The sequence below is a fragment of the Plantactinospora sp. DSM 117369 genome (assembly GCF_053764795.1).
The window spans coordinates 7,548,179-7,663,521 of sequence record NZ_CM132446.1; the positions used below are offsets into that span (position 1 = coordinate 7,548,179).

Sequence of the window (115,343 nt, forward strand, 5' to 3'; positions counted from 1 at the left end):
GCCGAGACGCCGAGCGAGACCGCGCCGATCGTCACCGCCGCCGGCAGCATCGCCAGCCCTGTCCCGGCGGCGCCGTAGCCGAGCACCTGCTGGAGGTAGAGCGCGACCAGCACCTGGAACGCGAAGCACGCCGCGACCATCAGCACCTGCACCAGGTTGGCCCCGGCGACGTTGCGGGACCGGAGGATCCGCAGCGGCATCAGCGGGCTGACCGCGGTGGCCTGCCGGGCGACGAACGCGGCGAGCAGCAGTACGGCGATTGCACCGAAGCCCAGGGTGGCCGGCGAGGTCCAGCCGCGCGACTCGACGCTGACCACGGTGTGCAGGCCCAGGCCCAAACCGGCGGTGACCAGCAGTGCGCCGAGGACGTCGGCGCCGGCCGCCCGGCCGAGTCCCCGGTCCGCCGGCAGTGCGGGCCGGGCGATCGCCAGCGCCGCCAGCCCGATCGGCAGGTTGATGAAGAAGATCCACTGCCAGTTGAGCAGGTCGGTGAGTACCCCGCCGAGCACCGAGCCGAGCGAGGCGCCGGCGGCACCGGTGAAGGCGAACACCGCGATGGCCCGGGCCCGCTCCCGGGGTTCGACGAAGAGCGTCACCAGGATGCCCAGCGCGACCGCGGTCGCCGCCGCGCTGCCGACGCCCTGGAGGAAGCGGGCGGCGATCAGCACGGCCGGCGAGCCGGCCACTCCGGCCAGCACCGACGCGCCGGTGAAGAGGGCCGTGCCGGCCAGGAACATCCTCTTGCGGCCGAACAGGTCGCCGAGCCGGCCGGCGAGCAGCAGCAGGCTGCCGAAGGCGAGCAGGTAGGCGTTGACCACCCAGCTCAGGCCGGCGGCGGAGAAGCCCAGGTCCTGCTGGATGGCCGGCATCGCCACGGTCACGATGCTGCCGTCGAGGATGGTCATCAACGTCCCCGAGGCGATCACTCCGAGGGCGAGCCACCGCCGCCGGGACGCGGGTCCGCCGGTGACCGGCGGCTCGGCCGTCGCCGGAGCGGTGCCGGTGGCGGCGCGGGGCGCGGAAGTCTGGGACACGTCGTCCTCCTGTCAGTGATGCCGACAGGAGGGACCGTAGCAGATAGTTTTGTTGCAGACTATCTGTTTGGGATCTAGCTCTCGCGCTGGCGGGCCCGGCGTACCGGTCCAGGGGTCTCGACCGGCTCGGCCAGATGGCCCGTGACCAGGCCCTCCATCACCCGCAGGAAGACCTCCCGGTCCCGCTCGCCGAGCGTCGCCAGCACCTCCGCGTGCACCCGGTCCACGATCGCCTGACTCTCCGCCGCGACCCGGGCTCCCTCGGCGGTGACCGCGATGATCCTGGCCCGCCGGTCCGTACCAGACGGCCGCCGCTGCGCCAGACCCGCCGCCTCCAGCGCGTCGACCGTGACCACCATGGTCGTCTTGTCCATGTCACCGATCTCGGCGAGCTGAGCCTGGGTCCGCTCCTCCCCCATGGCGTGCACCAGCACGCAGTGCATCCGGGCGGTCAGCCCGATCTCGGCCAGCGCCGCGGCCATCCGGGTGCGCAGCACGTGGCTGCTGCGATCGAGCAGGAAGGAGACGTCCGGGACGGTACGGGTCGGGGCCATGGCGGTCATGCCGACCAGCATATCAATCCGGTCCGTTACGGATCGTCTACTACAAGTCACACTCCTGGCACTCCGGCTCCTCTGGTCACTCCCGGCGACCCCGAGTCAGCCCTTCACCGCCCCGATGATCACGCCCTTGACGAAGTGGCGCTGCACGAACGGATAGACCAGGACGATCGGCGAGACCGTGACCACCACCACGGCCATCTTGATGGCCAGCGTCGGCGGCATCGAGACGCCGAGCGTGCCGGCGTTGTTCGGCGACTGGCCGGCCAGGATGAAACTCTGCAACACCCGCTGGATCGGGAACTTCGAGTTGTCGTCGATGTAGAGCAGGGCGTTGAACCAGACGTTCCAGTAGCCGACCGCGTAGAAGAGCCCGACCACCGCGATCACCGCCCGGGAGAGCGGGAGCACGATCCGGGCCAGGATCCGGAACTCGCCGGCGCCGTCGATCCGGGCGCTGTCCAGCAGTTCGGTCGGGATGTTCTGGAAGAACGCCCGCACCACCACCAGGTTGAAGACGCTGATCGCGGTGGGCAGCACCAGCGCCCAGATCTGGTCCTTCAGCCCGAGCGCGGTGACCACCAGATAGCTCGGCACCATGCCGGGATAGATCAGGAACGTCAGCAGGAAGTAGAAGAGCAGCCCCCGGTGCCCGACCGAGCCGGGCCGGGACAATCCGTACGCGGCCAGCACGGTCAGCACCAGGCTCACCGCCGTACCGGCGATGGTGACCAGCGTGCTGGTCCAGAGTGCCTGGGTGACCAACCCGCCGGAGAAGATCGCCCGGTACGCCGAGAAGTCGATCTCCCTCGGCACCACCACCAACCCGCCCGCCTCGTTGATCGTCTCCCGGGACGCCAGGCTCGTCACCAGCACCACCCAGAGCGGGATCAGCACCGCCAGCACCACACCGGTGAGCACGCCGCCCCGGAAGACCTGGCCGACCGCGCTCGGCTTCTCCTCCCAGGCCGGTCGTTGGTTCCGCCCCCGGTGCCGGTGCGGTGGAGCCGTCCGCAGGGGATCTGTCACAGTCATGATCGCGAATACACTCCCCGCTCGCCGAGGGCGTGGGCGAACCGGTTGGCCGCCAGGATCAGGACCAGCCCGACCACGGCCTTGAAGAGCCCCGCCGCCGCCCCGTAGCCGTAGTTGCCGGTGGTGATGGAGTTGAAGTAGACGAAGGTGTCCAGCACCTCGGCGGCCTGCCGTCCCACCGCGTCGCGTTGCAGCATGAACTGCTCGAAGCCGACCGAGAGCGCGTCACCGAGCCGCAGGATCAGCAGCAGTACGATCACCGGCCGCAACCCGGGCAGCGTCACGTGCCAGAGCCGCTTCCACCGGCTCGCACCGTCGACCGCGGACGCCTCGTAGAGGTGCGGGTCGATGGTGGAGAGCGCGGCGAGGAAGACGATGGTGCCCCAACCGACGTCCTTCCACACCGTCTCGGCGGTGACCAGCACGATGAAGGTGTCCGGGTTGGACATGATGTTCCAGGGTTCGAGCCCGACGTCACGCATCTCCTGGGCGAGCAGCCCGGCCCCGCCGAACATCTGCACGAAGAACGTGACCACCAGCACCCAGCTGAAGAAGTGCGGCAGATAGACGACGGTCTGCACGAAACCCCGCAGCCTCGGGGAGAGGATGTTGTGCAGCATGATCGCCAGCATGATCGGCAGCGGGAAGTAGAAGACGAGTTGGAACGCGGTGATCGCCAGGGTGTTGCGCAGCGCGTCCCAGAACGCCGGGTCGCCGAAGAGCGTCTCGAAGTGGGTCGTCCCGATCCACGGACTGTGCAGGAACGCCTGCAGCGGGCTGTCCCCGGCGTACGGGTTGTAGTCCTGGAACGCGACGACGTTGCCGAGCGTCGGCAGGTAGTGGAAGACCAGCAGCAGCAGCGCGGCCGGGGCGACCATCACCAGCAGCGGCCAGTCCCGACGCAGCCGGGCCCGCAGCGGCGCCCGCTCGCGACGCCGCTTCCGCCCGTGCCGCACCGGCCCGCTACCCGTCCGGCCCGGACCGCCGGAGGCGGGTACGGCTGCTGCGGGGCTGTCCCGGGGTTGCTCCGGCCCGCTCCGCGGATCCTCGCCGGGCCGGGTCGGCGCGACGGTGGGTTCGACGAGGGCACTCGGCTCGCCCGCCCGGCCGCCGGCCTGCGGAGTCACCGGGGCGTACCCGCCGGGCTGCCGGCTCCGGTCCTCGCCGGCGCCACCCGGCCGGGCCGTTTCGCGGGTACTCATCGTCCGGCGTCGGCCAGCGCCTTGGCGCGGAACTCCCGGGCCTCGTCACCGCCGCCGTTGCGCCACTCCGCGACGATCGTCTCCAGGTCGCTGATCGGCCGGCGGCCGCGCAGCAGGTCGGTCACCTTGTCGTCGGTCGGGGTGAGGCTCGCCTTGAACCGGGCCGGCATCTCCAGCTTCAACCCCGACCAGGGGTCCTTCTCCAGGTACTTCACCATCTCGTTGGAGTAGGTGAGCATGTCCCGGACGTAGTTCGGGGTCTGCGGGAACGGCTGCACCACCGGGCTGCGCCCGCTGATGAAGAAGTACTGGTTCTGGATCTCCTTGAAGCCGAGGTCGGTCTTGACCGGGCCGGTCGCGGTCCGGTTGTGGTGCGTGCCCTCCACCCCGTACTCACGCAGGTCGAACTCCCTGGTGCCGAACGGCGCCGAGCACCAGTTGATCACCCGCAGCAGTTCCTCCACCCGGGCCTTGCCCAGCCCCTTCTTGATGAAGGTGTACGAGATCGGGTTGTCGTCGCCCCAGACCAGCGGGTCGCCGCCGGTGGCCGAGAAGATCGGCACGGGCTGGATGTTGAAGCCGGGGGTGATCCGCTGCTGCTCGGCCTGCATCACCTGCCAGGCGCCCGGGCCGTCCTGGAAGAACATGATCTTGCCGCCCGCGATCAACTGCTTGGAGTCGGCGCCCTTGCTGGCCACCAGGTCCGGGTGGACCAGGCCGGCCTGGTAGACCTTGGCCATGAACTCGACGGACTGCTTGAATTCCGGCGTCTCGTACTTGAACTCCGGCGTGCCGTCCGGCTTCAGCCGCCAGCCGTCGTCGTTGCCCGGCACCTTGTGGAACATCTGGACCATCGCGAAGATGTCGTTGAACGCCCAGACCCCCTTGCCGGGGTCGGTCACCTTCTTGCCGACCTCGAAGAGTTCGTCGATCGTCTTCGGATAGCCGAGACCGGCCGCGTCGAGCAGGTCCTTGCGGTAGAAGAGCGCCCACGGGAACGGCCCGTCCTTGGGGCAGGGCACCGCCATCAGCCGCTCGTTCCAGAACGCGTGCCGCCAGGCCCCGACCGGGAAGGTGGCCAGCATCGGGTACGGGTCGATCCCGGCTCCCTTGAGGTAGTCGGTGAGGTCCTCGAAGAGCGCGGCGGTCGCGTCGGCGAACCGCGGCAGCTTGGAGACCTCCCACTCCGGTACGCAGAGCAGGTCCGGCACGTCCCGGGCGCCGAGCATGGCGTTGAGCTTGTCGGCGTAGAGGTTGCCGTCCTGGACGCTGAAGTTGACCTCGACGCCCAGTTCCGCGTTGACCGCCGCCAGGTACTGGCTCTGGCCGAGCCCGGGCGGGGCCGGCCCCCAGGCCGGGGTCATCGCGTTGATCCGCTGGCCGCTGGTGCCGGGCTTGTCGGTGATGGCGTCGACCAGGGTGCTCGGGAACTCGGTGTAGCCGTCCGGCACCGGGCGGGTGCCGACGATGCTCGGCTTGGGGATGCCGGGCGGCAGCTCCTTCTGGTTGGGCAGCAGGCCGGCGAGCTTGTCGAGGTTCTGCGCGTCGCTGGTGGAGGCGACCTCGCCGCCGCAGCCGGCGAGCAGGCCACTGCCGACGGTCGCCGCGGCACCGAGGCCCACCAGGCTCAGGAAGTTCCTACGGTTGGTGGCGCTGCCCGGGCCGGATGGTTCCACGGGGGGCGCTCCCTTCGATATCACCGTCCGGGTCGGCGACCCGCGTGGCACGCGGCGGACGAACCCGTTCGGTTGCTGGGTGGGTATGGGGTAGAGTTAGTTAGTCGGGTGACTAAACAAAAGTAATCGACGGTGACCGGTGCCACAAGACACCGGAATCATGGCGCGACGGGCGAGCGTGGCCCGTGCGTGGCGGTGCGGCATGATGGGCGCGCCGTCGGCAACCGGCGTGACACCGGGCCCGGAGACCGACACGCGAGGAGCGGGGCTGATCTTGTTCACGACGCAGACCGGGCCACAGCCGGCCGATCTCGCCGACGTACGGGCCACGAACCTCGCCGTCGTGCTGCGCTTCGTCCGGGCACACGCACCCTGTTCCCGCGCCGACATCGCCGCCTCGACCGGGCTGAACAAGGCGACCGTCTCCAGCCTGGTCGCCGAACTACTGGACCGGCGACTGGTCCGGGAGACCGGGCTGGCCGAGAACCGGATCGGCCGCCCCGCGACGATGCTGGTGGTCGACGGCGCCCCGTACGCGGCGATCGGCATCGAGGTGAGCATCGACGAGCTGACCGTGGTCGCCGTCGACCTCGCCGGCACCGAACTGCTCTCCTGGCGGCGCGCCTTCGACGGCTCGTCCGCCTCCCCCGGCCGGGCGGTCAGCGCCATCGCGGCGCTCGCCGGCCGGGCCGTCAACCGGGTCGGCAACCAGGGGCGCGAGGTGCTCGGCCTCACCGTCGCCGTCCCCGGCCTGGTGGACCCCAGCGGCACCGTCCGGCTCGCCACCACGCTCGGCTGGCGCGACCTACCACTCGGTGCCGATCTGCGGCGCGCCCTGCGCGATCCCGGCTACGAGGTGGTGGTGGACAACGACGCCAACCTCGCCGCCCTCGCCGAATACCGGCACGGCCCGTACGCCGGCACCGCCAACCTGGTGCACCTGACCGGCGGCGCCGGGCTCGGCGCGGGCGTGGTGGCCGACGGCCGGCTGCTGCGCGGCGGGCGCGGGTTCGCCGGTGAGCTGGGTCATGTGCCGGTCGTCGCGGACGGTCCACTCTGCCCGTGTGGCCGACGCGGCTGCCTGGAGGTGGTGGCCGGCATCCCGGCGTTGATCCGGCGGGCGCTGCCGGACGCGGCCGAGGACGGCCCGGTCACCGACTTCGCCCCCGAGGTGGACCGGATCCGGACGAAGGCCCGCCGGGGCGACCGGGCCACCCTCGACGCGCTCGCCGAGACCGGCCGGCACCTGGGCCGGGCCGTCGCCCTGCTGGCGAACCTGGTCAACCCCGAGGTCGTGCTGCTCGGCGGCTACTTCGCGACGCTGGCGCCGTGGCTGCTGCCCGCCGCCGAGGCCGAACTACACGCCCATACGCTGGCTCCGGAGGCCGGCGGGGCCCGGCTGCTCGCCTCGGCCCTCGGCACCGGCGCGGCGGCGGCCGGCGGGGCGGCCCGGACCCTGGAGACCGTCGACGCCGGCCGGCTACCGCTCCGCGACCCGGCCCAGGGCACCGCCCGGGATGCCGGCCCGTCCGCCCGGGTCTCCCGGAAGACGCCCACCCGATCCAGCACCACACCTGGCGATCCGGAGCCGGAGGCGAGCGCCGGGACGGCCACGTCCGGCCCGCAGGCGCCCGCTCCGCAAGATCCACGGCCGTCCGACGCGCCCCGGCAACCGGCCGGGCAGCGCTGACCGGACCGACCACACCGGACGGCCGCGTCCACGGCGGCACGCCACGCCAGGCGCGGAGCCGACCGGGACCGCGCCGGCCCGTACCGTCCCGAGCAGCCACGACGGCATGACCGGCCGGTCCGGCGGGACCGATGGAAACCGATACCTACCAATCCGTTCGACGCAACCCCTTGACCGGTACGGCGGCTGGTGGAAGCCTCGAAATGCTCCCTCGTGACCAGCGGGAAACCGCTATCCACGGTGGAGTACTTTTTCCCCGGTCGTCGAAGCGCTTCGAGCTTCCCGGGCTGACGGCCGGGCACCCGCCCGCTCCATCCCGTCCCGCTTGCTCGAAGCGCTTCGACTGTCGCCACCACCCCGGCCTCCACCGCCGCGCAGCGCTAGTCGAAGATCATGGAAGGTGATCGACCATGACCGACACGACGTTCCGCGACCCTGACCAGCCGCTCGACGTACGGGTCGCCGACCTGCTCGGCCGGCTCAGCCGGGCGGAGAAGATCGCGTTGCTGCACCAGCACCAGGCTCCGGTGCCCCGGCTCGGGCTGCCGGCGTTCCGCACCGGCACCGAGGCGTTGCACGGGCTGGCCTGGCTCGGCCCGGCCACCGTCTTCCCGCAGGCGCTCGGCCTGGGCAGCACCTGGAACCCCGAACTGATCCGGGCCGTCGGCGCGGCGGTCGGCGACGAGGTGCGGGGCCTGCACCACAAGGACCCGACCCGGGTCGGGCTGAACGTCTGGGCGCCGGTGGTCAACCCGCTCCGCGACCCCCGGTGGGGCCGCAACGAGGAGGGCTACGCCGAGGATCCCTGGCTGACCAGCTGGCTCGGCACCGCGTACGCCCGGGGGTTGCGCGGCGACCACCCCGACTACCTGAAGACCGCGCCGACGTTGAAGCACTTCCTCGGCTACAACAACGAGACCGACCGGTGCACCACGTCGAGCAACCTGCCGCCCCGGGTGCTGTACGAATACGAACTGCCCGCGTTCCGGGCGCCCATCGCCACCGGGGCGGCGGTGGCCGTGATGGCGTCGTACAACCTGGTCAACGGCCGGCCGGCGCACCTGAGCCCGTTGATCGACACCGAACTGCGCCGCTGGACCAGCGACGAGATCCTGGTCGTCAGCGACGCCGGTGCCATCTCCAACATCGCCGGCGCCCAGGGCTACCACCCCGACCATCCCAGCGGTTACGCCGCCGCGCTGCGGGCCGGCATCGACAGCTTCACCGAGGACAGCGAGGACTCCGGGCCGACGATCGCGCGGCTGACCGAGGCGCTGCGGCGCGGGCTGCTCGACGAGTCCGACCTGGACACGGCGGTCCGGCGGATCCTCACCCTCCGGTTCCGGCTCGGCGACTTCGACCCGCCCGAGCGGAACCCGTACACCGCGATCACCTCGGACGTGATCAACTGCCCGGCGCACCAGGAGCTGGCCCGGGAGGCCGCCCGGCAGTCGCTGGTGCTGCTCCGCAACGTGGCCCGGCCCGGCACCGGGGCACTGCTGCCGCTGGATCCGGGCCGGATCGGCCGGCTGGCCGTACTCGGGCCGCTGGCCGACACGCTCTACGAGGACTGGTACAGCGGCACCCTGCCGTACGCGATCACCGCCCGCGACGGCCTGGCCGCCCGGTTCGCCCCGGCGAGCACGACGCAGCACAGCGGGGCGGACCGGATCGCGCTGCGGACCGCCGACGGCTACGTCCGGGCCGCCGGTGACCCGGAGGGCGCCACCCTGCGGGTCGACCAGGTCCGCCCGGGGACGGCGCCGGACGGCGCCGCCTCGGACGGCGGAGTCGGGCCGGTGGATGGCGACGGCGGGGCGGCGCCGGGTGGGGCCGGGACGGTGCCCCGAGACGGCTGGTTCGAGGTCTTCGACTGGGGCCAGGACGTCGTCGCGCTGCGCAGCGTGGCGAACGGCCGGCACGTCGGCGCCGGCGAGGAGGGTGGTCCGCTGCTCAACGACCGCCCCGGCCCGGGCGGCTGGGTGGTCCGGGAGACGTTCCGGCTGGTCGACCGGGAGACCGGCGACCGGGTGCTGCTCCACCTGGCCAGCCGGCGGTACGTCCGGGTCGGCCCGGACGGTGTGCTCCGGGCCGACGCGGTGGACCCGGTCGACGGCACCGGCTTCACCGTCGAGCTCGTCGCCGACGGTGCGGCCGAGGCGGCGGCGCTGGCCCGGGACGCCGACGTCGCCGTGGTGGTGCTCGGCAACCACCCGATGGTCTGCGGCCGGGAGACCGAGGACCGGGCCGACCTGGCGCTGCCGAGCGCTCAGGAGGCACTGCTCCGGGCGGTGTACGCGGCCAACCCGCGTACCGTGCTGGTGGTCAGCAGCAGCTATCCGTACGCGTTGAACTGGGCCGACGAGCATCTGCCGGCGATCCTGTGGTCGGCGCACGGCGGCCAGGAGTACGGCGCCGCGCTGGCGGCCGTGCTCGCCGGGGACGCCGACCCGGGTGGCCGGTTGACCCAGACCTGGTACCACGACGCGGCCGAGCTGCCCGACCTGTTCGACTACGACGTGATAGCCACCGACACTACGTACCTCTACCATCGGGGCACCCCGCTCTACCCGTTCGGCCACGGGCTGAGCTACGCCGAATTCGCCTACTCTGACCTGCGGCTGAGCGCGGACGAGGTGGACGCGGCCGGAGAGATCGAGGTCAGCGTGCGGGTGGCCAACGTCGGTTCGCGACCGGGCGACGAGGTGGTCCAGCTCTACACCAGGCAGCGGCGGTCCCGGGTGAAGCAGCCGCTGCGCCAGCTCCGCGGCTTCGCCCGGGTGAGCCTGGCCCCGGGCGCGCAGACCACGGTGCGGCTCCGGCTGCGCGCCAGCGAGTTGGCGCACTGGGACGTGACCCGGGGCCGGTACGTGGTGGAGGACGCCCGGCACACCGTCGCGGTCGGCCGGTCCAGTGCCGACCTGGTGCTGACCACCACCCTGGCGGTGCACGGCGAGCCGGTGCGCCCCCGCCAACCGCTGGCGGGTCCACTCTGGGCGGCCGACCACGACGAGTACGCCGGCACCGAGCCGCTGCCGGACGGACCGGACGGTGCCGCCGTGGTCGCCCGGGAGGCCGGTGGCTGGATCCGGTTCTCCCGGGTCGACTTCGGTGCCGGGGTAGGCGGCGTGGCCGCCCGGGTGGGTGGCCGGCGACCGCTGCCGGACGGCGCCGAACTCGTACTCCGGCTTGACGATCCGGTCCGGGGCCCGGTCGCCGGCACCATCGCCGTCCCACCCACCGGCTCCGGTGCGCCGGAGCCGGGCGCCGGTGCGCCGCCGAACGGGGCCGCCACCCCGGACCGGCGGCCGGCCCGGGAGGTGACCGGCCACTGGCACGGTGCGGCGACCGGGGTACGGGACCTGTATGTGCTGTTCGACGCCCCCGGCGCTACGGTGAGTTGGTTGACCTTCACGGCCGGCGGGGACGGCGACCGTACCGGGACGGGATCTGGAGGCGCCTAGTGTCCGAATCGTCGCGCCCCACCTCGCGACCGACGCCCGGGCAGTCCAGCGGAGGCTCCGCCAAGCGTGCGGACATGGTGACCATCGCCGACGTCGCCCGGCACGCCGGGGTCGCGGTCAGCACCGTGTCGTACGTGCTCAGCGGCAAGCGCGCCATCTCGGCGTCCACCCGGGAGCGGGTACTCGCCAGCGTGCGCGGCCTCGGCTACCACCCGAACGCCGGGGCCCGGGCGCTGGCCAGCAAGCGGGCCAACGTGATCGCCCTGGTGCTGCCGCTGCGCTCCGGCATGCACCTGCCGGTGCTCATGCAGTTCGCCACCGCCGTGGTGACCACGGCCCGGCAGTTCGACCACGACGTCCTGCTGATGACCGCCGACGAGGGCCCGGCCGGGCTGCGCCGGATCGCCGCCAGCGCGATGGTCGACGGCATCGTGCTGATGGACGTCGAGATGCACGACCCCCGGGTGCCGCTGCTGCGCGACCTGGAACGGCCCAGCGTACTGATCGGCTTTCCGGCCGACCCGTCCGGACTCACCTGCGTGGACCTGGACTTCTATCGCGCCGGTCAGGTCTGTGTCGAGCACCTGGCCGGGCTCGGCCACCGCACGATCGCGCTGCTCGGCGCCCCCGCGGTGGTCTACGACCGGGACACCGGTTTCGCCCACCGCACCCGGGCCGGGTTCGCCGAGACCGCGCAGCGGCACGGGATCGCGGCGATCGCCCAGCCGTGTGAGGAGAACTTCGAGGCGGTCGTCCAGGAGGTGGCCGGGCTGCTGGCCCGAACGCCGGACCTGTCGGCGCTGGTGGTGCACAACGAGGCGGCGGTCGGCCAGGTGCTCGCCGCGCTGCCGACGCTGGGCCGGCGGGTGCCGGAGGAGATCTCGGTGGTGGCGATCTGCCCGGACGAGGTCGCCGAGCGGGCCAGTCCGGCGCTGACCTCGGTGCTGATCCCGGCCGAGGAGGTGGGCCGGCAGGCGGTGTCGCTGCTGATGCGCAAGCTGGAGGGCGAGCCGGTCCCGGAGGGCACCCTGCTGCCACCCCGGCTGACCGTCCGGGCCAGCACGGCGGCCGCGCCGCCGCCGGGCCCGGTCCGGTCCGGTCGGGTACCCACCGGCTCGCCGGCCGCCTGAGCACGCCGACCGGCTCCCCTGCCGCAAGGTCCCCTGCCGCACGGCTCCCGCCGCACGATTCCTGCCACCCGGTTTCTTGATCGGCAACGGTTCTTGATCGGCAACGGTGGGGCTGGTCGACTCGGGGACATGGCCAACCACATGACCCCGGACGAGTTCCGGCGACACGGGTACCAGGTCGTCGACTGGATCGCCGACTACTGGTCCACACTGGACCAGCGGCCGGTCACCTCCGCCGATCCGCCCGGCACGGTCGCCGCCCGGCTGCCGCCCGGCCCACCCGAGCGGGGTGAGCCGTTCGACCGGCTCCTCGCCGACCTGGACACGGTGATCACGCCCGGCCTCACCCACTGGCAGCATCCGCGGTTCTTCGGCTACTTCCCGGCGAACACCTCCGGCCCGAGCGTGCTGGGCGACCTGGTCTGCGCCGGCCTCGGCGTGCAGGGCATGCTCTGGTCCACCAGCCCGGCCTGCACCGAGGTCGAGACGGTGGTGCTGGACTGGCTGGCGGAACTGCTCGACCTGCCGGCACGGTTCCGGTCCAGCGGCTCCGGCGGCGGCGTGATCCAGGACTCGGCCTCCTCGGCCATCCTGATCGCCGCACTGGCCGCGCTGCACCGGGCCGGTGCCGGGCGGTGGCGGGGGCACGGGGTGGCGCGGGCGTACCGGGTCTATGCCTCCAGCCAGGGGCACTCGGCGATCGAGAAGGCGGTCCGGATCGCCGGACTCGGCGACGCGGGGCTGCGTACGGTCAGGGTCGACCCGGAGACCCTGGCGATGGATCCGGCGGCGCTGCGCACCGCGATCGAGGCGGATCTGGCGGCCGGGCTGGTTCCGGCGGCGGTGGTGGCGACGATCGGCACCACCTCCACCAACGCGGTCGACCCGATCCCGGCGATCGGCGAGCTGTGCCGGGAGTACGGCCTCTGGCTGCACGTCGACGCCGCGTACGCCGGAGCCGCCGCGGTCTGCCCGGAACTGCGGCACACCCACGCCGGGCTGGAGTACGCCGACTCGTACTGCTTCGACCCGCACAAGTGGCTACTCACCGGCTTCGACTGCGACGCGTTCTGGGTGGCGGACCGGGCGGAACTGGTCGAGGCGCTGACCGTGCTGCCGGAGTACCTCCGCAATGCGGCGACCGAGTCCGGTGAGGTGCTCGACTACCGCGACTGGCAGGTGCCGCTCGGGCGGCGGTTCCGGGCCCTGAAACTCTGGTTCGTGCTCCGCTGGTACGGCGCCGAGGGCCTGCGCGCACACATCCGGGACAGCATCGCGCTGGCCGAGCGGTTCGCCGACCGGGTCCGGGCCGACCAGCGGTTCGAGCTGGTCGCGCCGAGCCCGTTCGCGCTGGTCTGCTTCCGGCTGCGGTCCACATCCGACGGTGCCGCCGACGACGGGGCGAACGCCGAACTGCTGGCCCGGGTGAACGCCACCGGCCGGGCGTACCTGACGCACACCCGGGTGGACGGCCGCTACACGCTGCGGCTGGTGCCGGGTTCGCCGTACACCCGGGAGGAGCACGTGGCGCAGACCTGGCGGCTGATCGGCGAGATCGCGGCGGCGCTGCCGGACCGGCGGGGTTGAGCCGCACCGGGCGGCGGTCGGCGAAGCTACGGACCGCCGCCCGGCACGCGCCCGGAAGGGTTCAGCCGGAGGCGCCCAGCGCGGTTCAGCCTCAGGCGCCCAGCGCGGTTCAGGCGGAGGCGCGCAGTGCGGCGATGAACCACTCGAACATCGGCACCCGGGGCGGGAACGGCGGCCGGCCGTTGAGCACGCCCAGCAACTCCCAGTACCGCTCGACCCGGCGGTCGGTGAAGGTCTCCACCTCGTCGGCGACCCGGACCCGCTCGTCGGCCGGTACGCCGGGATCCACGATCCGGTCCAGCACCGCCCGGCCCTGCGCCGAGTCCGGGGCGATCCCGTCCGCCATCGCCCGACCGACCTGCTCGATCACCACCGTCGGGTCGTACGGCGGCGGCGCGGCTGCCCGGTCGCCGGCCGGCTGCGCGCCGGCCACCGCCATCTGCCGGGCCCGCTGCGCGAACTCCGGGTCGCCGACCAGCTCGGCGAGTTCGAGCCAGGCGTCCACCTGCTCCGGGCTGGGATCGTCGGGCAGCTCGGCCGGGAGCTGCCGCATCGCCTCGGCGATCTTCGCCCCGGGCTCGTCCGGGTCGACGCCGGCGAAGGTACGGTCCACGAAGTCGTCGATCATCCGCTGCCGCTCCTGTGCGGAGAGCCGGGCCAGCTTGTTCATCACGCTCATCTCCTCGGTCGTGCTGTTCCGTCGGGCGATCGACCGCAGCACGGCCCGGCGCAACTGGAGCGCGCGGATCTCGGTGTCCAGGGCGCGTACGTGCGCCCTCGCTACCTCGGCCAGGGTGCTCTGCCGCTCCAGGATCCGCTGCACCGTCCCGAGGTCGAGCCCGAGTTCGCGCAGGGTCCGGACCAGCTCCAGCCGAGCCACCGCCTCGGTGTCGTACAGCCGGTAGCCACCCGCGGACCGGCCGGTCGGCGGGATGACGTCGACGTCCGACCAGAACCGGATGGTCCGGACCGGCAGGCCGGTGCGTCGGGCGAGCTGTCCGATGGTGAACAGCTCGGTGCGGTCGTTCACGGGACGAGCATCAACCTTCCAGCCGCTGGAGACTCAAGTCCATTATCTCGGCGCTTCGGCACCGAGGGCGGCTGGTGGGACGATCCGGCCGGTCAGGTCCAGGCGGCCGGGTCGGCGGCGAGGTCCCGGACCCGGTCCGGCAGCTTGCCGTTCGCCACGTCGGCGATGGTGACCAACTCCAGGATCTCCCGCTCGCTGGCCCGCAGCGCGATCCAGACCTCCTGGAGGGCCCGCGCCGCTCCGGCGTAGCCGAGATCCTCCGGGCGCTGCCCCCGGATGTTGGCCAGCGGGCCGTCGATCACCCGGATGATCTCGGCCAGCGAGATCTCCGGCGCCGGGCGGGCCAGCCAGTAGCCACCCTCGGGGCCACGCTGGGCGTGCACGATGCCACCCCGGCGCAGTTGCAGCAGGATGCTCTCCAGGAACTTCGGCGGGATGTCCTGGGCCCGGGCGATCTGCTCGGCGGTCAGCGGCGTCGGACGCCGGTTCGGCCCGGCGTCGGCGGCCCGGGCGGCGGGGCGGGACCGGCCAGTGGCCACCGGACGCGGATCCAGCCCGCCCTCCTCCGCGCGTGCGGCGATTTCGGCAACGGCGCGCAGCGCGTAGTCGACCCGGGCAGAGAGACGCATGTGGGAAGGTTAACCGCCCCGGTCAGGCGCCGACCCGGCGGAGCAGCCCTTCCTGTACCGCGCTGGCGATCTGCCGGCCGTCGACCGTGAACATCCGGCCGGTGGCGAGCCCCCGGCCGCCCGAGGCGGACGGGCTCCAGCAGTCGTAGAGGAACCACTCGTCGGCCCGGAACCGGCGGTGGAACCAGAGCGCGTGGTCGAGGCTTGCCCCGACCAGCCCGCCCGGCCCCCACACCTCGCCGTGCACCGAGAGGACCGAGTCGAGCAGGGTCAGGTCGGAGGCGAAGGTGAGCGCGCAGGCGTGCAGCAGCGGATCGTCCGGCAGCTTGCCGTCGATCCGCATCCAGACCCGCTGGTGCGGGTCGGCGGGCCGGTCGCCGGGGCGTACCCAGCCGGGCTCGCCGACGTAGCGGACGTCGATCGGGCGGGGGATCATCGCCCAGATGCCGAGCCGCTCCGGATAGCGGGCCAGCCGGTCGGCCATGGTCGGCAGCGCCTCCGGCGCCGGCACGTCGACCGGCGCCGGGGCGTGGTGGTCGAGCCCCTCCTCCTCGTGGTGGAAGGAGGCCGACATGAAGAAGATCGGCTTGCCGTGCTGGAGCGCGACCGAGCGGCGTACCGAGAAGGAGCGGCCGTCCCGGATGTTCTCCACCTGGTACTCGATCGGCTCGGCCGGGTCGCCGGGCCGGACGAAGTAGCCGTGCAGGGAGTGCACGAACCGGCCCGGATCGACCGTCCGGCCGGCCGCGACCAGTGCCTGGCCGGCGACCTGGCCGCCGTAGACCCGTTGCGGGCCGACCGGAGGGCTCATCCCCCGGAAGGTCATCTCGTCGAGCTGGCGGAGATCGAGTACGTCCAGCAGCTGGTCGACCGCCGCCTGCCCGACGACCACCTCGCCGGGGCCGTCCGGACTCACTGCCCGGTCCGCGCCACCGTCGCCGGGTCGACCAGCGAACCGAGCTGGTGCACCCGCAGCGTGTTGGTCGAGCCGGGGGTGCCGGACGGGGTACCGGCGACAATCACCACGTAGTCGCCCGGGTTGGCGTGGCTGAGCCCGATCAGCGCCTGGTCGACCTGCCGGAACATGTCGTCGGTGTGCTGCACGAACGGCATCAGGAAGGTCTGCACGCCCCAGGAGAGGGCGAGCAGGTCGCGGACCTCGGGCACCGGGGTGAAGGCGAGCAGCGGCAGGTCGCAGTGCAGCCGGGAGAGCCGCCGCACGGTGTCACCGGTCTGCGAGAACGCGACCAGCGCCTTGGCGCCGATCGCCTTGGCGATCTGCGAGGCGGCGACGGTCAGCGCCCCACCGTGGGTACGCGGGTCGTGCTGGAGCCGGGGCACGCCGATCGACCCGGACTCGGTGGTGGTGACGATCTTGGCCATCGTGCTGACCGTGAGCACCGGGTACTTACCGACGCTGGTCTCGCCGGAGAGCATCACCGCGTCGGCGCCGTCCAGCACCGCGTTGGCGACGTCGGACGCCTCGGCGCGGGTCGGCCGGGAATTCTCGATCATGGAGTCGAGCATCTGGGTGGCCACGATGACCGGCTTGGCGTTCTCCCGGCAGAGCTGCACGGCCCGCTTCTGCACCAGCGGCACCTGGTCGAGCGGCAGCTCGACGCCGAGGTCGCCGCGGGCCACCATGATGCCGTCGAAGGCGTTGACGATCGCCTCCAGGTGGGTCACCGCCTCGGGCTTCTCCACCTTCGCCATCACCGGCCGGTGCACCCCGACCTCGTGCATGATGTTGTGCGCCAGCTTGATGTCGTCGGGCGAGCGGACGAAGGACATCGCCACCATGTCGACGCCGAGCCCGAGCGCGAAGCGCAGGTCCTCGGTGTCCTTGTCCGACATCGCCGGCACGCTGACCGCGACGTTGGGCAGCGAGACGCCCTTGTTGTTGGAAACCGCGCCACCCTCGGTGACCAGCACCCGGATGTCGTTGCCCTGCACCTCGCTGACCTCGACCGCCACCCGGCCGTCGTCGATCAGCAGCCGGTCACCCGGCTTCACCTCGGCCGGCAGCTTCTCGTAGGTGCAGGAGACCCGGTCCCGGGTGCCGAGGACGGCGTCCCCGGTGATCACCACCGAGTCGCCGGTACGCCACTCGTGCGGGCCGTCGGCGAACCGGCCGAGCCGGATCTTGGGGCCCTGGAGGTCGGCGAGGACCGCGACGGCCCGACCGGTGGTCCGGGCGGCCTCGCGGACCAGGTGGTAGACCTGCTCGTGGTCGGCATGGCTGCCGTGGCTGAAGTTCAGCCGGGCTACGTCCATGCCCGCCTCGACGAGTCCGCGGATGCGCTCCGGTGAGGAGGTCGCGGGACCAAGCGTGCAGACGATCTTCGCGCGGCGTGTCACGGCCATCAGGCTAGTCTCTCTCTCGGATCGGCCCGCCGGACCCTCGGGATGCCGAAGTCTTGACCAACGTCTCGCGGCTGTCAGGTGACCGGCGGGTCGTCACACCGGGACGTCGTTGGCGGGCGTCAGCGACCGCGCGGCGCCGAGCCTACTCCCGCCGCGCCACTGCCGCGCCACCGCCGTGCTCCCGGCTGGCGTTGGTCCGGGTCCGTGCGCGGGCGACCTGCGGCGCCCGAGCAGAAAGTCTACGCCGCCGGCCGCCAGTTCACCGTGGCGTGATCTTGCCGTTATCACCCCGATACCGTCCGGCCGGACAGTCAGGCTCGATGTAGTTGATCAAGATCTGGCGGCGCTGGTGGCCGACCACCCGGGACTCCCGGTCGAAACACCGACGACCAGCACCGGACCGCCCGGTCGACGCATCACCGTCAGAGTCGCACCGATCGTCGCGAGGAGCGCCATGGCACCGACCCCGCCCACCGACGCCGAACTCAACACCCTGATCCGGGCCCGACTGGCCAGCCTGGGCATCGACCTCGATCAACTGCCACCGGGCACCGTCGCCGACCCGGAGACCGGATCGCCCGGTCGGGACTCCGTACTCGCCTCGCTGCGCTCGTTCGTCCGGGGCACCGTAGCGGAACTGGCCGCGTACCAGTTGCCGGCCCCGGCCGGCACCGACCCGGCGCTCGCCAAGGCACTGTCCCAGCAGGCGGCCCCGATGCTCTACCCCTCGATCAGCACGGAATGGCGGCGCTGATGACCGAGAACTTCGCGCCTCAGGACCGGGCCGTCGACCGGCGCGCCTTCCTGGCCCGGGCCGCCGCGCTGGCCGCCGCCGGAACGGTCGGCGGTGCCGTCGCGCTGCCCCGGGTGGCCGGCGCCTTCTCCCCCGGTGCCACCGGCCCGGCCGGGCACGGCGGCGGCACCGGCAGGCCGAACCCGGCGCTGGACCGGCCGGAGGCGTACCGGCGGCCCCGGCCGGAGGCGCTGGCCGACCCGACCGAACTGACCGTCGCCGAGGCGGCCTGGCTGATCCGGGCCGGCCGGCTCAGCCCGGAGGAGCTGGTCGAGGCGTACCTGACGCGGATCGGGGCGTACGACCGGACGTACCAGGCGTTCAACCTGGTGCTCGCGGACGCGGCGCTGGCCGCCGCCCGGGCCGCCGGCCGGCAGCGGCACTCCGGCGCCCTGCACGGCATCCCGCTGGCGATCAAGGACAACTACTACACCGCCGGGGTGCCGACCACCGCCAACTCCTACCTGTTCCGGGACTTCGTGCCGCCGTTCGACGCGACGGCGGTGGCCCGGCTCAAGGCGAGCGGGGCGATCGTGCTCGGCAAGACCCAGATGGGTCCGCTGGCCACCACCCGGGCCACCACGCCGGCCGGAATCGTCACCACCGTCAACGCCTGGACCCCGACCAACCCGGGCACCGACCCGGGCGGCTCGTCGACCGGTACCGCCACGGCGGTCGCCGGGCGGCTGGCCACCGCCGGCACCGGCACCCAGACCGGCGGCTCGATCACCGCGCCGTCGAACGCGCAGAACCTGACCGGCCTCAAGCCGACCATGGGCCGGGTCTCGGGCAACGGCATCATCCCGCTCAGCTACACCCGGGACCATCCCGGCCCGCTGGCCCGGGACGCCAGGGACGCCGCGATCATGCTGACCGCGATGGCCGGCGAGGACCCGGCCGACCCGCGCAGCCAGGGCCTGCCGCCGGTCCCCCGGCTGATCGAGGCGGCCACTCCGGTGTACGCCGGCAGCCGGGTCAAGCTGCGCTGGAAGACCCGGATCGGGGTACTCCCCGGCTACGCCACCGGCACCTCGGCGACCGCGCTGGCCCGGCAGGCGTTCCTGGCCGAGCTGGCGAAGATCTCCGGCGTGACCCTGGTGGACGTGACCCTGCCGCAGGAGTGGGACCGGCTCGGCGGCAACACCTTCAACAACATCCGGCTGCCGGAGCGCAGCGAGCCGTTCATGCCGTACCTCCGGACCGACCTGCGCGGCTTCGGAGTCTCGGTGACGAGCTGGTTGCAGGGGGCGCTGCTCGGCGGCAACGAGTTCCTCACCGGACAGCGGGCCAAGCTGCTCTTCCTGGAACGGGTGCTGGACCAGCTCTTCGACGTCTGCGACGTGGTGGTGCTGACCGGTCCGGTGCCGTTCGACATCCTCGGGCTGCCGGAGATCGGCTTCCCGATCGGGTTCACCTCGGCCGGGGTACCGATCGGCACCATCCTCGGCGGCCTGCCGTACGGGGAGGAGCGGCTGCTCTCGGTCGTGGCCGCGTACCAGGAGGTCACCGACTGGCACTGGCGCCGGCCGGCCGATCCGCCGGCCCCGGCGGCGGACGCCCGGGCCGCCCGGGGCACGCTCGCGGCGCCCGCGCCGGACGAGTCCCGGGGCAGGCTCACCGCCGAGCAGGTCGCCGAGCTGACCCAGTAGGCCGTCGGGTACGCGGACGCGACGAGGGGCCCGCAGCCTTGGTCCTTGGTACTGAGGGCCCCCTCCTCCGCTGTCGTGGCGGTTCCCTTACTGGCCCGCCGGGTGCTCGTCCTGGCGAACAGTCCTGGACCGTACGGATGCTCCGACTTGGGTAAGGTCGCCGGGTGCCAGTCGACGTGAGCATCTCTACCAACCTCGCCGACCGGGCCCGATCCGCCCTCGCACGCTTCGAAGCAGTGCCGTCGGGGTGGAGGGTGGACCCGGCTGATCGGATCGGCTGGGCGGTGGCCCGGTTCGACGGCGGCGACCACGCCGGTGCCGCCGAGGAATTGGTGGCGTGCCTGGACGGCTGGCTACCGAGGGAGTTCGCCGAAGCGGCGCCTCGAATCCTCACCGGCGAGCGGGCCGTGCAGGTGGTGGCCGCCGCACTCGACGGCGAGCACCCGTACCGCTCGTTCGAAAGTGGACGCAGCGGTCCCGAGCACGCGGTCGCCGGGACGCTGGCCCGCCTCGTGGCCGGCAACCCCGACGCGGAGGCGGCTCTGCTTCGGGCCGTACTGGTGATCCGGCCGGACGAGGACAAGATGTGGGCCCACTTCAGGGCCGCGCGTATCTCGGCGGTGTTCGCGGCGCTGGCCGAGGCGTACGTCGGCGAGCCCGAGCATCTCGACCGCTGGTCGGCGCTGCTGGACGGGGACGACCGGCCCTGCCTCGCTGCGGCAGCCGTCCTGTGGGGGCCGCTCGGCCTCGCCGAGGTTGACCGGCGCTGTGGAGCCGTCCGGGAGATCGACGGTGAGCGGCTCGTCGCCGCGTTCGTCGCGGCGGACCGGTTCGACGACGCGCTCACGCTGGCCACCCGGCTCGACCCGAGTCAGCAGCAGCGCGCGCTGCTGACCCTGGCGACGCCCGGGCTCACCCCGGCGCGGGCGAAGGCGCTGGTGGCCGCGTTCCGGAAGTGCCCGAAGGGAGGCCGCGAGCGCGACGTACAGATGATCTACCAGCACCGATTCGCCCGGCTGTTCCTGGCGCTGGAGCGGGTCGACGACGCACTTGCCGTGCTGAGCCGGATGCGGGACTGCCGGGTGTCGGGATACGGGCCGGGCCCACTTGCCCTTGAGGTGTTGCGCTGGCTCGACGGCCGGCGCGCGGCGGCAACCCCGGAGCGGCTCCGCGCCGTGCTGGACATCCTGGCCGGCCCCGGGGTCATCCCTCAGGAGTTGGCCGCCGTCGTCGCGGACGTCGTACCGCTCGGGTATGCCCTGGCCGACGAGCAACTACGCACCGAGATCGTCGACGTGCACGTACCGCGGCTGCGGGCCCGCCTGCGGAACATGCCGTGGGCGCTGCTGGCCGACGCCGGGCTCGGCGCCGCGCTTGTCGAAACGGGCGACCCCACCGCGCTCGACCCGGTGTACGCGCAGGCTGCCACCGGCCGACCCGACTCGCGGCTGAGCCTGGTGCTGGCCCGGCTGGCCAGCCGCACCGGACTGCTGGCACGGGATCGCGAGCTGTTCACCCGTCTGGTGGCCGGCGCGTTGCGCGAAGGCTACTGGTCGCTCACCGAGGCGCTGCTGCCAACCCTCGACGCCGAGGCTCGCACTGTCGTACCGGACGCGCTGGCAGCCGTGCCCACCAGCAGCCGCCGCCAGGTCGTCGCCATCGCCCGCTTCGCCGAGCAGGTCGGCGACTCCGGCCTACTCGCCGCCATGCTCGACGCGGCACCAGACGCCGAAAGTGCGCGGCGGGCGGCCGGCCGCGCCGCGATGCTGCTGGCCCGGCACGGCGAACTGCCCGACGCGCTGGACCTCGCGCACCGCTGCGGTCTGGTCAAGGAATAGTCGAGGTACGCCGATCGCGCCGGTCAGTCACCGAGCGGACGCGTCCGGCGGCGAGAAGGGTGTCCGCAGAAGGGTGTCAGTCCGCAGCGGACGACCAAAAAAGCAAGGCAAGGAGATCTGACTCCTTGCCACTTTTAACCTATAGCAGGCTGGGGGGCTTGCCGCAAGACCCGGGTCGCGTTGCAGAATCGTCGGCCGGACCAGGAACGGACGAAGACACGGGGGGCACGACGTGCGTGTGTTGTGGTGGACCGATGGGGGACGCGGTGACGTCGGACCGCTGGTGGGACCGGCGGTGCGGTTGCGGGCGCCCGGCGCGGAGGTGCGGCTGTGCGCGCCGCCCGACTGGGCGGAGTGGCCGGCCGACTCGTCAGAGAGACGGCAACGGAGCACGGCTGCCCCGGAGGTATCGCGATGAGTGAGCGGTACGTGTTGGGCCTGCAAGAGGTCGACGAGACGCAGGTCGCGGTCGCTGGCGGCAAGGGCGCGCACCTGGGTGGGCTGTCGCGGATCGACGGCATCCGCGTGCCGGCTGGCTTTTGCCTGACGACGGAGGCCTACCGGCGAATCATGGCGGAAGCGCCCTCGATCGACGATCGGCTCGATCAACTGTCGCGTCTGAACCCGGACGACCGGGAGGCGATCCGGATGCTCAGCGCGGAGATCCGCCGGACCATCGAAGAGATCGCCATCCCGGGCGATCTCGCGGCGGCGATCACCCGCGCTCTCGCCCAGTTCGGCGAGGAAGCCGCCTACGCCGTCCGATCCAGCGCGACCGCGGAGGACCTGCCGACGGCCTCCTTCGCCGGCCAGCAGGACACGTACCTGAACGTCGTGGGCCGAGAGGCGATCCTCCAGCACATCAGCCGGTGCTGGGCCTCGCTGTTCACCGAGCGGGCCGTGACCTACCGCCAGCGCAACGGCATCGACCACCGTTCGGTCCAGATGGCCGTGGTCGTGCAGCAGATGGTCTTCCCGCAGGCGGCCGGCATCCTGTTCACCGCCGACCCCATCACGTCCCACCGGAAGGTCGCCTCCGTGGAGGCCAGCTTCGGCCTCGGCGAGGCCCTGGTCTCCGGCCTGGTGAACCCGGACGTCTACAAGGTGCGCGACGGCGAGGTCGTCGCCAAGGCGATCGGCGCCAAGCAGCTCGCCATCCACGCCTCGCCAGCGGGCGGTACGCGGGAACAGGCGATCGACCCGGAGCGGCAGGACCAGCCGGCGCTGACGGATGCGCAGGTCGTGCGGCTCGTGCGGCTCGGCCGGCGGATCGAGGCGCACTTCGGCCGCCCCCAGGACATCGAATGGTGCCTGGTCGACGATGGCTTCCAGATCGTCCAGAGCCGGCCGATCACCACGCTGTTCCCCATCCCCGAGTCCGGCGACCGGGAGAACCACGTCTACCTCTCCGTCGGCCATCAGCAGATGATGACCGACCCCATGAAGCCCCTCGGGCTCTCCTTCTGGCAGTTGACGACCCCCGCCCCCATGGCCGAGGCCGGCGGCCGCCTGTTCGTCGACGTCACGCAAAGGCTGGCCTCGCCGACGACCCGCGCCGGCCTCCTGGAGATGGCGGGAAAATCCGATCCACTGACCGGCGACGCGCTGCGGACCATCCTTGAGCGCGACGGCTTCATCCGGCCGCTTCCTGACGAGGATCCCCCGGGGCCACTGTTGGGCGGCGCGCCACCAGCCCCGATCGAGACCGATCCGGCCATCGTCACCGAGCTGATCCGGCGCAGCGAGGCATCCATCGCCGCCTCGGAACGCGACATCCGGACGAAGTCCGGAGAGGCGCTGCTCGACTTCATCCGGGCGGACATCCAGGAGCTGAGGCGGATCTTGTTCGATCCGCAGAGCCATCAGGTGTTCATGTCGGCGATGGAGGCCACGTGGTGGCTCAACGAGCGGCTGGAGGCATGGCTGGGCGAGAAGAACGCGGCGGACACGCTCACCCAGTCCGTGCCCCACAACGTCACGTCGGAGATGGGGCTTGCGCTGCTGGGCGTCGCTGACGTGATCCGCCCGCATCCGGACGTGGTGGCGTTTCTGCAGCAGGTCGAGGACGAGGGTTTCCTGGACGAGCTGCCCACGCTCGCGGGCGGGCGGGAAGCGCGAGACGCCATCGAGGGCTGGCTCGACAGGTACGGCATGCGCTGCGTCGGCGAGATCGACATCACGCGGCCGCGGTGGAGCGAACGCCCCTCCACGCTCGTGCCCCTGATCCTCGGCAATATCAGGAACTTCCCGCCGGGAGCCGGCGAGCGGCGCTTCGCACAGGGGCGGCAGGAGGCATGGGAGAAGGAGCAGGAGCTGCTGGAGCGCTTGCGGGCCCTGCCGGACGGGGAGCGCAAGGCCGAAGAGACGAAGCGGATGATCGACCGGGTCCGGACCTTCATCGGATACCGGGAGTATCCGAAGTACGGCATGGTCAGCCGGTACTTCGTGTACAAGAAGGCGTTGCTGGAGGAAGCCGAGCGCCTCGTGCGGGCCCACGTACTTCGGGAGAAGGAGGACATCTTCTACCTCACGTTCGAGGAGCTCCACGACGTCGTACGCGCGAACCGGGTGGATGACCAGCTCATCGGCCGGCGCAAGGACGACTTCAGGTCGTATCAGGCGCTCACGCCGCCCCGGGTGCTCACCTCGGATGGCGAGGTCATCGCCGGAGCGTACCGGCGCGACGATCTGCCGGCCGGCGCGCTGATCGGCCTACCGGTCTCCGCCGGGACCATCGAAGGGCGGGCCCGCGTCATCCTGGACATGGCACGGGCCGATCTCGAACCGGGCGACATCCTCGTCACGACTCACACGGACCCGAGCTGGACGCCCCTCTTTGTCGCCATCGCAGGCTTGGTGACGGAGGTCGGAGGGTTGATGACGCACGGCGCAGTGATCGCACGCGAGTACGGACTGCCGGCCGTCGTCGGTGTGGTAGACGCCACCCGGCTGATCCTCGATGGGCAGCGGATCCGCGTGCACGGAACCGACGGGTACGTCGAGATCCTGCCGTGACTGACCACTCAGCGAGAAGGCCCCGTGTCGCCGTGCTGACTCACCTGGGTGGTCCGGCGCGCAGCGCCTGGACCGGCATGTTCTGATCCTCCAATGACCTCCGATGCCCCTGGTTGGGACGCGATCGACGCCCGGCTCGCCGAGCTGTACCCCAATGTCGAGCCGAAGCACTACGGCACGCTGCACCGATTCGCGCTGGGTGGGCCTGACCCGCTCGATGGCATCAGCTTCTACTCACGTGACGAGCCGATGCCGCACTGGCACATCGTCGGCTATGGCATGAGCGAGCTGTACGCCAAGGAGTCCGACAACCCCGACGAGTCGGGCTGGGGCTTCGAGTTCACCTTCCGGGTCGCCCGCGACACCGGTGACGCCGAACCACCGATGTGGGCGGCGAACCTGCTGCAGAACCTCGCCCGCTACGTGTTCTCCAGCGGCAACTGGTTCGAGCCGGGCCATCACATGAACGCGAACGGACCCCTCCGGCAAGAGTACGAGACAGCGCTGACCGCGCTCGCCTTCGCCGAGGACCCGGAACTGGGCACGATCGCCACTCCGCACGGCCGAGTGCAATTCCTGCAGGTGGTGGGCCTGACCAGCGATGAGTACGCGGCAGTTCGGCAGTGGGACACCGACGGTGTGCTCAGCCTGCTCGCCGAACGGCAGCCGCTGCTGGTCACCGATCTGGACCGGCCGTCGCTGACAGACGATCCAGCGGTACGGGCCGAGATCGAAACCGGGCGGGCCCGCGACGGCTCGTCGACCGGGCTGCTCATGGTCGCTGGCTTCGGGTGGGCCACCGAGAACGACACGGTCCGGCTGCGGTTCAAGAACGTCACCGCCGCCACGGTGGCCCAAGCGGTGCGCGACCGACTGCCACACGGCCGCGAATTGCTTCTGGACGGCAACGGCACTCGCGTCGTGTTGCTGGGCGCGGAGGTCTTCGCCATGCGCCGACCAGGCGACGGCCTGCTGGAAGTGGATCTTCCAGCGGAGGCGGTCGCGGCGCTGCCTGACGCGCTGGTGCCTGGCACTCATCCAGTGCCAGGCACCAGTCACCTCATCGTCGAGGTTTCGAAGGACTAGCAGACAGCGGCACCGATTCGCTCGGCACGGTCAGCCGACGGCGCAGCTCAGGGCAGGCCACTACCGACAGCCATCTTGACGTCCATCGATATGAGTCCTACGTTCGCCCGGGGTCCACCGGACCGGCAGAGGGGGATGGCGGGATGCGAGCGCGTGCCTGGATGGCGACGGTGGTGGCCGTCGTACTGGTCAGCGGCAGCGGATGTGCGGCGGAGCCGGAGGCGGCGGTTCCGACCGGGACCAGCGGCGACGGCCGGGCCATCTACCTGGACCGGTCCTACTCGCCGCCGGAGCGGGCCGTCGACCTCGTCTCCCGGATGACGCTGGCGGAGAAGGCCGCCCAGCTGGTCAGCAGCCAGTCGGCGGCGCTGCCCCGGCTCGGCATCGCCGCGTACGGCTGGTGGAACGAGGCCGCGCACGGCGTCGCCCGGGAGGGCACCCTGCACAACGCCAACCCGCCGATCCTGGTCAACACCACCTCCTATCCGGTCGACCTGTCGCTCGGCGCCACCTGGAACCCGGACCTGGTCTACCGGGAGGCGACGCTGATCTCGGACGAGGCCCGCGAGGTGGTCCGGGACAACCGGCTCGACCTGAACTTCTACTCCCCCACCATCAACCTGGCCCGCGATCCGCGCTGGGGCCGCAACGACGAGGCGTTCAGCGAGGACCCGCTGCTCACCGCCGCCCTCGCCGCGCAGTTCGTGAACGGGATGGAGGGCAAGGACCCCACCGGCCGGCTGCTGCGCGAAAGCGGCGGATATCTGAAGACCAGCACCACGCTCAAGCACTACGCGGCGAACAACAGCGAGTTCGACCGGCTGCGCGGCACCGCCGACATGGACGACCGGACGCTGCGCGAGTACTACACCGCGCAGTTCCGGGAGGTGGTCGAGCGCAGCTCACCGGCATCCATCATGACCTCGTACAACCGGGTCAACGGGGTGCCGACCTCGGCCAGCGGCTATCTGATGGACGAACTGGCCCGGCAGACCTTCGGGTTCGACGGCTTCTTCACCTCGGACTGCGACTCGATCCGGGAGATCCAGCACGGCCACCGCTGGCAGCCGCCGGGCCACCCGGCCCCACTCGACCACGTCGAACGGCACGCCTGGGCCAACGCGGCCGGCGAGGACCTGAACTGTCAGCAGGGCTACCACGACGAGTGGAGCTACGCCAACACCATCCCGGAGGCGATCGCCCGGGGCATCGACACCCCGTACGGCCGCTACACCGAGGAGCACGTCGACGCCTCGCTGGTCCGGCTGCTGACCACCCGGATCCGGCTCGGCGAGTTCGACCGGCCGGAGGACGTACCGTGGGTGACCGCCGCCCGGTCCCGGGTCGCACCGGGCACCTGGACCAACTCGGACGCCAACGGCGCGGTCACCCAGACCCCGGCCCGGCTGGCGATGGCCCGCGAGGTCGGCGCGGAGAGCATCGTGCTGCTGAAGAACCAGGCACCGAAGACCCGCGCCGGTGCCGGCCGGGCCGCGCTGCTGCCGCTGCGGGTGCCGGCGTCCGGGCCGTACCGGGTGGCGGTGCTCGGGCACTACGCCAACCCGCCGAGCATGTACCTCGGCGGCTACTCCAGCATCCAGGCCAGTGCCGGGCAGGCCAACGAGGTCAACGGTTACCAGGGGCTCAGGGCGGCGATCCGACGGATCAACCCGGGCGCGGTCGTCGACCACCTGCCCGGAGTCACCGGGGAGAGCCTGGCCGAGGTGGACCCGGCGTCGGTGGCGGCCGCCGCCGACTACGACGCGGTGATCGTGTACGCCGGCACCGACGAACGGCACTCCCGGGAGGACGTCGACCGGCGCACCCTGGCGCTGCCCGGCGCGCAGGCGTCCCTGATCAGCCAGGTGGCGGCCCGCAACCCGAACACCGTCGTCTACCTGGAGACCGTCGGCCAGGTGGACGTGGCCGGATTCGAGGGCGCGGTGCCGGCGATCCTGTGGAGTTCGTACAACGGACAGCGCAAGGGCGAAGCGCTGGCCGACGTACTGCTCGGGGCGCGCAACCCGAGCGGGCACCTGCCGTTCACCTGGTACCGGGACGCCGGACAGCTCCCGCCGATCGACGACTACGCGATCCGGGGCGGGGACGGGCGCCCCGGGCGGACCTACATGTACTTCGACGGCGAGGTGTCGTACCCGTTCGGCCACGGCCTCGGCTACAGCGGGTTCGGCTACTCCAGGCTGCGGGTGGACCGCCGGACGGTGGAGCCGAACGGCACCGTCCGGGTCAGCGTGGACGTCACCAACACCGGTCGGGTGCCGGGTGCCGAGGTGGTCCAGCTCTACGTCGCCACGCCGGGCGCACCGGCCGGCCGGGAACGCCCGGCCAAGCGGCTGGCCGGCTTCGAGAAGGTCTCACTGCGCCCGAAGCAGACCAGGCGGGTGGAGTTCCGGGTACGCGTCGCCGACCTCGCCTTCTTCGACGAGCGCGCCGGCCGGTACGTGGTCGACCCGGGGGCGTACGCCTTCCAGGTCGGCCGGTCCAGCGCGGACACCGACCCTCGGCTGCGAGCGGTGGTGACCGTCCGGGGCACCCTGCGCCCGGCGTTGTCGGTCGTCACCGCGACCGCGCCGACGCTGGTCTCCCCCGGCACCGGCCTCTCCCCGAAGCTGACGGTAGCGATGACCGACGACACCCGGTACGGCCACCGCGCCGAGGGTGCCAGCACCCCGCTGCCGGCCGGCGCGACCGTGCGGTACCGCAGCAACCGCCAGCAGGTGGTGTCGGTGGATCCGTCGGGTGGCATCCGGGCGGTGTCGACCGGGGTCGCCACGATCACCGCGACGGTCAGCTATCGCGGTGTCAGCCGGTCCGCCGACTTCGTGGTCGGGGTGCAGTAGGGGCGAAACAGCGTCAGCGGAGAGGCGGGAACTGGTTGTCCGGTCGCATCGGCGGCCGACGGTCGGCAGCCGACAGCGACCCGGCTATTCGGAACTGGCCCCTAATCCGTAAAACACCGACAGATGGCTTGCATCTGTCGCTGACGGCTGTGAATATCCAACGCATGCACGGGGTCGGCGAGGAATTCGAAGAGCTACGCCGCAGAAGATCAGCAAGGCTTGCCGACGCGCGAGCCGTCGTGGATCGATGGCGAGCGGAGGTTCGCGACAAGATCGAGAACATCGACGCCCAGGATTCGGCGGTTCGAGCCGCAGAGGATGATCACCCATCCGCGGAAGCCCCACCGGCCTATCACCGCTTACAAGAGAAGGTCGATCAGGGCGAGTTGTCCTGGACTGCGGCGCTCACCGGCGAGACGGAGGACGCGGACGCCCGTGCCGTACATGCGTGGCTGCAGCCGAGGCTGTCGCAGGCACGGCAGATTTTCGCCATGACGGCGCAGGGCGTGCCGTTGGAGAAGGCCATCGCCGAGGTGACCGCAGCGCGGGACGATCGCCGATGACCGCCGTCTCGGTCGAGACCCGCTATCTTCGCGGCTACGCACGACAAATAGACGGCACCCGCGACCGGGTACTCGCGGCGATGGGCGACTACTGCTCCAGTCATTGCGGGCGTACCGATGGCCTGAACGGTCTGCTCAGCCCGACCCGGTCGCTGGTGAAGGTTCAGGAAGAGTCTCATGCAAAACTGATCGATGCTGCGCGGCGATCGCTCTGGCTCACCGCGTACGACCTACGCAACGCGGCTGACAGCTACGATCGTTCCGACAGCGCCTCGGCCGAGCGACTCTGGACCAGTGGGCGAGCCTGGGCGATGCCCGATGGGCACCGTGAGCGGGATGTAGCGGTTGACTGTCCGGAATTCTCACAGGGCGCCAGCGTCATCCTCGCCGCGCCCGAACGGCGTACCGACATCGACGCCGCACAGCAGGCTGTCACCGACATGCTCGGCGACGTGAACACCCTGATCAAGTGGGTCACCGGCTACGACCTGCTGGGAAGCACGATGCCCATCGTGCTCGGCGAGACCGGCACCCTGCGGTCTGTCGCCCAGGCATACGGCGAACTGGAGCGGGGCTTCGTCGCCATCAGCGGCGACCTCGACCGAGGCATGGACATCCTGTCCGAGCGCTGGGACAGTACCGGCGGAGGCGCGTCGGCGGCGTTCGACTACCACATCCGCAAGCGTTGGATTCCGGCTGTCGACGCACTCGCAACCATGGCGAATGCCACCGAGGAGAACTTCGAGTGCCTGGCCGAGGTCTACGAGTACGTGGTCAACGCGCTCCTGATCGCGCTGAACTTCTACCGGTTGCGGCTCAAGAAGGCACTCCAGGCGCTGGAGGCCGCCACATCGGTCAAGGAGGCACTATGGAGGTTGTTTCAGTTGGTCAGTGACCTGTACCAGTTGATCAACGATCTCGTTGACATCCTGGTCAAGCAGACCGCAATGTTCATCGAGGAGGCCGAACAGATCGCCGCGGTCTCGCGGCAGCTCGTCGACGTCATGCAGGACGATTTCGAAGTGCTTCGTACCGCGTGAGGGCGAGAATGCGATGAAGGCGATCGGCCCCGACGGCCGCGAGTGGAAGGTCTTCCGAGGCTGGCTAGCCTGGCGTCCACACGGTGCCGGTCCCATGCGCGCGCTGTTCAGCTTCGCCCAGACCGGGTTCGGTGACCCCGTCTCGGCCCTGCTCGGTGGCGTCGCAGCGATCCTGGGGCTGCTGTTTCTGGTGGTCTTCCTGCTGGAGTTACTTGTGGCGCTTATCGTCACCCCGTTCGCCTGGCTGGCCCGAAACACACTCGGCCGGCCGTGGCCGGTCCTCGCCCACGCGAAGGACCTGCCGGGATACAGCGGTACGGCCGACGGCGCGGCTGGGGCGCGGCAACTGGTCGACAAGGTCCGCGAAGAGATCCTTCGGTACGGTGAGCCAAAGTCCCTCACCCCGGCAGCTGTCCGGGAAGCGTCGTTGTCAGCGAGCAAGGCCGACAGCCTCCCACCATGGCTCGGGAAGGTCGTCGGACCGATCCGCCGAATCAGCCGGCAACAACACCCACCGACACCGCCGTCCCGGGACCGTCAGCACCCGGGCAACCGCTAGCCGCGCCCCCGCACCGCGTTCAAGGCGCACGTCCGGCGACGAGACCGTGCCCCGCAGCGGGCGTAACCGAGGACCGCGGCCGGCCACGCCGATATCGCACAGCGCTGAACTTATATAAGTTGCTCCTGATACGCTGCCACCCGTTCCGCCCGGAAGGCCAGTGTGAGGGAGTGATGGTGGACATCGTCGACGAGATCAATGCGATCCACCGGACGGTCGGCCGGGCCGGGACACCGGCCGGCGAGGCCCGGACCGTCCTGCTGCGCCGGACCTACGACACCTCCGTGGACGACCTCTGGGACGCGGTCACCAACCCCGAACGGTTGCCACGGTGGTTCCTGCCGGTCAGCGGCGACTTCACGCTCGGCGGGCGCTACCAGGTCGAGGGGAACGCGGGCGGCGAGATCATCCGCTGTGAGCCGCCCCGGCTGCTCAGGCTCACCTGGGTCTTCGGCGAGCCGGTCGAGGGCGGGTTCAGCGAGGTCGAGGTACGACTCTCCCCCGGCGACGGCACCGAGCGGGCCGTACTCGAACTGGAACACGTCGCGGTGATCGACCCGGAGCGGTGGACCGAGTACGGCCCCGGCGCGGTCGGCGTCGGCTGGGACCTGGCCCTGCTCGGCCTCGGCCTCTATCTGGGCGGCGGCGCCATCGCCGACCCGAACGCCTGGGGCGAGTCCCGGGAGGCCCGGGAGTTCATGACGTTGAGCAGCAACGCGTGGGGTGCGGCGACGGTGGCCGGCGGCGACCACCCGGACGCGGTGGCGACGATGGTCGCCAACACCACCCAGTTCTACGCCCCTGACCCGCCCGCCGGTCCGAGCGCGCTCTGAGACCGGTAAGCCGAGCTACTCCGGCCGTACCTGCTCGAAACGGAACTCCCGGATGAAGCAGTCGCGGGGCTGGCCGACCGCGAACAGCACGCATTCCACCACCGACCGGGCGGTCAGCGGGTTGCCGCCGCCACGGGGCCCGTCCTGGACGAAGTCCGGCGGATACAGCGAGATCACCCGGATACCCTCGGCCCGCAGCCGGTGCGACAGGATGCCTGCGAACCCGGCCTGGGCATGCTTGGCCGCGTAGTAGGCCGGATGTGCCGCCGAACGGTGGTGGCCGGGCTCGCCGCAGGCGGAGACCAGGTTGACGACGTCGGGCCGGTCCGAGGCCCGGAGCAACGGCAGCAGGTGCCGGGTGAGCAGCACCGTGCCGGTCGCGGCACCGGCGATGGTGGCGACGATCTCGTCGTCGGAGGCGTCGTCCAGGCCGGCCCCGGGCAGGTAGTTGGCGCCGTTGTTGACCAGCACGTCGATCCGGTCGGTCCGGTCGGCCAGTGCCGCCGCGAAGCCGCGTACCGAATCGGGGTCGGCCAGGTCGCAGCGGTGCGCCTCGGCGGAGCCGGAACCGCCCCCGGCGACCAGGTCCGCCGTGCGGCCGGCCGCCGCCGGGTCCCGGGCCGAGACGACGACATGCGCGCCGCGCTCGGCGAAGGCCAGTGCCAGGGTACGTCCGGTGCCCCGGCCCGCACCGGTGACGACGACCCGCAGTCCGTTGAAAACCACCAGCCGATTGCAGCACCTCCACCACGGTCGAGGTCAACCTCCGCCGTACGCCGTCGACCTGGACAGAGCACGCACTGTTCCTGCTCTGATACCCTCCGACACAGGGAGGGGCGTCGATGAATGTCGAAGTGCGGGTCGACCCGGCGCCGCTGGAGGCGAAGGCCGGCGTGGCGGCCGACCTCCAGGCGGGCCTCGACCGGGAACTGACGGACGTGGAGCCGGAGACCAGCCAGGCGGTCCGCGAGTTGCGCGGCTGGCAGACCGGGACCGCGCTGGAGAATCTCCTGCACTGGTGGCAGGACGATCTGGCCAGGCTGCGACAGCGGCTGAACGCGCTGGCCGGGGGCCTGCACCTGTGCGCCCGTGACTACCGGCAGAGCGACCGGGCCAGCGCGGAGAACTTCCGCGCCGTGGGACGGTGAACCCGGATGGTCACCTATGTCGAACTGCGGGACGCGCGGCTCGGCACCGTGACCGAGGCGGCGGAGGCGTGGCGTACGCTCGCCCGCCGCTCCGGCGAACTGGAACGGCGGGTCGTCACCGAGCTGACCGGCCCGCTGCGGACCTCCGGCTGGTCCGGGGAGGCGGCGTCCGCGCTCTTCGCCCGCCTCGACGTACTCGACGACGAGTTCGAGTTGGCGGCGCTGCTGCACCGGATGGCCGCGATCGTGCTCGGCAACGCCGCCCAGCGGCTACGTGACGTCCAGCAGCGTCTGCACGCCGCGATCGACGCCTGCGACCTGCTCGGACTGCGGGTGGAGGACGACGGGCGGGTGGTGCCACCGCCCGCGCAGGACTGGCACATCCACCTGGACGACGGCCGGGCGGAGCGGGCGTTGCAGCACCAGAACGCCGAGATCTACACCGACCTGATCGGCCGGCTGCTCGCCGAGGCGGACGACGCGGACACGGACATCAAGCGCGCCCTCGGCAAACTGGAGCCGCTCGACCGCGGCGCCATGGACACCTTCGAGTGGAAGAACGCGATCCTGGACGCCCGGGAGGTCGCCGACCTGCTCGGCGTGGCGGAGTCCGCCATCCCGGAGGCCGGCGCCGATCCGGCGAGTGTCCGGGCCTGGTGGGGCGGGCTCACCGAGGACCAGCGCCTGCTGTACCTGACCGCCCACCCCGACCGGCTCGGTGCGCTGGACGGGCTGCCGGCCGACGACCGGAACGAGGCGAACCGACTGGCGTTGCGGGCGCACCTCGGGGAGTTGGGGCGGGCGCCGGAGTGGAGTCCGCAGAGCGGGCGTGACCAGGACCGGCTTCTCCACCTGCTCGACAAGCTGGAGGCCGCCGAGTACGGGCCACCCGGTCAGGGACTGTTCCTGCTCGGGTTGGAGAACACGAACGACGGCAGGGCGATCGTCGCGGTCGGCGATCCAGACACCGCCGCGCACACCGCCGTACTGGTCCCCGGCACCGGGACCGAACTCGACAACATGCGGGGCCAGATCGACCGGGCGGCCGAGGTCCAACGAGCGGCACAGCAGATCGGCGGCCCCACGGCCGGCGGAATCTCGGTGATCGCCTGGCTCGGCTACGACGCCCCCGGGTTCGACAGTAGCGCGATGGGTACCGGGCACGCCGAGGCCGGCGCCCCGGCCCTGGACAGCTTCGTCAACGGCCTTAACGCCGCACACGACGCCGGGCCGAGCCACACTACGGTGATCGGGCACAGCTACGGCAGCGTGGTGGTGGGCGAGGCGGCCAGCCACGGCGACGGCCTGGCCGTGCACGACATCGTCACGGCCGGCAGCCCCGGGATGTCGGTGGGCACCGCCGGAGAACTCCAGCTCGACCCCCGGCACGTCTGGGCGGGTGGCGCGGCGGACGATCCGATGACCGGCGCGACGGGCAGCATCCCGGGGATCCACGACAACGAACCGACCGACCAGGACTTCGGCGCCAACCGCTACCAGGTGGACACGTCCGGGCACAGCGGCTACTGGACGCCGGGCAGTGAGAGCCTGAAGAACCAGGGCCGGATCGTGCTCGGCCTCTACGACCAGGTGAGCCTCGATCACGGGCAGTCGCCACGATGAGGGTACGGGCGGCAGTGGTGGGGGTCGCCGCCGTGGTGGTGGTCTTCGCCGGATGCTCGGGTGCCGACAACGGGGAGGATCCGACGGTGCGAAGCCAGTCGAGGGCGGACGTCGAGGCGGCGACCCGCGCGCATCTCGGTGCTGCCACGGAGGCGATCGGCGAGGGCCGGCCGGATCCGGCGCCGTCCGTCGCACCGGCACCCTGCGACGGGTACCGTGACCACGCGGTGTTCCACGTCTCCGGGTTCAGCCATGTGACGCTCCCCGTCGAGCGCCATGCCCCGGTGCTGGAGCGGCTCCGCGACGAGTGGACCGCGAAGGGGTACGAACTCAAGAACTTCCGGCTCCTGCCCGAAGGCGCCGGTGCCGAACTGGATCTCGTCAACCCCGCCGACGGCTTCCAGTTCTCCTGGACGACCTCCGGCGACCGGGTCTGGATCGCCCTGATCGTCATGTCCCCCTGCGTCCGTTCACCGGACGGGAAGTACCCGGGCTGACCGAACTGCCGGGCCTGCCCGGTCGACGTACCATGGCGGAAACGTCCTCGGCGCGGACGACCGGCCGGGAGGTGGCCGATGGGTCCACCCGCACCAACGAGACAGCCCGTCGGGTGGTTCCGCCGCACGATGTGCCTGCTCACGCTGCACTCCAACCGGAGCAGCCGCATCTGACGCCGAGCTCCGGGCCGGAACCGCCCCACTCAACCACCATGGAATTCGTCGGCGCCAGCCCGCCGCGCCGCTCCGACCCGAATGACGGAGAGCCGCACACCAGGTAGGTCACACCAGGTAGGTCAGACCAGGTAGTAGGTGAGGAAGGCGAACGGGGCGGCCAGGAAGCAGATTCCAAAGCCGAGCCGGGCGTACCGGGCGGGCCGGCCGACGATCATCCGGGGCTTCCCCCAGACGCTGAGCGCGAGATAGCCGAGGAAGAAGACCATCGTCGGCAGCCCGGCACAACTCCAGGAGAAGACCGCGACCGTGCTGGCGTCGAGCCCCTTCATGCCCTGCACCTCGGCGACGGTGAGCACGATCCAGATGACGACGGTGAGCAGCCCGGCGCAGATCAGGTAGACCGTCGTCGCCCGGGCCAGCGGTGACATCGACGGAAACAGCGGCGCCTGCTGCGCCATCGTCTCCGCCTGCACGATCATCACGTCCGCGCCGTCGGCGGCCTGCCGGGCCAGTTCCAGCTCGCGCACCGGATCGACCGGCTGGGCCGGGGGCGTCCCCGGGCCCGCGCCAACAGCGGACGGCGCCGCGTCCGAGGGCAACCGAGGGCCGGGCACCGGGCCGGCCGCCGGAGTCGCCGGCAGCGCGCGCCGCGCCGGACCGGCCGGCAGTTCCGGGTACGCCGCACCGGCCGCCTCCACCCCGCTCCCCGACTCTCCCGGGACGGGGCTGCCGAAGCCGCCCGGCCGGTAGACGTGCCCGGCCGGAGGCGACGGCTCGACGTGGTCCGGCCCGGCGTACTGAGCCGGCACGGTGGGATGGCCGCCGGACCCGGGCGGGGGATATCCGGCCGGCGGCGGAGGGCCGGGCAGTGGCGGGCCGGCCGGTGGCGCCATCGACACCGACTTGCCGATCATCTGGCCGAGGGCCGTCAACCGCTGCTGCTGCACCGCGAGCCGCTGGTCCAGCCGGTCGGCGGCGGCGCCGGTGCTGCCCCGCGCCTCGGCGAGCTGAGCGGCGGTCCGTTCCCCGCTGCGGCGCAGCTCGTGCAGGTGCCGGGCCAGGGCCGCGTACTCGGCGAAGCTCGCCACCTCAGCTCCCCTCGTCGTCGTGCTCGTAACCGGCCCGGACGAACGGCACGATCAGGCGTACCCGCTGGTCGTGCCGGTCGACCAGCAGTGCCCGGTTCGCCCTCGGGGTGTAGGCCAGGTCGTGCAGCCCGAGATACATGCTCAGCTCCGACCCGGGCACGTTCAGCGCGACCAGGCAGGCGACGTCGTCCCGGTTGCTCGACCCGCCGATGTCGTCGGAGAGCCGGCGCAGCCCGCGCCACCAGCCGAGCAGGTGCACCCCGTACGCCGGGCCCTGCCGGAGCACCGCCTGGAGGTCGTCCAGCCCGGACTTGTAGTTCTCGTCCCGGGCGCCGAGGACGCCGCTGGCACCGTCCATGCCGTACCCGACCAGGAAGGTCCGGGCCGGTGGCCCGTCGGCCGGCTGTACGGCGAGCTTGCGCAGCTCGTCGCGGAGCCCGGCGGCGTCGAGCCGGTCGATCGGATGCCCGGCCGCGGTCAGTTCGGCGATCGTCTCCTCGGCGATCTCGTCGGCGACCGCGACCAGCGGGGCGACCAGGAACCGGGCGCTGCCCGGGGTGTGCTGCCGGGCCAGGCTGACCGTGGCGGCATGCAGCACGCTCGCCCCGACCGGCGAGGTGCCGACCACCGCCAGGTGCCGGCCCGGGGTGGCGTCCAGCGGGAACAGCGCCGAGGTCAGGTCCACGTCGACGGTACGGCCCACCAGCGCCAACGGCCGCCGTCCCCCCGGGACCAGTCCCCGGTACGTCGGGTCGTCCTCGACGTGCGCCGACTCGTACCCCTTGAAGACCGCCGGTGGCCGCGAGCCGGGCTTGCGGGCCTGCCACAGCTCGTGCCGTAGCTGGGCCACCTCGGCGGCGCTGGCGTGCGCGTCCGGGAACTGGACCACGGTGTTGGCGGCGGCCAGCCCGGCGGACGGGTTGACGATCGCCGAGCCGATCGGCAGGGCTCCGGCGGCATCGTTGAGCGTGTCCAGCACTCCCCCGCCGCCAGGCAGGGCCACCCGGAGCGGGAACTGCCCGAAGATCGAGTCGGTCTTTCCGTAGAGCGCCTCGATCCCGGTCATGCTCTGGCTGGCCAGCACCAGGTGGATGCCGTAGGAGCGACCCTTGCGGGCCAGCTCCTCCAGCAGCGACACCGCCTCCCTGGCCACCGCGTCGTTGCCGGCGAAGAGCACGTGGAACTCGTCGATCACCGCCACGATCCTCGGCACCGGCCTGCCGTCCCGGGGCAGGTCGGCCAGTTTGGTCACGCCGTGCCGTTTCAGCGCCGAGGCCCGCCGGTTCAGCTCCCGGCGCAGCTCGCGGAGCACGGCGACGCCGTACTCCCGGTCGGACTCGATGCCGACCGCCCTGGCATGCGGGATCCACGACGGGTCACGGCCGGTCGGCACGAACTCGGTGAAGCTGACGCCCTCCTTGAAGTCGAGCAGATAGAGCGAGAGCTCGTCCGGGGCATAGCGGGCGGCGAGTCCGTAGAGGACGTCGAGCAGGAAGACCGTCTTGCCGGCACCGGTCCGGCCGCCGACCAGCCAGTGCGGGGTCTGGTCGTCGAAGGCGCAGATCACCTGCTCCCGGCCAGCGCGGCCGACCACCGCACGCAGCCCGTTGCCGGACGACTCGGCCCAGGGCCGGGCCGGCAGCAGGTCGGTGAAGGTGAAACTCGACTCCCGCCGGTAGACCTCGCCGAGCCGGTCGGCCAGCGCCGCGACCGCGCCGGCCGGTGGTTCGCCGTCCAGGCGTACCGGGGCGGCCAGGCCGGTGCCGTCGGAGCTGAACGGGTGGCCGGGCGGATCGCCGATCCAGGCGTAGCCCTGCGGGTCGAGGCGGACCTGCGTGGTGCCGCCCAGCGGCGGCGGGGCGAGCCCAGCGCCCGGGGGCGGATATCCCGCGGCGATCACGCAGACCCCGGCGGTCGGGCCGGCGTGGGTGAGCGCGGCGAGCCGGCCGAGTTCCCGGCCCGCCGGCATCGAGGCGGCGACCAGGAGCAGCAGTTCCGGCGTGCCGGAGGTGGCCTGCTGGGCGGCCCGGGCGTGCCGTTCGGCGGCGTCGAGCGCGGCGGCGATCTCCGCATCGGTGGTGGCCGGCGGCGGCACCGCCCCGGCCTCGACCAGCACCCGCAGCGGCAGGAACGTGGCGCCGAGTGCGGCGCTGTCCAGGGCGGACACCCGGACCGAGCCGGCGGGTGCGGCGGCGAGCAGCCGGACCACCAGGGTACGCAGCAGCGCCGCCACCCGCCCGTCCCGGGCGTCGGCGTCGATCGCCAGGTGCGTGCCGCCGCTCAGCGGTACGACCGCCGGAAAGCTTCCGTCCACCGTGCTCGCCACGCCGAGCCGCACCGGCAGCGGGCCGGCGAAGAACCGGGCCGGTTCCGGTTCGCCGCTGACCGCCTCGCCGACCCGGCGCAGCCGGGCCACGACGTCGGCCGTCTCGCCGGAGTCGGGCGGCGGCCGGAGCTGGGCCAGCCCGTGCCGGGCCGCGTCCAGGTGCGCCCGGGCCTGCCGGTGTGCGGCAACCGCCCGCCCGAATGTGGCTGCGAGTCCCACCCTGCCCCCCACCGCCGGTACGCGTAGTCACCGGAACACTAACCGAAGCCGGCGCGGGAACGAACCAGGCCGGCCCCGAGCCGCGTCCCGTCCTCGACGGAGCTACGGATCGGGCCGGTCCTCAGGTCAGCGCGGGGGTGGCGGCCAGGGCGCGGACCCGGTCGTAGAGGGCCAGATAGGACCGGGCCATCACCTCGGGGCTGAACCGCCGGGCCGCCTCGGCCTGGCAGCGGCGCGGGTCGATCCGGTCGGCGGTGTGCACGAGTTCCACGAGATCGTCCTCGTCGGAGCTGAGCAGGCCCGTCTCACCATGCTGGATCAACTCCGGGAGGCAGCCCTCGGCCAGCCCGACGACCGGGGTGCCGAGGGCGAGGGACTCGACCACGGCCGTACCACCGGGCTCGGCCCAGCGCAGCGGGAAGAGCGAGGCCCGGGCGGTGGCGACCAGCTCGTCGCGCTGCCGGCCGGCCACGGTGCCGACCCAGCGCACCCGTACCCCGTCGACGTGCGGCGCGACCCGTTCCCGCCAGAACCGCACGTCGGGGTTGGCCGCCGCGACCGGATCGTGCACGGCGGCGGCGAGGTCGGCCGGCTGCCGGTACGGGCCGACCGGCCCGGCGAGGACCAGGTCGAAGCCGGCCCGGTGGGCCAGCCGGGCGGCGAGATCCTGGCCCTTGCCCGGATGGATCCGGCCGAGCACGACGACGTGTCCGGCCTTGCCGGCGGGGCGACGCCGGTCGGCGCCGACGGCCAGCGGGGTGGCCAGGTGGACGTACCCGACCGAGTGCGCGCGGAGCGCCTCCGGTGCCCGGGCGAGCTGCGAGGCGGAGACGCCGTTGACGCGTACCCGGTCGGCGCCGTCGAAGTTGCCGTACAACTCGGGGTGCTTGGCCAGGTCCCAGTGCAGGGTGTGCAGCACCGGCGGGGCGTCCCGGCCGAGGGCGGCCAGGGTGGCCAGGCCGGCCGCCTCGACGTGGTCGTGCACCAGGTCGATGTCGTCGCGGTCCCGCAGTGTGCGCACCACCGCGTGCAGGTGGCTCTGCACCACCCCGCACGCCTGGTTGTACGGCCGTTGCAGGCTGCCGAACTGACCGTCGGCGAAGACCGCCAGCCGCTCGTCGACGGCCAGCTCACTGCTGCCGACGGTGGCCAGTACCACCCGTACGCCGAGCCGGCGCAGCTCGGGTACGAGGGTGGCGATCACGTTCTCGATGCCGCCGTACCCGTTCGGCGGCACCGGCAGCCACGGGCCGGCGTTGACCAGTACGGTGAGGCTCACGCGCCGGTCACCGCCCCGGTCACGGCTCGCCCGGCACCGGCCGGTGCGGCGACCGCCGGCCGGCGGGCCCGACCGCGGGCGATCCGGGTCCGCCGGGACAGGCTGGCCAGCGGTGGACGTTCGGCGACGGTCACGTCGGTGACGACGATCTCCCGGTCCAGGTTGGGCAGTGCCTGGTCACCGCCGCGCCGGAACTGGGTGAGCACGGCGGCCGGTGGCACCGGCTCGGCGACCAGGCCGCGCCGGTGCAGCCGGGACCAGACGGTGTAGAGGATCTGCGCCGACATCCGGCCCAGCGCCTCGGTGTCCTGGTGCCGGTGGAACCGCTCGCCGAGGTCGACCTGGGCCAGGGCGTCCAGCCCGACCAGGTCCAGCAGGTCGATCAGCATGGCGATCTCGACGCCGTACCCGGAGACGAACGGGAGCTGTTCGAGGATCTCGCGGCGGCCGGCGTACTCCCCGGCGAGCGGCTGGACGAAGCCGGCCAGCTCGGGCCAGAACATGCTGATCAGGGGCCGGGCCATCAGCTCGGTCACCCGGCCGCCGCCGTCGGGTTCGACGGCGCCGCCGCCGACCAGCGGGCGGTGGTAGAAGCCCTTGACGAACGCGACGGTCGGGTCGGCGAGCAGCGGCCCGACCAGCCCGGTGACGAACCGGGGCGAAAAGCGGCGCAGGTCGGCGTCGACGAAGGCGACGATGTCACCGGTGGCGGCGGCCAGCCCGGACCAGAGTGCGTCGCCCTTGCCGTCCAGCCGGGGCAGTCCCCGGGTCATCTCGTCCTGGCTCACCACCCGGGCCCCGGCGGCGGAGGCCACCGCCGCCGTCGCGTCGGTGGATCGCGAGTCCACCACGATCAGCTCATCGATGACCGGGGCCTTCTCGACCAGGTGTCGCCGCAGCGTGCCGACGATCGCGCCGACGGTGGCCGCCTCGTCGCGGGCCGGAAGCACCACACTGACCCGCTGCTCGCCCTTGATCTTCAATAGCCGGCGGGCCGTCCACCTTGCCGAGTTTCCGGTGCGGTACGTGGTCCACGCTTCTACGATGGGTGAAACTGTCGCTTCTGAATGCCGCACGGGCACACCCCCAATGTCGTGATCCGCGGCGCCGGGCCGAACCTTTTCCCCGAGCCGCTCGGGCAAACCCGAGACCGGCTAACAGCTTGAGCTCCGGATGACGGCGTCCCCGCACCGGCCGGGTGAACGGTTCGTTTCGGATGCCGGTCGGAGGTTTCCCGCCGGCCGCAGCCGGAGAAGGCGAGAGTCCGGTGCAGGTCGGGGAACGGGAGGTCGAGGATGCGGGTCTGCCGGGTGGGGCTGATCGGTGCGGGCGGTGTGGCGCAGCGGCACGCGCGGGTGCTGTCGGGCTTCGACGACGTACGGATCGTCGCGGTCACCGACGTGTCGACGGAGAGGGCCACCCGGCTGGCCGAGTCGACGCGGGCCCGGGTCTTTCCCGACGTCCCGACACTACTCTCCGCGGAGCTGGACGCGGCGTACGTCTGCGTGCCGCCGTTCGCGCACGGCGCGCCCGAGGAGGCGGTGCTCGGCGCCGGGCTGGCACTCTTCGTGGAGAAGCCGCTCGCGCTGGACCGGGAGACCGCGACCCGGATCAACCGGCTCGTCGAGGAGCGGGGCGCGGTGACGGCGGTCGGCCACTACTGGCGCTACCTGTCGGCGGTCGACCGGGCCCGGCGGCTGCTGGCCGACCGGCCGGTCCGGCTGGTCACCGGGGCCTGGCTGGACAAGGTACCGCCGGTCGGCTGGTGGCCGCGCCGGGACCAGTCCGGCGGCCCGGTCGTGGAGCAGGCCGCACACGTCCTCGACCTGGCCCGTTATCTGGTCGGCGAGGTCGACGAGGTCTGGGCGGTGGGCAACGGCACGCCGCCGGCCGTGGACGGCGCGGACGTGGACGGCGCGACCGCCGCCGCGCTGCGGTTCGTCACCGGTGCGGTGGGCACGCTCGGCACGACCTGCGCGCTGGACTGGAAGCACCGGGCCGGCCTGGAGGTGTACGCCGACGGCCTGGCCCTGTCGATCGGCGAGGACGGCCTGCTGGTCCGGGACGCCGACGGTGAGCGGCGCGTCTCCGGCGACCTGGAGCAGGGCCGGACGGACGTCGACCGCGCCTTCGTCGATGCGGTCCGGGGGATCGGCGCGGACATCCGGGTGCCCTACCCGGAGGCGCTCCGGACCCACCTGCTGGCACTGGCGGTCGCCGAGTCGGCCGTGACCGGCCAGCCGGTCCGGGTGCCGCCGCTGGAGCCGGCGAATGTCTGAGCGGGACCGGAACCTGGTGGTCACCGGGGCGCACGAGGTGGCGTTCCGGTACGAGGAGCCGGAGCCGCTGACCGACGGCACGTTCCGGGTCGAGACCCTGTTCAGCGGGGTCTCCGCCGGCACCGAGCTGAGCTACGTCAAGGGCACCAACCCGTACCTGTCGGCCGGCTGGGACGACACGCTCGGGCTGTTCGTCGAGGGCGCGCCGAGCACGCCGTACCCGGTGACCCGGCTCGGCTACATGGAGGTCGGCCGGGTGACCGGCAGTCGTACCCCGGCGGTCGCCGAGGGCGCGGTGGTGGCGATGACGTACGGGCACCGGACGGCGTACCGGGGCGATCCACGCCTCGACCGGGTGGTGCCGGTGCCGCCCGACCTGGATCCGCTGCTCGGGATCTACGTGGCACACATGGGGCCGATCTGTGCCAACGGGCTGCTGCACGCCGCCGCCGACCTGTACGGCAGCGGTGTGCGGGACCTCGGCGACGGGGTGCGGGGGCGCCGGGTGGCGGTGACCGGGGCCGGGGTGGTGGCGCTGTTGACCGCGCTCTTCGCCCGGCGGGCCGGTGCCGCCTCGGTGGTGGTACTCGATCCCACGCCGCAGCGGCGGGCGGTGGCCGAGGCGCTCGGCCTGGAGACGCTCGACCCGACCGACGGCGATCCCGCCGTGGTGCTGAAGACGCGGTGGCGGCACGCGGCCGACGACCGGGGCGCCGACGTCGTCTTCCAGTGCCGGGGCCAGGCGTCGGCCCTGCATCTGGCGCTGCGGCTACTCCGCCCGCAGGGCACGGTCGTCGACCTCGCCTTCTATCAGGGTGGCGCCGACCTGGTGCGGCTCGGCGAGGAGTTCCACCACAACGGGCTGTCGCTGCACTGCGCGCAGATCGGCCGGGTACCGCGCGGGCTGGCCCCCACCTGGGACCGCGACCGCCTGTCGGCGGAGACGATCGCCCTGCTCCGCAACTACGGCGCCCTGGTACGCGCACACCTGGTCTCGGCGGTGCTGCCGTTCGACGAGGCGCCCGCGCTGCTGACCGGCCTGGCCACCGGCCGCCGGCACGAGGTGCAGGCGGTGCTCGCCGCCTGACCGACGCGGCCGGGCGGAGCGGTCGGGCGCGGCGGGCGCGGCGCGGCGGGCGGGGCGGGCGGGGCAGATGCCTGCCCCTGCCGGGTCGTCGGGCATCGGTCACGGGTCGTGCGGGGACCGACCGGCGCCAGCCGGGCCGGCCGACAGGGTCTGGTGCACAGCCGGCCGACAGGGTCTGGTGCACACACTGTCGAGCTGGGCGCACGAACGGGGCACCGACAACGGGCTGCGCGAGCTGGGCGCACGAACGGGGCACCGACAGCGGGCTGCGCGAGCTGGGCGCACGAACGGGGCAGGTCGACAGTCTCCGAACCAGACAGTCCACCGGCCACCGAGGGCCGATCCCCGCCCTCCGCCTCACCCGGAGCGACGTCCGGCCGGCCACCACAGCAGCGCCACGAGCACCAGCGTGACCAGTGCGCCCGGGACCAGGCTGACCCTGACCCAGGTTTCGGGGATCGCGGCGAAGACGAAGAACCTGCCGACGAACTGCACCGCGAGCAGGACCGTGAGCAGGGTCCGCTGCCAGGGCCGCGCCGTGCGCAGCCGCAGCGCCAGCCAGGCGTACGCGATGCCGAAGCTGAGGTGGAACCCGTGCTCGATGCCGAGCTCGTACGGCGGGGTGACCAGTGCGTAGAGGTGCTCCAGCACCAGCGTCCAGGTCAGCACGATCGCGATCCGCAGCCGGGTGGTCGGCTGTCCGGCCATGGATGACGGGTACACCGTCCCGCTGACGGCCGCCACGTTCCGGGTCAAGGCTCCTCCTAGATAGGACCGGCTGATACATTCTCAGATGAGAGTAACCGTTCACCGTCCTAAGATCCAGAGATGAGTTCCACGCGCTCCCCCGCCGACGCCTCCCGGCTCGCCTTCCTGCCGGCGGACGTCATCACCGCCATGCAGCTCAGCACGGTGCACCGGCACTCGCAGAAGCTCTTCAACGACGCGCTGCGTCCGCTCGGGATCGAGGAACGGCACTTCGCTGTGCTCGCCGTACTCGACGGGGCGGGACCGCTGACCCAGCGTCGACTGGGCGACCTGCTCGACCTGGACAAGTCGTCGCTGGGCCGGATCGTGGACGAACTCGAACGACAGCGGTTGGCGGAGCGCAGGGCCGTACCGGGTGACCGCCGCGCCCATGCCATCCACCTGACCGAGCAGGGCCGGCAGCGCGTCGAGGCGGCGCAGCGGATCGCCGACGACGTGGGGCGGCAACTCTTCGGCCGCCTCAGTCCGAGCACCCGCGCCGCGCTCGACAACGCGCTACGCCAGGTGCTGGACGCGTCGGCGGCCGACTGACGGACCTACCACGACCGCTGAGTGCGCCAGCCCGGCCAGGCACCCGCAGCGCCTACCCTGCCGGGCGCTCCCGGCCGACTCTCCGAGCGCCCAGATCCAGTTGCATCAGCACCGTGTCGATCCAACGCCCGTGCTTGTGGCCCACCGCCCTCAGCCGGCCGACCTCGCCGAAGCCCGCCCAGCGGTGCAGGGCTGCCGACGCGGGATCCCCGCTGTCCGCGATGACCGCGATGACCTGGCGAACGTCGCGTTCCCCGCACTGCCGCAACAGGGCAGACAGCAGCGCTCGACCCACGCCCCGGCCGGTAGCGTCCGGCGCCAGATAGATCGTGTCCTCCACCGTCCTCCGATAGGCGGGCTTCGACCGCCACGGGGCGACATAGGCGAATCCGAACACCTCGTCACCGGCCTTCGCCGCCAGGAACGGCAGGCCGCGAGCGGCCAACCCGTCGATCCTGCGCCACCAGTCAGCCTTGCTGGGTGGAGTCTCCTCGAAGGTCGCGACGCTGTTGAGCACGTAGTGGGAGAAGATGCCGGCGATCGCCGCCACATCGGCAGGCGTCGCCGGGCAGATGGTCACCGCATCGGTCGTCACCACGAGGCCCCGATTTCTCTATAGGAAATATTGGTACTACTATAGCAAACATGGATCTCGTCGAGCTTGGCCGCCGCATACAGCAGTTGCGATCCGATCGCCAGTTGACGCTCCAGGCGCTGGCCGAGGCCGCGTCGGTGAGCGTGAGCATGCTCTCCTCGGTCGAGCGCGGCCTCAAGGCACCGACCATCGTGGTCCTGGCCCGCATCGCCGACGGCCTCGGCGTGCCGCTGAGCACGCTGGTCGCCGCCGCCCGCGACGAGCGCCTCATCGTGCGGCGCGCCGCCGATCAGGACGTCGTCGACGAGCCGGGCGGATGGCGTCGGGTCATCCTCACGCCCGTGGTCCCCGGGATCAACTTCGAGTGGATCCGCTCCACCCTGCCACCCGGCTGCGACGCTGGCAGCTATCCCGGCTACGCCCCCGGCTCGCACGAGTTCGTCGCGGTCGACTCCGGGCGGCTACGACTGACGATCGGCGACGAGGCCGTCGAACTCGCCGCCGGCGACTCGGTCTACTTTGCCGCCGACGTCACCCACGGCTATGCCAACCCCGGATCCACGCCGTGTACGTACCACGTCGCGGCCCTCATCATGCGACCACGTCACGCGGCCGCGACCGGCGGCGGCCCGGGCCGGCGGTGAGCACTTCAGAACCGTCGGCGACCGGCGGCAGCCCACTGTGGACCCGGCGCCGCCGCGGTCCCGACCCGCCGGCCAAGCCGGCCGGGACCGCCAGCGGCTGCGCCGACAGCGCCGATCAGCCGGCCGGGACCGCCAGCGGCTGCGCGGACGGTGCCACCGGAGCCGGGAGCTGGCTGGCCCCGCCCAGGTACCGGTGGATCGCGGCGGCAGCGGCCCGGCCCTCGGCGATCGCCCAGACGATCAGCGAGGCGCCCCGGTGCATGTCACCGGCGACGAAGACGCCCGGCGTACCGGCCTGCCACTCGGGGTCGGCGTCGATCGCGCCGCGCCGGTTGCGTACCACGCCGAACTGGTCGAGCAGCGGCTGCTCCTCGGTGCCGTCGAAGCCGATCGCCAGCAGCACCAGGTCGGCCGGCAACTCCCGCTCGCTGCCGGGCAGCACGGTCAGGAACCGCTGGCCGTCCCGCTTCTCGACGGTCACCTCGGCGATCCGGACCGCGCGTACCTGGCCGGTGCCGTCGTCGACGAACTCCTGGACCGCGACCGCGAAGACCCGCTCGCCGCCCTCCTCGTGCGCCGGGTACTCGCGCAGGATCCACGGCCAGGTCGGCCACGGGTCGCGGACCTCGTCGCGCTCTCGCGGCGGTCGCGGGTACAGGTCGAGCTGGTGTACGCCGGCCGCGCCCTGCCGGTGCGCCACGCCCAGGCAGTCGGCGGCGGTGTCGCCACCACCGATGATCACCACGTGCTTGCCGGCCGCGTCGATCGGGGTCGACGACTCCCGGCCGTTGACGCTGGGCTGGCCGCCGGCCGCCGAAGCGACCGCGATGTTGGCCGCCACGAGGTGCTCCATCGCCTGGTGTACGCCGCGCAGCGAGCGGCCCGGCGTCGCCGGGGTGTCCCGGCCGGCGAGCGCACCGCAGGCCAGCAGCACCGCGTCGTGCTCGGCCCGGAGCTGCTCGGCGGTGACGTCGATCCCGACGTTCACCCCGGTGCGGAACTGGACGCCCTCGGCGGTGAGCTGGGCCAGCCGCCGGTCGATGTGCCCCTTCTCCAGTTTGAAGTCGGGGATGCCGTAACGGAGCAGGCCGCCGATCGCGTCGTCCCGCTCGTACACCGTCACCGCGTGCCCGGCCCGGACGAGCTGCTGCGCGGCGGCGAGCCCGGCCGGGCCGGAGCCGACCACCGCGACCGACCGGCCGGACGGTCCCGGCACCTCCTGCGGGGTCACCAGGTCCAGGTCGAAGGCCCGGTTGACGATCTCCACCTCGACCTGCTTGATGGTGACCGGCGCCCCGCCGCTGATCCCGAGTACGCAGGCCGCCTCGCAGGGCGCCGGGCAGAGCCGCCCGGTGAACTCCGGGAAGTTGTTGGTGGCGTGCAGCGACTCGATCGCGGTCGCCCAGTTGCCGGTCCGGACCAGGTCGTTCCAGTCCGGGATGCGGTTGCCCAGCGGGCAGCCGTCGTGGCAGAACGGGATGCCGCAGTCCATGCACCGGGTGGCCTGGTCGCGGATCAGGCCCTCCTCGGCGGAGGGGTAGACCTCGCGCCAGTCGGAGATCCGCACCGGCACCGGGCGGCGGGCCGGCAGCTTCCGGTCGTGCTTCAGGAATCCACTCGGGTCAGGCACGAGCCACCTCCTGGGACGGGCGCGAACCGGGGGCGACCGGCCGGGCCGGGGACGCGGGCGGGGCCGGTACGGCCGGCGGTGTGCTGGCGGCGGGCTGGGCCGGTACGCCCGGTGCCGCGAGTCCGCTCATCACCGCCTCGTCCACGTCCCGGCCCTCGGCCCGGGCGACCCGCATGATCTCCATGACCCGCTTGTAGTCCCGGGGCACCACCGCGGTGAACTCCCGCACCGCCTCCGGCCAGCGCTTGAGTAGCCCTTCCGCCACCGACGAGTCGGTCTCGGCGAAGTGCCGCTGCACCAGGTCGTAGAGGGTGACCCGCTCGTCGTCGGTGAGCGGAGCCAGGTCGACCAGCTCGGGGTTGACCCGGCGCCGGTCGAGTTGCCAGACGAACGCCGTACCGCCGGACATGCCGGCGGCGAAGTTCCGCCCGGTGCCGCCGAGCACCACCACGATGCCGCCGGTCATGTACTCGCAGCCGTGGTCGCCCACCCCCTCGACCACGGCCACCGCGCCGGAGTTGCGCACCGCGAACCGCTCACCGACCCGGCCGCGCAGGAACAGCTCGCCGCCGGTGGCGCCGTACAGGATGGTGTTGCCGGCGATGATCTGGTCCTCGGCCCGGCCGTTCGGGCCGGGTGGCGCGTCCAGGCCGCCGGCGAACGGCGCCGCCGGGTCGGGGCGGACCACGATCCGCCCGCCGGAGAGTCCCTTGCCGACGTAGTCGTTGGCGTCGCCGGCCAGCCGCAGCGTCACGCCGCTGGGCAGGAAGGCGCCGAACGACTGCCCGGCGGTGCCGGTGAGGTCGAACTCGATGGTGTCGGCGGGCAGGCCGGCCCCGCCGAACCGCCGGGTGACCGCGCCGCCGAGCATCGCGCCGACGCTGCGGTGCTCGTTGCGGACCGCCACCGCCGCCCGGACCGGCGTGCCGTTGGCCAGCGCGGGCTCGGCGAGGGCGAGTAGTTCGTTGTCCAGCGCCCGGTCCAGCCCGTGGTCCTGGGCCCGTACGCCGCGCCGGGCCGCGCCGGCCGGCAGCTCCGGTACGTGCAGCACCGGCCGCAGGTCGAGCCCGTGCGCCTTCCAGTGGTCGAGTGCCGGGGCGAAGTCGAGCAGCTCGGTCGCGCCGATCGCCTCCTCCAGCGACCGGAAGCCCAGCTCGGCGAGGTAGCCCCGGACCTCCTCGGCGAGGAAGAGGAAGAAGTTCTCCACGAACTCGGGGCGGCCGGTGTAGCGCTCCCGGAGCACCGGGTTCTGGGTGGCGATGCCGACCGGGCAGGTGTCCAGGTGGCAGACCCGCATCATCACGCAGCCGGCGACGATCAGCGGGGCGGTGGCGAAGCCGTACTCCTCGGCACCGAGCAGCGCCGCGACGATGATGTCCCGGCCGGTCTTGAGCTGGCCGTCGACCTGCACGGTGACCCGGTCCCGGAGCTTGTTGAGCAGCAGCGTCTGCTGCGCCTCGGCCAGGCCCAGCTCCCACGGGGTGCCGGCGTGCTTGAGCGAGTTGAGCGGGGAGGCGCCGGTGCCGCCGTCGTGTCCGGAGATCAGGATGACGTCGGCCTTCAGCTTGGCGACCCCGGCCGCGACCGTGCCGACCCCGACCTCGCTGACCAGCTTGACATGCACCCGGGCGGCCGGGTTCACGCTCTTCAGGTCGTGCACGAGCTGGGCCAGGTCCTCGATCGAGTAGATGTCGTGGTGCGGCGGCGGGGAGATCAGCCCGACGCCGGGGGTGGCGTGCCGGGTGCGGGCGATCCACGGCCAGACCTTGTTGCCGGGGAGCTGCCCGCCCTCGCCGGGCTTGGCACCCTGGGCCATCTTGATCTGGATGTCGTCGGCGTTGACCAGGTATTCGCTGGTCACCCCGAACCGGCCGCTGGCGACCTGCTTGACGGCCGAGCGCCGGGTCGGGTCGTAGAGCCGTTCGACGTCCTCGCCGCCCTCGCCGGTGTTGGACTTGCCGCCGAGGGAGTTCATCGCGACCGCGAGGGTCTCGTGCGCCTCGGCCGAGATCGACCCGTACGACATGGCGCCGGTGGCGAACCGCTTGACGATCTCGCTGGCCGGCTCCACCTCTTCCAGCGGTACCGGCTCGCGTACCCCGGTGCGGAGCCGGAACAGCCCGCGCAGCGAGCCGGCCTGCTCGGCCAGCCCGTCGACCTTCGCGGTGTACTCGCGGAAGACGTCGTACTGCCGGCTGCGGGTGGCGTGCTGGAGCAGGAAGACCGTCTCCGGGTTGAACAGGTGCAGTTCACCCTCGCGGCGCCACTGGTACTCGCCGCCGACCTCCAGCGGCCGGTGGGTGCGCTGGCCGGCGTTCACCGCGTACGCCCGGGCGTGCCGGGCGGCGACCTCGGCGTGGATCTCGGTCAGTCCGACCCCGCCGATCTTGCCCGGCGTTCCGGCGAAATACCGCTGCACGAGCCGGTTGTCCAGGCCGACCGCCTCGAAGACCTGGGCACCGCAGTACGACGAGACCGTCGAGATGCCCATCTTCGACATGATCTTGAGTACGCCCTTGCCGAGCGCCTTGACGTAGTTGCGGACCGCCGTGGCCGGCTCGATCCCGGCCAGCGCCCCGGTGGTGATCAGGTCCTCGACCGACTCGAAGGCCAGGTAGGGGTTCACCGCCGCCGCGCCGTACCCGATCAGCAGCGCGGTGTGGTGCACCTCGCGGCAGTCGCCGGACTCCACGATCAGCGCCGCCTGGGTGCGGGTCTGCTCCCGCACCAGGTGCTGGTGCACGGCGGCGGTGAGCAGCAGCGACGGGATCGGCGCCAGGTCGGCGGTGGAGTCCCGGTCGGAGAGGACCAGGATGCGTACGCCGTCCTCGATCGCCTCCGAGACGTGCCGGCAGATCTCGGTCAGCCGCGCCTTCAACCCGGCCGCGCCGTCCCGGACCCGGTACAGCCCGGAGACCCGGACCGCCTTGAAGCCGGGCAGGTCGCCGTCCTCGTCGATGGAGAGGATCTTGGCCAGCTCGTCGTTGTCGATCACCGGGTAGGGGAGCACGACCTGCCGGCAGCTCGCCGGGTTCGGGTCCAGCAGGTTCCCCTCCGGCCCGATGGTCGCCTGGAGGCTGGTCACCAGCTCCTCCCGGATGGCGTCCAGCGGCGGGTTGGTGACCTGGGCGAAGAGCTGGTGGAAGTAGTCGTAGAGCAGCCGGGGCCGGGTCGACAGCGGCGAGATCGGGGTGTCGGTGCCCATCGAGCCGACCGGCTCGGCACCGGCCCGGGCCATCGGGCCGAGCAGGATCTTCAGCTCCTCCTCGGTGTAGCCGAAGGTCTGCTGCCGGCGGCGTACCGAATGGTGGGCGTAGACGATGTGCTTGCGCGGCGGCAGGTCGGCCAGGTCGATCAGGCCGGCGTGCAGCCAGTCGTCGTACGGGTGCTCGGCGGCCAGCTCGGACTTGATCTCGTCGTCCAGCACGATCCGGCCGGCGGCCGTGTCGACCAGGAACATCCGGCCCGGCTGGAGCCGCCCCTTGGCGACCACGGTCGCCGGGTCGAGGTCGAGCACTCCCGCCTCGCTGCCCAGCACCACCAGTCCGTCGGAGGTGAGCCACCACCGGCCCGGGCGCAGCCCGTTGCGGTCGAGCACCGCGCCGACCAGCGAACCGTCGGTGAAGGCGACCGAGGCGGGGCCGTCCCAGGGCTCCATCAGGCTGGCGTGGAAGCGGTAGAAGGCCCGCTTGGCCTGAGCCATGTCCGGGTCGTTCTCCCAGGCCTCCGGGATCATCATCAGCACCGCGTGCGGCAGGCTCCGCCCGGCCAGGTGCAGCAGTTCGAGGACCTCGTCGAAGTTGGCCGAGTCGGAGGCGGCCGGGGTGCAGATCGGGAAGAGCCGCCGGATGTTCCCCGGGATGTTCGGGCTGCGCAGCAGCGCCTCCCGGGCCTGCATCCAGTTCTTGTTGCCCCGGATGGTGTTGATCTCGCCGTTGTGCGCGATGAACCGGTAGGGGTGGGCCAGCGGCCAGGACGGGAAGGTGTTGGTGGAGAACCGGGAGTGCACCAGGGCGATCGCGCTGGCCACCCGGGGGTCGGTCAGGTCCGGGAAGAACTCCGGGAGCTGGTCCGGGGTGAGCATGCCCTTGTAGACCATGGTCCGGGCGGAGAGCGACGGGAAGTACGCCGGCACGCCCCGCTCGGCGGTCTCCCGCTCGGCCTGCTTGCGGACGCAGAACGCGACCCGGTCCAGGTCGATCCCGGTCAGCGGGGTGCCGGCCCGGCCGGCCGGGGAGTCGGTCAGCCGGTGCGCGGCCAGGAAGACCTGCCGGATCAGCGGCCGGGCCGCCAGCGCGCTCTCGCCGAGGTCGCCCGGGCGGACGGGTACGTCCCGCCAGCCGAGGATGTCGGCCCCCTCGACCAGGGCGTACTTCTCCAGCACGGTCCTGGCCCGGGCCTCGTCGGCCGGGTCGGTGGGCAGGAAGACCAGGCCGGTGGCGTACTGCCCGGCCGGCGGGAGCGGGAAGTCGACGACCGCCCGGAGGAACTCGTCCGGCACCTGGAGCATGATCCCGGCGCCGTCCCCGGTGTTCTGTTCGGCACCCCGGGCACCCCGGTGGTCCAGCCGGCAGAGCGCGGCGAGGCCCTTGGCGACGACGTCGTGCGAGCGGCGGCCGTGCAGGTCGGCGACGAAGGCGACCCCGCAGGCGTCCCGCTCCGCAGCCGGGTCGTAGAGCCCCTGGGGCTCCGGCGTCCGGGCCGTCCGGGCGGTGTGCTCCGGGACCCGACCGGGGCCGGTCGACGCGGAGTCGGCACCCGCCGACGAGGAGAGGTGCGGTTCCTGGGGGTACGGAAAGGCCACCGGGGCTCCTGTCGTCACTCACGTTCAATCATTAGGTCGGGACGACGTCGGCCCTGCTGGGTCTCTTGAGTCTACGTTAGGGGCCGGCGGGGTCCACCAGTACAACCGATCACAGGCAGCGGAATTGATCACATGCCCCGGATCCCGTACGTGTACGCTCCCCCGGTGGCATCTGTACGAGACGAGCCGTTTGACCGGTTGGAACGCTTTTACGATGCGGTGCCGCGTGACGGGGCACACACGGAGGATTTCGGCGGGCTGGTGCTGTTCGTCCGCGACGGGGCGGGATGGCCATTCTACGCCCGACCCAGGTTGGGCGCCACGGAGCCGCCGTCGGCCGCCGACGTGACGGCGGTCCGCCAGCGCCAGCGCGACCTCGGGCTGCCCGAGGCCTTCGAGTGGGTACACGAGAACCACCCGGACCTGCTCGCGGTGGCCCGGTCGGCGGGGCTGGCGGTGCTGGAGGCGCCGCTGATGGTGCTCGATCCGGCCGCCCTGCCCCCGCCCGAGGACTTCGCGGCGACCCCGGTGCGGATCCTGGACCCGACGGCGCCGACCTTCGCCGCCGACGTGGCGGCCCGGCGCGCGGTCGCGGCGGTCGGCTTCGCCGCGCCGGGCACCGAGGTCGGCGTGGCCGGCCCGACCGCCCGGGACACCGCCCTGGTCGAGTTGCCGGTGGACTCGCTGGACGAGGAGCGCACCCGGACCGCCGCCGGCCGCCGGATCTCCGCCGTGGTCGAACTGCCCGGCCAGGGCCCGGTGGCCAGCGGCATGGCGCTGCGGGTCGACGACGTCGCCGAGATCGCCGGCATCGCCACCCTGCCCACGGCCCGCCGCCGGGGCCTGGGTGCCGCGGTCACCGCCGCGCTCGCCCGCCGGCTGCTCGACGACGGTACGAACCTGGTCTTCCTCTCCGCCGGCAGCGAGGAGATCGCCCGGGTATACCTGCGGGTCGGCTTCCGCCGGATCGGCACCGCCTGCATCGCCGAGCCCGCCCTGGTGGGCTGAGCCGAGGAGCGGGAGTCGGGGACGGCCGAGGATCCTCAAGACATCCTCAAGATCATTGCATCGCCGCACGTCGGGGATCATGATGACCCGCAGTGCTGTCCCCCCGGCTCCTCCCCCTCGGAGTTCACATGCGTTCAAGAAAACCGACGGTAGTCGTACTGTCTACATTGCTCGCGGCCACCCTCGGCACCGTCACCGCCCCCTCGGCGGCGCTCGGCCAGCCGACCTCGGCGGTGCCCGGCACCACGGCCGCGGAGCCCAACCAGGTCACCGGACTCACCGTCACCCAGGCCGACGGCTACGCCACGGTCGCCTGGACGCCGGTCCCCGATGCCACCGACTACCAGATCGAGCGCACCCCGGTCGACGCTTCCGACGTGGCCACCGGCCCGGCGGTGGTGGTCGGCGTCTGGCGGCCGAACCGTCAGATCAACAACGAGTCGCCGACCTTCGCCGACGCCGGCTTCGACCCCGGCCTGCGGTTCCAGTGGCGGGTACGGGCCCGGATCGGCACCGCCGAGCAGCCGTACTCGGCACCGGTCACCGGTACCACCCAGCAGCCGTGGGGCGACCCGGCGGTTCCCGGTGAGAACCTGCGCACCCAGTGGGAGACCACCAAGGCCGCGCAGTACACCGGCGACGTCGACGAGTACGCCTACACCGCCGAGATCGATCGGCGGAGCGACCGGGTCCGGGTGGTGGAGCTCGGGCGTACCGTGCTGAACCGGCCGATCAACATGTTGGTGATCGGCTACCCGGCCCCGCCGGCCACCCCGGCGGCGGTCGCCGCGACCTCGCCGCTGGCGATCAACTGCAACGTGCACGGCAACGAGCCCGGTGACCGGGAAGCCTGCCTGGTGCTGGCCCGCAAGCTGGCGTTCGGCTCCGATGCCAAGACGATCGACCTGCTCAAGCACACCACCGTGCTGATCGTGCCGACCATCAACGGTGACGGCCGGGCCGCCAACACCCGGGGCAACTCGACCGGGCAGGACCTCAACCGCGACTACTCGCTGATCCGCCAGCCGGAGACCGCGGCGTACGTGAAGATGCTCCGCGACTACCGGCCGGTGGCCGGCTACGACGGGCACGAGTACGGCAACTCGACCGCCGGCGACCTGCCGATGCTGCCGCCACGGCACCAGAACGTGGCCAAGCAGATCTTCGACGAGTCGCTGGACATGATCGAGGGTCACATGTACGTCGAGGGCGCCAAGGACGGCTGGTGGGCTTGCCCGTACGGCTGCCAGGGCGGCAGCGGCGTGGGGCTGAGCGAGGAGACCATCCTGCGCAACACCCTGGGGCTGAAGAACACCGTCAACTCGCTGCTGGAGCTGCGCAGCTCCGGCGGGCAGACCCGGCCGGACGAGGGCAACTCGGCGAACAACCGGCGCCGCAAGACGTACTCGGCGCTCTGGACGTTCAGCCAGTTCCTCGACTACCACCGGGCCAAGCTGCCGGAGATCAAGAAGGCCCGCGGCGAGGCGATCGAGTTCCAGGCCAGCAACACCGGCCGGCTCGTCTTCCGGGGCTCCCGGCCGATCCCGCTGCACCCGGCGCCGCACCCTGGCGAGGCCGGCCCTCGGGACGACCTGCCCGTGCCGGAGATGATCCTCGACAACGCGCCGTGCGCGTACAAGCTCACCGAGGAGCAGTACAACGGGGCGCGTACCGACGGTCCGGGCGGGGTCGGCGCCACGGTGGCGCAGCGGATCGCCGCGCACGGCTGGAAGGTCGTCAAGGGCACCGACGGGTACTACGTGCCGCTGGCCCAGCCGGAGCGGGGCCTGATCCCGCTGCTGCTGGACGCGCAGGGCGCCGAGGAGTGGGTGGACGGCACCCGGGTCTACCCGACCCGTACCGGCCGGCACAACGGGCCGCTGACCATCTCCGGCTTCGCCTGCCTGTCGGACGCCACGGTGAACGGTCCGGTCACCGTCCGGCCCGGCGCCATCCTGATCGCCACCGGTACGACGATCAGCGGCCCGGTCAGCGCGGCCGGTGCCACCGGCGTCTTCCTGGCGGACAGCACCGTCCGGGGCCCGGTGTCGGTCTCCGGCACCACCGGCGCGGTCTCGCTGGTCGACAACACGATCTCCGGCCCGGTCTCGGTGGCGGTGAACAACACCGGCAGCGACCCGGCCCTGATCGCCGGCAACTCGGTGAGCGGTCCGTTGAGCTGTGCGGTCAACAGCCCGGCACCGACCAACATCGAGGTCGCCAACTCGGTGAACGGGCCGAAGTCGGGCCAGTGCGCCGCGCTGTGACCGGCGCGGCGCACCGCTGAACCCCGCACCATCCGCCGTACCGGCGGGTCGGGCCGCCGACGCCCGGCCCACCGGTACGGCACCCGTCCGTCAGTGAACCTCTTCAACCTCCCCTTGCGGTCCGTGGTGGCCGCAGGTGTGAGTCGGGGCGTACGCGCCGCGCTGTCCAGGTGGAAAGACGTTCAGTCGTGGAGGTTGCCGTGACCGAGCCGTACATCCCGCCGTCCCCGGCCGACGATTCCGCCGGGCGGCGACCGGCCAGCCGTACCCGGATCGGCCGCGCCCGGTTCCGGGCCGCGCTGGCGCTGGCCACGACCGCGCTGCTGGCCGGCACGGTCGCCGGCTGCACCGACGACGGTCCCGACGAGCGGGACGCGGCGGCGGCCGGTTCCGGCGGGGCAGCCGGCTCCGGGGTGACCGGACCGCTCTGCGACGCGCTGCCCTCCGGCACCGATCCGGGCAACCCGGCCGCGCTGGCCGGCCAGCCCGGCGACGTGGCCTTGCAGTGGATCCCCGTGCTGACCCGGTTCGAGGCGGCGGTACGCGCCGCCGACCTCTCGGTCGAGCTGCGCGCCCCGGGTGGGGTGACCATCCTGGCCCCGACCGACGACGCCTTCGCGAAGAAGTTCTCCGAGGACAACCTCGACGACCTGATGATCCACCGCAAGGACGAGCTGCGCGACCTCGTCCGGGCCCACCTGGTGGCCGGCGCGCACCCACTGGCGGACCTGGTCGCCGACGGCTCGCTACGCACCCTCGACGGCAGCACGGTGCCGGTCAGCGCGGCCGGGGCGATGGCCCGGATCGGCGAGCACGTGCAGAGCGTCTGTGTCGACTACCAGGTCGCGGGCGGCCGGATCCACATCGTCAACGGCGTACTCGGCAAGCTGCCGACCACCTACGACCCCAACGCCGGCTCCGGCCACTGAACCACCTCAGCCTGGACGGCTCTCTTTCGACCGGGCACCGCCGGCACCACCGGCCAGCACGGCGTCCAGCGGCGCCTCCCGACCGTACCGGTGCGCCCGGGCGAAACCGCCGCTGCCGGTGACCCCGGGCTGGCGTACCGGAGCCTCCAACTGGGCTCGCAGGGCCCGCTCCGTCGCCTCGGTGTCCGCCCGTTCGCAGGCCGGTATTGGGGCGCCGATCTCCTCCCGGATCCGGTCGGCCGCACCGAGCAGCCGGGCCCCGCGTACCGGGTCGCCGTCCTGCCGGGCCACCTCGGCGAGCGCCTCCAGCACACTGGCGGTACGCCACCGGTCGCCGACCTGGCGGTGCGCGGCCAGGCTGAGCCGCAGGTGCCGGGCGGCCCGCCGGGTACGCCCACCGCGCAGTTCGACCAGGCCGCGCAGGTTGTGTGCCCAGCCCACCCCCTCCGGGAACCCGATCGCGGAGTACCGCTTCAGGGCCACGTCCAGCAGCGACGCCGCCCGGTCGATGTCCCCCCGGTACAGCGCGACCGCGCCGAGGTTCATCAGCGCGCTCGCCGCCGCCAGCGCGTCGCCCAGCCGCTCGTGCCGGCGCAGGCTCGCCCGCAGCCGCGAGTCGGCCCGGTCCAGGTCACCGGCGAGCCAGGCGGTGAAGCCGCGCAGCTCGGTGGTCTGCGCCTCGCCCCACTCGTCGTCGCAGTCGGCGAAGATGGCACCGGCGGTGGCCAGGTGAACGGCGGACTCGGCGTACCGGGCCTGCTCCCGGGCCACCGAACCGAGGATCTGTTCCAACTGCGCCTCGGCGCGGCGGTTCCGGGTGATCCGGCAGGCGGCCCGGGCCAGCTCCGCGTGCCGGATCGCCGCCGGGTAGTCGCAGGCCAGCATCGCCAGCATGGCCGCACCGATCCCGGCCCGGGACCGCAGCGCGGCCGGGGCGTCCGGGTGCCGGGCCAGCGCCGTCGACAGCCAGGCGTGGCCCTCCCGGTAGTTCCCCTCCAGCCGGCAGTACATGGCGAGCGCGGCGGCCAGCCGCAGGTCGCCGTGGGCGGGCCCGCCGGCGCCGGCCTCGGCCAGCCAGGTCATCGCGGACCGCAGGTTGGGCTCCTCGGCGCGCAGCCGGGCCAGCCACCAGTCCCGGGCGGCGCCGCGCAGTCGGGCGTCGGCCCGCTCGGCCAGGTTCAGGCAGTACGTCGCGAGCGCCTGCCGGGCGGCCACCTCGGCACCGGAGCCGACCAGCCGGGCCAGCGCGTGCCGGCGGACCGGCTCCAGCATCCGGTAGCGGGTCCGGCCGCCCTCGCCCGGGCCGGGCAACCCGGCGCCGCCACTCGGATCGGCCGGCTCCGCCGGGCCGAGCGACTGGGCTGGCCCGGCCGGCTCGGCTGGCCTGGCCGGATCCACCGGCCCGGCCGGCGCACCCGGCTCGGGCGGCCCGGCCGGATCCACCGGCTCGGCCGGGCCGGTCGATAGGGGTTCCACCAGGGACGCCTCGACCAGGGCGGCCAGGGCGGCCGGCGCGGACGGGCCACCGATCGACCGGGCCGCCTCGGCGTCGAACCCGGCCGCACAGATCGAGAGCCGGTCGAACAGCCGGCAGGCGTCGGCGTCCAGCAGGGCCAGGCTGGACTCCACCGCGGCGGCGACACTCCGGTGCCGGTCCGGTGGCCTCGGGTCCGGACTGCGCAGCAGCCGTACGTCGGTACGCAGCCGCGCGATGATCTCCTGCACCGTCAGCATCGGGGTACGCGCCGCGGCCAGTTCGATCGCCAGCGGCAGCCCGTCCAGCTCGGCACAGAGCCGCACGACCGCCTCGGCACTGGCCTCGGGGACCGGCCGGCCGGCGAACTCCCGGGCCCGTTCGAGGAAGAGCCGGGTGGCCGGATGTGCGGCCAGTGCCGCGAGGCTGTGCCCGGTGCCCACCTCGGGCACGGCGAGCGCCGGCACCCGGATCCGCGCCTCGGCCGGCAGCCGCAGCGCGACCCGGCTGGTCGCCAGCACCCGCAGCCCCGGGCAGCGGGACAGCAGCCGTTCCACCAGCTCCGCGCAGCCGGTGACCAGGTGTTCGCAGTTGTCCAGCACCAGCAGTGCCCGGACCGGGCCCAGGTCGGCGGCGAGCGCCTCGACGATGTCCCGCCCCACGTCCGGTACGCCGAGCGCGGCGGCCACCGCCCGCGGTACCCGTACCGGGCTCTCCACGGCGGTCAGGTCGACGAACCAGACCGGCCGGTCGGTACGGCTCCCCGCCACCGCGACCGCCAGCCGGGTCTTGCCGGCTCCGCCCGTTCCGGTGAGCGTGACCAGGCGGTGCCGGTCCAGCCGTCCGGCGACGACGTCGAGCAGGTCGTCCCGGCCGAGCAGGGCGGTGAGCGGGACCGGCAGCCGGGCGGCCGGACGCGGTCGGGACGCCGGCGGGCCGGCGGTGACGTCGATCGTCGGCGCCGGACAGGCCCCCGTGGCCCAGTCCTCGGGCAGCTCACCGGCGCGCACCGCCGCGGCGAGTACGCACACCCGGCCGGCCGGCTCGACGCCCAACTGCTCCTGGAAGACCTCCCGGGCCCGCTGGTGCACGTCGGCGGCGGCCCGGCGCCCCTGGTCCAGGTACGCGGCGACGAGCAGCAGCTCCCACAGCCGCGCCCGCAGCGGATGGGCGGCCACCGCCGAGGTCAGCTCGGCGACCGCCGCCCCGGCCACCCGGGCGGCCGTCGCCCCGGCGGCCACCACCGCCCGGTCGGCGACCGGTCCACCGGCGGCGCTGTGCGCCGCCACGGCGAGCCGCAGCGCGCACTTCCAGCGGTCCTCGAAGGCGTCGATCCGGGCCTGCCGCAGCCGCCCCAGCTCGACGGCGGCCCAGCCGGACGGGCAGAGCCGGTAGGGATCGCCGGCGTCGACGCCGGACTCCGGCCACCGCCCGGCGGACCGGTCCGGCGACGGCTCGGGCCAGACGGCCAGAGCGGCCTGGAACAGCCGGGCGGCGGCGCGCAGCTCCCCGGCAGCCATCCGACGCCGGGCCCGGTCCAGCAGTCGGTTGAACCGGCTCGCATCGATCCGGCCGCTCGGCATCCGGAGCAGGTATCCGGTGGGTCGGATCTCCAGCGTGCCCGGTGATCCGCAGCCGGCCAGCGCGGCCGCCAGCAGGGTCGCCGCCCGGTCCAGGGGACGGGCACCGGCCCGGGACAGCGCGTCCCGACCGGCGAGTGCGGCCAGCAACTCGGCGTCCGGGACGGGTTCGTTCGGCCGCAGCGCCAGCAGTCCGAGGAGCGGGCCGGCACCGTCCGGCAACGCGACCGCCCCCCGGGGCCCGACCAGGCGGACCGGCCCGAGCAGCCGTACCTCGCCCGGGGTGCCGTGCCGCCGCTCCGTACTCGCCTGTTGATCAGGCACGCTGTGCCGCAACTGGGAGCCCTCTCCTTCGCTCCCGGGTAGTGTGCGCGACGCGGCGGCGTGCGGGGCATCCTCCCGATCGGTCGGTTGGCCGCCGAACCGGAGGGTCCGGCGCGACCCGCTCGGGCAGCGGCCCGCTTCGATTCGGACACCGGCCGGTCGACCGGATCCGGACCCGGCGACCGAAGAGACGCCGACGGTCAGCCGGTGGCCGATGCCCGGTCGATCACCGAACCTTTTTCCACCTGGCCAACGCGGCGTGTCCGCCCCGACCCGCGCCTGCGGTCAGCGCGGACCGCAGGCCGGGTGGAAAACGCTTCACTCCGGTGGCCGCCACTGGGCCGCCACGCTCGCCGCGCTGCCCAGCAGCCGGGGCGTGATGGTGCCGAGGGCGGCGTCCCGGGCGCGCAGCGCCAGCCGCCCCCGGGCCTGCAACACCGCCGACATCCGCCGGGTCTGCCGGACCACCGTCACGGTCCGGGGACGGCGCAGCCGGTTGTACGACTCGACCGCCTCGCGCAGCGGCGCACCGGGGATCGCCTCCCGGACCAGCGAGCGCAGCGTCGCGGCGTCCTCCAGGGCGAGGCAGGCGCCCTGACCCAGATGGTGCGGCATGGCGTGCGCGGAATCGCCGATCAGCACCACCCCACCGGTGCCGGACGGGAAGCCGTACGCGCGGGGCAGCGGGCGCAGCTCGCGTACCTCCTGCTGGACCAGGTCCTCCGGCTCGGTGGCGGCGAGCAGGTCGCCGATCGGCGACGGCCAGTTCGCGAACCAGCGCCGGAGCAGGGCGAGCTGGGTGGCCGGTGGCTCGGGGCGGGACGCGCCGGCCGCCGTCGCCACCCAGTAGATCCCGCCCCGGGTGGAGCCGCCGGAGTCGCCGCGATCACCCAGCGAGGCCGCGACGAACCGGTAACCGGCGCCGAGTGTCTCGCCGTCCACCGGCCGGTCGGCCGGAAGCTGCGGCGCCCGGTACCACGGGATGACCGCCCGCCACGCCGCGCAGCCGGAGCTGACCACGGTGGCCTCCGGCGCGAGCCGGCGGCGTACCGTGCTGTCGATGCCGTCGGCGCCGACGACCAGGTCGGCCTCGTAGTTGCCGCGCCCGTCACCGACCGCCGGCCGGTCGCCGTCGCCGACCCGGACGGTCCGGACCTCGACGCCGGTCCGGATCTCCACCCGGTCGCCGAGGCCGGCGACAAGCGCGTCGTGCAGGTCCTCCCGGTGTACGACGACCGGCGCGCGTTCGCCCAGCCCGGGGCGGGGCTGCACCAGCCAGTGCCCGTCGGGGCGCCGGACGCCGACGTCGGGCAGCGGGGTCGCGATGGCGGCCAGCCCCTCGCCGAGACCGAGTGCGCGCAGCGCGCGTACCCCGTTGGGCCAGAGCACCAACGCGGTGCGCTCGGCGCGTACCCGGTCGGCCTGCTCCAGCAGGGTCACCTGCCACCCGGAGCGGGCCAGTGCCCCGGCGGTCGCCAGCCCGCCGATTCCGGCGCCCACCACCACGGCCGTACGCATCGGGCCGGCTCCCCCGCTCAACGGTCCCGGTCGGCGGTCCCCGGCGCGGCCCCGGCGTCGGCGGGCTCGCCGTCCCGGGCGTCGGCCGACTCTGCGGCGGCGGCCGGCTCCCCGGCGGCCTCGGACGACCCGGCCGGAGTCTCCGGCCGGCTCTCGCCATCGCCGCCATCGCCGTCATCGGTGGGCTCGCCGTCGGAGTCGCCGTGCTGGACCGAGGCCGGTTCGGCCGGCTCCTCGGCCGGCGGGACCTCCCCGGTCTCCTGGAAGCGCCGGAACTCCTCCTCGGTCACCACCCGGTACGCGGTGGGCGCGCCGACCGCCGCCGGCTCCCGGGAGACGTCGACCTGGGACACGTCGCTGGTGGCGGCATCGCCCGCGGCCAGCGGGGCGGGTGCGCCACCGACCGGCACCAGGAACTCCTGCGGACCCCGGACCCGGACGAAGTAGACCAGCGCGCCGAGGAAGACCAGGACCGCGGTCCAGACGTTCAGCCGCGCCCCGAGGATCTCGGTCGCCGGGTCGGTACGCATCATCTCGATCCAGAACCGTCCGGCGGTGTAGCCCATGACGTAGAGCGCGAAGGCCCGCCCCCGGCCGAGCTTGAGCCGCCGGTCGAGGAAGAAGACCAGGCCGGCGACGCCGACGTTCCAGAGCGCCTCGTAGAGGAAGGCCGGATGGAAGAGCCCGGGTTCGAGAACCGGGTTGCCGCTGTCGTCGCGGAGCGCGTGCCCGGGGTTGGTGGGGTCCATCCGGTGGATCTCCAGGCCCCACGGCAGCGTGGTCGGGCCGCCGAACAGCTCGTTGTTGAACCAGTTGCCGATCCGGCCGACGGCCTGGGCCAGCGGCAGGCCCGGGGCGAGGGCGTCGGCCACCACGGTCAGCGGCAGGCCGAGCTGCCGCACGGCGAGCCAGGCACCGACGGCGCCGCCCGCGACGGCGCCCCAGACGCCGAGCCCGCCCTCCCAGATGTAGAGGGCCCTGACCGGGTCACCGCCCTCGCCGAAGTAGGACCCGGGTGAGGTGATCACGTGGTAGATCCGGGCGCCGACGATGCCGAACGGCACCGCCCAGACGGCGATGTCCAGCACCGCCCAGGGGGCGACGCCACGGCGGCGCAGTCGCAGCTCGGTCACCACGCAGGCGACCACGATTCCGAGCACGATGCAGAGTGCGTACGCCCGGATCGGCACCGGCCCGAGTTGCCACACGGCGGTGGCGGGACTCGGCAGGGCCGCCTGAGGAGAGAGCGAGGCGAGGGTCACGGGTGCACAGGCTACCGTCGCGACCCCTGCCGGCGGCACCCCGGTCCGGTTGTCGACCCCGGGCGATTCCCGCCTGTTTCATCCCGTTACCTGCGTTGAGCTGGCCGGTCGTCCCTTTCCGCCACCGGCACGGCGGCCGGATCGAACACCGCGACTTCAGCGCTCGACGGTCCGCGGAGCAGTGCGAGGCAGCGACAACCGACCCGCGGAGCGGTGCGGGTCCGGGCAGCGACCGGCCCGGAGCGCGGGTACGAGATCAGCGGGGGCGACCGGTCCGAGCCCGGAGCCGGGCTACCCGTCAGCGTCGGATGGCTCGAACGCCCTCGGCCAGTTCGGCGCTGAGCGTGCCGAGCGCGGCCAGCCCGGCCGCCTCGTCGGGGGCGTCCAGCAGGCAGCGGATCAGGGCGCTGCCCACGATGACGCCGTCGGCGTACCGGCCGACCTCGGCGGCCTGTGCGCCGGTGCCGACGCCGAGGCCCACCCCGACCGGCAGCCCGCTGATCGCCCGGACCCGGCCGACCAGGGTGGGCGCGGCGTCCGAGGTCTTCTCCCGGGCACCGGTCACCCCCATCAGCGCGGTGGCGTAGACGAATCCCCGGCAGTGCTCGACGGTCAACGCCAGCCGCCGGTCGGTGGACGAGGGCGCGACCAGGAACGTCCGGTCCAGGCCGTACGCGTCGGAGGCGGCCAGCCACTCGCCGGCCTCCTCCGGGATCAGGTCCGGAGTGATCAGGCCGGTGCCGCCGGCGGCGGCGAGGTCCCGGGCGAAGGCGTCGACGCCGTAGCGCTCGATCGGGTTCCAGTAGGTCATCGTGACCACCGGAGCCCCGGTCGCCGCCACCGCCTCGATGATCCGCAGCGTGTCCCGGGTGCGTACGCCGCCGGCCAGGGCGATGTCGCTGGCCCGCTGGATGACCGGCCCGTCCATCACCGGGTCGGAGTAGGGGATCTCCACCTCGATCACGTCGACCCCGGCGTCGACCATGGCACGCATCGCGGCGATGCTGCCGTCCACGGTCGGAAAGCCGGCCGGCATGCAGCCGACCAGCAGCGCCCGCCCCTCGGCCCGGGCCTTCTCGAACGCGACCCCGATGCTCCGCTCGGACGTGGTGGCCATCCCGCTCACCTCTGGTCCCCGTCGAGGATGCCGAAGTATTCCCCGGCGGTGTGCACGTCCTTGTCCCCCCGGCCGGAGAGGTTGACCACGATGGTGGGCTCGCGACCGAGTTCGGCGGTGAGCTCAGGGATGATCTTCAGCGTGCCGGCGAGCGCGTGCGCGCTCTCGATCGCCGGAATGATCCCCTCGGTCCGGCAGAGCAACTGGAACGCGTCCATCGCCTCCGCGTCGGTGACCGGCGCGTACCGGGCCCGCCCGGCGTCGTTGAGCCAGGCGTGCTCGGGGCCGACCCCGGGATAGTCCAGCCCGGCCGAGATCGAGTGCGACTCGACCGTCTGCCCGTCGGAGTCCTGCAGCACATAGGTGCGGGCGCCGTGCAGCACTCCGGAGGACCCGCCGGTGATACTCGCCGCGTGCCGCCCGGTCTCCACACCGTCGCCGCCGGCCTCGAAGCCGTACAGCCGGACGTCGGTGTCCGGCACGAAGGCGTGGAAGATGCCGAGCGCGTTGGAACCGCCGCCGACGCAGGCGGTCACCGCGTCCGGCAGCGCGCCGGTCAGCTCCAGGCACTGCTGCCGGGCCTCCACCCCGATGCCCCGGACGAACTGGCGGACCATCGCCGGGAACGGGTGCGGGCCGGCGGTGGTGCCGATCAGGTAGTGCGTCCGGTCGACATTGGCCACCCAGTCCCGCATGGCCTCGTTCATCGCGTCCTTGAGGGTGCGCGAGCCGGCGGTCACCGGGACGACGGTGGCGCCGAGCATCCGCATCCGGGCGACGTTGAGTGCCTGCCGCTGGGTGTCCAGCTCGCCCATGTAGACCACGCACTCCAGATCGAGGTACGCGGCCGCGGTCGCGCTGGCCACCCCGTGCTGGCCGGCGCCGGTCTCGGCGATCACCCGGGGCTTGCCCATCCGCTTGGTCAGCAGCGCCTGGCCGAGCACGTTGCGGACCTTGTGCGCGCCGGTGTGGTTGAGGTCCTCGCGCTTGAGCAGCACCCGCGCCCCGACCCGGGCGGAGAGCCGCTCGGCCCGGTAGAGCAGGGACGGGATGTTGGCGTACTCGCACAGCATCCGGGTGAACTCGGCGGTGAACGACTCGTCGGCCAGCGCCTCCCGGTAGGCCGTGTCGAGTTCGTCGAGCGCGGCGACCAGCGCCTCGGGGACGAACCGGCCGCCGTACGGGCCGAAGTGCCCGGCGAGGTCGGGCAGCGCCGCCTCCCCGGTCGGCAGGATGGCGGCGCTCATGCCGGCACTCCGCTTCGCTCCGTGCCGCCATGAGGCACAACCGCACTGAGCCGACAGATCCGCTCGCTACGCTCGCTCATCCCGGCACTCCGCTTCGCTCCGTGCCGCCATGAGGCACAACCGCACTGAGCCGACAGATCCGCTCGCTACGCTCGCTCATCGGACCGGCCGGGGGGTTGCCGGGTGGTTGCCGGCGTTGACCAGCTCGGCCACCGCCTCGCGGGGACTCTTCTGGGTGACCAGCCCCTCGCCGACCAGTACGGCGTCGGCGCCGGCCGAGGCGTACCGGATCAGGTCGTGCGGGCCGCGTACCCCGGACTCGGCAATCTTGACGACCTTGTTCGGCAGGCCGGGGGCGATCCGCTCGAAGACCGACCGGTCGACCTCCAGGGTGCGCAGGTTGCGGGCGTTCACCCCGATCACCCGGGCACCGGCCTCCAGGGCGCGGTCCGCCTCCTCCTCGTCGTGCACCTCGACCAGTGCGGTCATGCCCAGCGACTCGATCCGCTCCAGCAGGCCGACCAGGACGTTCTGCTCCAGCGCGGCGACGATCAGCAGCACCAGGTCGGCGCCGTGCGCCCGGGCCTCGTGTACCTGGTAGCTGGAGACGACGAAGTCCTTACGGAGCACGGGAATGTCCACCGCGGTCCGGACCGCCGCCAGGTCCTCCAGCGAGCCGCCGAACCACCGCCCCTCGGTGAGTACGCTGATGCAGCGCGCCCCACCGGCGGCGTAGTCACCGGCCAGGTCGGCCGGATCGGCGATCTCGGCGAGCTGCCCCTTGGACGGCGAGGAGCGCTTCACCTCGGCGATCACCCCGACGCCCGGACGGCGCAGTGCCGCGTACGCGTCCCGGGGTGGCGCGGCCGCCGCCGCCAGTTGCTTGATCTGCTCCAGCGGCACCTCTTCCTGCCGCCGTGCGACGTCCTCACGGACTCCGGCGAGGATCTCGTCGAGCACGTTGGCGGACGTGGCCGATCCGGCTTCGTCTCCCGCCGTGTGCGGATGCTCAGCAGTCACCAACGGACTCCCCTCTCCGGGTGTCATGGGCCGATGCTAGGCGCCGCCACCGGACGGACGCCCTCGGGGGTATGGCGTGCTTCACGAGATGGGCTGGGGCATAATGGCCGACCCTGTGAGCGGAATGTCACGCTGCGCCATCAAGGGCGCCCGCGCAGCTCGCCCGCACCCGGCGGTGCCCGGGGACGACGGCTGTGACCGACGTCAAGGAAGCCGGACCCGGCAGCGGGAGTTGTCCCGGATGGTGGACCGGGCCCGGGACGAACCGTTGATCCGGGGGTGACCGGCCGGAAACACCGGATGGGCACCATCAACGTCGGGCACACTGGTCGCGGGGCCGCCGCTGACCAGTCGGATCGATTCCGTGCGGGGAAGACCATGAGCGCTGCGAAGCCTGACTCGACCATCGACCTGACCCGCATCCCCCGGGCCGTACTCTCGGTCGCCGTCGGCATGGTGCACAGCGTGGAGCGGGCGGTGATCGGCGACGCCCGGATGCGGACCGCCCGGGGCAACGCCTGGGAGGCGATCTGCGCGGACCGGGACCGGGCGCTGCGCCGCGACGAGATCCGGGCCGTGGTGGCGGCGCTCGCCGCCGCACCACCGACCGGACCCGTGCACGCCGCACGCGGCGACACCGCACGCCCGTCCGGCGGTCAGGTCACCCGCACCGCGGCGGTACCCGGCCCGACCACCGGCCGCGGTGCCGCGCGACGCGGTGCGACGGCCGCCCGGCAGCCGGTCAGCTAACCGTCGGGTCCTCGCCCCGGTCCAGCGCGTCCCAGGCGGCCGTCGTCCGTCGGCCGTCCACCCGGCCGTCGGAGGCGAGCACCGGACTCTCCCGGCCCGCCCCGGCCGGCCGGGCCCGCTCGTAGCGGGCACCCATCACCGGCCATCCACCGCTCCGCACCGCCGTGAAGCCGCCGGCCGCGCCGGCCAGCAGGCCACCCAGCACGCAGAGCAGTGGCCAGCCGGCACTCACCTCGCCACCGGTGCCGAACCCGGCGTAGCCGGCACCGGCCGCCACGCCGACACCGAGGAGCGCCAGTAGCCCGCCGACCAACCGGCGCCCGATCCCCCGGGTGCCGAGCACGGCTCCGGCGGCGGCCAGCCCGACCAGGGCCAGCGCCGGCAGCCAGGGCAGCAGGTCGCCGCCGGTCCGGGTCACCCGGCCGGGGGGCAGCGGCGCCGGACGGGCGGTCAGCTCGACGGACCAGGTCCGGGTCGCCGCGAAGACCGCCAGGCCGGCACCGAGCAGGCAGAGCAGCACGGCGTACGTCAACTCCCGCCGCCCCGCCGCCCGGGCCCGGTCGGTGTTCACCGGGCCGGCCGCAGCGTCTCGGCCGCCGCGATCGCGGCCAGTACCGCCGCCGCCTTGTTCCGGGTCTCCCGGTCCTCGGCAGCGGGGTCGGAGTCGGCGACGATCCCGGCACCGGCCTGCACGTACGCCCGACCGTGCCGGATCAGCGCGGTCCGGATCGCGATCGCCATGTCCAGGTCGCCACCGAAGCCGAAGTAGCCGACCGTGCCGCCGTACAGGCCGCGACGGGTCGGCTCCAACTCCTCGATGATCTCCATCGCCCGTACCTTGGGTGCGCCGGAGAGGGTGCCGGCCGGGAAGGTGGCGGCCAGTGCGTCGAACGCGGTCCGGTCCTCCCGCAGCGTCCCCACCACCGTGGAGACGATGTGCATCACGTGGCTGTACCGCTCGATGGTGGCGAACTCCGGCACCTCGACCGTGCCCGGCCGGCAGACCCGGCCGAGGTCGTTGCGGCCCAGGTCGACCAGCATCACGTGCTCGGCCCGCTCCTTCGGGTCGGCGATCAGCTCGGCGGCCAGCCGGCCGTCGTCGGCCGGGCTGCTCCCCCGGGGGCGGGTGCCGGCGATCGGGTGCAACATCGCCCGGCGCTGGCCGTCGGCGCTGTTGCTGACCTTCAGGTGCGCCTCCGGGGACGACCCGACGATGTCGAAGTCGTCGAACCGGAGCAGATACATGTACGGGCTCGGGTTGGTGGCCCGCAACACCCGGTAGACGTCCAGCGGGTCGGCCGCGGTCTCCCGCTCGAAGCGCTGGGCCAGCACGATCTGGAAGCACTCGCCGGCCCGGATCGCCTCCTTGGCCGCCTCGACCGCCTTCGGGTACTCCCCCTCGGCGGTCCGGCTGAACACCTCACCCGGGGAGGGCCGGTCGACCGTGGCGATCATCGGCGGGATCGGTCGGGACAGCGCGGTGGTCATCGCGTCCAACCGGCCGACCGCCTGGTGGTACGCGGCGGTCACCTGGGCCGCCCGCTCCGGGTCGTCGGCATCGGCGTCGGCCGCCCCGTCGGCACCGCGCGTCGAGCCGTCGGCGGTGCCGCTCGGCGGTGCCGGCAGCAGGGCGTTCGCCACCAGGATCGCGGAGCCGTCGAAGTGGTCCAGCACGACCAGGTCGGTGGCGAGCATCATGCCCAGTTCGGGCAGGCGCAGGTCGTCCTCGGTCAGCGACGGCAGCCGCTCGAACCGGCGTACGACGTCGTAGCCGAGGTAGCCGACCATGCCGCCGAGCAGCGGTGGCCTGGAGTCCCGCTCGGATCCGACCGGACCGTGGACGGCCGGGCCGGTCAGCGCCGCCACGGTGGCCCGCAGCGCCGCCATCGGGTCGCCGCCGGTCGGCAGGCCGGCGGGGGGCATACCGAGCCAGTGCGCCTGGCCGTCCCGCTCGACCAGGGTGGCGGCGCTGCGTACCCCGACAAAGGAGTAGCGCGACCAGGCGATCCCGGCCGCACCGGCCCCCTGCTCCGCCGACTCCAGCAGGAACGTCCCGGGCCCGCCGGCCAGTTTGCGGTAGACCCCCACCGGGGTCTCCCCGTCGGCGAGCAGCCGCCGGACCACCGGCACCACCCGCCGGGTCCGGGCCAGCTCGCGGAAGGTCGCCTCGTCCGGGCTCACCGCTCCGGTGGTCATCGGGTCACCGCCCCAGCGTCGGTCATGTCGTCGGCCCGGCGGAGGTCGCCCCGGTGACCGGCAGTTCGTCGGAGAAGCAGGTCCAGTTTCCGGTGTGGCAGGCCGCGCCCACCTGCTCGACGCTGACCAGCAGGGCGTCGCCGTCGCAGTCCAGCGCGACCGAGCGGACGTACTGGTGGTGGCCGGAGGTCTCGCCCTTGACCCAGTATTCCCGCCGGCTGCGCGACCAGTAGGTGGCCCGGCCGGTGGTGAGGGTGCGGTGCAGCGCCTCGTCGTCCATCCAGGCGACCATCAGCACGTCACCGGTGTCGTGCGCCCGGACCACGGCGGCGACGAGTCCGTCGGGGGTACGGCGCAGGCGCGCGGCGATCGCCGGATCGAGGGCCGAGGGCCGCGCGGGGCCGCTGCGCGCCGGCCCGGGCGCGGTCACCGGGGAGAGATCGGGTACGGGCATAGTTCCCGATTGTTTCGCACGCGGCACCGGAACCGTCCACCCGTCCCCGCTGCCGGCCCCCGAAGTGGCCCGCGCCACGCCTCCCGGCGGGCTGACCGCCCCCGGCGGGCTCACCGCCCCGGTCGGGTCCGGGCCGGCGAGTTGGGCGACGTAGCGGTCGAGCCGGCCGTCGCGCAGGGCGGCGGCGAGATCCGCGCCGACCACCTCGGCCAGTTCCTCGGCGTACGGACGGGCCAGCGCCACCGTGCCGACGACCAGGCGGTACGCGGCGGCGTGCAGCCGGGGCAGGGTGTCGGGGCGCAGCCCGAGGCAGGTGAGTATGTCGTCGCGGTAGCCGTCCGGCGCGACCGGCAGGTCCAGCGCGGCGGCCAGCGCGTCCCGCCGGCTGGCCACCGTGACCGCCGGGTTGGCGAGCCGGAGCACCGACGGGCAGCGCCGGGCCAGTTCGGCGGCGGCGAGCCGGGCGTCGTACTCGGCACCGCTGGCCCGGGCCCCGCCGACCTTGCCCAGCGCGGCCACCAGTTCCGCCAGATCGGGGTCGGCGGGGCGCTGGCGGATCTCGGACACGTCGACGGACGAGCGCCAGGCGCCGTGTGCCCAGAGTAACCGTATGGGCGCGACGACCGGCAGTCCGAAGGACCATTCGGCGGGCTGGTCGAGCCGTTCGAGCCAGGATTCGACGTCCCGGACGGCGACCGAAAGGTGGGTCAGCCGGCCGCCCGCCTCCACCAGAAAGGCCGGATAGGCGGCGTACGGCCCCCCGCTGACCAGGACATCGATGTCCACGTCGCTGTACGGGGTGGCGGCACCCCGGGCATAGCTGCCGCGCAGCAGCACCCCGACGACGGGCGGGCCGGGCATCCGGCGCAACCGGTCCGTCCAGTCGTCGAGGAACCCAAGTTGCCGTAACGGACCGTGACCCACGGCGTCATCGTGCCGCAGCTCCGATCATGACGCAACGCCCGATCATGCGTTGCCTGGGCGTTTCGTCCGTTACATACCGATAAATCGCATTGACTGCTCCGGGTAACGTTCGCCGGCCGCCACGCCAACCGGTACCGCGGTGGAGAGCCGGGCCACCTGGTCGCCGGTGAGCCGCAGGTCCACGGCGGCGGCGTTCTCCTCCAGGTAACGCACCCGCTTGGTGCCGGGGATCGGCAGGATGTCGTCGCCCTGGGCGAGCAGCCAGGCCAGCGCGGCCTGCGCCGGGGTACAGCCGATCTCGGCGGCCACCGCCCGGACCCGGTCGACCAACTCCAGGTTGGCGCCGAGGTTCTCCTCAGCGAACCGGGGCACCCGGTTGCGGAAGTCCTCCGCGTCGAGCTGTTCCCGACTGCTGATCGTCCCGGTCAGCAGTCCCCGACCCACCGGCGAGTACGCCACCAGCGCCACGCCCAGGTCCCGGCAGGTCGCCAGCATCTCCCGCTCGACGTCCCGGCTGAACAGCGAATATTCCATCTGCACCGCCGCGACGGGATGCACGGCGTGCGCGGCCCGCAGCGTCGCCGGGCTCACCTCGGAGAGCCCGATGAACCGGACCTTGCCGTCGACCACCAGGTCCGCCATCGCCCCGACGGTCTCCTCGATCGGCGTGGCCGGATTGCGCCGGTGCAGGTAGTAGAGGTCGATGGTCTCCACCCCGAGCCGGGCAAGCGAGGCGTCGCACGCCTCGCGGGCCCACTCCCCGGAGCTGTCGACGTACGCCCCCGGCGAGGCGGTGGTGCTGCCCTCGCCGGTGAACCGGTTGCCGAACTTGGTCGCCAGGAACACCTCGTCGCGACGCTTGCGGACCACCGGGCCGAGCAGTTCCTCGTTGTGCCCCCGCCCGTACATGTCGGCGGTGTCCAGGTGGTTGACGCCCAGGTCGAGGGCGCGGTGCAGGGTCCGGGTCGACTCCTCGTCGTCCGCGGCCCCGTACGCCATGCTCATTCCCATACAGCCGAGCCCGATCGCCGACACCTCCGGCCCGATGGCACCGATCCTGCGCTTCCGCATCGCTTCCGCTCCGTCCGCCGTACGTTCCGTCTGCCCGGTCCAGGCTTCCACTTCCGCACCGACCCGGCCATCCCGACCGGCAATCGCCCGCAGCCGGCGATTGTCCGCGACCAAGATTTCAACTAGCGTTGATTTCAACACTTGATGAGTTTCTGAGGGAGGCTCCAATGGAGACCGCGATCGAGGTCCGCGACCTCGTCGTGACCCGCGGGAAGCGGCAGGTGCTGCACGGGATCAACTGCACCGTCCCGCGTGGCAGCGTCACCGGCCTGCTCGGCCCGAGCGGCAGCGGCAAGACCACGCTGCTACGGGCCATCGTCGGCGTGCAGATCGTGTCCGGCGGCACCGTCACCGTGCTCGGCGAGCCGGCCGGCACCCGCGGCCTGCGGCGGCGCCTCGGCTATCTGACCCAGGCGCCGAGCGTCTATCCGGACCTGACCGTCCGGGAGAACACCCGCTACTTCGGCCGGCTCTACGGCCTCGGTCGGGCCGACTCCGACCGGGCGATCTCCGACGTCGGCCTGGCCGACGCGGCCGACCAACTCGTCGGGACCCTCTCCGGCGGTCAGCGCAGCCGGGCCTCGCTGGCCTGCGCCCTGGTCGGCCGCCCCGAGGTGGTGATTCTCGACGAGCCGACGGTCGGCCAGGACCCGGTGCTCCGGGCCGAGCTGTGGCAGCGGTTCCACGCGATGGCCGCCGAGGGCACCACGCTGCTGGTCTCCAGCCACGTGATGGACGAGGCGGCCCGGTGCGACCGGCTGATGCTGATCCGGGAGGGCCGGCTGATCGCCGACGACACCGTGCCGGCGGTACGCACGGCGGCCGGCACCGACGACCTGGAGGAGGCGTTCCTGCGGCTGATCCGGGCGAACGAGCTGGCCGACCAGGACCGGTTGACCCGCACCGGCGACGGGAGGCCGGCCCGATGAACCCGCGGATCCTCGCCGTCACCACCGGCCGCATCCTGCGCCAACTGCGGCACGACCGGCGTACGGTGGCGATGCTGCTGGTGGTGCCGGTGGTGCTGGTCACCCTGCTCTACTACATGTTCGGCGACCAGCCCGCGTCGCCGGGACAGCCGGCCATCTTCGACCGGATCGCGCTGGTCATGCTCGGCGTCTTCCCGTTCGTGATCATGTTCCTGGTCACCAGTATCGCGATGCTCCGCGAGCGCACCTCCGGCACGCTGGAACGGCTGCTCACCACCCCGCTGGCCAAACTGGACCTGCTCTTCGGGTACGGCCTCGCGTTCGGGCTCGCCGCCACGGTCCAGGCCGGCGTCGCGGCCGGCGCGGCGTACTGGCTGTTCGATCTCTCCACCGCCGGCAACGCCGGGCTGGTGGTGTTGATCGCGGTGGTCAACGCCGTACTCGGGGTGGCGCTGGGTCTCTTCTGCAGTGCCTTCGCGCAGACCGAGTTCCAGGCCGTACAGTTCATGCCGGTCGTGGTGGTCCCGCAGATCCTGCTCTGCGGTCTGTTTGTCGCCCGCGACCAGATGGCCGGCTGGCTACAGGCGATCAGCGACGCGCTGCCCCTGTCGTACGCGGTCGAGGCGCTGCAGGAGGTCGGCACGCACGCCGAGCCGACCGGCACGATGTGGCGGGACGTGGCGGTGGTGGTCGCGGCGGTGGTCGCCGCCCTGGTGCTCGCCGCGGCAACGCTGCGGCGGCGCACCGGCTGACGGTCCGGCTCGCCGGTCGGCGCCCCACCGCGGGCGGCGCCGACCGGCACCGGAGGAAACGAGTACGAGGACGGCGATGGCACGACGGAGCGGACGGCGACCGGGCAACCCCGACACCCGGGAGGGGATCCTGAGAGCCGCCCGGGAGGCGTTCGCCGAGCGCGGCTTCGACCACACCTCGATCCGGGCCATCGCGACCGCCGCCGGGGTCGACCCGGCCCTGGTGCACCACTACTTCGGCACCAAGGACCAGCTCTTCCTGGCCACCATCGACATCCCGTTCGACCCGCAGGAGCTGCTGCCGCAGATCGCCGCCGGTGGGCTCGACAGGGTCGGCGAACGGCTGGTCCGGACGTTTCTGCGGGTCTGGGACTCCCCCGCCGGTACGGCCGCGGTGGCGCTGTTCCGGTCGGCGGTGAACAACGAGTGGACCGCCCGGCTGCTCCGGGAGTTCCTGGAGACCCAGGTGCTCCGCCGGGCGACCGGGATGCTCGAGATCGACCCGGCCGAGGCGCCGCTGCGCTCGTCGCTGGTCGCCACCCAGATGGCCGGCATGGTCATCGTCCGCTACATCCTGCGGCTGGAGCCGCTCGCCTCGGCACCGCCGGACGTCGTGGTCGCGGCGGTCGGGCCGACCGTGCAGCGCTACCTGACCGAGGACCTGACCCGGCTCACCGGCCGGCCGGCCGGTCCCGGCACGCCGAGCGGGCCGTAGCGCGCGGCCGATTCCCGGAGGTCAGCAGCCGATTCCCAGAGGTCAACGGCCGATTCCCGGAGGTCAACGGCCGATTCCCGGAGGTCAACGGTCGGACCACGCCTGGTCGGCAGAGCTGGCGACCGGGCACTCCCGGTCCGGGCGCTGCGACTGGTGCCGACGCCGGCAGAGCACCGGATGCAGCAGCTCGACCAGCTCCGCCCGGCCGGCGAGCGGGCGGGGGAAAGCGAGCCGGGCCCGGCAGCGGGTACCGCGTCCGCCGAGGGCCACCACCATGCCGTACCGGTCCAGCCGGACCACCCGGGGCGGCGGCTCGTCCGCACCGCCCGGCGGTACGAGGTCGCCGAGCTGGCGCCGGAGGAACGCGGCGATCTCCGGCCCGTGGTGGTCCGCGAGGTCGGCCAGCAGTTCCCGTTCCAGCGCGTGCAGCGGGTCCGGCTCGGCGGCGGCGTACTCGGCCGGTTCGACGTGCCGCACCGTGCCGGCACGTTCCAGCCGGATCTCCGCCGGCTCGAACCGGTAGAGCGTGAAGCCCCGGCCGACGTCCAGCAGGTCTCCGGTCGGGATCACCTCGGCGAAGTCGACGGCCGCCTGCCGCGCCTCGACACCGGCGAGCGGCTCCGGCCAGCCGGAGATCCAGACCCGGCCGAGCGGCGGCGCCCCGGCGGCCGGCGGCAGGTCGCGGACGTCGAGCACCAGCGCGGTGCCCCGGCTGTCCCTGGTCGGCCGGAGCGCCGCGGCCAGATCACTGACGATCGAGACGAGCAGCAGTACCCGGCCGGACGAATCGGTGGCGTGCCGGACCTGGTGCGGCCCGGGCCGGTACGCGGCCTGGGCGGTGCCGGGAAGTCGACCGGCGGCCAGGGTACGGGCCACCTCCGCGGAGCTGGGCTGCATGACGTCGACCTCCGACGAGTTAGCCTGACCTTAGTAAGGGGAGGCTAACCTATCGCGCAGTCGGCGTCCATCTCGTCGCCGTCACCGCTCCTCGCCCGCTCCTCACCGGGTCTGCTCCAACCAGGACGCGTAGAGCAGGCCGTAGACCGAACCCGGGTCGCTGACCAGTTCCTCGTGCGGGCCCCGCTGCACGATCCGGCCCCGGTCCACCACGATCACCTCGTCGGCGGCCTGTGCGGTGGAGAGCCGGTGCGCGATCGCCACCGTGGTCCGGCCCCGGGTCACCGCGTCCAGGGTGCGTTGCAGGCGTACCTCGGTGGCCGGGTCGACCGCACTGGTCGCCTCGTCCAGCACCAGCAGGTCCGGGTCGGCCACGTACGCCCGGGCCAGCGCGACCAACTGCCGCTCGCCCACGCTGAGCGCCTCGCCGCGCTCCCCCACCGGCGTCGCCAGCCCGAGCGGCAGCCCCTCCACCCAGTCGCCGAGACCCAGCTCGGTGAAGGCCAGCGCCAGTTCCTCGTCGGTCAGCTCCGGCCGGCCGAACCGGACGTTCTCCGCCACCGTGGAGTCGAAGAGGAAGCCGTCCTGCGGCACCATCACCACCCGGGAGCGCAGCGAGCCGAACCGGACCCGGTCCAGCGGCACCCCGGAGAGCAGCACCGCCCCGCCGGACGGGTCCATCAGCCGGGTCAGCAGCTTCGCGAAGGTGGTCTTGCCGCTGCCGGTCTCGCCCACCACCGCGACCCGGGTCTTGGCCGGGATGTCCACGGTGACGTCGACCAGCACGGGCGGGCCGCCCGGATAGCGGTAGTCGACGCCGGCGAAGCGGATGTCGATCGGCCCGGCCGGCAGGTCGACGCCCTGCTCGCCGGGGTCGGCCACATCCGGCGCCACGTCGAGGACGTCCAGCACCCGCCGCCAGCCCGCCACCGCGTTCTGCGCCTCGTTGAGTACCTCGGTGGCGATCTGCACCGGCTGGATGAAGAGGGTGACCAGGAAGAGGAAGGCGGTGAGTTCGCCGATCCCCAGCGAGCCGTCGACACCCAGCTTGACGCCGAGCACCACCACCCCGGCCAGGGCCAGCCCGGCGGCGATCTCGCCGGTCGAGAAGCTGATCACGCTGGTCCGGATAGCCCGCTGCTGGGCCCGGCGCTGCGCGTCGATGGTCCGGTCCAGCCGCTCGGCGGTCCGGCCGGAGACCCCGTACGCCCGGATCACCGGCGCGCCCACCACACTCTCCGAGACCGCGGCCAGCATCGCGCCGAGCCGCTGCCGGACCACCCCGTACGCGGCGGCGAGCCGCTTCTGGAACACCCGGATCACCGCCAGGGCGGGGATGAACGCGCCGAACACCACCAGGGTCAACTGCCAGGAGTAGACCGCCATCACCACGGTGGTCACCACCACCTGACCGAGGTTGATCAGGAGGATGACCCCGCCCCACTGGAGGAACTGGGTGATCTGGTCCACGTCGCTGGTGACCCGGGAGACCAGCGAGCCGCGCCGCTCCGCCTGCTGGTGCAGGGTCGACAGGTCGTGCACGTGCCGGAAGGCCCGCACCCGTACCCCGGCCAGCGCCGTCTCGCTGACCGTGAACAGCCGGCGCATCATCAGGTAACCGCAGATCGTGGTCACCACCAGCACCGCCGCGGTGGCCGCGACCACGATGCCGACCACCCCGATGTCCGGCCCGCCGGGACCACGCAGCCCACGGTCGATGCCCTGCTGGATCGCCACCGGTACGGCGGCCCGGCCGACCATCGAGACCAGGGCCAGCCCGAGGGTGCCGGCCAGGCCGGTACGCAGCTCCGGGGAGAGCGCCAGCCCTCGCCGGAACGTCCCCCAGGCGCTCTCCGCCCGCTCCGGCACCGCCCCGGCCATGGTCGTGGTCGTGCTCACGCGTCCACCTCTTCGCCTCGCCGGGTCGCCGGATCCTCGTACGCCCGCTCCCGCTCCCGCTCCGCCTCGGCCCGCTCGTACGCCGTGACCAGCGCCGCGTACCCGGGCGTGGTACGCAGCAGCGTGGCGTGGGTGCCCCGGCCCACCACCCGGCCGTGCTCGACGTAGACCACCTCGTCGGCCAGCGCGATCGTCGCCCGCCGGTACGCCACCACCAGGATCGAGGCCCCCGGTCCCGGCGGGCCGTCGGCGTCGGCCGGCTCCGACCGCCCGCCCCGCAGCGCCGCCAGGATCGCTGCCTCCACCCTCGGGTCGACCGCGCTGGTGGCGTCGTCCAGCACCAGCAGCCGGGGCCGGCCGGCCAGCGCCCGGGCCAGGGTGAGCCGCTGCCGCTGGCCGCCGGAGAGCGCCGCGCCGCGCTCCCCGACCAGGGTGTCCAGCGCCTCCGGCAGGGCCGCCACGAAGCCGTCCGCCTCGGCCAGCCGCAGCGCCGCCCAGACGTCGTCGTCGGTGATGCCCTCCCGGCCGAGGGTGATGTTCTCCCGGATGGTGTCGTCGAAGACGAACGGCACCTGGGCGACCAGCGCGGTGTTGCCGGCGAGCGAGGCGGCGGTGAGGGAGCGCACGTCGACCCCGTCCAGGGTCACCGTGCCGGCGTCCGGGTCGACCAGCCGTACCGCGAGAGAGACGATCGTCGATTTACCGGAGCCGGTCGGCCCGACCAGCGCCACCGTGCGGCCGGCCGGCACGGTGAACGAGACGTCGCGCAACACCGGCACCGGCCCGGGTGCCGGCGGCTCGACCGGAGCCGGTTCGACGAGAACCGGCTCAGGGGAAGCCGGATCCGTCGGCGCTGCCACCCCGGTCGGCCGCGCCGCCGCCTCCGGCTGCTCGGTGGCCAGGCCCGGCTCGGCGGCGGCGGTCGCCGGCGGCGGTTCGGCCGGGGCGTACCCGAAGGTGACCCGGTCGAAGACGAGGGTGGCCGGGCGGCCGTCCCGGCGGTCCAGGGTGGTGTCGCCGTACGGCATCTCGCCGGTCGCGGTGAGCACGGACTGCAACCGGTCCCAGCCGGCGACGCTGCGCGGCAGCTCGGCGAGGACCCAGCCGATCGCCCGGACCGGGAACGCCAGCACGGTGAAGAGGAACGCCACGCTGACCAGTTCGGTGATGGTGACCGCGCCCTGGTTCAACCGGACCGCGCCGACCAGCAGCACGGCCAGGGTGCCGAGGCTGGGCAGGGTCTCCAGCATCGGGTCGAAGACGCCCCGCAGCCGGCCGACCGAGATCAGCGCGTCCCGCAGCTCGCCGGCCTGGGCCGCGAACCGGGCCGTCTCCCGGGCCTCCTGGCCCATGGTCTTGACCACCAGCGCCCCGTCGAAGCTCTCGTGCGCGATCGCGCTGACCTGGGCGCGCATCTGCTGCGCCCGGGCCTGCCGGGGCGCCATGCGTCGGGAGTAGACGACGTTCAGGGCGAACAGCGCGGGGAAGATCGCCACGCCGACCAGCGCGAGCACCCAGTCGGTGACGAAGAGCGAGCCCATCGCCGCGACCAGCATCACCAGGGTGCCGACCGCGAACGGCAGCGGCGCGATCGGGAACCAGGCCGCCTCGACGTCGGAGTTGGCGTTGGACAGCAGCGTGCCGGTGGCGTGCCGGTGGTGCCAGGACAGCGGCAGTTCCAGGTAGCGGCGGGTGATCCGGCGCCGGTAGCTGGCCTGCAACCGGTACTGCATGAATCCGGCGCCGAGCCGGCGGCCGAACATGCCGAGTACCCGGCCGAGGCTGACCGCGAGCAGCGCGGCGGCGCCGAGCAGCACCGCGGCCAGGTCGGCCCGGCCGGTCTCCAGCGACGGCACCACCACGTCGCCGACTACGGCACCGACCACGTACGCGCTGGCGATGATCAACAGGCTGTAGAGAACACTGCCACCGACCGCGACCGCGAAGATCCGTGGCTCGTCGCGGACCGCGTAGCCGAGCACTCTGATCCCCCGGATGAGTATGTCCCGGCTTGTCTTGCCCGCCACGCTGTCCCCCGCCGTAAGCCTCTTGCGTCCAGCTCATCCTTACTGATCAGATGCGGGGTTGACGAACCGATTGGCGTGGGTGATACCGACTCGGCCCTGATTGTGTCTGCTGTCACAACCGGGTCCCCGGTGCCGGACCGCGCGCGGGGCGGAGACGGCCGGGCCATGGCGCGCCGGTCGACCGGATCAGCATTTACGATCAAGGCATGCCCCGCTACGCGGACACGGAGCGACAGTCGCTGGCCGATCTCCTCCTGGCGATCGGGCCGGACGCACCCACGATCATCCCGGAGTGGGCCGCCCGGGACCTCGCCGCCCACCTGGTGGTCCGGGAGCGCCGCCTGGACGCGGCGGCCGGCCTGCTGCTCCCGCCGTTACGGCGGCACGGGGCACGGGTCCAGGCGGCGGTGGCCGGCAAGCCGTACCCCGCGCTGGTCGAGCTGGTCCGGCGTCCGCCCCGGTGGAGCCCGCTGGCGCTGCCGCCGGTCGACGAGCTGGCGAACCTGATCGAGTTCTTCGTGCACCACGAGGACGTCCGGCGGGCCCGGCCCGACTGGCAGCCCCGGCAGCTTCCGGCCGGGCAGCAGGCCGCGCTCTGGAAGCGCATCCCGACGATGGCTCGGATATCGCTGCGCCGGTTTCCGGCCGCGCTGCTGATCCAGGCGCCGGAGCACGGCGAGACCACCGCCGGAGCCGGCGGCGAGCAGCTCCGGATGGTCGGGTCGCCCGGCGAGTTGCTGATGTTCCTGTTCGGCCGGCAACGGGTCGCCCGGGTGCAACTGGTCGGCCCGCCCGCGCTCACCGAGCGGTTGCGGACCGCGAAACTCGGACTCTGACCCACGAGCCGGCCGGACGTGCCGATGCGCGCCTTCGCCCTGGCGTGGCTGACCCGGCCGCCCTTCCCGGAACGGGTCAGCGCGCACGTCGGGCAGGTCGGGCCGCAGTCGACCCGGTGGGCCGCCGAGCTCGGCCTGGTCGGCAGCTCCGCCGCGGCCCGCCGGCTGGACCGGGCGAACGCGGCCGACCTGGCCGGCCGGGCCTGCCCGGACGCCCGGCCCGAGCAGCTCCGGCTGCTGGCCGACCTGTTCACCTGGCTGTTCACCTTCGACGACCGCTGCGACGACGACGGGCTGGGCGACGCCCCGGGCCGGCTCGCCCCGGTCGTCGGGCAACTGCTCGACGTACTCGACCTGCGCGGCGGGCCGGCACCGCCCGGCTCGGCCACCGTCGCCGGCCCGACCGCCGCCGGCCTGCACGACCTCTGCCGACGGGTACGCGCACACGGCCCACCCCGGCTGCTGCTCCGGTTCGCCGCCCAGATGCGGGACTACCTGCTGGCGCTGCTCTGGGAGGCGGCGAACCGGGAACGGGACCGGGTACCGGCGGTGGCCGAGTACCTCCAGATGCGCCGGCACACCGGCGGGGTACGCCCCAGCTTCACCCTCACCGACCTGGCGTACGGCGGACTGGCCGAAGCCGTCTGCCAGGCCGACCTTGACGCGTCCCAGCTCGACGACCTCGCCGCCGACCTGGTCTGCTGGTGCAACGACGTCTTCTCGTACGCCAAGGAGCGCCGGCAGGGCCGGGACGGGCACAATCTGATCGTCGTACTGGCCCGGGACGCGGGGCGGGAGGAACACGCCGGACTCCTCGACGCGGCCCGCCGGTTCAACGCCGGGCTGCGGGCGTACCTGAGGCTGGAGTCCGAGCTGCTGGCCGGCGGAGACCCGGACACTTTACGGTTCGTCGCCGCCCGCCGGGCCTGGATCCGGGGCAGCTACGACTGGTCACTCGGGGCGGGCCGCTACCGCTGAATCCGCCCGCCGTGCGGCCGATGCGGCCAGCCGCGGCGCGACCGGTGCGGCCAGCCGCGGCGCGACCGGTGCGGCCAGCCGCGGCGCGACCGGTGCGGTCAGTCGTCGTCGCCGTGCGACTTCCAGGTCGGCACCGGCCTGCCGGCCACGCACTCGACCTCGACCTCGATCCGCCCACCCGAGCCGTGGAAGGTCACCTCGGCATCGTCGTCCGGGCCACGCTCGACCTCGCCGACCCGGTAGCCCTGGGCCGGGGTCCAGGCGGTCAACCACACCTGGCGGCCGGCGCACTCGGCCAGCACCGTACCCCCGGGGGTGGAGACCAGCCGGCGCGCGTCGTCCGCGCCGGCCGGCGAGCCCGGTGCGGCGGAGGGGATCGGCCCCGCGCTGGCGGTGCCGCCGGACGGCGCCGGACCGCCCGGCGGGACAGCGCCCGGCGGGACAGCGCCCGGGGCGGACGGCAGGGGGGTGGCGGCCAGCGCCCGGGCCACCTCGTCCGGGCTGCGCACCTCACCCGCCGGCCCGGTCAGCCCAGCCCCGATCACCTCTACGGCCGCCAGCCCGGTACCGGTCGCGACCAGCGCGGCGAGCAGCCAGCCGGCCACGGCGAGCAGGGTACGTCGACGCATGCTCCGATGATGCCCGCCGCCGTGTTAAGGCCGGCGCCGGCGGACCCTAAGGGACCGTTAACGGACCCGTTCCGCCGGCACGGCGCGCTGCCGGTGGGTGTCCGGCGGGACGGTCCGCGACGTGGCATACGACCAGCCCGGTCCCGCCGGCACGGCAGCGCCGACCGGGTGCCGGTGGGCGTTTCCGGTTACCGTGCCGGGTGTGGCGCGCCTACTGCTGATCGAGGACGACCCGGCCATCCGTACCCCGCTGCTGCACGCGCTGCGCGACCGGGGGCACGCGGTGGCCGCCGTGCAGTCCGCGATGGCCGGGCTGCAACGGGTCCTCGACGACCGACCCGACCTCGTCGTACTCGACCTCGGGCTGCCCGACCTGGACGGGCTGGAGCTGCTCCGGATGCTCCGCGCGGTGAACAGTACCCCGGTGATCATCGCCACCGCCCGGGACGAGGAGGCCGAGATCATCCGGGGGCTGGACGCCGGCGCCGACGACTACGTGGTGAAGCCGTTCACCGCCGCCCAACTCGACGCGCGGATCCGGGCGGTGCTGCGCCGCGGTGCCGGCCCGGCGAACGGCCCGGCGGTGTTGACCGTCGGCGAGCTGCGGGTCGATCCGGCGGCCCGGCAGGCGACCCTGGCCGGCGCACCGCTGGAACTGACTCCCCGGGAGTTCGACCTGTTGCACCACCTGGCCGCTCGGGCCGGTCGGGTGGTGAGCAAGCGCGAACTGCTGACCGAGGTGTGGCAGCTCCCCTACGGCGGCGCGGACAAGACGGTGGACGTACACCTGTCGTGGCTGCGCCGCAAGCTCGGCGAGACCGCCCAACAGCCCCGCTACCTGCACACCGTGCGCGGGGTGGGGGTCCGGCTCGACGTACCCGGGACCGCGTCGTGAGGCGCCGGCTCACCCTGCTCGTCGCGGCCACCACCGGCCTGGTGCTGCTGGCCTTCCTGGTCCCGCTCGCGGTGCTGCTGCGCGGGGTTGCCGCCGACCGGGCGGTGGTGGCCGCCACCGCCGACGTACAGGCGCTGGTCCCGCTGGTCGGCACCGCCGGCCAGGACGGGCTGCGGCTCGCCGCCGAGCAGGTCGGCGCCGCGGCCGACCGGCCGGTCACGGTCTTCCTGCCGGACGGCGCGGTGCTCGGCGACGACGCGCCGCTGACGGACGGGGTGGAGCTGGCCGCCCGGGGCGAGAGCCTCACCGTCGCCCGGGAGGACGGCCGGGAGATCCTGGTCGCCGTGCAGGGCCGTCCGGACGGTACGGCGGTGATCCGCACCTTCGTCTCCGCCGACGAGTTGACCCACGGCGTCTACCGCTCCTGGCTGGTGCTGGCCGCGCTCGGGGTGGCGCTGCTGCTGCTCGGCCTCGCCGTCGCCGACCGGCTGGCCCGGTCGCTGACCGCCCCGATCACCGAGCTGTCGGCGGTCTCGCACCGGCTGGCCGGCGCGGAGCTGACCGCCCGGGCCACCCCGTCCGGACCGGCGGAACTACGCGCGGTGGCGGGCGCGCTCAACCACCTCGCCACCCGGATCCAGGAGTTGCTGCGGGACGAACGCGAGCAGCTCGCCGACCTGTCGCACCGGCTGCGTACCCCGTTGACCTCGCTGCGGCTGGAGTCCGAGTCGCTGGCCGACCCCGGGGAGGCGGCCCGGATCACCGAACGGGTCGACGCGGTGGAGCGGGCGGTGACCGGGCTGATCCGGCAGGCCCGGCGGCGGGGCACCGACACCGGTACCGAGCCGGTCTGCGACGCCACGGCGGTGGTCCGGGAGCGGGTCGCGTTCTGGACCGTACTGGCCGAGGACACCGGACGGTCGCTCGGCCTCGACCTGGCCGACCACCCGCTTCCGGTACGGCTGCCCGCCGACGAGCTGGCGGCGGTGCTGGACGCGCTGCTCGGCAATGTCTTCGCGCACACCCCGGACGGGACCGGCTGCACCGTCGCGTTGGCGCCGCGCCCCGGCGGCGGTGCGCTGCTGACGGTCACCGACAGCGGCCCCGGACTGCCACCCGCCCTGGTCGGCCCCGCCTCGACCCCGCTCGACCAGGCCAGCCTGGTACGACGCGGGACGAGTGCCGCCGGCTCCACCGGGCTGGGCCTGGACATCGCCCGCCGGGCGGCCCGGGCCAGCGGCGGCCGGTTCGAGCTGTCCGACTCCGACGGTGGCGGCGCCCGGGTGGCGGTCGTCCTCGGCCCACCGCTCGCCGCCCGCCAGTCGCCGTCCGGGATGGCACCGAGCTGACCTAGCCGCCCCGGCCGGCGCCGACCGGACCTCTTTCCGGTAGCTGAGAGTGTGGCCGCTATGAGGCCGAGGGCTCACGCGGCGCGAGGACTGGAGCTCGACGATTCGGCACCACCGTCGGGCTGGTTGATCTCAGCCCAAACCACATCGAGGGAGAGGCTGAGGACATCGGCGATCGCCGCGATAGTCGGGAAGGCAGGGGTGGCCACGCGACCAGACTCGATCTTCCGAAGGGTCTCCGGCGAGACACCTGCGTCCAGGGCGGTATCGAGCATCGAGCGTCCTCCCCTGGCGCGACGCAGCAGGGCACCGAGGCGCTGCCCGCGCTCGACCTCTGCGGGAGTGAGCGGCAACCTGACCATGGCTCCAATTCTAGTACCGGGATAGTATGACCGGGATAGTTATTGGTTGCGCGAGGAAGGCGCAGATGATCGAGATCCTGAACCCCACCGAACTGCCACGGGCGAAGGAGACAGGCGCCCTGGTCGCCGACATCCTGCAGACCCTGAAGAGCCGTAGCACGGTCGGCACGAACCTCCTGGACATCAACCGGTGGGCCCGGGACATGATCGCCGAGGCCGGGGCGCTGTCCTGCTACGTCGACTACGAGCCGTCCTTCGGACGCGGGCCGTTCGGGCACTACATCTGCACGTCGGTCAACGATGCCGTGCTGCACGGGCTGCCGTACGACTACCCGCTTGCCGACGGCGACCTGCTCTCGCTCGACCTCGCCGTATCCAAGGGCGGAATCGTCGCGGACTCCGCCATCAGCTTCATCGTGGGCGACTCGAAGCCCTCGGAGAGCGTTGCGATGATCGACGCGACCGAGCGCGCCTTGAGCGCGGGAATAGCCGCGGCCGGCCCCGGGGCTCGCATCGGTGACATCTCCCATGCCATCGGCTCGGTCCTCAGCGCGGCGGGGTATTCGATCAACACCGAGTTCGGCGGTCACGGCGTCGGATCGACGATGCACCAGGATCCGCACGTCTCGAACACGGGGCGGCCCGGTCGCGGCTACAGATTGCGCCCTGGACTGCTGCTGGCGCTGGAGCCGTGGGTCATGGCGGACACCGCCGAGCTGGTCACCGATGCCGATGGCTGGACACTCCGAAGCGCGACAGGCTGCCGGACAGCGCACAGTGAGCACACGATCGCCATCACCAACGACGGAGCCGAGGTTCTCACCGTGCCGAAGCGGGCGCAACCGTGAGGTGACAGCCATCCGGGTTCCCCGCTCCCCGCAGGTCACCACGCATCGTCGCTGAAATGAAAGCCTGCCAGGCCGGCCCCGCCGGTGTTTGCCGGGTCGAGGGTGATGGCACCGGCCCCGGTCGCACTCTTTACCGCGGCTTAGCGTTCGCACAGCGCGCCGCTATCCCGATCCCGGCGAAGCTCTGTCGAGAGATCCGGAACAGGTGTTCCGCGACGATGGAGGAGACTGCGATGCGGCGTAAGACTCTGGTCCTGAGCCTCGGCGGCGCGCTGGCGGCGGCCGCCGTCGTGGGTACCGCGATCGGGGCCAGCGCGGCGGAGGGCGAGCGGCAGGGGTTCGGCGCCGTCGCCACCACCGCGCCCGCTGAGCCGACGCCCGGCGCCGACCCGACGGGTACCCCCGGCGCCGGCCCGACCGGCGGTCCGACGGCTGTGCCGAGCGGCACCCCGTCGGGCGCCCCGACCGGTTCGACCGATCCGGCCGGCGCCGCGCCGGCCGGATCGGTCGACGCGGCGCGGGCGGTCCAGATCGCGCTGGCCAGCGCCGGTGGCGGCCAACTCGATGAGGTCGAGCGGGAGCAGGAACACGGCCGGGTGGTGTGGAGCGTCGAGTTCGTCAAGGACGGCTGGGAGATCGAGGTGGACGTGGACGCGACCACCGGCGAGATCGTCAAGACCGACCGCGACAAGGACGACGACCACGGCGACCGGGACGACGACCCCGACGACGACTGACCGGGGCGGCGGGGCGGCCGGTGTCGGGCCGGCCGTCCCCCGCTGTCCGGGGGTGCTGTTAGCGTTTCCGGCCGTGGAACCTGGAGACGACGCCGACGAGTTCCGGCACCTGGTCGAGGAGTACGTCCGGCGGCACGTCGCGCTCGGCGAGCTGCCGTACGACGCGATCGTGGTGGGTGCGGTCGAGTACCTGGACGACGAATACGATCCGGTGCGGGTCGAGGCGCTGGCCCGGGAGGTGGCCGCCGCGGAGTTCGCCGCGCACGCCGCCGCCCAGGCCGGCTGGCCGGAGCCGACCGACAGCGATCGACTCACCCTCGCCTTCCGGGCCCTGGACGCGGCCGGGATCGTCGCCCGGGAGAACTTCACCTGCTGCCAGAACTGCGGCCTGGGCGAGATCGGCGCCGAGGTCGCCGACGGCGAGACGCCGCGCGGGTACGCCTTCTACCACCAGCAGGACGCGGAGCGCGGTGCCGACGGCGAGGCCGTCTGGATCGCGTACGGGCTCTTCGAGCAGCCGCCGTCGGCGGAAATCGGCGCGGAGGTGGCGGCGGCACTGCGCGAGCACGACCTGCCGGTGGACTGGGCCGGCGACACCGGAGCCCGGATCCGGGTCCCGCTGACCTGGCAGCGGCGCCGTACCGGCCGGCTGGCGGCCTTCCCGCCCCCGGTCGACGACGACGTCACCGTCGAGATCGAGGTCCCCGACGCCGCCTGGCGCGGGGTGTACGCCCCGACCACCGGGCCGATCTCGGCCACCCGGCTGGCCGGCCTCTATCTTCCCTGGCTGCCCGCCGGGACCCGGCTCGGCATCACGCTGGACGGCACCACCGTCACCGTACGGCGGGACTGGGACACCCTGGTCGGCTCCTTCGCCGATCCCGACCGGCCCGACTCCCGGGTCGACCGGTACGCCGGCATGACCCTGGTCCGGCAGCTCCGGTCCGGCGGTGCGGCCGGCACCGCCCCGCACGGACCGGACGGAGCGTCGGCGGTCAACGGCGACGGCGGGCTGGTGGAGGCGACCTGGGAGCATTCGGCGGGGCGCGAATACCAGGGCGTACCGCTCACCTTCCGGGAGAGTGTCGACCTGCTGCGCCGGATGCCGGTCCGCACCGGTGCCTGGGCCTCCTTCCGCGGCCGCTCCGGCGGGATCGTGCAGATGCGGTGGGCGGAGCGGAGGCTCTGGCTGGAGACGCCGGATCCGGAGGCGGGCGCCTCGCTGGGCCGGCACGTGACGATTCCGGAGGCCGAGCGGATGGTTGGCGTGCTCGCGGTCGAGGACCGGGTCGCGGTGGCCGATCTGGGCGACGTGCGTACCGTGCCCTGGGCCTGACCCCCACCGGTCCCGCGTCCGGGCGGTCATCCGGCCGGCGGCACCGCCCCGGCCCAGCCCGAGGTCGCGTCGATCAGTGCCCGGCGCCCGGTCGTCGCCCCGGCCGCGGCCGGCGGGCCGGCGACACAGGCGCCCCGGTGCCCCTCCCGCTCGCCGCACCGGCCGGTGCCGAGCAGCAACCGGTCGCAGAACACCCGGTACCGCTCGTGTTGCGCGTCCTCGGCCGAGACCGTGACCTCGCCGGCGTCGAGTTCCGGCAGGAAGGCCAGCGACTCGGTCAGCCGCGCGGCCAGTTCGGTGGCGGCCTGCAGAGTGTGTACGGCAACCGGAAGGTGGATGACATGGCCCGGCACCGCGTCGCCGCGACCGGGACTTCCCATGACCGGCCCTGTATGACCCATGGTTGATGACCCTCACCCGTGGTTGATGACCTCCGCGCCCTGGTCCGGCGGCGCTTCCTGCCCGGCCGACCTGGGTCGACGCCTCGATAGCTTAGAGACGTACCCGGAAATTTCGGGTTTGCCACTCGGACCCGATCCCGGCGTACCCCCGGAAAGGGCGAGCCGGGCGGCGTCGACGCGGTGCGGGGCCCGTCGCCCCGGCCCGATCGGTACGGGCAGCCGGACCGATCGGCACTAGCCGAGGCGCGGGGGCACCCAATACTCTCTGGTAACCGCGATTTAACGTGATCACCGTCACGCAACGATATCCCGGAGGCACCCCCCGCCATGGCACTCGACGTCCCCTACCGGTCCATCCCCGACATGTTCCTGAAGCGTGTCTCGGCCACCCCCGACCGGGACGCATTCGCCCACCCCGCCCCGGACGACTCCGGCCCGGTCTGGCTGAGCTGGGCGCAGGTCGGCCAGCGTGCGAAGGCCATCGCCGCCGGGCTGCGCGGCCTCGGCGTCGGCTCCGAGGACCGGGTGGCGATCCTGGCCAACACCCGGCTCGACTGGGTCCTCGCCGACCTCGGCATCATGTGCGCTGGTGGCGCGACCACCACGGTCTACCCGACCACCGAGCCGGAGGACACCGCCTTCATCATCGCGGACTCCGGCTCCAAGGTGCTGATTGCCGAGAACGCCGACCAGGCCGCCAAGATCGCCGGAGTGGAGCTGCCGGCGCTGACCCACGTCGTACTGATCGACGGACCCGCCGAGCCGGCCGCCACCCCGCCGCAGCTCACCCTCGCCGATCTTGAGGTGCAGGGCGCGCTGGCCCTGGAGAACGACCCGGATCTGATCGAGCGGGTGGTGGCCGAGATCGACCAGGACCACCTGGCCACGCTGATCTACACCTCCGGCACCACCGGCCGGCCCAAGGGCGTCGAGCTGCTGCACGCCGGGTGGTGCTGGGAGGGCGTGGCCCAGGCACAACTGGGGCTGATCAAGGCGGAGGACCTGCAATATCTCTGGCTGCCGCTGTCGCACTCGTTCGGCAAGACGCTGATCTGCGGCGTGATCCACGTCGGCATGCCGACCTACGTCGACGGCCGGCTCGACCGGCTGGTCGAGCTGCTCGGCGTGGTCAGGCCGACGCTGATGTGCGGCGCGCCCCGGATCTTCGAGAAGGTCTACAACCGGGCGGTCACCACCGCGCAGACCGGGGGCGGGGCGAAGGCGAAGATCTTCGCCTGGGCGGTCCGGACCGGCAAGCACAAGGTGTCGCTGGAGCAGGCAGGCAAGCCGGTCTCGGCCGGGCTGCGGCTGCGCTACGGGCTCGCCGAGAAGCTGGTCTTCAGCAAGCTCCAGGCCCGGCTGGGTGGCCGGATCCGGGTACTCGTCTCCGGCGCCGCGCCGCTGAGCCAGGAGATCGCGCACTTCTTCGCCGCGGCCGGCCTGCCGATCTCCGAGGGGTACGGGCTGACCGAGACCAGCGCCGGCAACTTCGTCAACCGGCCCGGGGCGCTCAAGATCGGCACGGTCGGCAAGGCCATGGGCGACCTGGAGTGCCGGATCGACTCCGACGGCGAGATCCTGCTCCGGGGCATGCCGGTGATGCGCGGCTACCACAACCTGCCCGCAGAGACCGCCGAGGCGTTCACCCCGGACGGCTTCTTCCGGACCGGTGACATCGGCGAGCTCGACGGCGACGGCTTCCTGAAGATCACCGACCGGAAGAAGGACCTGGTCAAGACGTCGGGTGGCAAGTACATCTCGCCGTCGCACATCGAGGGCATGTTCAAGGCGCTCTGCCCGTACACCTCGCAGGTGGTGGTGATCGGACAGGCCCGCAACTACTGCACCATGCTGGTCACCCTGGACGCCGACGCGATCGCCACCTGGGCCGCCGGTGGCCCCCTCGCCGGCCGCCCGTACGCCGAGATCGTCGGCTCGGCCGAGGTACGCGCCCTGGTCGACGGCTACGTCGCCGAGTTGAACCAGAAGCTCAACCGCTGGGAGACGATCAAGAAGGTCACGGTGCTGAGCCGCGACCTGACCGTCGAGGACGGCGAGATGACGCCGTCGATGAAGATCAAACGTCGTGCCGTGGAGAGCAGCTTCAAGACCGAGATCGACCAGATGTACCAGGGCACCCTCGCCCAGATCTGAGCCCGTCCGAGATCCCACCCTTCCCCCCGGGGTCGGATCCGGCACCCCACCGGACCGCCGTGCGACCCGCGATCGCGCGGCGGTCCGGTGCTGTCCGGAGGGCCGGTGCTCTCCGGAGGGCCGGTGCTCTCCGGAGCGCTACCTGCCGTTTGCGCCCGGCTACCGCCGGACCCGGTGACATCCGGGCCGCTTCACCCGAGCGTCACCGGGGTAAGAACAGGGTCAGGTGCACGGCGGGCCGGGTCCGGTGGCCGGTCGTGGCGGTACGCGGGCGGCTAGGGGGTTCCGGTGATGGTGACCACGGTGGCAGCGCACGTGGAGACCGGCGCCTTGGTGATCACCGTGGCGGGCCGGTGGAGCGTCGCCCAGGCGTACACACTGCAGCGGGCGATCTCGCGGTGCGCCGCGCACCACCCGCCGTACGTGGCCGTGGACTGCACCCGGATCGCTCCGGACAAGCTGCTGCCGACCCTGCTGCCGGCGTTGGTAATGCTCCGGGAGTCGTGCCGGCGCGGCATCACCGTGCTGGTCTGCGCGCCGGCCTCGGCGCTGACCGTGCTGCTCCGCCGCCTGCCGACCCGGCGGATCCGGCTCTATCCCCGGCTCACCGAGGCACTCGGCCGGGTCCGGCCCTATCCCGTCCCGGCCCGCGCCCGGCAGGCCCACCGCCGGCTCGCGCCGGTGCCCCAGGCGGTGAGCGTGGCGCGCGGACTGGTCCGGGAGTGCTGCGAGCGGTGGCGGCTCTCCGACGTCACCGAGGACGCCCAACTCGTCGCCTCCGAGCTCGTGGCGAACGCCGTCGAGCACGCCGGCACCGACATCGACCTCACCCTCTGCCACCACCGGCAGCGGCTGCGGATCGCGGTGGCGGACCGGCACCCCGGCGTACCGGCGCTGCCCCGGCGGGAGGCGGCCCCGGATCCGCGGCAGCCGCTGGCTGTACGCGGTCGCGGGCTGGCCATGGTGACCCGGTCGGTCGCCAACTGGGGCGTACTGCCCGGCGCCGATGGCAAGATCGTCTGGGCCAGCCTGGCCGCCACTCCGGCATCCCGGCTGCGCCTGCCCAGCCTGGCCACCATCCCCGGGGCCAGTTACTCCGCCTGACCGGCGAACCGGGCGGCCCGAGACACCGGCGAGGTACCGGCGACACCACATCGCCGCGCGGCACCCGCCACATCGCCGCGCGGCACCGGCCGGGCGCCGGGGACGGGTCTGCCGGATCGGCGGGGGTCAGCGCAGTTCGCCGGTGCCGTGGAAGTGGTCGAAGATGACCTGGTCGACCGGAGAGACCCGGTGCCGGTCGGCATAGCCCAACCAGACGATCTCGGCGATCTCGTTGGCCGGTCGCAGCACGCCCCGGTAGTCCGCCGCGTAGCAGGTCATCCGGACGACCGTACCGGCCGGATGACCGTGTGCCGGCGCCTCGAAGACGCCGGCCGGCGTGGCCGTGCCGGAGAGGACGGCGACGCTGAGCTCCTCCTCGATCTCCCGTACCAGGGCTTCGAGGTCCGTCTCGCCGGGCTCCCGCTTGCCGCCCGGGAGGTAGTAGACGTCCTTGCCGTGCGAGCGGGAGCTGAGGATCCGGCCCTCTTCCAGCCGGATCCAGGCGATCTTGTCGATCATCGTCACCCGGCCGATGCTCCCAGGCGCGCCGGCCGGACCCCCGGCAGGGTGCGCCGCCCGGCCGGTTCCGCCGCCGCTCAGGCGATCACCACGGGCTCCCGCCAGAGCGGGCGTTCCGCCCGGTCGATGTCGTAGCGGACCGCCGCGATCCGGCGTACCGCCTCGGTCAGCTCGGCGGCGGGCAGCGTGAACGGCAGTCGGAGGAAACGTTCCAGGGTGCCGTCGAGGCCGAACCGGGGACCGGGCGCGAGCCGTACCCCGACCTCCTCGGCCGCCCGGGCGAGCGCGCTGGCGATCGGCCCGTCCAGCTCCGCCCAGAGCGTCACCCCGCCGGCCGGAGTCCGCACCCGCCAGTTGGGCAGCTCCGCCCGGATCGCGGCCAGCAGGGCGTCACGCTGGGCGGTCAACTGCGCCCGGCGGGCCGCCACGATCGTCTCGGCGTCGGCGAGCAGCCGCACCGCGACCAGTTGGTCCAGTACCGGACCGGCCATGTCCACCCCGACCCGGGCCGCCGCCAGCCGCTGCACCTGGGGTGCCGAGGCACGGATCCAGCCGATCCGCAGGCCGCCCCAGTACGGCTTGCTCATCCCGCCGATGGTGACGACCCGGGAGTGCCGGTCGAAGACGGCGGTCGGCGGGGGCACCTCGACGCCGTCCAGCGCGAGGTCCACAAAGGACTCGTCGACCACCAGGTCGGTACCGCTGGCGTGCGCGGTCGCCACCACCCGCTCGCGCAACTCGGCCGGCATCAGGTGACCGGTGGGATTCTGGAACTCGGGGATCAGGTAGGCGAGCCGGGGCCGGGTCTGCCGGAAGCTGCCCAGCAGCAGGTCTGCGTCCCAGCCCGTACCCTCGGTGGCCAGGCCGTGGGTGGCGATCCGGGCGCGGCGGGCGGCGAGCGCGGCGAGCGCGTTGGGATAGGTCGGCGACTCCACGAGTACGCTGCCGCCGGTCGGCAGCGCGAGCCGGAGCACCAGGTCCAGGGCGTGCTGCACCCCGTTGGTCACCATGATCTGCTCGGGACTCGTGGCCAGACCACGCTCGGTGTACGACCGGGCCACCGCCGCGCGCAGCTCGACGATCCCGGTCGGGTGGTAGCCGGCACCGCCGAGATAGCGCGGCAGGTCCTCCGCGGCGCCCCGGGCGGCCGAGGCGAGTTCCGCCGGGGCGGCCAGCGCGGCGCAGCCGAGGTCGATCATGTCCAGGTCGTCCTGCGGGGTCCAGAGTCCCGAACTGGCCACCCGGTGCCCGCCCGGCAGGGTGGTCCAACTGCCGGCGCCCCGGCGGCTGTTCAGGTGCCCGCTCTCCCGCAGTTCCCGGTAGGCGGCGGTGACGGTGGTCCGGCTAACCCGCAGCGCCTCGGCCAGTTCGCGCTCGGCCGGCAGTCGCACGCCCAGCGGCAGCCGGCCGTCCGCGAGCAGCCCGCGCACCGCGCCGGCCAGGGCGACGTAGTCGGGGCTGCGGCGGCGGCCCGGCAGTGCGTGCCACTGCCCGAGCATCCGGCCGAGCTGTACGCCTCGAACGAGGCTGGTCATAGCCACTTCACCTCGATTGGCCCTTCATGGCGACTGGATTGGCCCTCAGAGTGGCATGCATGGCAAAAATTGGCAACCGTGGCGACCGGCTCGCCCGGCGTCTCGGACAGCTCTACGTCGGCCTGACGCTCTACGGCGTCAGCATGGCGCTGATGGTCGAGGCGTCCCTCGGGCTCGACCCCTGGGACGTCTTCCACCAGGGGCTGTCCGAACTCACCGGAGCCTCCATCGGCACCGTGACCATCGCCGTCGGCGCCCTGGTACTGCTGCTGTGGATCCCGCTGCGGCAGCGTCCCGGCCTCGGCACGGTGAGCAACATCGTCGTCATCGGGCTCGCCGTCGACCTCGCACTGGCCCTGCTGCCCACCGTCGAGGCACTGCCGACCCGGTTCGGCTTGCTGGTCGCCGGCATCGTGCTCAACGGGATGGCGACCGGCCTGTACATCGGTGCCCGCCTCGGCCCCGGCCCACGCGACGGGCTGATGACCGGGTACGTCGCCCGCCGGCCGCACCGGTCGCTCCGGCTGGTCCGCACGGTCATCGAGCTGACCGTACTGGCGATCGGGTTCGCCCTCGGCGGCCAGGTCGGGATCGGCACGGTGGCGTACGCCCTCGCCATCGGCCCGCTGGTGCACGCCTTCATCCCGATGTTCACCGTGCCGCCGGTGTCGCGGCCCGACCCCGGCGATCTACCCCGACCGGTCGCCGAGGCCGGTACCGGCTGACCCGCGACACAGTCGTTCCGCCGCCCGGGGAGGCAGGTACCGGCGGAGCGCGGCGCACGGTCGGAAAAAGATCGTCGATCTGTACCGGATCATCCCTCGTGGAACGAGGGTCGCCCCGGTTCGGCGGAATGAACCGGTGCACAACGGTTCCGTCGGATGGCGCGGCACGGCATCATTTCTCCCATGGGGGATGAGGGATGGCGTTGGTCCGACGCATGGATCTTCGTATCGCTGATCATCGCCGGCGGTGCCGGCCGGCACCGCCGGTCGAGCAGCACCCGCCGGCCGGAGGGTGTCCGGCTCGCCGACGTGCTCTCCACCGCTGACCATCTCAACCGGGCGCTTCCGGCCCGCCACGAGATCGAGGCCGCGGTGCGCCGCCTGGTGGGCGCCGGGCTGATCACCGTCTCGGACGGCTGGTTCCGGGTCACCTCCGCTGGTGAGCACCTGTGGCGTACCCGGCCGCACGGTGGCCTCGCCACCACGGTCGAGACGGTGCACGGCGTGCTGACCCGCCGGCACTCCCCTGGCAGCCACGACTGGGAACTCGCCGAGGACGAGCACGCCGCGGCGGTGCAGGAGTACGCCGCCCGGTTCACCCTGCCGATGCCGCGCCGCTCACCGGAGAACGGCGGGTAGTCCACCGAGCCGGCGTCCGGGCAAGCCCGGCCTGCCGTCCGCACACTGCGGCGGTTCCGACCCTCTCTCCCGCCCTCGCGCCCCGGGGCAGCCGGGCGACCGGACGCGCGCCCAGAAGGCGTGCGGGAGCCCGTGCGGGAGGGTGGCTACCGCAGGGGGAGGAGCGCCGCCGTACCACCCCGGCGGTAGCGCGACGCTCGCCCCGGCGCTCCCCGGTAGCCGGGTCGGCCCGTGGGCGCAGTCCACATTGCCGTCCCCCGACGGACGACTTCCCGGTACGCCGGTGGCGATGATCTGGGCGGCAACCGTCCCGACCGGAAGGACCGACAGATGTCGCCATACGTACGTCACATCACCCCGATCCCGCCCGAGCGGGCCGACGGCATCGTGGCCGAGGTCTACGCACAGGTCAACGCCGAGTTCAGCAGTATCGGCCCGGCGGTCCGGATGGCGTCGCCCGCCCCGGAGATCATGGCGGCCGGCTGGGCCCTGATGCGCGAGTCCCAGCTCACCGGAGTGGCGCCGCTGGTCGACAAGGCACTGGTGGCGCTCGGAGTCGCACAGGTCAACGGGTGCGGCTACGACGAGGTCGCCCACCTCGGCATCCTGCGCGCGCTGGGCCGCCCGGACCTGGCCGACTCGGCCGAGCGGGGCGAACCGGTCGGGGATCCGGCGGCCGCCGCGCTGCTGGACTGGAGCCGGTCGACCGGCACCGCCGGCAGCCTGCTCCCGCCTCCGGCCGGGCCGGTGGCCGAGTACGTCGGCACCGCGCTGTTCAACCACTTCATCCAGCGGATGGCCCTCGCGCTGCTCCCACCCGACCTGCGTCCCGGCACCCTCGACCCGGCCGACGAACCACCCTTCGAGGACGCCCCGGTGCTCCGGGAACTCCGCTCCGACGCCGCCACCGGGACGAGCCTGGCCCTGCTCGCCGGCCTCCCGACGGCCACGCCTCCGGCCTGGGCGGCCGGCGCACCGGTCGGGCAGGCGTACGCCGCGCTGGCCGCCACCTGCGAGCAGGGCGGCGGCCTGCTCACCCCGGCGGCCCGGGCGGTGGTGACCGGGGCGATCGACCGGCACCACGGGCGCCGGCCCGCCGGCACCGACTGGCTCGCCGAGGCGCTGTCCACACTAGACGGCGCCGAGCGGGCCGGTGCCCGGGTGGCGATCCTCGCCGGGCTGGCCCCGGGTGCCCTCACCGACGAGCACGTGGCGCAGTGGCGGGCGACGGATCCGAGGCTCTCCGACCACTGCACGGTCTACCTGCTCGGCTACGGCGCGATGCGGGCGGTCGGCCAGATCGAGGCCGGGCTGGCCGCCGCCCTCCGGGCCAGCCGGGCCACCGCCTGACCTCGGGACGACGGGCCGGCTGCCGATCGACCCAGCGGCCGGCCCTCGCACCCGACTCGGACGGCAGCGACGTCACCGACGAGCGGGCAGGTGTAGCCGCCGCCGGTCGAGACGACCGGCTCGGTCCGGCATCCAGCGGTCCACCGACAGGGGCGGGGCAGCGGAACGGGCGCGGGGTCAGCGGACCGGATGCCCGGCGCCGCGCAGCGCGTCCTTGACCTCGCCGACGCTCAGCTCGCCGAAGTGGAAGACGCTGGCCGCGAGGACCGCGTCGGCGCCGGCCGCCACCGCCGGCGGGAAGTGCGCGACCGCGCCGGCCCCGCCACTGGCCACCACCGGTACGTCCACCACCCGCCGCACCGCGCCGATCAGCTCCAGGTCGAATCCGGCCTTGGTGCCGTCCGCGTCCATCGAGTTGAGCAGGATCTCCCCGGCGCCCAGCTCGGCGGCCCGGGCAGCCCAGCCGACCGCGTCGATCCCGGTGCCACGCCGGCCGCCGTGGGTGGTCACCTCGAATCCGCTCTCGGTGCTGGTGCCGGCGGGGGTGCGCCGCACGTCCAGCGAGAGCACCAGCACCTGCCGCCCGAACCGCTCGGCGATCTCGGCGATCAACTCCGGCCGGGCGATCGCGGCGGTGTTCACCCCGACCTTGTCCGCACCGGCCCGGAGCAGTACGTCGACGTCGGCGACCCGGCGTACGCCGCCGCCGACGGTGAGCGGGATGAAGACCGTCTCGGCGGTCCGGCGTACCACGTCGAGCATGGTGCCCCGGTCGTCGGAGGAGGCGGTGACGTCGAGGAAGGTCAGCTCGTCGGCGCCCGCCTCGTCGTACGCCGCGGCCAACTCGACCGGGTCGCCCGCGTCCCGCAGGTCGACGAAGTTGACCCCCTTGACGACCCGCCCCGCGTCCACGTCGAGACAGGGGATCACCCGTACCGCCACCGTCATGGCCCGAGCCTAACCGTCGCCGCCACGCACGCCGTCACGCCTGCGCCAGCACGGCGAGGGCCTCGGCCACGGTGAACGCCCCGGCGTAGAGCGCCTTGCCGGCGATCACGCCCTCCACCCCGATCGGTTCCAGCGTGGCGAGCGCCCGGAGGTCGTCCAGGGTCGAGACGCCGCCGGAGGCGATCACCGGGGCATCGGTACGGGCGCAGACCTCGCGCAGCAGGTCGAGGTTGGGCCCGCGCATCGTGCCGTCCTTGGTGATGTCGGTCACCACGTACCGCGCCGCGCCCGCCTTGTCGAGCCGCTCCAGCACCTCGAACAGGTCGCCGCCGTCCCGGGTCCAGCCCCGGGCCGACAGGGTACGGCCGCGCACGTCCAGCCCGATCGCCACCCGGTCGCCGTACTCGCCGACGACCCGGTCGCACCACTGCGGGTCCTCCAGGGCGGCGGTGCCGATGTTGACCCGGGCCGCCCCGGTGGCCAGCGCCGCCCGCAGCGACCCGTCGTCCCGGATCCCGCCGGAGAGTTCCACCGAGACGTCGAGCCGGCCGACCACCTCGGCCAGCAGTTCGGCGTTCGAGCCCCGGCCGAACGCGGCGTCGAGGTCGACCAGGTGGATCCAGTCGGCGCCGTCGCGCTGCCAGGCCAGGGCCGCCTCCAGCGGCTCGCCGTAGCTGGTCTCACTGCCGGCGGCGCCCTGGACCAGGCGGACCGCCTGGCCGTTCGCGACGTCGACGGCGGGAAGCAGGGTCAGGCTCAACGTGCTCTCCTCGGTTGGCGAAAGAGTGGTGGTCGACTGGCCGACGGGTCGGCGGGAAACGCGGCGGGCCGGGGCCGGGCCGTCCGGCCGGTACGGCGATCGACGGGTCGGAGGCATCTGCCCGGGGCTCAGGTCCGGCGGCCCAGCGCGATCACCACCACCGCCGGCAGCACCAGTAGCAGCAGCGCGATCAGGCCGAGCCGCAAGGCCAGGTCGTCGACGAGCAGCCAGATGCCGATCACCGCCGCCACCGAGAGTACGACCACTCCGGCCCGCTCGCCCCGGCTGCGCCGCGCGAACAACCGCCCGGTACGCCGGTCCGGCAGTCGCGGGGCGAGCCGGCGCAGCAGGGCACGCCGGCGCTGGCGGCGGGCCACCTTCCGGGCCCGGGCGGCCCGTTCCCGTTCCGCCTCGGCCAGCCGGACCGCGCGGCGCCGGGCCCGTTCCTTGCTCACCGGGCGACACCTGACCCGGCACGGTCCACCGGGACGCCCCCGGTCCGGGGCGCGGTCACAGCGTGGCCAGCCAGTTGCGCAGCAGGAGCCGGCCGGCCTCGGCGGACTTCTCCGGATGGAACTGGGCGGCCGACAGCGGCCCGCGCTCCACCGCCGCCACGAACCGTCCACCGTGCTCGGCGGTGGTCGGCAGCGCACCGGCGGCGGCCAGTCCGGCCGCGTCGGTCGGGGCGTAGGAGTGCACGAAGTAGAACCGGGCGTCGGCCGGCAGGCCGGCGAAGAGCCGGGACCCGGGCGGCGGTGCGACGGTGTTCCAGCCCATGTGCGGCACCCGCTGGGCGGCCAGCCCGGTCACCCCGCCGGGCAGCAGGCCGAGCCCCAAGGTGGCGACGCCGTGCTCCTCGCCGTACTCGAAGAGGATCTGCATGCCGACGCAGATGCCCAGCACCGGGCGGCCCGCGGCGACCCGCTCGGCGATCACCGGACCGGCCCGCAGCGCGTCGATCCCGGCCATGCAGGCGGCGAAGGCGCCGACGCCGGGCACCACCAGACCGTCGGCGGTGGCCGCCGCGTCGAGGTCGTCGGTGACCGTCACCTCGGCGCCGGCCCGGGCCACCGCACGCTGCGCGGAGCGCAGGTTGCCCGAGCCGTAGTCGAGCACCACCACCCGGGGCGGCGCCGACCGGTCGGCGGTCATCCGCCCTCTCCGGGTACGAGCCAGAGCACGCCACCGGCGGTGGCGAGCACGGCCAGCAGGCCGACGATCCAGAGCACCCGCTGCGGGGCACCCTGCCGGTGCAGCGACCAGGCACCACCGATCAGCACACCGCCCAGCGCGAAGAGCACCACCGGCAGGACGGTGTCCATCAGAGCAGCCCCTTGGTGCTCGGCACCGCTCCGGCCGAGCGCGGGTCGACCGCGACCGCCTCGCGCAACGCCCGAGCCACCGCCTTGAACTGCCCCTCCACCACGTGGTGCGCGTCCGGGTGCCCGCCCGGTCGGGCGGCCCGGAGCACCGAGACGTGCAGGGTGAGCCGGGCGGACTGGCCGAAGGACTCCCAGATGTGCCGGGTCATGCTGGTCGGATAGACCGGCCCGATGTACGGGGCGAGCGCCGGCTCGTCGTGCACCACGTAGGGCCGGCCGGAGAGGTCGACGGCGGCCCGCACCAGCACCTCGTCCATCGGGATGGTGGCCGAACCGTACCGCCGAATGCCGATCTTGTCGCCGAGTGCCTGGGCGAAGGCGGTGCCGAGGGCCAGCGAGGTGTCCTCGATGGTGTGGTGGGCGTCGATCTCCAGATCGCCGACCGTGTGCACGGTCAGGTCGAAACCGCCGTGCCGGGCGATCTGGTGGAGCATGTGGTCGTAGAAACCGACCCCGGTGGTGATGTCGGCCTGTCCGGAGCCGTCGAGATCCAACTCGACCAGCACCTTGGTCTCGGCCGTGGTCCGCTCGACCCGGGCGGTTCTGCTCACGGTAGGACCTTTCGCTGTCCGGGGCGGCCGACCGGTTGTCCGGGTCGGCCGACCTGCTGATCGGTAACGCATCACGCCGTCCCGGAGTCGGTCGGCGCCGGGCCGGTGGCCGCCGATGGCGCGTCGGAACCGGCCGGGGCGGAGTCGGAGCCGGTCCGCACCGATTCTATGGCGGCGAGGAAGGCGTCGGTCTCCTGCGGCATGCCGGCGGTGACCCGGAGCCAGCCGGGCAGCCCGACGTCGCGGACCAGCACGCCGTGGTCGAGCAGGGCCCGCCAGGCCACCCGCTGGTCGCCGCCGACCTCGAAGAGCACGAAGTTGGCGTCGCTGTCGGCGACCGCCCGGCCGCGCGACCGCAGGCCGGCCACGATCCGGTCCCGCTGCTCCTTGATCACCTCGACGGTGCCGAGCAGCAGGTCCCGGTGTGCCAGCGCCGCCCGGGCGGCGGCCTGGGTGAGCGCCGACAGATGGTAGGGCAGCCGGACGAGCTGCACCGCGTCCACCACCGCCGGATCGGCGGCGAGGTAGCCGAGCCGCCCGCCGGCGAAGCCGAACGCCTTGCTCATGGTCCGGGTCACCACCAGCCGGGGGTGGCCGGGCAGCAGGGCCAGCGCGGTCGGGGTGCCGGGGCGGGCGAACTCGGCGTACGCCTCGTCCACCACCACCATCCCGGGCGCCTCGGCCAGCACCGCGTCCAGCACCGCCGGGTCCAGCGCCGTGCCGGTCGGGTTGTTCGGCGAACAGAGGAAGACCAGGTCCGGCCGGTGCCGGCGGACCTGCGCCACGGCGTCGGCGGCGGTCAGCCCGAAATCGGCACCCCGGTTGCCGTCCCGCCAGGTCGTGCCGGTGCCGGTGGCGAGCAGCGGATGCATCGAGTACGCCGGGGTGAAGCCGAGCGCCGTCCGCCCCGGCCCGCCGAAGACCTGGAACAGTTGCTGCTGGACCTCGTTGGAGCCGTTCGCCGCCCAGACGTGGGCGGTGCCCAGCCCGTGCCCGAGATAGTCGGCGAGGTCGGCCCGGAGCGCCACCGCGTCCCGGTCGGGATAGCGGTTCAGGTCCCGCAGCTCGGCCGCGACCGCCTTGCCGATCGCCTCCACCACCGGCTCCGGCAGCGGGTAGGAGTTCTCGTTGGTGTTCAGCCGCACCGGCACGTCGAGCTGCGGCGCCCCGTACGGGCTGCGCCCGCGCAGATCGTCCCGGATCGGCAGGTCGGAAAGCGAGGTCACGTCGCCGTCCCGTCGGTGCGCTCCGGGAACCGGACCCGGACCGCCTCGCCGTGCGCGGGCAGGTCCTCCACGCCCGCCAGCGCCACCACGTGCCGGGCGGCGTCCCGGAGCGCCGCCTCGTCGTATTCCACGATGTGGATGCCGCGCAGGAAGGACTGCACCGAGAGTCCCGAGGAGTGCCGGGCGCAGCCGCCGGTCGGCAGCACGTGGTTGGAGCCGGCGCAGTAGTCGCCGAGCGACACCGGCGCGTACGGGCCGACGAAGATCGCCCCGGCGTTGCGTACCCGCATCGCCCAGGCGCGGGCGTCCCGAGTCTGGATCTCCAGGTGCTCGGCGGCGTAGAGGTCGACCACCCGCAGCCCCGCCGCCAGGTCGTCGACCAGCACCGCCCCGCTCTGCCGCCCGCCGAGCGCGGTGCCGATCCGATCGGCGTGCTTGGCCTGGGGCACCTGTCGGCGCAGCTCCCGGTCGACCGCCTCGACCAGCGCCACCGACGGCGTGACCAGCACGCTCGCGGCAAGTGGATCGTGCTCGGCCTGGCTGATCAGATCGGCCGCCACGTGCACCGGGTCGGCGGTCTCGTCGGCGAGTACGGCGATCTCGGTCGGGCCGGCCTCGGCGTCGATCCCGACCACGCCACGGAGCAGCCGCTTGGCGGCGGTGACCCAGATGTTGCCCGGACCGGTGATCATGTCGACCGGCTCGCACCGGGTCTGCCCGTCGGCGTCCGTGTCCGACCCGTACGCCAGCATGGCGACCGCCTGGGCTCCGCCGACCGAGTACACCTCGTCGACGCCGAGCAGCGCGCACGCGGCCAGCACCCGAGCGTCGGGCAGGCCGCCGAACTCCTGCTGCGGCGGGCTCGCCACCACCAGCGAGCGGACGCCGGCCGCCTGGGCCGGCACCACGTTCATCACCACGGTCGAGGGATACATGGCGAGGCCGCCGGGGACGTAGAGCCCGACCCGGTCGACCGGGACCCAGCGCTCGGTGACGCTGCCGCCCGGGACCACCTCGGTGGTCACGTCGGCCCGCCGCTGGTCGGCGTGCACCCGGCGGGCCCGGTCGATCACCTCGACCAGCGCGGCCCGGACCTCCGGCTCCAGCGTCGACTCGGCCTCGGTGATCGCCTCGACCGGGACCCGGAACCGGTCCAGCCGCAGGCCGTCGAGCCGATGTGTGGCGTCCTGGATCGCCGGGAAACCATGCTCGCGGACCGCCTCCACGATCGGGCGGATCTTCTCCACCGCCACGGAGACGTCAAGCTGGGCACGGGGCAGCAGGGCGCGCGGGTCGCGCCAACCACCGCGCAGGTCGATCCGGTTCAACACCCTTGGCAGTCTATTCGGCACCCACCGACCGGTCCGCGTCCGCCCAGCCGGCGGGACGGTGACCCGGGCCACCCGACGAAACGGCCGAGACGGCGGAACGATCGGCCGGGCGGGGCGGTTCACCGCCGGTACCGACGGGCTAGGCTCGGCGGGTGGACGCGCGGCTGCCGGTGTTTCCGCTCGGGACGGTGCTCTTTCCCGGTCTGGTCCTGCCGTTGCACATTTTCGAGGCGCGCTATCTCGAGTTGATGCGGCACCTGCGCGGCCTGCCGGAGGGCATGCCCCGGGAGTTCGGCGTGGTGGCCATCCGCAGCGGCGGGCCGGCGTCGGTCTCCGCCGGCCCCGAGCCGGAGTCCCGCAGCGCCGAGTCGGAGCCGCGGTCGGGCCAGCCGGAGCTGACCGACCGGCGCCCGGACGGTCCGCCGGTCACCCTGCACGAGGTCGGCTGCACCGCCGAACTCCGGCAGGTGACCGAGCTACCGGACGGCCGGCTGGACGTGGTCACCGTCGGCCGCCGCCGGTTCCGGATCGCTCACGTGGAGGAGAGCTCCACCCCGTACCTGACCGCCGCGGTGGAGTGGCTGCCCGAGCCGGCCGGGCAGGAGCAGCTCGCCGACCTGCTGGCGCCCCGGGTGCTGGCGGTCTTCCGGCGCTACCTCACCCTGGTCCGGGACGACCCGGAGGAGATCTCCGAGCAGTTGCCGGACGACCCCACCGTGCTGTCGCACCTGGTGGCCGCGACCGCCGCGCTCACCCTCACCGACCGGCAGCGGCTGCTGGCGACGCCCGACACCGCCGGCCGGCTGAGCGCGGAACTCCGGCTGCTCAATCGCGAGGCGGCTCTGCTGCGTCAGGTACGGGCGGTGCCGGTGCCGCTGACGGAGCTGGCGGTACCGGCAAGTCCCAACTGAGCGGCCGGGGCGCCGGCTCGGCCTCGGGCCGCAGTCCCGGATACCGGGACCAGCCGGCCAGCAGGGTGTACATCACCGCGGCGCCGAACGCCGGCACCAGCAGGTCCCCGATGGTGGGGATAAACCCGAGCAGCAGGTCGTACTGCCCGCCGTGCAGGTCCGGCGGCTTGCTGAACGTCGCCCCGGGTGGGGCGCTGGCCAGCAGCCGCTCGTAGCCGGACAGGCCGATCTGCCGGCCGAGCTGCCAGGCCAGTACGGCGGCGCCGAGCATGCCGAGCACCACCACCAGCATCCCGACCGGGCCTCGGTGGCGGCGCAACACCAGCCACATCGCGATCGCGGCCAGCACGCCGAGACCGAACCCGAGCACGCTGAACCAGCCGTCGGCGGCGATGAACTCCTCCGGCTGCGGTGCGGCCAGCAGCGCGCCGTCCTCGGTCTGCACCACCGGCACACCCGGCGACACGGCCGACCAGACCAGGCCGAACGGTATTCCCAGCAGGATCAACACCAGCAGCGTCCCGACGTTGGCCGCCCCGCCCCGGAACAGGCGGCGGGCGCGGGGACCGGCGGCCGGCGGGGCGCCTCCGGGCGGGCCCGGCCAGGTGCCGTTCGGGGGGACCGGATCCGGCCCGGACCAGGCCAGCGGGTCCACGCCCGGCCCCACTGCGGCCGGCGAGCCCGGCGTACCCGGGCCGGGGCCGGTGGGCGTACCCGGCGCCACCCCGGCGGAGCCGCCGTACGGTGGGATCGGGGCTGCCGGAGGGGGTGCCGACGGTACGCCGGGACCCCCGTGGTCGCCGTCGCCGAGTGGGCCGTCGGAAGGGGAGGTTGCCGGACTCACGAGATGATCCTCTCAGGCCCGGCCACCCTCCGGAGGCCCGACCCGGAGTTGAGGTCCGCTCCGCTCTGAAGGGCGGAGATTCCCTCCACGCTGCGCGTGGACCGTGCGGCGTCTGGGTGGGTTACCGCTTCGCCGCGCGGTGCCGGGACGAGTCCTGGTCTTACCCGCCGGAGCACTGGCCCGCAATCCGGTAGCCCGGCACCAACACGGCCGACGCTGCCCGACGCTGTCCCGGCCGACGCTGCCTGGATGCTGTCCCGGCCGACGCTGCCTGGATGCTGTCCCAGCCGACGCTGCCTGGTGCGGTCCCGGGCCGGGGGTCGTCGGCGCGGCCCGGCGCGGCTCAGCCCGCCACGGCGCTCGGCCCGAGCAGCGCCTTGAGGTCGGCCATCAGCGCGGTGGTCGGAGCGACCCGGAGCGGGCTGAGCCGCAGCAGGGTGGCCCGGGAGCCGTTGACGAGTTTGACGTGCACCTCGGCCGAGCCGGGATGGCTGGTCAGCACCTCGCGCAGCCGTTCCACCAGGGGCGGCGTGCAGCGGGACGGCGGCAGGGCCAGTACCACCGGCTTGACCTCGTCCGCCGCGGTGATCTCGGGCATCGACAGGTCCATCGCCATCAGCCGGGGCTGATCGTCGCGCCGGTCGACCCGGCCCTTGACCACCACGATCGCGTCCTCGGCGATGTACTGCCCGACCAGCTCGTAGGTGTTCGGGAAGAAGAGCACCTCGACCGCGCCGCCGAGATCCTCCAGGGTGGCCGAGGCCCAGGCCCGGCCCTGCTTGGTGATCCGGCGCTGCACCCCCGAGAGGATGCCGGCCAGGTTGACCACCTGCCCGTCGGCGACCCCGCCCTCCTCGGCGAGCGCCGCGATGGACATGTCGGCGGCGGCGGCGAGGACGTGCTCGACGCCGAAGAGCGGATGGTCGGAGACGTAGAGGCCCAGCATCTCGCGTTCGAAGGTGAGCAGGTCGGTCTTGTCCCACTCGCCGGTCGGGATCGGCGGGGTCACCACCATGCCGCCACCGGCGCCGCCGTCACCACCGCCGCCGAACGCGTCGCCGAAGAGGTCGTACTGGCCGACCGCCTCGTTGCGCTTGAGCGCGATGAACGAGTCGATCGCGTCGGTGTGCACGGCGAGCAGCCCCTTGCGGGTGTGCCCCAGCGAGTCGAACGCACCCGCCTTGATCAGCGATTCGACGGTCTTCTTGTTGCAGGCCACCGCGTCGACCTTGCGCAGATAGTCGTAGAAGTCGGTGAAATTGCCCTTCTCCTTGCGGGCCCGCCGGATCGACTCGACCACGTTCGCGCCGACGTTGCGGACGGCGGCCAGCCCGAACCGGATGTCCTGGCCGACCGCGGCGAACCGGGCGCTGGACTCGTTGACGTCCGGCGGCAGCACCTTGATGCCCATCCGCCGGCACTCGGCCAGATAGACCGCCGACTTGTCCTTGTCGTCGCCGACGGAGGTGAGCAGCGCGCTCATGTACTCCGCCGGATAGTTCGCCTTCAGGTAGGCGGTCCAGTAGGAGACCACCCCGTACGCGGCGCTGTGCGCCTTGTTGAAGGCGTAGTCGGAGAACGGGACCAGGATGTCCCAGAGCGTCTTGATCGCCGCGTCGCTGTAGCCGTTGTCCTTCATGCCGGCGGCGAACGGCGCGAACTCCTTGTCGAGGATCTCCTTCTTCTTCTTGCCCATCGCCCGGCGCAGCAGGTCGGCCTTGCCGAGCGAGTAGCCGGCCACCTTCTGCGCGATCGCCATGACCTGCTCCTGGTAGACGATCAGCCCGTAGGTGTCGCCCAGGATCTCTTCCAGGGACTCGGCGAGTTCGGGGTGGATCGGCACCACCGGCTTGCGGTTGTTCTTGCGGTCGGCGTACTCGTTGTGCGCGTTCGCACCCATCGGGCCGGGCCGGTAGAGCGCGCCGACCGCGGAGATGTCCTCGAAGTTGTCCGGCGCCATCGACCGCAGCAGCGCCCGCATCGGACCGCCGTCGAACTGGAACACCCCCAGGGTGTCGCCCCGGCCGAGCAGCGCGTACGTCGCCTTGTCGTCCAGCGGCAGGTCCTCCAGGACTAGGTCCTCGCCCCGGTTCTCCCGGATGGCCTCCAGCGCGTCGTCCATGATGGTCAGGTTGCGCAGGCCCAGGAAGTCCATCTTGAGCAGACCGATGGTCTCGCAGGCACCCATGTCCCACTGGGTGATGATCGAGCCGTCCTGCTCCCGCTTCTGGATCGGCAGCACGTCCACCAGCGGATCCCGGGACAGGATCACGCCGGCCGCGTGCACCCCCCACTGCCGCTTCAGCCCCTCCAGACCCTTGGCGGTGTCGACGACCTTGCGTACCTCGCCGTCACCGTCGTAGAGCTGCCGGAACTCGGCAGCCTCCTGGTAGCGCGGGTGGCTCGGGTCGAAGATGCCGCCGAGCGGGATGTCCTTGCCCATCACCGCCGGGGGCATCGCTTTGGTGATCCGGTCACCCATCGCGAACGGATAACCGAGGACCCGGGCCGCGTCCTTGATCGCCGCCTTGGCCTTGATCGTGCCGTACGTGATGATCTGCGCGACCCGCTCCTCGCCGTACTTCTCCGTGGCGTAACGGATCATGTCGCCGCGCCTACGCTCGTCGAAGTCCATGTCGATGTCGGGCATCGACACGCGATCCGGGTTGAGGAACCGCTCGAAGAGCAGGCCGTGCGCCATCGGGTCCAGCTCGGTGATGCCGAGCGCGTACGCGATCAGCGCACCCGCCGCCGAACCACGCCCCGGCCCGACCCGGATCCCCTCCCGCTTCGCGTACGCGACCAGGTCGGCGACGACCAGGAAGTAACCCGGGAAGCCCATCTTGAGGATGACGTCGAGCTCGTACTCGGCCTGCCGGCGCCGGTCCTCCGGCACCCCGCCCGGGAACCGCCGCTCCAGCCCGCGCATCACCTCCTTGCGCAGGAAGGTCTCCTCGGTCTCCCCCGCCGGCACCGGGAACTGCGGCATCAGGTTGCGCGGCGCGAACAGCTCGGAGTAGTCGCCGATCCGCTCCGCGATCTCCAACGTGCTGTCGCAGGCCCCCGGCACCTCCGAGTCCCACAGCGCGCGCATCTCGGCCGGCGACTTCAGGTAGAAGTCCCGGGCGTCGAACTTGAACCGCTTCGGGTCGGCCAGCGTCGAGCCGGACTGCACGCAGAGCAGCACCTCGTGCGCGTCCGCGTCCTTCTCGTACGTGTAGTGCAGGTCGTTGGTGGCCACCGGCTTCAGGTTGAGCTTCTTGCCCAGCCGGATCAGGTCCTGGCGGATCCGGGTCTCGATGTCGAGCCCGTGGTCCATCACCTCCAGGTAGTAGTTCTCCGCCCCGAAGATGTCCCGGAACTCCGCCGCCGACTCGCACGCCTTGTCGAAGTTCCCGATCCGCAGCCAGGTCTGCACCTCACCCGACGGGCAGCCGGTGGTGGCGATGATCCCCTTGCCGTACTGGTGCAGCAGCTCCCGGTCGGCCCGCGGCTTGAAGTAGTAACCCTCCAGGCTGGCCCGGGACTGCAACCGGAACAGGTTGCGCAGCCCGTCGGCGTCCCCCGCCAGCATGGTCATGTGGGTGTACGCGCCACCGCCGGAGACGTCGTTCTCGCCACCGTCCGCCCACCGAACCCGGGTCCGCTCCCGCCGGTCGGTCCCCGGCGTCAGGTACATCTCGCTGCCGATGATCGGCTTCACTCCGGCGGCCGTGGCCTGCTTGTGGAAGTCGTACGCGCCGAAGAGGTTGCCGTGGTCGGTCATGGCCAGCGCCGGCATGCCCAGCCGGTCGGTCTCGGCGAACAACTCCTTGAGCCGGGCGGCCCCGTCGAGCATCGAATACTCGGTGTGCACATGCAGGTGCACGAACGAGTCAGACACCCAGGGCCCCCTTCCCTCACGCGGCCGCCGGCCGGCCCGCCGACGAATGGTCGACGGCGGCTGCCGGTCACCCAGCGACGCATCCCCCACACGGCACCACGCAGCGCCTGGCGAGCGCAGGCCGGACGGCACGATCCGTGCCCCGACGGCAGGGCGCGTACCCCGACGCGCGACCGCCGGCCCCCGAGCCTAGTCCCCGGGCCGCGCGGTCTCCAGGCTTGACACCCGTCCGGGCGAGCTGTCCCACATTCCGTCTCCGGGCCGGTCCTCCGACCGGTTCGTCCCGGCCAGACCGGCGACCGGACCACATCCGGACGGCACGGTGCCGGGTCAGCGGGCGAACGGCTCCAGCATCATCGACGCCGCCTGGAGCCAGGCGTCCCGGGTCTCCTGCGCCAGGTGGGCGTACTCGATCGACGAGCCGGTCTCCAGCGCCGGGTCGTACGGCACCACCGCCACCGCACGGGTCCGGGTGGCGAAGTGCCGCAACAGGTCGTCGAGCAGCGGAGACCGGCCCGGGGTCGGGCAGGAGAGCAGGGTGACCGCGTTGTCCGCCAGCTCGCTCATCCCGATGTCGTGCAGCAGGTCGAGCATCCAGTCGGCGGTGAACGCGGCGTCCTCCCGGGGCACCGTGGTGACCACCAGCTGGTCGGCGGCGCGCAGCACCGTCTGCCAGTTGGAGCTCTCCACGTTGTTGCCGGTGTCCACGCAGATCACGTCGTGGGTGCGGCGGAGCAGCTCCAGCACCCGCCGGACGGTGTGCTGGTCGAGGCGCTGGGCGAACCGGGGGCTCTCCTCGCCGGCCAGCACGTCGTACGAGCCGTCGGAGGCGTGCCGGAGATAGTCGTCGAGCCGGTCGATCAGCTGGTTGCTCGGCAGCGCCTCGATCTGGATCAGGTCGGCGACCAGGTGCCGGATCGTCCGGGCGTGCCGGGCGCTGCCGGCCCGCAGGCCGAGGGTGCCGCGCAGTTCGTTGTCGTCCCAGGCCAGTACGCCACGGCCGCGTACGCTGCCCACCGTCGCGGCGGCCAGCACCGTCGCCGTGGTCTTGTGCACCCCGCCCTTCGGGTTGGCGAAGGCGACCACCCGGGGTGAGCCGAGTTCGCGGCGGAGCACGTTGCGGGCGCGTTCCACCTCGGGGTCGGCCGACCGCTGTTGCCGGCTCGGATAGGGATCGACGCTGGCCCGGCGGGCCACCGGGGCGTACCCGACGTCCGCCGCCGGATACCCGGCGGCCGGCGGATGCGCCGGTGCCGGGCCGGCCGGCGGGGCCATGGGCGGAGCGGCCGGCGGCGCCAGCGAGGTACGCGGCGCCGGCAGCGACCGACCGGTGGCGGGGGGCGGCACCGCCCGCTGCGGCAGGGCCGGCGCGGCCCCCGGGTCGGGGCGGCGGGCCGGGGTCGGCGGGCCGGGCAGGGCCGGACGCGGCGCCGGCACCACCGGCGGCGGAGGCTGGTAGCCGCTGCCGAGCGCCGCGTAGCGGGACTCGCCCGGATAGTCCGGGCCGGCCGGTTCGGGCCGGTAGGGCTCCATCGGCTCGGGCCGGTGGCCGGGGTCGGGCCGGTAGCCGAGGTCGGGCCGGTAGCCGCCGGACGGATGGTCGGGCTCCCGCCGGTCGGCGCCCGACCGGTAGTCCGGGCCGGGCCGGACGCCCGGCTCGGCGGGATGACCCGGGCCGGGCCGGTAACCGGAGTCGGCCGGTCGCCCGGCGCCGAAGCCGGGATCGGGCCGGTAGCCGTTCTCCAGCGCGGCGTAGCGGGACTCGCTCGGATGGCCGCCCGCGGCACCGCCGTATCCGGGCGCGGGCGGATATCCGGGCGCGGCGGGGTGGCCGGGAGTGGACGTCCGGGGCTCCGCCTCCGGCCTGCCGGGATAGCCGTTGCCGGCGAACCGGCCGGCGGCGTGGCCGCCCTCGACGGCCGGTTCGGACCCGGGTCGTTCGTCGAGAACCTGCTGCTCGTCGGTCCGGCCACCGTGCAGGGCCCGGTCGAGCAGCGCACGCCAACGCGGCGCTGATTCCGCCGGCCGGCCCCAGCCGGTCTCGGTGCCGTCCACGGCTCGCCCCTCCCAGCACCATCGGTCCCCGCCCTGACAGGCTACGAAGCAAACCCTATTCGGGCCACCTTAGGAGCGCATCCACCACCGTCGGCGTGCCCGCCGTCGCAGACGTCCATCCTGCAGTCCACTGTCATGCTCCACCGCTCTCCCCGGTGTTGGCCGGGTCGACCGGGGGTGCCTCGACCGGCGGCCGGTCCGACGGTATCTCGACCGGCGGTGAACCGGCCGTCGGGTTCGGCGGCGGGTCCAGGGTAGACGGCGGTTCGGTCGCACCGGGGCCGCCCGGGCCGGGGGTCACGACGACCGGCGGGGCGACGGGCGAATCGGCCGGCGGGCCGGCCGAGCTCGTCGGGACGGCCGGGTCCGGCTCACGTCCGGTATCCGGCCCGTCGGTACCGTCACCGTCGATCACCGGCAGGCTCACGTCGGCCGGCGGACGCGCCACATCCTTCTGCTCGGGCAGCGGCGGTGTGAAGACGGTACGGTCCAGCCGCTGCACCTCCGGCGCCGGGTCCACCGCGCGGACCTCGGGTCGGGCGGCGATCCGCTCCAGTGTGGCCGGTTCGCCCCGCACCACGGCGGCGTAGACGCACGAGCACCGGGCCCGGTAGGCGGTGGCCTCCTCGTCGGCGACCCGGGCACCGCTGGCGTAGAACCGGCGCAGCTCCTGCTCCTGCGGCCCGTCGCCGGTGACCCCGGCGGCCCGCTCCTGGTAGTCCCGGGCCTCCCGGTCCTTGCGCGCCGCGACCTCCGACATCCCGGCGACCACGTCGTCCGGGAGGCGCAGGGCCGGGATGCGCACGATCTCGGTCTGGGTGCCGGGGCGCCACAGCCGGGCGAAGACCTCCGAGACACCGATCCCGGTCAGCACCGGGGTCAGCCGGTCCGGTGCCAGGTAGGCCGACATGGTCACCAGGGCGTACGTCGGCTGCGCCGGGTCGGCCGCGCCGGCCGCGACCAGCGACCGCAGCTCCCCCCGGGTCGCCTCCAGGTAGCCGGGGATGGACTCGCCCTGCACCACCCCGACCCGGGTGACCTCGCCGACGGTCTGGTCGCCGGCCGGCCGTCGATCGGCCGCCCACACGGCGGTGACCAGTACGGCCGCCGAGCAGAGCAGCGCGACCGTGGCCAGCAGCCGCAGCCGCGGCCGGCCGTGCCCGAGCCGGGCCATGCCCCGGGCCAGGGGCGGCAACAGTCGGCTGTCCAACTGTCGCAACAGGTCGCCGAGGCGCACGGACGAACTCCCTCGTCGGGTGATCCCTGCCGGTCGGTCAGTCGCGCAGGATGCGGAGTGCAACTTCCAGGTCGTCAGGGTAGTCGCTGACGAACCGGACCTGCTCGGCCGTCCGGGGGTGCGCGAAGGCCAGCTCGCGGGCGTGCAGCCACTGCCGGGTGAGCCGGAGCCGGGCCGCCAGGGTGGGATCGGCACCGTATGTCAGATCACCGACACAGGGGTGCCGCAGGGTGGAGAGGTGTACCCGGATCTGGTGCGTACGCCCGGTCTCCAGCCGTACGTCGAGCAGGCTGGCCGCCGGAAACGCCTCCAGGGTGTCGTAGTGGGTGATGCTCGGCTTGCCGCCGGCCACCACCGCCCAGCGGTAGTCGTGGGTCGGGTGCCGGTCGATCGGCGCGTCGACCGTGCCGCGCAGCGGGTCCAGGTGTCCCTGCACCACCGCGTGGTAGCGCTTCTCCACCTCGCGGGCCTTGAACGCCCGTTTCAGCAGGCTGTACGCCTGCTCGCTCTTGGCCACCACCATCACGCCGGTGGTGCCGACGTCCAGCCGGTGCACGATGCCCTGCCGCTCGGCGGCGCCACTGGTCGCGATGGTGTGCCCGAGCGCGGCCAGCCCGCCGATCACCGTCGGCCCGGTCCACCCCGGGCTCGGATGCGCCGCCACCCCGACCGGCTTGTCGACCACCACGATGTCGTCGTCGGAGTAGACCACCCGCAGTCCGGGCACCGTCTCGGCGATGACGGTCGGCGCGGTGGGCGGCGCGGGCAGCACCACCTCCAGCCACGAGCCGGCCGAGACCCGGTCGGACTTGGGCCGGGCGGCACCGTCGACGAGGGCGTCACCGGCCTCGACCAGTGCCGCCGCCACCGTGCGGGAGAGGCCGAAGAGCCGGGACACCGCCTGGTCCAGCCGCATCCCGTCGAGTCCGTCGGGTACCGGCAGGGAGCGGCGGTCGCCAGCGGGCCGCATCGGACCCGCGTCGGAGATTGAGGTCACGACAGGTCCCGTCGCTCGGTTTCGGCCTCGGTCCGGCTCGCGGCCGGCGTGGAGGTCCGGCTGCCGTCCCGCCCGGGCCCGCTCGACGGCGTGCCTGAACCCGGGTCGGTGCGCTTCGGCCGGGAGCGCAGCCGGGTGCCGTCCCGCTGCCGGCCGCCCAGTTCCAGTAGCACCGCCAGGACGACGCCGCTGACCAGGGCACTGTCCGCCAGGTTGAAGATCGGCCAGACCTGCCCGTACGGGTCGAAGAGGCTGACCATGTCGACGACGTGCCCGACGAAGGGCCCGGGAGCCCGGAAGATCCGGTCGGTCAGGTTGCCGAGGGCGCCGCCGAGCACCAGACCGAGCGAGATCGCCCAGGGCAGCGAGCGCAGCCGGGCCGCCATCCAGCCGATCCAGCCGATCACCCCGGCGGTGACCAGTGGGAAGACCCAGGTGTGGTCGGAGGCGAGACTGAACGCCGCTCCGCTGTTGCGGGTCAGGGTCAGGTAGACCGCGCCGCCGAGCAGGCGTACCGGGTCCCGGTCGGTGAGGGCCGCCAGGGCGAGGTGCTTCGTGCCGAGATCGGCGAGCCAGGCCAGTACGGCGGTGGCCAGCAGTACCGTGACGGCCACCCGCCGGGTCCGCCTCGGGGCGGCGCGATCCAGCCCTGACCCGGCCGCCAGGGCCTCGGCGGCCGGCCCGTCGTTGTTGGTCGTCCGCTCGTCGTCGATGTTCAGCAGGAGTCCCTTTCCTCCATTCACCACCCGGTGGGGCTCACCGGCGCTCCTCCAACTGCTTGCACGAGACGCACAGCGTGGCGGAGGGGAACGCGGCGAGCCGCTCCACCGGGATCGGATTGCCGCACCGCTCGCACCAGCCGTAGCTACCCTCGTCAAGCCGCTCCAGGGCCCGCTCCACCTGGGTGATGCGTTCCAGGATGCTGTTGGCGAGGGAGATCTCCTGCTCCCGCTCGAACGTCTTGGTGCCGGTGTCGGCCTGGTCGTCCCCGGCCGAGTCGGTCAACCGGTCGCGCTGCAGCTCGGTGATCTCGCTCAGCGTCTGATCGTACTCGGCACGGAGTTCGTCCCGGCGGGCCGCCAGTGCGGCGCGGATCTTCTCGGTCTCCGCAGCGCTGCGCGACGTCTTCGGTGCCGACTTGCGGCCGGCGGTCCTGGTCTCTGCTGGCTTAGCCATCGTCGCTCCCTCGGCCGCGGACTCCGCGGCGATCGGCCGTGCCTGGACAGGAACCTCCGACGCTCCCGTGACGGTCCGGCGGGTCCTGCGCGGTGCGGTCGCTCCGGCGGGCGCGACCGGTGGGGTACTGCCGGCGACGGGGTCCACCGTCACCGGGTCCCGGGGGCGCCGGTCGCCGGTGCCGCGCGGCGGTGCGGGGCTGCCGGGCGGCATCGGGCGCGAGCGACGAACCGGACATTCCGGCTGTCTTGCCTCCGACCCTCGCCCGTCCGACCACGACGTCCCCCAATTGCAAAACGGGCGCGCGGCGGGACGCCGCGCACTCCGGAGGTTGGCAAGAATACGGAACGTACAGACGTCCGACAACATGCCGCACCGATGTTACCGATTTCAACCCGTAATAATCCGTAAACCGGGCAAAAGGAACAATAGCACTATTTGGTGCGGTCGTCGCCGTACTCCCCAAACCACCGGGCCAGCCGCCCGCGCCGGTTCACCGCCCGCAGCCGGCGCTCGACCTCGTCCCGGACCCGGGCGGTGGCCACGATCAACAGGCTGTCACCGACCTTCAGCCGGGTGTCCTGGCCGGGCACGAACCCGACGCCGTCCCGGGAGACCAGGGTGACCGAGGCACCCACCGGCAACCGCAGCTCGTCCAGGTGTACGCCGACCAGCCGGGAGCCCGGGGGGATCTCCAACTGCAACAGGTCCGCCTGCATCCGTTCCAGCGGAGCGGTCTCCACCCGCAGTTCGGTCAGCTCGGCCGGGGCGGCGATGCCCAGCCGGCGGGCCACCGGGCCGAGGGTGCCGGCCTGCACCAGCGTGAAGATCACCACCAGTACGAAGACGGTGTCGAAGAGCTGGGCGGCGCCGGGCAGCCCCTCGGAGAGCGGGATCGTGGCCAGCACGATCGGCACCGCGCCGCGCAACCCGGCCCAGGACAGGAACGCCTGTTCCCGTGGACGCACCCGGAATCCGGCCACGCTGACCACCACCGACAGCGGCCGGGCCAGGAAGGTCAGTGCCAGCCCGGCGACCACGGCGGGCAGCAGCGCGTCCTGCAGCCGGCCCGGCGCGCTGAGCAGGCCGAGCAGCACGAAGAGGCCGATCTGGGCCACCCAGGCCAGCCCGTCGGCGAAGCCGAGGATCGCCTGCCGGTGCGGCAACCGCGAGTTGCCCAGCACCACCCCGGCGACGTAGACCGCGATGAACCCGGAGGCGTGCGACACGGTGGCCACCCCGTACGCGAGCACGGTGAGACCGACCGCGGCGATCGGATAGAGCCCGGAGGACGGCAGGGCGGCCCGGCGCAGCGTCCACCGCCCGAGCATCCCCACCGCGAAGCCGAGTACGGCGCCGACGGCGAGCTCGTAGCAGACCAGCAGCACCTCGTACCACCAGACGTGGCCGGCCAGCGACGAGGTGGAGAGCAGCACCACCAGCAGTACCACCGGGGCGTCGTTCATCCCCGACTCGGCCTCCAGGGTGGCCACCAGCCGGTGTGGCAGCCGCAGCCAGCGCAGCGTGGCGAAGACCGCCGCCGCGTCGGTGGAGGAGAGCACCGCGCCGTAGAGCAGCGCGAGCCGCCAGTCCAGGCCGAGCAGGACGTGCACCACCACCCCGACCACCGCGATGCTGACCACCACCCCGACGGTGGCCAGCGTGACGGAGATGCCGAGTACCGGTCGCAGCGTGCTCCACCGGGCGGTCAGGCCACCCTCGGCGATGATCACGATCAGCGCGCAGAAGCCGAGCGCCCGGGTCAGCTCGGCGTCGTCGAACCGGATGCCGAGGCCGGACTCGCCGATCGCCACCCCGATGGCGAGATAGACCAGCAGGCTCGGCACGCCGAGCCGGGTCGAGAGCCGGACCGCGCCGACCGCGACGAGCAGCACCGCCGCGCCGATCAGCAGGGCGACGTCGAGCCGATCGGTCACGGCCGCCGCGCACGGGGCCGGGCGCGCGCTGAACCCTCGTCGACCTGGACCGCTCGGCGCATCCGCCCTGCCTCGCGGTCAGGGCGGACCGCGAGCGGAGGTGGCAGAGGGTTCACCGCACGGGCCCGTCGCGGAGCTGGCGCAACCGCGCGTCGACGTCGGGATCGGCCCCGTCGACCAGGAAAAGTTTGTCCCGGCTGGCCGCGCCGGTACGCAGGCTGACCGCCGCCGGCCGCAGCCGGAGCGCCTCGGCGAGCGCTCGCCGGGCCGCCTCGGTGGCCCGGCCGTCGGCCGCCGGCGGATGTACGGCGATCACCAGCGCGGGCCCGTACGGGCCGTCGAACCGACCGCCGACCCGGGCCCGGGACGCGCCGGGCTTGACCCGGACCGCGACGGTCAGCGCTGCGGTCTCGGTCACGGCGGGCACACCGGAACCATCCGCGCTCCCGGCACGCCGGAAGCCGCCGGCGCCCCGCCGTCAGCCCCGGCGCGCATCGGTGAGCAGGGCAGTGTCCGGCTCGCAGCGCCCACACGGGGTGAAGCCGAGCTCCACCGCCTCGCTCACCGGAAGCGGTTCGCTCTCCCGACCGGACAGGTGTGGACAGTCGGCAAGGTGGTAACGCGGGCGGCCGTCGACGACGTACACGTCGTCGAGCAGCGCGGCGACCAGCGCGGCGTCGGCCTCGGAGACCGGCTGGGGGGCCGGCTCGTCCGCCGGGACGTCGTCGTCCGGCTCGCCCTGCCCGACCGGACCGGCCGCGGGCCCCTCCGACGCGCCGGCCGGTTGCCGCCAGCCGGTGTCGTCGTTGTCGGCGCCGGGCCGGGTGGCCTGGGCGGGGACCGTGACCTCGACGGGCTCGGTCAGCACCGACCCGCTCTCGGGGAACGGATCGGCCCCGCCGTTGCCGCCGAGGCGGGGGTCGGTCGGTGCCATCCGGGTGCTGGTCGGTGGCCGGCGACGGCGGGGGTCGCCCGCCTCGCCGCCGCCCCGGGCGGTCAGCCCGTCGTCATCGGG

Annotated in this window: 93 protein-coding genes and 4 pseudogenes (2 of these 97 running past the window's edge); 41 read left to right on the forward strand and 56 right to left on the reverse strand. The window is 73.2% G+C overall.

Annotated elements, in window-relative coordinates; all coding sequences use genetic code 11:
* The 5 genes from ACSMXO_RS32050 to ACSMXO_RS32070 all read right to left on the reverse strand — a co-directional run.
* Positions 1-1,034: the 5' portion of a DHA2 family efflux MFS transporter permease subunit gene (locus tag ACSMXO_RS32050; protein ID WP_455414980.1), read on the reverse strand. The gene continues 439 nt to the left of window position 1, outside the view; only the first 1,034 of its 1,473 coding nucleotides appear in the window; its start codon is at positions 1,032-1,034; its stop codon lies beyond the left edge, outside the window.
* 74 nt (positions 1,035-1,108) lie between these two features.
* On the reverse strand, positions 1,109-1,597 hold the full coding sequence (locus ACSMXO_RS32055; RefSeq protein WP_455414981.1) for a MarR family winged helix-turn-helix transcriptional regulator: 489 nt from the start codon (positions 1,595-1,597) through the stop codon (positions 1,109-1,111).
* Between the two features lie 96 nt (positions 1,598-1,693).
* Positions 1,694-2,629: a carbohydrate ABC transporter permease gene (locus tag ACSMXO_RS32060; protein ID WP_346262257.1), complete on the reverse strand. Its 936-nt coding sequence runs from the start codon at positions 2,627-2,629 to the stop codon at positions 1,694-1,696.
* Positions 2,626-3,831 (reverse strand): ABC transporter permease, encoded by a 1,206-nt coding sequence (locus tag ACSMXO_RS32065; RefSeq protein ID WP_346262258.1) that lies wholly within the window; start codon positions 3,829-3,831, stop codon positions 2,626-2,628. The genes ACSMXO_RS32060 and ACSMXO_RS32065 overlap by 4 nt, the downstream gene beginning before the upstream one ends.
* Positions 3,828-5,507 carry an extracellular solute-binding protein gene (locus tag ACSMXO_RS32070; RefSeq protein ID WP_455414982.1) on the reverse strand — a complete coding sequence of 560 codons (1,680 nt, stop codon included), beginning with the start codon at positions 5,505-5,507 and terminating at the stop codon, positions 3,828-3,830. Before ACSMXO_RS32070 ends, ACSMXO_RS32065 begins: the two co-directional genes overlap by 4 nt.
* 274 nt (positions 5,508-5,781) lie before the next feature.
* Between ACSMXO_RS32070 and ACSMXO_RS32075 the strand changes: the two genes are divergently transcribed.
* From ACSMXO_RS32075 to ACSMXO_RS32090, 4 genes are all read left to right on the forward strand, one after another.
* A complete protein-coding gene (locus tag ACSMXO_RS32075; protein WP_346262260.1) occupies positions 5,782-7,197 on the forward strand; it encodes an ROK family transcriptional regulator in 1,416 nt (471 codons plus the stop codon).
* Positions 7,198-7,607: 410 nt separating this feature from the next.
* Positions 7,608-10,661, forward strand: a complete 3,054-nt coding sequence (locus tag ACSMXO_RS32080; protein ID WP_455414983.1) for a glycoside hydrolase family 3 C-terminal domain-containing protein — start codon at positions 7,608-7,610, stop codon at positions 10,659-10,661.
* 74 nt (positions 10,662-10,735) lie between these two features.
* Entirely contained in the window at positions 10,736-11,791 is a 1,056-nt protein-coding gene (locus ACSMXO_RS32085) for a LacI family DNA-binding transcriptional regulator (protein WP_346262262.1), read from the forward strand.
* 129 nt (positions 11,792-11,920) lie between these two features.
* Entirely contained in the window at positions 11,921-13,378 is a 1,458-nt protein-coding gene (locus ACSMXO_RS32090) for a pyridoxal-dependent decarboxylase (protein ID WP_455414984.1), read from the forward strand.
* 109 nt (positions 13,379-13,487) lie between these two features.
* On the opposite strand, the gene ACSMXO_RS32095 is transcribed toward ACSMXO_RS32090, so the two are convergent.
* The 4 genes from ACSMXO_RS32095 to pyk form a co-directional block, all read right to left on the reverse strand.
* Positions 13,488-14,408 (reverse strand): helix-turn-helix domain-containing protein, encoded by a 921-nt coding sequence (locus tag ACSMXO_RS32095; RefSeq protein WP_346262264.1) that lies wholly within the window; start codon positions 14,406-14,408, stop codon positions 13,488-13,490.
* Between the two features lie 92 nt (positions 14,409-14,500).
* Positions 14,501-15,037, reverse strand: coding sequence for an RrF2 family transcriptional regulator (locus ACSMXO_RS32100; protein ID WP_346262265.1), 537 nt, complete (start codon positions 15,035-15,037; stop codon positions 14,501-14,503).
* Positions 15,038-15,059: 22 nt separating this feature from the next.
* Positions 15,060-15,929: an acyl-CoA thioesterase gene (locus ACSMXO_RS32105; protein ID WP_455419360.1), complete on the reverse strand. Its 870-nt coding sequence runs from the start codon at positions 15,927-15,929 to the stop codon at positions 15,060-15,062.
* Between the two features lie 20 nt (positions 15,930-15,949).
* Positions 15,950-17,401, reverse strand: a complete 1,452-nt coding sequence (gene pyk / locus ACSMXO_RS32110) for a pyruvate kinase (protein ID WP_346262266.1) — start codon at positions 17,399-17,401, stop codon at positions 15,950-15,952.
* A 454-nt stretch (positions 17,402-17,855) separates the two neighbouring features.
* Here pyk and ACSMXO_RS32115 point away from each other — a divergent pair, with 454 nt between their 5' ends.
* The 10 genes from ACSMXO_RS32115 (at position 17,856) to ACSMXO_RS32160 (ending at position 31,638) form a co-directional block, all read left to right on the forward strand.
* On the forward strand, positions 17,856-18,155 hold the full coding sequence (locus tag ACSMXO_RS32115) for a hypothetical protein (protein WP_346262267.1): 300 nt from the start codon (positions 17,856-17,858) through the stop codon (positions 18,153-18,155).
* Entirely contained in the window at positions 18,155-19,843 is a 1,689-nt protein-coding gene (locus ACSMXO_RS32120; protein WP_455414985.1) for an amidase, read from the forward strand. Before ACSMXO_RS32115 ends, ACSMXO_RS32120 begins: the two co-directional genes overlap by 1 nt.
* A gap of 164 nt (positions 19,844-20,007) precedes the next feature.
* A complete protein-coding gene (locus tag ACSMXO_RS32125) occupies positions 20,008-21,681 on the forward strand; it encodes a hypothetical protein (protein WP_455414986.1) in 1,674 nt (557 codons plus the stop codon).
* A 414-nt stretch (positions 21,682-22,095) separates the two neighbouring features.
* Positions 22,096-24,696, forward strand: a complete 2,601-nt coding sequence (gene rph, locus ACSMXO_RS32130; protein ID WP_455414987.1) for a rifamycin-inactivating phosphotransferase — start codon at positions 22,096-22,098, stop codon at positions 24,694-24,696.
* 93 nt (positions 24,697-24,789) lie between these two features.
* On the forward strand, positions 24,790-25,782 hold the full coding sequence (locus ACSMXO_RS32135) for a suppressor of fused domain protein (protein ID WP_455414988.1): 993 nt from the start codon (positions 24,790-24,792) through the stop codon (positions 25,780-25,782).
* Positions 25,783-25,925: 143 nt separating this feature from the next.
* Positions 25,926-28,643, forward strand: coding sequence for a glycoside hydrolase family 3 C-terminal domain-containing protein (locus ACSMXO_RS32140; protein ID WP_455414989.1), 2,718 nt, complete (start codon positions 25,926-25,928; stop codon positions 28,641-28,643).
* Between the two features lie 128 nt (positions 28,644-28,771).
* On the forward strand, positions 28,772-29,206 hold the full coding sequence (locus tag ACSMXO_RS32145; RefSeq protein ID WP_455414990.1) for a hypothetical protein: 435 nt from the start codon (positions 28,772-28,774) through the stop codon (positions 29,204-29,206).
* Positions 29,203-30,246, forward strand: coding sequence for a hypothetical protein (locus tag ACSMXO_RS32150; RefSeq protein WP_455414991.1), 1,044 nt, complete (start codon positions 29,203-29,205; stop codon positions 30,244-30,246). The genes ACSMXO_RS32145 and ACSMXO_RS32150 overlap by 4 nt, the downstream gene beginning before the upstream one ends.
* A 94-nt stretch (positions 30,247-30,340) precedes the next feature.
* Entirely contained in the window at positions 30,341-30,805 is a 465-nt protein-coding gene (locus ACSMXO_RS32155) for a hypothetical protein (protein ID WP_455414992.1), read from the forward strand.
* Between the two features lie 173 nt (positions 30,806-30,978).
* The gene (locus ACSMXO_RS32160) at positions 30,979-31,638 is read left to right on the forward strand and encodes an SRPBCC family protein (protein WP_455414993.1); all 660 of its coding nucleotides are present in this window, start codon (positions 30,979-30,981) and stop codon (positions 31,636-31,638) included.
* A gap of 15 nt (positions 31,639-31,653) precedes the next feature.
* On the opposite strand, the gene ACSMXO_RS32165 is transcribed toward ACSMXO_RS32160, so the two are convergent.
* Positions 31,654-32,364 carry an SDR family oxidoreductase gene (locus ACSMXO_RS32165; protein ID WP_455414994.1) on the reverse strand — a complete coding sequence of 237 codons (711 nt, stop codon included), beginning with the start codon at positions 32,362-32,364 and terminating at the stop codon, positions 31,654-31,656.
* A gap of 116 nt (positions 32,365-32,480) precedes the next feature.
* Between ACSMXO_RS32165 and ACSMXO_RS32170 the strand changes: the two genes are divergently transcribed.
* The 3 genes from ACSMXO_RS32170 to ACSMXO_RS32180 are packed head-to-tail and all read left to right on the forward strand — an operon-like array spanning position 32,481 to position 34,906.
* Positions 32,481-32,786 (forward strand): WXG100 family type VII secretion target, encoded by a 306-nt coding sequence (locus ACSMXO_RS32170; RefSeq protein ID WP_455414995.1) that lies wholly within the window; start codon positions 32,481-32,483, stop codon positions 32,784-32,786.
* 6 nt (positions 32,787-32,792) lie between these two features.
* Entirely contained in the window at positions 32,793-34,409 is a 1,617-nt protein-coding gene (locus ACSMXO_RS32175) for an alpha/beta hydrolase (RefSeq protein ID WP_455414996.1), read from the forward strand.
* A complete protein-coding gene (locus ACSMXO_RS32180; RefSeq protein WP_455414997.1) occupies positions 34,406-34,906 on the forward strand; it encodes a hypothetical protein in 501 nt (166 codons plus the stop codon). Before ACSMXO_RS32175 ends, ACSMXO_RS32180 begins: the two co-directional genes overlap by 4 nt.
* 296 nt (positions 34,907-35,202) lie before the next feature.
* Here the strand turns inward: ACSMXO_RS32180 and ACSMXO_RS32185 are convergent, their stop codons facing one another.
* The 4 genes from ACSMXO_RS32185 to ACSMXO_RS32200 all read right to left on the reverse strand — a co-directional run bounded on the left by ACSMXO_RS32185 (position 35,203) and on the right by ACSMXO_RS32200 (position 41,071).
* Positions 35,203-36,171, reverse strand: coding sequence for a hypothetical protein (locus ACSMXO_RS32185; RefSeq protein ID WP_455414998.1), 969 nt, complete (start codon positions 36,169-36,171; stop codon positions 35,203-35,205).
* 1 nt (position 36,172) lies between these two features.
* The gene (locus tag ACSMXO_RS32190) at positions 36,173-38,716 is read right to left on the reverse strand and encodes an FtsK/SpoIIIE domain-containing protein (RefSeq protein ID WP_455414999.1); all 2,544 of its coding nucleotides are present in this window, start codon (positions 38,714-38,716) and stop codon (positions 36,173-36,175) included.
* Between the two features lie 121 nt (positions 38,717-38,837).
* Positions 38,838-39,995, reverse strand: a complete 1,158-nt coding sequence (locus ACSMXO_RS32195) for a glycosyltransferase (RefSeq protein ID WP_455415000.1) — start codon at positions 39,993-39,995, stop codon at positions 38,838-38,840.
* Positions 39,992-41,071 carry a glucosyl-3-phosphoglycerate synthase gene (locus ACSMXO_RS32200; protein ID WP_455415001.1) on the reverse strand — a complete coding sequence of 360 codons (1,080 nt, stop codon included), beginning with the start codon at positions 41,069-41,071 and terminating at the stop codon, positions 39,992-39,994. Before ACSMXO_RS32200 ends, ACSMXO_RS32195 begins: the two co-directional genes overlap by 4 nt.
* Positions 41,072-41,290: 219 nt before the next feature.
* Here ACSMXO_RS32200 and ACSMXO_RS32205 point away from each other — a divergent pair, with 219 nt between their 5' ends.
* Complete coding sequence (locus ACSMXO_RS32205; RefSeq protein ID WP_455415002.1) at positions 41,291-42,274, forward strand: Gfo/Idh/MocA family protein; 984 nt, start codon at positions 41,291-41,293, stop codon at positions 42,272-42,274.
* A complete protein-coding gene (locus tag ACSMXO_RS32210; RefSeq protein ID WP_455415003.1) occupies positions 42,267-43,361 on the forward strand; it encodes a zinc-dependent alcohol dehydrogenase in 1,095 nt (364 codons plus the stop codon). Before ACSMXO_RS32205 ends, ACSMXO_RS32210 begins: the two co-directional genes overlap by 8 nt.
* Positions 43,362-43,718: 357 nt before the next feature.
* On the opposite strand, the gene ACSMXO_RS32215 is transcribed toward ACSMXO_RS32210, so the two are convergent.
* Positions 43,719-44,117, reverse strand: coding sequence for a hypothetical protein (locus ACSMXO_RS32215; protein ID WP_455415004.1), 399 nt, complete (start codon positions 44,115-44,117; stop codon positions 43,719-43,721).
* 72 nt (positions 44,118-44,189) lie between these two features.
* Here ACSMXO_RS32215 and ACSMXO_RS32220 point away from each other — a divergent pair, with 72 nt between their 5' ends.
* Positions 44,190-44,660: a MarR family winged helix-turn-helix transcriptional regulator gene (locus tag ACSMXO_RS32220; RefSeq protein WP_455415005.1), complete on the forward strand. Its 471-nt coding sequence runs from the start codon at positions 44,190-44,192 to the stop codon at positions 44,658-44,660.
* Between the two features lie 52 nt (positions 44,661-44,712).
* On the opposite strand, the gene ACSMXO_RS32225 is transcribed toward ACSMXO_RS32220, so the two are convergent.
* Positions 44,713-45,255 (reverse strand): N-acetyltransferase family protein, encoded by a 543-nt coding sequence (locus ACSMXO_RS32225; protein ID WP_455415006.1) that lies wholly within the window; start codon positions 45,253-45,255, stop codon positions 44,713-44,715.
* A 50-nt stretch (positions 45,256-45,305) separates the two neighbouring features.
* On the opposite strand from ACSMXO_RS32225, the gene ACSMXO_RS32230 reads away from it, so the two are divergent.
* The gene (locus tag ACSMXO_RS32230) at positions 45,306-45,899 is read left to right on the forward strand and encodes a helix-turn-helix domain-containing protein (protein ID WP_455415007.1); all 594 of its coding nucleotides are present in this window, start codon (positions 45,306-45,308) and stop codon (positions 45,897-45,899) included.
* Positions 45,900-46,014: 115 nt separating this feature from the next.
* On the opposite strand, the gene ACSMXO_RS32235 is transcribed toward ACSMXO_RS32230, so the two are convergent.
* Together ACSMXO_RS32235 and gltB are read right to left on the reverse strand one after the other, a co-directional pair.
* Positions 46,015-47,529, reverse strand: a complete 1,515-nt coding sequence (locus ACSMXO_RS32235) for a glutamate synthase subunit beta (protein WP_455415008.1) — start codon at positions 47,527-47,529, stop codon at positions 46,015-46,017.
* Complete coding sequence (gene gltB, locus ACSMXO_RS32240; RefSeq protein ID WP_455415009.1) at positions 47,522-52,333, reverse strand: glutamate synthase large subunit; 4,812 nt, start codon at positions 52,331-52,333, stop codon at positions 47,522-47,524. Before gltB ends, ACSMXO_RS32235 begins: the two co-directional genes overlap by 8 nt.
* A 165-nt stretch (positions 52,334-52,498) precedes the next feature.
* On the opposite strand from gltB, the gene ACSMXO_RS32245 reads away from it, so the two are divergent.
* The 3 genes from ACSMXO_RS32245 (at position 52,499) to ACSMXO_RS32255 (ending at position 56,537) form a co-directional block, all read left to right on the forward strand.
* Entirely contained in the window at positions 52,499-53,341 is an 843-nt protein-coding gene (locus ACSMXO_RS32245; RefSeq protein ID WP_346262799.1) for a GNAT family N-acetyltransferase, read from the forward strand.
* Between the two features lie 128 nt (positions 53,342-53,469).
* Entirely contained in the window at positions 53,470-55,608 is a 2,139-nt protein-coding gene (locus tag ACSMXO_RS32250) for a M14 family zinc carboxypeptidase (RefSeq protein ID WP_455415010.1), read from the forward strand.
* A gap of 200 nt (positions 55,609-55,808) precedes the next feature.
* Complete coding sequence (locus tag ACSMXO_RS32255) at positions 55,809-56,537, forward strand: fasciclin domain-containing protein (protein WP_455415011.1); 729 nt, start codon at positions 55,809-55,811, stop codon at positions 56,535-56,537.
* A 6-nt stretch (positions 56,538-56,543) separates the two neighbouring features.
* On the opposite strand, the gene ACSMXO_RS32260 is transcribed toward ACSMXO_RS32255, so the two are convergent.
* From ACSMXO_RS32260 to trpC, 6 genes are all read right to left on the reverse strand, one after another.
* A complete protein-coding gene (locus ACSMXO_RS32260) occupies positions 56,544-59,927 on the reverse strand; it encodes an AfsR/SARP family transcriptional regulator (RefSeq protein WP_455415012.1) in 3,384 nt (1,127 codons plus the stop codon).
* A gap of 306 nt (positions 59,928-60,233) precedes the next feature.
* Positions 60,234-61,433 carry an FAD-dependent oxidoreductase gene (locus tag ACSMXO_RS32265; protein ID WP_346262803.1) on the reverse strand — a complete coding sequence of 400 codons (1,200 nt, stop codon included), beginning with the start codon at positions 61,431-61,433 and terminating at the stop codon, positions 60,234-60,236.
* Positions 61,434-61,450: 17 nt separating this feature from the next.
* Positions 61,451-62,695: a prolipoprotein diacylglyceryl transferase gene (gene lgt, locus ACSMXO_RS32270; protein WP_455415013.1), complete on the reverse strand. Its 1,245-nt coding sequence runs from the start codon at positions 62,693-62,695 to the stop codon at positions 61,451-61,453.
* A 298-nt stretch (positions 62,696-62,993) separates the two neighbouring features.
* On the reverse strand, positions 62,994-63,812 hold the full coding sequence (trpA, locus tag ACSMXO_RS32275; protein ID WP_346262805.1) for a tryptophan synthase subunit alpha: 819 nt from the start codon (positions 63,810-63,812) through the stop codon (positions 62,994-62,996).
* A gap of 5 nt (positions 63,813-63,817) precedes the next feature.
* On the reverse strand, positions 63,818-65,059 hold the full coding sequence (gene trpB / locus ACSMXO_RS32280; protein WP_346262806.1) for a tryptophan synthase subunit beta: 1,242 nt from the start codon (positions 65,057-65,059) through the stop codon (positions 63,818-63,820).
* A gap of 156 nt (positions 65,060-65,215) precedes the next feature.
* Positions 65,216-66,019 (reverse strand): indole-3-glycerol phosphate synthase TrpC, encoded by an 804-nt coding sequence (gene trpC / locus ACSMXO_RS32285; protein WP_346262821.1) that lies wholly within the window; start codon positions 66,017-66,019, stop codon positions 65,216-65,218.
* A gap of 438 nt (positions 66,020-66,457) precedes the next feature.
* On the opposite strand from trpC, the pseudogene ACSMXO_RS32290 reads away from it, so the two are divergent.
* Positions 66,458-66,694 (forward strand): annotated as a pseudogene (locus ACSMXO_RS32290) (hypothetical protein); the annotation flags it as partial.
* A gap of 127 nt (positions 66,695-66,821) precedes the next feature.
* On the opposite strand, the gene ACSMXO_RS32295 reads toward ACSMXO_RS32290, so the two are convergent.
* The 5 genes and pseudogenes from ACSMXO_RS32295 to ACSMXO_RS32315 all read right to left on the reverse strand — a co-directional run bounded on the left by ACSMXO_RS32295 (position 66,822) and on the right by ACSMXO_RS32315 (position 71,474).
* The gene (locus ACSMXO_RS32295) at positions 66,822-67,400 is read right to left on the reverse strand and encodes a Trp biosynthesis-associated membrane protein (protein ID WP_455415014.1); all 579 of its coding nucleotides are present in this window, start codon (positions 67,398-67,400) and stop codon (positions 66,822-66,824) included.
* A complete protein-coding gene (locus ACSMXO_RS32300) occupies positions 67,397-69,025 on the reverse strand; it encodes an anthranilate synthase component I (RefSeq protein WP_455415015.1) in 1,629 nt (542 codons plus the stop codon). Before ACSMXO_RS32300 ends, ACSMXO_RS32295 begins: the two co-directional genes overlap by 4 nt.
* A gap of 22 nt (positions 69,026-69,047) precedes the next feature.
* Positions 69,048-69,479: a phosphoribosyl-AMP cyclohydrolase gene (gene hisI / locus ACSMXO_RS32305; protein ID WP_346262822.1), complete on the reverse strand. Its 432-nt coding sequence runs from the start codon at positions 69,477-69,479 to the stop codon at positions 69,048-69,050.
* Between the two features lie 237 nt (positions 69,480-69,716).
* Positions 69,717-70,340: pseudogene (locus ACSMXO_RS32310) on the reverse strand (nucleotidyltransferase domain-containing protein); the annotation flags it as partial.
* 132 nt (positions 70,341-70,472) lie between these two features.
* Complete coding sequence (locus tag ACSMXO_RS32315) at positions 70,473-71,474, reverse strand: aldo/keto reductase (protein WP_455415016.1); 1,002 nt, start codon at positions 71,472-71,474, stop codon at positions 70,473-70,475.
* A gap of 167 nt (positions 71,475-71,641) precedes the next feature.
* Here ACSMXO_RS32315 and ACSMXO_RS32320 point away from each other — a divergent pair, with 167 nt between their 5' ends.
* The 3 genes from ACSMXO_RS32320 (at position 71,642) to ACSMXO_RS32330 (ending at position 73,870) form a co-directional block, all read left to right on the forward strand.
* The gene (locus tag ACSMXO_RS32320) at positions 71,642-72,403 is read left to right on the forward strand and encodes an ABC transporter ATP-binding protein (RefSeq protein ID WP_346262810.1); all 762 of its coding nucleotides are present in this window, start codon (positions 71,642-71,644) and stop codon (positions 72,401-72,403) included.
* Positions 72,400-73,155, forward strand: coding sequence for an ABC transporter permease (locus ACSMXO_RS32325; protein WP_455415017.1), 756 nt, complete (start codon positions 72,400-72,402; stop codon positions 73,153-73,155). Before ACSMXO_RS32320 ends, ACSMXO_RS32325 begins: the two co-directional genes overlap by 4 nt.
* Positions 73,156-73,231: 76 nt before the next feature.
* The gene (locus ACSMXO_RS32330; protein WP_346262812.1) at positions 73,232-73,870 is read left to right on the forward strand and encodes a TetR/AcrR family transcriptional regulator; all 639 of its coding nucleotides are present in this window, start codon (positions 73,232-73,234) and stop codon (positions 73,868-73,870) included.
* 84 nt (positions 73,871-73,954) lie between these two features.
* On the opposite strand, the gene ACSMXO_RS32335 is transcribed toward ACSMXO_RS32330, so the two are convergent.
* The 4 genes and pseudogenes from ACSMXO_RS32335 to ACSMXO_RS32350 form a co-directional block, all read right to left on the reverse strand.
* Positions 73,955-74,767: a DUF2470 domain-containing protein gene (locus tag ACSMXO_RS32335; protein ID WP_455415018.1), complete on the reverse strand. Its 813-nt coding sequence runs from the start codon at positions 74,765-74,767 to the stop codon at positions 73,955-73,957.
* Between the two features lie 102 nt (positions 74,768-74,869).
* On the reverse strand, positions 74,870-76,648 hold the full coding sequence (locus ACSMXO_RS32340; RefSeq protein ID WP_455419361.1) for an ABC transporter ATP-binding protein: 1,779 nt from the start codon (positions 76,646-76,648) through the stop codon (positions 74,870-74,872).
* 14 nt (positions 76,649-76,662) lie between these two features.
* A pseudogene (locus tag ACSMXO_RS32345) lies at positions 76,663-77,445 on the reverse strand (ABC transporter ATP-binding protein); the annotation flags it as partial.
* Between the two features lie 123 nt (positions 77,446-77,568).
* Positions 77,569-78,693, reverse strand: a pseudogene (locus ACSMXO_RS32350) (ABC transporter transmembrane domain-containing protein); the annotation flags it as partial.
* Between the two features lie 206 nt (positions 78,694-78,899).
* Between ACSMXO_RS32350 and ACSMXO_RS32355 the strand changes: the two are divergent.
* A complete protein-coding gene (locus ACSMXO_RS32355) occupies positions 78,900-79,529 on the forward strand; it encodes a TIGR03085 family metal-binding protein (protein ID WP_455415019.1) in 630 nt (209 codons plus the stop codon).
* Between the two features lie 24 nt (positions 79,530-79,553).
* The gene (locus tag ACSMXO_RS32360) at positions 79,554-80,507 is read left to right on the forward strand and encodes a terpene synthase family protein (protein ID WP_455415020.1); all 954 of its coding nucleotides are present in this window, start codon (positions 79,554-79,556) and stop codon (positions 80,505-80,507) included.
* 98 nt (positions 80,508-80,605) lie between these two features.
* Here the strand turns inward: ACSMXO_RS32360 and ACSMXO_RS32365 are convergent, their stop codons facing one another.
* On the reverse strand, positions 80,606-81,136 hold the full coding sequence (locus ACSMXO_RS32365; protein WP_455415021.1) for a septum formation initiator: 531 nt from the start codon (positions 81,134-81,136) through the stop codon (positions 80,606-80,608).
* Positions 81,137-81,338: 202 nt separating this feature from the next.
* Here ACSMXO_RS32365 and ACSMXO_RS32370 point away from each other — a divergent pair, with 202 nt between their 5' ends.
* Both ACSMXO_RS32370 and ACSMXO_RS32375 read left to right on the forward strand, forming a co-directional pair.
* A complete protein-coding gene (locus tag ACSMXO_RS32370) occupies positions 81,339-82,031 on the forward strand; it encodes a response regulator transcription factor (RefSeq protein ID WP_346262819.1) in 693 nt (230 codons plus the stop codon).
* Complete coding sequence (locus ACSMXO_RS32375) at positions 82,028-83,380, forward strand: sensor histidine kinase (RefSeq protein WP_455415022.1); 1,353 nt, start codon at positions 82,028-82,030, stop codon at positions 83,378-83,380. The genes ACSMXO_RS32370 and ACSMXO_RS32375 overlap by 4 nt, the downstream gene beginning before the upstream one ends.
* Before the next feature lie 74 nt (positions 83,381-83,454).
* Here ACSMXO_RS32375 and ACSMXO_RS32380 read toward each other — a convergent pair whose 3' ends face one another.
* Positions 83,455-83,742 carry a helix-turn-helix domain-containing protein gene (locus ACSMXO_RS32380; RefSeq protein ID WP_346262527.1) on the reverse strand — a complete coding sequence of 96 codons (288 nt, stop codon included), beginning with the start codon at positions 83,740-83,742 and terminating at the stop codon, positions 83,455-83,457.
* A gap of 65 nt (positions 83,743-83,807) precedes the next feature.
* On the opposite strand from ACSMXO_RS32380, the gene map reads away from it, so the two are divergent.
* The 3 genes from map to ACSMXO_RS32395 all read left to right on the forward strand — a co-directional run bounded on the left by map (position 83,808) and on the right by ACSMXO_RS32395 (position 86,663).
* Complete coding sequence (map, locus tag ACSMXO_RS32385; protein ID WP_346262526.1) at positions 83,808-84,590, forward strand: type I methionyl aminopeptidase; 783 nt, start codon at positions 83,808-83,810, stop codon at positions 84,588-84,590.
* Between the two features lie 233 nt (positions 84,591-84,823).
* On the forward strand, positions 84,824-85,327 hold the full coding sequence (locus ACSMXO_RS32390) for a PepSY domain-containing protein (protein ID WP_455415023.1): 504 nt from the start codon (positions 84,824-84,826) through the stop codon (positions 85,325-85,327).
* Between the two features lie 73 nt (positions 85,328-85,400).
* Complete coding sequence (locus tag ACSMXO_RS32395; RefSeq protein ID WP_455415024.1) at positions 85,401-86,663, forward strand: DUF6891 domain-containing protein; 1,263 nt, start codon at positions 85,401-85,403, stop codon at positions 86,661-86,663.
* A 26-nt stretch (positions 86,664-86,689) separates the two neighbouring features.
* Here ACSMXO_RS32395 and ACSMXO_RS32400 read toward each other — a convergent pair whose 3' ends face one another.
* Positions 86,690-87,043, reverse strand: a complete 354-nt coding sequence (locus tag ACSMXO_RS32400; protein ID WP_318394467.1) for a hypothetical protein — start codon at positions 87,041-87,043, stop codon at positions 86,690-86,692.
* 348 nt (positions 87,044-87,391) lie between these two features.
* Between ACSMXO_RS32400 and ACSMXO_RS32405 the strand changes: the two genes are divergently transcribed.
* Positions 87,392-89,218 carry an AMP-dependent synthetase/ligase gene (locus ACSMXO_RS32405; protein ID WP_346262522.1) on the forward strand — a complete coding sequence of 609 codons (1,827 nt, stop codon included), beginning with the start codon at positions 87,392-87,394 and terminating at the stop codon, positions 89,216-89,218.
* A 303-nt stretch (positions 89,219-89,521) separates the two neighbouring features.
* A complete protein-coding gene (locus ACSMXO_RS32410) occupies positions 89,522-90,322 on the forward strand; it encodes an ATP-binding protein (protein WP_455415025.1) in 801 nt (266 codons plus the stop codon).
* 126 nt (positions 90,323-90,448) lie between these two features.
* Here the strand turns inward: ACSMXO_RS32410 and ACSMXO_RS32415 are convergent, their stop codons facing one another.
* On the reverse strand, positions 90,449-90,847 hold the full coding sequence (locus tag ACSMXO_RS32415) for an NUDIX hydrolase (RefSeq protein WP_455415026.1): 399 nt from the start codon (positions 90,845-90,847) through the stop codon (positions 90,449-90,451).
* A gap of 71 nt (positions 90,848-90,918) precedes the next feature.
* Positions 90,919-92,376 (reverse strand): MocR-like transcription factor YczR, encoded by a 1,458-nt coding sequence (gene yczR / locus ACSMXO_RS32420; RefSeq protein ID WP_455415027.1) that lies wholly within the window; start codon positions 92,374-92,376, stop codon positions 90,919-90,921.
* 59 nt (positions 92,377-92,435) lie between these two features.
* Here yczR and yczE point away from each other — a divergent pair, with 59 nt between their 5' ends.
* The 3 genes from yczE to ACSMXO_RS32435 all read left to right on the forward strand — a co-directional run bounded on the left by yczE (position 92,436) and on the right by ACSMXO_RS32435 (position 95,090).
* The gene (yczE, locus tag ACSMXO_RS32425) at positions 92,436-93,101 is read left to right on the forward strand and encodes a membrane protein YczE (RefSeq protein ID WP_346262518.1); all 666 of its coding nucleotides are present in this window, start codon (positions 92,436-92,438) and stop codon (positions 93,099-93,101) included.
* A gap of 183 nt (positions 93,102-93,284) precedes the next feature.
* Positions 93,285-93,740, forward strand: a complete 456-nt coding sequence (locus ACSMXO_RS32430; protein WP_318394461.1) for a hypothetical protein — start codon at positions 93,285-93,287, stop codon at positions 93,738-93,740.
* Between the two features lie 330 nt (positions 93,741-94,070).
* Positions 94,071-95,090: a carboxymuconolactone decarboxylase family protein gene (locus ACSMXO_RS32435; protein ID WP_455415028.1), complete on the forward strand. Its 1,020-nt coding sequence runs from the start codon at positions 94,071-94,073 to the stop codon at positions 95,088-95,090.
* A gap of 177 nt (positions 95,091-95,267) precedes the next feature.
* On the opposite strand, the gene hisF is transcribed toward ACSMXO_RS32435, so the two are convergent.
* From hisF to hisD, 8 genes are all read right to left on the reverse strand, one after another.
* Positions 95,268-96,038 carry an imidazole glycerol phosphate synthase subunit HisF gene (gene hisF, locus ACSMXO_RS32440; protein ID WP_455415029.1) on the reverse strand — a complete coding sequence of 257 codons (771 nt, stop codon included), beginning with the start codon at positions 96,036-96,038 and terminating at the stop codon, positions 95,268-95,270.
* Between the two features lie 34 nt (positions 96,039-96,072).
* Positions 96,073-96,798: a bifunctional 1-(5-phosphoribosyl)-5-((5-phosphoribosylamino)methylideneamino)imidazole-4-carboxamide isomerase/phosphoribosylanthranilate isomerase PriA gene (gene priA / locus ACSMXO_RS32445; protein WP_432879659.1), complete on the reverse strand. Its 726-nt coding sequence runs from the start codon at positions 96,796-96,798 to the stop codon at positions 96,073-96,075.
* 128 nt (positions 96,799-96,926) lie between these two features.
* Positions 96,927-97,253, reverse strand: a complete 327-nt coding sequence (locus ACSMXO_RS32450; RefSeq protein ID WP_346262514.1) for a hypothetical protein — start codon at positions 97,251-97,253, stop codon at positions 96,927-96,929.
* A gap of 55 nt (positions 97,254-97,308) precedes the next feature.
* The gene (hisH, locus tag ACSMXO_RS32455; protein ID WP_346262513.1) at positions 97,309-97,950 is read right to left on the reverse strand and encodes an imidazole glycerol phosphate synthase subunit HisH; all 642 of its coding nucleotides are present in this window, start codon (positions 97,948-97,950) and stop codon (positions 97,309-97,311) included.
* The gene (locus ACSMXO_RS32460; protein WP_318394456.1) at positions 97,947-98,120 is read right to left on the reverse strand and encodes a hypothetical protein; all 174 of its coding nucleotides are present in this window, start codon (positions 98,118-98,120) and stop codon (positions 97,947-97,949) included. The genes hisH and ACSMXO_RS32460 overlap by 4 nt, the downstream gene beginning before the upstream one ends.
* Entirely contained in the window at positions 98,120-98,731 is a 612-nt protein-coding gene (hisB, locus tag ACSMXO_RS32465) for an imidazoleglycerol-phosphate dehydratase HisB (protein WP_455415030.1), read from the reverse strand. Before hisB ends, ACSMXO_RS32460 begins: the two co-directional genes overlap by 1 nt.
* Before the next feature lie 71 nt (positions 98,732-98,802).
* Positions 98,803-99,957 carry a histidinol-phosphate transaminase gene (locus ACSMXO_RS32470; RefSeq protein WP_455415031.1) on the reverse strand — a complete coding sequence of 385 codons (1,155 nt, stop codon included), beginning with the start codon at positions 99,955-99,957 and terminating at the stop codon, positions 98,803-98,805.
* Positions 99,954-101,288 (reverse strand): histidinol dehydrogenase, encoded by a 1,335-nt coding sequence (hisD, locus tag ACSMXO_RS32475; protein WP_455415032.1) that lies wholly within the window; start codon positions 101,286-101,288, stop codon positions 99,954-99,956. The genes ACSMXO_RS32470 and hisD overlap by 4 nt, the downstream gene beginning before the upstream one ends.
* 152 nt (positions 101,289-101,440) lie before the next feature.
* On the opposite strand from hisD, the gene ACSMXO_RS32480 reads away from it, so the two are divergent.
* Positions 101,441-102,199, forward strand: coding sequence for an LON peptidase substrate-binding domain-containing protein (locus tag ACSMXO_RS32480; RefSeq protein ID WP_346262509.1), 759 nt, complete (start codon positions 101,441-101,443; stop codon positions 102,197-102,199).
* Here the strand turns inward: ACSMXO_RS32480 and ACSMXO_RS32485 are convergent.
* From ACSMXO_RS32485 to ACSMXO_RS32530, 10 genes are all read right to left on the reverse strand, one after another.
* A complete protein-coding gene (locus ACSMXO_RS32485) occupies positions 102,114-102,923 on the reverse strand; it encodes a DUF2567 domain-containing protein (protein WP_455419362.1) in 810 nt (269 codons plus the stop codon). The two genes, ACSMXO_RS32480 and ACSMXO_RS32485, sit on opposite strands and share 86 nt — an antisense overlap.
* Positions 102,924-103,386: 463 nt before the next feature.
* Positions 103,387-106,926, reverse strand: coding sequence for a DNA polymerase III subunit alpha (gene dnaE, locus ACSMXO_RS32490; RefSeq protein WP_455415033.1), 3,540 nt, complete (start codon positions 106,924-106,926; stop codon positions 103,387-103,389).
* A 330-nt stretch (positions 106,927-107,256) separates the two neighbouring features.
* The gene (locus ACSMXO_RS32495; protein ID WP_455415034.1) at positions 107,257-108,981 is read right to left on the reverse strand and encodes an AAA family ATPase; all 1,725 of its coding nucleotides are present in this window, start codon (positions 108,979-108,981) and stop codon (positions 107,257-107,259) included.
* Positions 108,982-109,114: 133 nt separating this feature from the next.
* Entirely contained in the window at positions 109,115-110,218 is a 1,104-nt protein-coding gene (locus ACSMXO_RS32500; protein ID WP_455415035.1) for a hypothetical protein, read from the reverse strand.
* A gap of 37 nt (positions 110,219-110,255) precedes the next feature.
* A complete protein-coding gene (locus ACSMXO_RS32505; protein WP_455419363.1) occupies positions 110,256-111,188 on the reverse strand; it encodes an RluA family pseudouridine synthase in 933 nt (310 codons plus the stop codon).
* A gap of 23 nt (positions 111,189-111,211) precedes the next feature.
* The gene (lspA, locus tag ACSMXO_RS32510) at positions 111,212-111,961 is read right to left on the reverse strand and encodes a signal peptidase II (protein ID WP_455415036.1); all 750 of its coding nucleotides are present in this window, start codon (positions 111,959-111,961) and stop codon (positions 111,212-111,214) included.
* 10 nt (positions 111,962-111,971) lie between these two features.
* Complete coding sequence (locus tag ACSMXO_RS32515) at positions 111,972-112,391, reverse strand: TraR/DksA family transcriptional regulator (RefSeq protein ID WP_101367140.1); 420 nt, start codon at positions 112,389-112,391, stop codon at positions 111,972-111,974.
* Between the two features lie 434 nt (positions 112,392-112,825).
* Positions 112,826-114,328: a potassium/proton antiporter gene (locus tag ACSMXO_RS32520; protein ID WP_455415037.1), complete on the reverse strand. Its 1,503-nt coding sequence runs from the start codon at positions 114,326-114,328 to the stop codon at positions 112,826-112,828.
* Positions 114,329-114,440: 112 nt separating this feature from the next.
* Positions 114,441-114,746 (reverse strand): DUF167 domain-containing protein, encoded by a 306-nt coding sequence (locus ACSMXO_RS32525; protein ID WP_346262502.1) that lies wholly within the window; start codon positions 114,744-114,746, stop codon positions 114,441-114,443.
* Between the two features lie 60 nt (positions 114,747-114,806).
* Positions 114,807-115,343 carry the 3' portion of a hypothetical protein gene (locus ACSMXO_RS32530; RefSeq protein ID WP_346262501.1) on the reverse strand. It continues 189 nt past the right edge of the window, so the window shows 537 of its 726 coding nt (coding positions 190-726); its start codon lies off the right edge, out of view; it ends in the stop codon at positions 114,807-114,809.

What these genes read in the sequence shown, in the direction of transcription:
- yczR (WP_455415027.1), bottom strand. Translation starts at nt 92,376, where the DNA reads ATGACCAGCCTCGTTCGAGGCGTACAGCTCGGCCGGATGCTCGGGCAG.
- ACSMXO_RS32155 (WP_455414992.1), top strand. Translation starts at nt 30,341, where the DNA reads ATGCGCGCGCTGTTCAGCTTCGCCCAGACCGGGTTCGGTGACCCCGTC.
- rph (WP_455414987.1), top strand. Translation starts at nt 22,096, where the DNA reads ATGAGTGAGCGGTACGTGTTGGGCCTGCAAGAGGTCGACGAGACGCAG.
- ACSMXO_RS32085 (WP_346262262.1), top strand. Translation starts at nt 10,736, where the DNA reads ATGGTGACCATCGCCGACGTCGCCCGGCACGCCGGGGTCGCGGTCAGC.
- ACSMXO_RS32330 (WP_346262812.1), top strand. Translation starts at nt 73,232, where the DNA reads ATGGCACGACGGAGCGGACGGCGACCGGGCAACCCCGACACCCGGGAG.
- ACSMXO_RS32120 (WP_455414985.1), top strand. Translation starts at nt 18,155, where the DNA reads ATGACCGAGAACTTCGCGCCTCAGGACCGGGCCGTCGACCGGCGCGCC.
- ACSMXO_RS32090 (WP_455414984.1), top strand. Translation starts at nt 11,921, where the DNA reads ATGGCCAACCACATGACCCCGGACGAGTTCCGGCGACACGGGTACCAG.
- ACSMXO_RS32175 (WP_455414996.1), top strand. Translation starts at nt 32,793, where the DNA reads ATGGTCACCTATGTCGAACTGCGGGACGCGCGGCTCGGCACCGTGACC.
- ACSMXO_RS32505 (WP_455419363.1), bottom strand. Translation starts at nt 111,188, where the DNA reads ATGCGGCCCGCTGGCGACCGCCGCTCCCTGCCGGTACCCGACGGACTC.
- ACSMXO_RS32135 (WP_455414988.1), top strand. Translation starts at nt 24,790, where the DNA reads ATGACCTCCGATGCCCCTGGTTGGGACGCGATCGACGCCCGGCTCGCC.
- ACSMXO_RS32210 (WP_455415003.1), top strand. Translation starts at nt 42,267, where the DNA reads ATGTCTGAGCGGGACCGGAACCTGGTGGTCACCGGGGCGCACGAGGTG.
- ACSMXO_RS32205 (WP_455415002.1), top strand. Translation starts at nt 41,291, where the DNA reads ATGCGGGTCTGCCGGGTGGGGCTGATCGGTGCGGGCGGTGTGGCGCAG.
- ACSMXO_RS32065 (WP_346262258.1), bottom strand. Translation starts at nt 3,831, where the DNA reads ATGAGTACCCGCGAAACGGCCCGGCCGGGTGGCGCCGGCGAGGACCGG.
- ACSMXO_RS32220 (WP_455415005.1), top strand. Translation starts at nt 44,190, where the DNA reads ATGAGTTCCACGCGCTCCCCCGCCGACGCCTCCCGGCTCGCCTTCCTG.
- ACSMXO_RS32300 (WP_455415015.1), bottom strand. Translation starts at nt 69,025, where the DNA reads ATGACCACCGGAGCGGTGAGCCCGGACGAGGCGACCTTCCGCGAGCTG.
- ACSMXO_RS32230 (WP_455415007.1), top strand. Translation starts at nt 45,306, where the DNA reads ATGGATCTCGTCGAGCTTGGCCGCCGCATACAGCAGTTGCGATCCGAT.
- hisI (WP_346262822.1), bottom strand. Translation starts at nt 69,479, where the DNA reads ATGCCCGTACCCGATCTCTCCCCGGTGACCGCGCCCGGGCCGGCGCGC.
- ACSMXO_RS32115 (WP_346262267.1), top strand. Translation starts at nt 17,856, where the DNA reads ATGGCACCGACCCCGCCCACCGACGCCGAACTCAACACCCTGATCCGG.
- map (WP_346262526.1), top strand. Translation starts at nt 83,808, where the DNA reads ATGATCGAGATCCTGAACCCCACCGAACTGCCACGGGCGAAGGAGACA.
- ACSMXO_RS32365 (WP_455415021.1), bottom strand. Translation starts at nt 81,136, where the DNA reads ATGCGTCGACGTACCCTGCTCGCCGTGGCCGGCTGGCTGCTCGCCGCG.
- ACSMXO_RS32515 (WP_101367140.1), bottom strand. Translation starts at nt 112,391, where the DNA reads ATGGCTAAGCCAGCAGAGACCAGGACCGCCGGCCGCAAGTCGGCACCG.
- ACSMXO_RS32355 (WP_455415019.1), top strand. Translation starts at nt 78,900, where the DNA reads ATGCCCCGCTACGCGGACACGGAGCGACAGTCGCTGGCCGATCTCCTC.
- ACSMXO_RS32430 (WP_318394461.1), top strand. Translation starts at nt 93,285, where the DNA reads ATGGGGGATGAGGGATGGCGTTGGTCCGACGCATGGATCTTCGTATCG.
- ACSMXO_RS32400 (WP_318394467.1), bottom strand. Translation starts at nt 87,043, where the DNA reads ATGGGAAGTCCCGGTCGCGGCGACGCGGTGCCGGGCCATGTCATCCAC.
- ACSMXO_RS32315 (WP_455415016.1), bottom strand. Translation starts at nt 71,474, where the DNA reads ATGCGGAAGCGCAGGATCGGTGCCATCGGGCCGGAGGTGTCGGCGATC.
- ACSMXO_RS32380 (WP_346262527.1), bottom strand. Translation starts at nt 83,742, where the DNA reads ATGGTCAGGTTGCCGCTCACTCCCGCAGAGGTCGAGCGCGGGCAGCGC.
- ACSMXO_RS32100 (WP_346262265.1), bottom strand. Translation starts at nt 15,037, where the DNA reads ATGCGTCTCTCTGCCCGGGTCGACTACGCGCTGCGCGCCGTTGCCGAA.
- ACSMXO_RS32140 (WP_455414989.1), top strand. Translation starts at nt 25,926, where the DNA reads ATGCGAGCGCGTGCCTGGATGGCGACGGTGGTGGCCGTCGTACTGGTC.
- ACSMXO_RS32435 (WP_455415028.1), top strand. Translation starts at nt 94,071, where the DNA reads ATGTCGCCATACGTACGTCACATCACCCCGATCCCGCCCGAGCGGGCC.
- ACSMXO_RS32360 (WP_455415020.1), top strand. Translation starts at nt 79,554, where the DNA reads ATGCGCGCCTTCGCCCTGGCGTGGCTGACCCGGCCGCCCTTCCCGGAA.
- ACSMXO_RS32150 (WP_455414991.1), top strand. Translation starts at nt 29,203, where the DNA reads ATGACCGCCGTCTCGGTCGAGACCCGCTATCTTCGCGGCTACGCACGA.
- ACSMXO_RS32055 (WP_455414981.1), bottom strand. Translation starts at nt 1,597, where the DNA reads ATGACCGCCATGGCCCCGACCCGTACCGTCCCGGACGTCTCCTTCCTG.
- trpB (WP_346262806.1), bottom strand. Translation starts at nt 65,059, where the DNA reads ATGAGCGCCGCCATCCTGCCGACCGGGGAGGCGGCGCTGCCCGACCTC.
- ACSMXO_RS32265 (WP_346262803.1), bottom strand. Translation starts at nt 61,433, where the DNA reads ATGCGTACGGCCGTGGTGGTGGGCGCCGGAATCGGCGGGCTGGCGACC.
- ACSMXO_RS32250 (WP_455415010.1), top strand. Translation starts at nt 53,470, where the DNA reads ATGCGTTCAAGAAAACCGACGGTAGTCGTACTGTCTACATTGCTCGCG.
- ACSMXO_RS32170 (WP_455414995.1), top strand. Translation starts at nt 32,481, where the DNA reads ATGAATGTCGAAGTGCGGGTCGACCCGGCGCCGCTGGAGGCGAAGGCC.
- ACSMXO_RS32080 (WP_455414983.1), top strand. Translation starts at nt 7,608, where the DNA reads ATGACCGACACGACGTTCCGCGACCCTGACCAGCCGCTCGACGTACGG.
- hisH (WP_346262513.1), bottom strand. Translation starts at nt 97,950, where the DNA reads ATGACCGCCGACCGGTCGGCGCCGCCCCGGGTGGTGGTGCTCGACTAC.
- yczE (WP_346262518.1), top strand. Translation starts at nt 92,436, where the DNA reads ATGGCAAAAATTGGCAACCGTGGCGACCGGCTCGCCCGGCGTCTCGGA.
- pyk (WP_346262266.1), bottom strand. Translation starts at nt 17,401, where the DNA reads ATGGCCGTGACACGCCGCGCGAAGATCGTCTGCACGCTTGGTCCCGCG.
- trpA (WP_346262805.1), bottom strand. Translation starts at nt 63,812, where the DNA reads ATGGCCACCACGTCCGAGCGGAGCATCGGGGTCGCGTTCGAGAAGGCC.
- ACSMXO_RS32325 (WP_455415017.1), top strand. Translation starts at nt 72,400, where the DNA reads ATGAACCCGCGGATCCTCGCCGTCACCACCGGCCGCATCCTGCGCCAA.
- ACSMXO_RS32180 (WP_455414997.1), top strand. Translation starts at nt 34,406, where the DNA reads ATGAGGGTACGGGCGGCAGTGGTGGGGGTCGCCGCCGTGGTGGTGGTC.
- ACSMXO_RS32320 (WP_346262810.1), top strand. Translation starts at nt 71,642, where the DNA reads ATGGAGACCGCGATCGAGGTCCGCGACCTCGTCGTGACCCGCGGGAAG.
- ACSMXO_RS32340 (WP_455419361.1), bottom strand. Translation starts at nt 76,648, where the DNA reads ATGGCCGGGGCGGTGCCGGAGCGGGCGGAGAGCGCCTGGGGGACGTTC.
- hisF (WP_455415029.1), bottom strand. Translation starts at nt 96,038, where the DNA reads ATGACGGTGGCGGTACGGGTGATCCCCTGTCTCGACGTGGACGCGGGG.
- ACSMXO_RS32460 (WP_318394456.1), bottom strand. Translation starts at nt 98,120, where the DNA reads ATGGACACCGTCCTGCCGGTGGTGCTCTTCGCGCTGGGCGGTGTGCTG.
- ACSMXO_RS32405 (WP_346262522.1), top strand. Translation starts at nt 87,392, where the DNA reads ATGGCACTCGACGTCCCCTACCGGTCCATCCCCGACATGTTCCTGAAG.
- ACSMXO_RS32390 (WP_455415023.1), top strand. Translation starts at nt 84,824, where the DNA reads ATGCGGCGTAAGACTCTGGTCCTGAGCCTCGGCGGCGCGCTGGCGGCG.
- ACSMXO_RS32335 (WP_455415018.1), bottom strand. Translation starts at nt 74,767, where the DNA reads ATGCAGCCCAGCTCCGCGGAGGTGGCCCGTACCCTGGCCGCCGGTCGA.
- ACSMXO_RS32060 (WP_346262257.1), bottom strand. Translation starts at nt 2,629, where the DNA reads ATGACTGTGACAGATCCCCTGCGGACGGCTCCACCGCACCGGCACCGG.
- ACSMXO_RS32160 (WP_455414993.1), top strand. Translation starts at nt 30,979, where the DNA reads ATGGTGGACATCGTCGACGAGATCAATGCGATCCACCGGACGGTCGGC.